Origin of the sequence: Streptomyces sp. Ru71 (assembly GCF_002920535.1) — a bacterium.
GTDB lineage: Bacteria > Actinomycetota > Actinomycetes > Streptomycetales > Streptomycetaceae > Streptomyces.
On sequence record NZ_PQSS01000003.1, the window covers coordinates 112,784 to 226,725 of the forward strand.

At 71.8% G+C, this 113,942-nt stretch carries 100 protein-coding genes, 3 tRNA genes and 1 pseudogene (2 of these 104 running past the window's edge); 47 read left to right on the plus strand and 57 right to left on the minus strand.

Going from position 1 to position 113,942, the window contains the following annotated elements:
- A protein-coding gene (locus C3489_RS03015; RefSeq protein WP_103779542.1) for a PP2C family protein-serine/threonine phosphatase crosses the window boundary here: on the minus strand, nt 1–901 show its 5' portion. The gene continues 203 nt to the left of window position 1, outside the view; 901 of the gene's 1,104 nt are visible here — the first part of the coding sequence; the start codon lies at nt 899–901; its stop codon lies beyond the left edge, outside the window.
- Between the two features lie 690 nt (nt 902–1,591).
- Here C3489_RS03015 and C3489_RS03020 point away from each other — a divergent pair.
- Both C3489_RS03020 and C3489_RS03025 read left to right on the plus strand, forming a co-directional pair.
- Nucleotides 1,592–2,080: a hypothetical protein gene (locus C3489_RS03020; RefSeq protein WP_258054539.1), complete on the plus strand. Its 489-nt coding sequence runs from the start codon at nt 1,592–1,594 to the stop codon at nt 2,078–2,080.
- Between the two features lie 289 nt (nt 2,081–2,369).
- Nucleotides 2,370–3,266 (plus strand): hypothetical protein, encoded by an 897-nt coding sequence (locus C3489_RS03025; protein WP_103779544.1) that lies wholly within the window; start codon nt 2,370–2,372, stop codon nt 3,264–3,266.
- 98 nt (nt 3,267–3,364) lie between these two features.
- On the opposite strand, the gene C3489_RS03030 is transcribed toward C3489_RS03025, so the two are convergent.
- Nucleotides 3,365–4,687, minus strand: a complete 1,323-nt coding sequence (locus tag C3489_RS03030; RefSeq protein WP_103779546.1) for a PLP-dependent aminotransferase family protein — start codon at nt 4,685–4,687, stop codon at nt 3,365–3,367.
- Between the two features lie 100 nt (nt 4,688–4,787).
- Here C3489_RS03030 and C3489_RS03035 point away from each other — a divergent pair, with 100 nt between their 5' ends.
- From C3489_RS03035 to C3489_RS03050, 4 genes are all read left to right on the plus strand, one after another.
- Nucleotides 4,788–5,579, plus strand: coding sequence for an alpha/beta fold hydrolase (locus tag C3489_RS03035; protein WP_103779548.1), 792 nt, complete (start codon nt 4,788–4,790; stop codon nt 5,577–5,579).
- A gap of 91 nt (nt 5,580–5,670) precedes the next feature.
- Complete coding sequence (locus C3489_RS03040; protein WP_103779550.1) at nt 5,671–6,030, plus strand: ADP-ribosylation/crystallin J1; 360 nt, start codon at nt 5,671–5,673, stop codon at nt 6,028–6,030.
- Complete coding sequence (locus C3489_RS03045) at nt 6,011–6,985, plus strand: endonuclease/exonuclease/phosphatase family protein (RefSeq protein WP_103779552.1); 975 nt, start codon at nt 6,011–6,013, stop codon at nt 6,983–6,985. Before C3489_RS03040 ends, C3489_RS03045 begins: the two co-directional genes overlap by 20 nt.
- A gap of 9 nt (nt 6,986–6,994) precedes the next feature.
- Nucleotides 6,995–8,920 carry an FUSC family protein gene (locus tag C3489_RS03050; RefSeq protein WP_103779554.1) on the plus strand — a complete coding sequence of 642 codons (1,926 nt, stop codon included), beginning with the start codon at nt 6,995–6,997 and terminating at the stop codon, nt 8,918–8,920.
- Nucleotides 8,921–9,024: 104 nt separating this feature from the next.
- Here the strand turns inward: C3489_RS03050 and snpA are convergent, their stop codons facing one another.
- Nucleotides 9,025–9,678: a snapalysin gene (gene snpA / locus C3489_RS03055; protein ID WP_103779556.1), complete on the minus strand. Its 654-nt coding sequence runs from the start codon at nt 9,676–9,678 to the stop codon at nt 9,025–9,027.
- Nucleotides 9,679–9,855: 177 nt separating this feature from the next.
- Between snpA and C3489_RS03060 the strand changes: the two genes are divergently transcribed.
- Nucleotides 9,856–10,794, plus strand: coding sequence for a LysR family transcriptional regulator (locus C3489_RS03060; RefSeq protein WP_103779558.1), 939 nt, complete (start codon nt 9,856–9,858; stop codon nt 10,792–10,794).
- Nucleotides 10,795–10,798: 4 nt separating this feature from the next.
- Here C3489_RS03060 and C3489_RS03065 read toward each other — a convergent pair whose 3' ends face one another.
- Nucleotides 10,799–12,859 (minus strand): PhoX family phosphatase, encoded by a 2,061-nt coding sequence (locus C3489_RS03065; protein WP_103779560.1) that lies wholly within the window; start codon nt 12,857–12,859, stop codon nt 10,799–10,801.
- A 232-nt stretch (nt 12,860–13,091) separates the two neighbouring features.
- Between C3489_RS03065 and C3489_RS03070 the strand changes: the two genes are divergently transcribed.
- The 4 genes from C3489_RS03070 to C3489_RS03085 all read left to right on the plus strand — a co-directional run bounded on the left by C3489_RS03070 (nt 13,092) and on the right by C3489_RS03085 (nt 17,751).
- Nucleotides 13,092–14,819 carry a VWA domain-containing protein gene (locus C3489_RS03070; RefSeq protein WP_103779562.1) on the plus strand — a complete coding sequence of 576 codons (1,728 nt, stop codon included), beginning with the start codon at nt 13,092–13,094 and terminating at the stop codon, nt 14,817–14,819.
- An 86-nt stretch (nt 14,820–14,905) separates the two neighbouring features.
- Nucleotides 14,906–16,522, plus strand: a complete 1,617-nt coding sequence (gene metG, locus C3489_RS03075; RefSeq protein WP_103779564.1) for a methionine--tRNA ligase — start codon at nt 14,906–14,908, stop codon at nt 16,520–16,522.
- A 133-nt stretch (nt 16,523–16,655) separates the two neighbouring features.
- On the plus strand, nt 16,656–17,345 hold the full coding sequence (locus C3489_RS03080; protein ID WP_103779566.1) for a hypothetical protein: 690 nt from the start codon (nt 16,656–16,658) through the stop codon (nt 17,343–17,345).
- Nucleotides 17,346–17,385: 40 nt separating this feature from the next.
- Entirely contained in the window at nt 17,386–17,751 is a 366-nt protein-coding gene (locus C3489_RS03085) for a PH domain-containing protein (protein ID WP_103779806.1), read from the plus strand.
- A gap of 70 nt (nt 17,752–17,821) precedes the next feature.
- On the opposite strand, the gene aspS is transcribed toward C3489_RS03085, so the two are convergent.
- Nucleotides 17,822–19,585, minus strand: coding sequence for an aspartate--tRNA ligase (gene aspS, locus C3489_RS03090; protein WP_103779568.1), 1,764 nt, complete (start codon nt 19,583–19,585; stop codon nt 17,822–17,824).
- A gap of 185 nt (nt 19,586–19,770) precedes the next feature.
- On the opposite strand from aspS, the gene C3489_RS03095 reads away from it, so the two are divergent.
- Nucleotides 19,771–21,957 (plus strand): SpoIIE family protein phosphatase, encoded by a 2,187-nt coding sequence (locus C3489_RS03095; RefSeq protein ID WP_103779570.1) that lies wholly within the window; start codon nt 19,771–19,773, stop codon nt 21,955–21,957.
- 143 nt (nt 21,958–22,100) lie between these two features.
- On the opposite strand, the gene C3489_RS03100 is transcribed toward C3489_RS03095, so the two are convergent.
- The 5 genes from C3489_RS03100 to C3489_RS03125 form a co-directional block, all read right to left on the minus strand.
- A complete protein-coding gene (locus C3489_RS03100; RefSeq protein WP_103779572.1) occupies nt 22,101–23,729 on the minus strand; it encodes an MFS transporter in 1,629 nt (542 codons plus the stop codon).
- A 24-nt stretch (nt 23,730–23,753) separates the two neighbouring features.
- Nucleotides 23,754–24,788 carry an AI-2E family transporter gene (locus tag C3489_RS03105; protein WP_103779575.1) on the minus strand — a complete coding sequence of 345 codons (1,035 nt, stop codon included), beginning with the start codon at nt 24,786–24,788 and terminating at the stop codon, nt 23,754–23,756.
- A gap of 82 nt (nt 24,789–24,870) precedes the next feature.
- On the minus strand, nt 24,871–25,848 hold the full coding sequence (locus C3489_RS03110; protein WP_103779577.1) for a pirin family protein: 978 nt from the start codon (nt 25,846–25,848) through the stop codon (nt 24,871–24,873).
- A gap of 91 nt (nt 25,849–25,939) precedes the next feature.
- Nucleotides 25,940–26,467, minus strand: coding sequence for a DUF3592 domain-containing protein (locus C3489_RS03115; RefSeq protein ID WP_146075267.1), 528 nt, complete (start codon nt 26,465–26,467; stop codon nt 25,940–25,942).
- A 1,065-nt stretch (nt 26,468–27,532) separates the two neighbouring features.
- Nucleotides 27,533–27,997: an SseB family protein gene (locus tag C3489_RS03125; protein ID WP_103779581.1), complete on the minus strand. Its 465-nt coding sequence runs from the start codon at nt 27,995–27,997 to the stop codon at nt 27,533–27,535.
- A gap of 161 nt (nt 27,998–28,158) precedes the next feature.
- Between C3489_RS03125 and C3489_RS03130 the strand changes: the two genes are divergently transcribed.
- The 3 genes from C3489_RS03130 (at nt 28,159) to C3489_RS03140 (ending at nt 31,723) form a co-directional block, all read left to right on the plus strand.
- On the plus strand, nt 28,159–29,985 hold the full coding sequence (locus tag C3489_RS03130) for an acyl-CoA dehydrogenase (protein ID WP_103779582.1): 1,827 nt from the start codon (nt 28,159–28,161) through the stop codon (nt 29,983–29,985).
- A 75-nt stretch (nt 29,986–30,060) separates the two neighbouring features.
- Nucleotides 30,061–31,380 carry a M18 family aminopeptidase gene (locus C3489_RS03135; protein ID WP_103779583.1) on the plus strand — a complete coding sequence of 440 codons (1,320 nt, stop codon included), beginning with the start codon at nt 30,061–30,063 and terminating at the stop codon, nt 31,378–31,380.
- Between the two features lie 88 nt (nt 31,381–31,468).
- Nucleotides 31,469–31,723 carry a DUF6458 family protein gene (locus tag C3489_RS03140; RefSeq protein ID WP_103779585.1) on the plus strand — a complete coding sequence of 85 codons (255 nt, stop codon included), beginning with the start codon at nt 31,469–31,471 and terminating at the stop codon, nt 31,721–31,723.
- 70 nt (nt 31,724–31,793) lie between these two features.
- On the opposite strand, the gene C3489_RS03145 is transcribed toward C3489_RS03140, so the two are convergent.
- Complete coding sequence (locus C3489_RS03145) at nt 31,794–32,186, minus strand: cupin domain-containing protein (RefSeq protein ID WP_103779587.1); 393 nt, start codon at nt 32,184–32,186, stop codon at nt 31,794–31,796.
- Between the two features lie 52 nt (nt 32,187–32,238).
- Here C3489_RS03145 and C3489_RS03150 point away from each other — a divergent pair, with 52 nt between their 5' ends.
- Nucleotides 32,239–33,222: a GlxA family transcriptional regulator gene (locus tag C3489_RS03150; protein WP_103779589.1), complete on the plus strand. Its 984-nt coding sequence runs from the start codon at nt 32,239–32,241 to the stop codon at nt 33,220–33,222.
- Nucleotides 33,219–33,713, plus strand: a complete 495-nt coding sequence (locus C3489_RS03155) for an LURP-one-related/scramblase family protein (RefSeq protein WP_103779591.1) — start codon at nt 33,219–33,221, stop codon at nt 33,711–33,713. Before C3489_RS03150 ends, C3489_RS03155 begins: the two co-directional genes overlap by 4 nt.
- Before the next feature lie 13 nt (nt 33,714–33,726).
- Here C3489_RS03155 and C3489_RS03160 read toward each other — a convergent pair whose 3' ends face one another.
- On the minus strand, nt 33,727–34,524 hold the full coding sequence (locus C3489_RS03160; protein WP_103779593.1) for a carbon-nitrogen family hydrolase: 798 nt from the start codon (nt 34,522–34,524) through the stop codon (nt 33,727–33,729).
- 194 nt (nt 34,525–34,718) lie between these two features.
- Here C3489_RS03160 and C3489_RS03165 point away from each other — a divergent pair, with 194 nt between their 5' ends.
- Nucleotides 34,719–35,543, plus strand: a complete 825-nt coding sequence (locus tag C3489_RS03165) for a maleylpyruvate isomerase family mycothiol-dependent enzyme (RefSeq protein WP_103779595.1) — start codon at nt 34,719–34,721, stop codon at nt 35,541–35,543.
- 78 nt (nt 35,544–35,621) lie between these two features.
- Here C3489_RS03165 and C3489_RS03170 read toward each other — a convergent pair whose 3' ends face one another.
- Both C3489_RS03170 and C3489_RS03175 read right to left on the minus strand, forming a co-directional pair.
- Nucleotides 35,622–36,971 (minus strand): nitrate/nitrite transporter, encoded by a 1,350-nt coding sequence (locus tag C3489_RS03170; protein WP_103779597.1) that lies wholly within the window; start codon nt 36,969–36,971, stop codon nt 35,622–35,624.
- Entirely contained in the window at nt 36,968–37,630 is a 663-nt protein-coding gene (locus C3489_RS03175) for a GntR family transcriptional regulator (protein WP_103779808.1), read from the minus strand. The genes C3489_RS03170 and C3489_RS03175 overlap by 4 nt, the downstream gene beginning before the upstream one ends.
- A 204-nt stretch (nt 37,631–37,834) precedes the next feature.
- Between C3489_RS03175 and C3489_RS03180 the strand changes: the two genes are divergently transcribed.
- Nucleotides 37,835–38,740 carry a D-alanyl-D-alanine carboxypeptidase family protein gene (locus C3489_RS03180; protein WP_374936715.1) on the plus strand — a complete coding sequence of 302 codons (906 nt, stop codon included), beginning with the start codon at nt 37,835–37,837 and terminating at the stop codon, nt 38,738–38,740.
- Nucleotides 38,741–38,900: 160 nt separating this feature from the next.
- Nucleotides 38,901–39,881, plus strand: a complete 981-nt coding sequence (locus C3489_RS03185; protein WP_103779601.1) for a Bro-N domain-containing protein — start codon at nt 38,901–38,903, stop codon at nt 39,879–39,881.
- 92 nt (nt 39,882–39,973) lie between these two features.
- Here C3489_RS03185 and C3489_RS03190 read toward each other — a convergent pair whose 3' ends face one another.
- The 3 genes from C3489_RS03190 to pdhA (C3489_RS03200) are packed head-to-tail and all read right to left on the minus strand — an operon-like array spanning nt 39,974 to nt 43,620.
- Entirely contained in the window at nt 39,974–41,389 is a 1,416-nt protein-coding gene (locus tag C3489_RS03190) for a dihydrolipoamide acetyltransferase family protein (protein ID WP_103779603.1), read from the minus strand.
- Between the two features lie 10 nt (nt 41,390–41,399).
- Nucleotides 41,400–42,380 carry an alpha-ketoacid dehydrogenase subunit beta gene (locus tag C3489_RS03195; RefSeq protein ID WP_103779605.1) on the minus strand — a complete coding sequence of 327 codons (981 nt, stop codon included), beginning with the start codon at nt 42,378–42,380 and terminating at the stop codon, nt 41,400–41,402.
- 1 nt (nt 42,381) lies between these two features.
- Nucleotides 42,382–43,620, minus strand: coding sequence for a pyruvate dehydrogenase (acetyl-transferring) E1 component subunit alpha (pdhA, locus tag C3489_RS03200; protein ID WP_103779607.1), 1,239 nt, complete (start codon nt 43,618–43,620; stop codon nt 42,382–42,384).
- A 606-nt stretch (nt 43,621–44,226) separates the two neighbouring features.
- Between pdhA (C3489_RS03200) and C3489_RS03205 the strand changes: the two genes are divergently transcribed.
- Nucleotides 44,227–45,270 carry a phosphotransferase gene (locus C3489_RS03205; protein ID WP_103779609.1) on the plus strand — a complete coding sequence of 348 codons (1,044 nt, stop codon included), beginning with the start codon at nt 44,227–44,229 and terminating at the stop codon, nt 45,268–45,270.
- 94 nt (nt 45,271–45,364) lie between these two features.
- Here the strand turns inward: C3489_RS03205 and C3489_RS03210 are convergent, their stop codons facing one another.
- Complete coding sequence (locus C3489_RS03210; RefSeq protein WP_103779611.1) at nt 45,365–47,035, minus strand: protein kinase; 1,671 nt, start codon at nt 47,033–47,035, stop codon at nt 45,365–45,367.
- A 339-nt stretch (nt 47,036–47,374) separates the two neighbouring features.
- On the opposite strand from C3489_RS03210, the gene C3489_RS03215 reads away from it, so the two are divergent.
- Nucleotides 47,375–49,030 (plus strand): protein kinase, encoded by a 1,656-nt coding sequence (locus C3489_RS03215; RefSeq protein WP_103779613.1) that lies wholly within the window; start codon nt 47,375–47,377, stop codon nt 49,028–49,030.
- A 105-nt stretch (nt 49,031–49,135) separates the two neighbouring features.
- Here the strand turns inward: C3489_RS03215 and C3489_RS03220 are convergent, their stop codons facing one another.
- On the minus strand, nt 49,136–49,681 hold the full coding sequence (locus C3489_RS03220) for a bacterial proteasome activator family protein (protein WP_103779615.1): 546 nt from the start codon (nt 49,679–49,681) through the stop codon (nt 49,136–49,138).
- A gap of 258 nt (nt 49,682–49,939) precedes the next feature.
- Here C3489_RS03220 and C3489_RS03225 point away from each other — a divergent pair, with 258 nt between their 5' ends.
- Together C3489_RS03225 and C3489_RS03230 are read left to right on the plus strand one after the other, a co-directional pair.
- Nucleotides 49,940–50,806, plus strand: a complete 867-nt coding sequence (locus C3489_RS03225) for a hypothetical protein (protein WP_103779617.1) — start codon at nt 49,940–49,942, stop codon at nt 50,804–50,806.
- Between the two features lie 53 nt (nt 50,807–50,859).
- Entirely contained in the window at nt 50,860–51,465 is a 606-nt protein-coding gene (locus tag C3489_RS03230) for a hypothetical protein (protein ID WP_103779619.1), read from the plus strand.
- 13 nt (nt 51,466–51,478) lie between these two features.
- Here C3489_RS03230 and C3489_RS03235 read toward each other — a convergent pair whose 3' ends face one another.
- Together C3489_RS03235 and C3489_RS03240 are read right to left on the minus strand one after the other, a co-directional pair.
- Nucleotides 51,479–52,459: an NAD(P)H-quinone oxidoreductase gene (locus C3489_RS03235; RefSeq protein WP_103779621.1), complete on the minus strand. Its 981-nt coding sequence runs from the start codon at nt 52,457–52,459 to the stop codon at nt 51,479–51,481.
- A gap of 46 nt (nt 52,460–52,505) precedes the next feature.
- Nucleotides 52,506–53,171 (minus strand): annotated as a pseudogene (locus tag C3489_RS03240) (potassium channel family protein); the annotation flags it as partial.
- A gap of 118 nt (nt 53,172–53,289) precedes the next feature.
- Here C3489_RS03240 and C3489_RS03245 point away from each other — a divergent pair.
- A complete protein-coding gene (locus C3489_RS03245) occupies nt 53,290–54,408 on the plus strand; it encodes a TrkA family potassium uptake protein (RefSeq protein ID WP_181139471.1) in 1,119 nt (372 codons plus the stop codon).
- A gap of 72 nt (nt 54,409–54,480) precedes the next feature.
- Here C3489_RS03245 and C3489_RS03250 read toward each other — a convergent pair whose 3' ends face one another.
- The 5 genes from C3489_RS03250 to pdhA (C3489_RS03270) all read right to left on the minus strand — a co-directional run bounded on the left by C3489_RS03250 (nt 54,481) and on the right by pdhA (C3489_RS03270) (nt 60,559).
- Nucleotides 54,481–55,881 (minus strand): molybdopterin molybdotransferase MoeA, encoded by a 1,401-nt coding sequence (locus C3489_RS03250; protein WP_103779625.1) that lies wholly within the window; start codon nt 55,879–55,881, stop codon nt 54,481–54,483.
- Entirely contained in the window at nt 55,878–56,795 is a 918-nt protein-coding gene (locus C3489_RS03255; RefSeq protein ID WP_103779627.1) for an NTP transferase domain-containing protein, read from the minus strand. Before C3489_RS03255 ends, C3489_RS03250 begins: the two co-directional genes overlap by 4 nt.
- Nucleotides 56,796–56,922: 127 nt before the next feature.
- Nucleotides 56,923–58,410, minus strand: coding sequence for a dihydrolipoamide acetyltransferase family protein (locus C3489_RS03260; RefSeq protein WP_103779629.1), 1,488 nt, complete (start codon nt 58,408–58,410; stop codon nt 56,923–56,925).
- A complete protein-coding gene (locus C3489_RS03265; protein ID WP_103779631.1) occupies nt 58,410–59,414 on the minus strand; it encodes an alpha-ketoacid dehydrogenase subunit beta in 1,005 nt (334 codons plus the stop codon). Before C3489_RS03265 ends, C3489_RS03260 begins: the two co-directional genes overlap by 1 nt.
- Nucleotides 59,414–60,559: a pyruvate dehydrogenase (acetyl-transferring) E1 component subunit alpha gene (gene pdhA, locus C3489_RS03270; protein WP_103779633.1), complete on the minus strand. Its 1,146-nt coding sequence runs from the start codon at nt 60,557–60,559 to the stop codon at nt 59,414–59,416. The genes C3489_RS03265 and pdhA (C3489_RS03270) overlap by 1 nt, the downstream gene beginning before the upstream one ends.
- Nucleotides 60,560–60,731: 172 nt before the next feature.
- Between pdhA (C3489_RS03270) and C3489_RS03275 the strand changes: the two genes are divergently transcribed.
- A complete protein-coding gene (locus C3489_RS03275) occupies nt 60,732–61,268 on the plus strand; it encodes an Lrp/AsnC family transcriptional regulator (protein ID WP_374936714.1) in 537 nt (178 codons plus the stop codon).
- A 169-nt stretch (nt 61,269–61,437) separates the two neighbouring features.
- Here the strand turns inward: C3489_RS03275 and C3489_RS03280 are convergent, their stop codons facing one another.
- On the minus strand, nt 61,438–62,028 hold the full coding sequence (locus C3489_RS03280) for a TetR/AcrR family transcriptional regulator (protein ID WP_103779637.1): 591 nt from the start codon (nt 62,026–62,028) through the stop codon (nt 61,438–61,440).
- Complete coding sequence (locus C3489_RS03285) at nt 62,025–63,539, minus strand: 3-hydroxyacyl-CoA dehydrogenase (protein WP_103779639.1); 1,515 nt, start codon at nt 63,537–63,539, stop codon at nt 62,025–62,027. The genes C3489_RS03280 and C3489_RS03285 overlap by 4 nt, the downstream gene beginning before the upstream one ends.
- 160 nt (nt 63,540–63,699) lie before the next feature.
- Here C3489_RS03285 and paaN point away from each other — a divergent pair, with 160 nt between their 5' ends.
- On the plus strand, nt 63,700–65,391 hold the full coding sequence (paaN, locus tag C3489_RS03290; protein WP_103779641.1) for a phenylacetic acid degradation protein PaaN: 1,692 nt from the start codon (nt 63,700–63,702) through the stop codon (nt 65,389–65,391).
- A 20-nt stretch (nt 65,392–65,411) separates the two neighbouring features.
- On the opposite strand, the gene C3489_RS03295 is transcribed toward paaN, so the two are convergent.
- Genes C3489_RS03295 through C3489_RS39935 form a run of 3 tightly spaced genes read right to left on the minus strand, consistent with a single transcriptional unit; the run spans nt 65,412 to nt 68,031 of the window.
- A complete protein-coding gene (locus C3489_RS03295; protein ID WP_103779643.1) occupies nt 65,412–66,167 on the minus strand; it encodes an RNA methyltransferase in 756 nt (251 codons plus the stop codon).
- Nucleotides 66,164–67,378: an HTTM domain-containing protein gene (locus C3489_RS03300; RefSeq protein WP_103779645.1), complete on the minus strand. Its 1,215-nt coding sequence runs from the start codon at nt 67,376–67,378 to the stop codon at nt 66,164–66,166. The genes C3489_RS03295 and C3489_RS03300 overlap by 4 nt, the downstream gene beginning before the upstream one ends.
- Nucleotides 67,375–68,031, minus strand: coding sequence for a DUF5819 family protein (locus tag C3489_RS39935; RefSeq protein ID WP_146075268.1), 657 nt, complete (start codon nt 68,029–68,031; stop codon nt 67,375–67,377). Before C3489_RS39935 ends, C3489_RS03300 begins: the two co-directional genes overlap by 4 nt.
- A gap of 740 nt (nt 68,032–68,771) precedes the next feature.
- Here C3489_RS39935 and paaA point away from each other — a divergent pair.
- The 6 genes from paaA to C3489_RS03335 all read left to right on the plus strand — a co-directional run bounded on the left by paaA (nt 68,772) and on the right by C3489_RS03335 (nt 73,628).
- Nucleotides 68,772–69,803 carry a 1,2-phenylacetyl-CoA epoxidase subunit PaaA gene (gene paaA, locus C3489_RS03310; protein ID WP_103779649.1) on the plus strand — a complete coding sequence of 344 codons (1,032 nt, stop codon included), beginning with the start codon at nt 68,772–68,774 and terminating at the stop codon, nt 69,801–69,803.
- On the plus strand, nt 69,800–70,087 hold the full coding sequence (paaB, locus tag C3489_RS03315) for a 1,2-phenylacetyl-CoA epoxidase subunit PaaB (protein ID WP_103779651.1): 288 nt from the start codon (nt 69,800–69,802) through the stop codon (nt 70,085–70,087). Before paaA ends, paaB begins: the two co-directional genes overlap by 4 nt.
- Entirely contained in the window at nt 70,084–70,806 is a 723-nt protein-coding gene (gene paaC, locus C3489_RS03320; protein ID WP_103779653.1) for a 1,2-phenylacetyl-CoA epoxidase subunit PaaC, read from the plus strand. Before paaB ends, paaC begins: the two co-directional genes overlap by 4 nt.
- Nucleotides 70,800–71,330 carry a 1,2-phenylacetyl-CoA epoxidase subunit PaaD gene (gene paaD, locus C3489_RS03325; protein WP_103779655.1) on the plus strand — a complete coding sequence of 177 codons (531 nt, stop codon included), beginning with the start codon at nt 70,800–70,802 and terminating at the stop codon, nt 71,328–71,330. Before paaC ends, paaD begins: the two co-directional genes overlap by 7 nt.
- Entirely contained in the window at nt 71,330–72,391 is a 1,062-nt protein-coding gene (locus C3489_RS03330; protein ID WP_103779657.1) for a 2Fe-2S iron-sulfur cluster-binding protein, read from the plus strand. Before paaD ends, C3489_RS03330 begins: the two co-directional genes overlap by 1 nt.
- Before the next feature lie 100 nt (nt 72,392–72,491).
- Complete coding sequence (locus tag C3489_RS03335; protein ID WP_103779659.1) at nt 72,492–73,628, plus strand: acyl-CoA dehydrogenase family protein; 1,137 nt, start codon at nt 72,492–72,494, stop codon at nt 73,626–73,628.
- A gap of 32 nt (nt 73,629–73,660) precedes the next feature.
- Here the strand turns inward: C3489_RS03335 and C3489_RS03340 are convergent, their stop codons facing one another.
- The 3 genes from C3489_RS03340 to C3489_RS03350 form a co-directional block, all read right to left on the minus strand.
- Entirely contained in the window at nt 73,661–73,990 is a 330-nt protein-coding gene (locus C3489_RS03340) for a rhodanese-like domain-containing protein (RefSeq protein ID WP_103779661.1), read from the minus strand.
- Between the two features lie 47 nt (nt 73,991–74,037).
- On the minus strand, nt 74,038–74,841 hold the full coding sequence (locus C3489_RS03345; protein WP_103779663.1) for a hypothetical protein: 804 nt from the start codon (nt 74,839–74,841) through the stop codon (nt 74,038–74,040).
- Nucleotides 74,842–75,021: 180 nt separating this feature from the next.
- Nucleotides 75,022–76,464 (minus strand): DUF2252 domain-containing protein, encoded by a 1,443-nt coding sequence (locus C3489_RS03350; RefSeq protein WP_374936716.1) that lies wholly within the window; start codon nt 76,462–76,464, stop codon nt 75,022–75,024.
- 195 nt (nt 76,465–76,659) lie between these two features.
- Between C3489_RS03350 and C3489_RS03355 the strand changes: the two genes are divergently transcribed.
- The gene (locus tag C3489_RS03355) at nt 76,660–77,148 is read left to right on the plus strand and encodes a YbaK/EbsC family protein (RefSeq protein ID WP_103779664.1); all 489 of its coding nucleotides are present in this window, start codon (nt 76,660–76,662) and stop codon (nt 77,146–77,148) included.
- A 76-nt stretch (nt 77,149–77,224) separates the two neighbouring features.
- On the opposite strand, the gene C3489_RS03360 is transcribed toward C3489_RS03355, so the two are convergent.
- Nucleotides 77,225–77,839 (minus strand): LysE family translocator, encoded by a 615-nt coding sequence (locus tag C3489_RS03360; protein WP_103779666.1) that lies wholly within the window; start codon nt 77,837–77,839, stop codon nt 77,225–77,227.
- An 84-nt stretch (nt 77,840–77,923) separates the two neighbouring features.
- The gene (locus tag C3489_RS03365) at nt 77,924–78,628 is read right to left on the minus strand and encodes a 2OG-Fe dioxygenase family protein (protein ID WP_258054540.1); all 705 of its coding nucleotides are present in this window, start codon (nt 78,626–78,628) and stop codon (nt 77,924–77,926) included.
- Nucleotides 78,629–78,895: 267 nt separating this feature from the next.
- Here C3489_RS03365 and C3489_RS03370 point away from each other — a divergent pair, with 267 nt between their 5' ends.
- The gene (locus C3489_RS03370) at nt 78,896–79,789 is read left to right on the plus strand and encodes an aminoglycoside phosphotransferase family protein (RefSeq protein WP_258054541.1); all 894 of its coding nucleotides are present in this window, start codon (nt 78,896–78,898) and stop codon (nt 79,787–79,789) included.
- A 76-nt stretch (nt 79,790–79,865) separates the two neighbouring features.
- On the opposite strand, the gene C3489_RS03375 is transcribed toward C3489_RS03370, so the two are convergent.
- Nucleotides 79,866–79,949 (minus strand) — tRNA-Leu (locus C3489_RS03375).
- Nucleotides 79,950–80,422: 473 nt separating this feature from the next.
- Here C3489_RS03375 and C3489_RS03380 point away from each other — a divergent pair.
- The 6 genes from C3489_RS03380 (at nt 80,423) to pknB (ending at nt 88,585) form a co-directional block, all read left to right on the plus strand.
- Entirely contained in the window at nt 80,423–81,286 is an 864-nt protein-coding gene (locus C3489_RS03380) for a DUF3662 and FHA domain-containing protein (RefSeq protein ID WP_103779670.1), read from the plus strand.
- Between the two features lie 10 nt (nt 81,287–81,296).
- Nucleotides 81,297–81,806: an FHA domain-containing protein gene (locus tag C3489_RS03385; protein ID WP_103779672.1), complete on the plus strand. Its 510-nt coding sequence runs from the start codon at nt 81,297–81,299 to the stop codon at nt 81,804–81,806.
- A gap of 132 nt (nt 81,807–81,938) precedes the next feature.
- Nucleotides 81,939–83,471, plus strand: coding sequence for a Stp1/IreP family PP2C-type Ser/Thr phosphatase (locus C3489_RS03390; RefSeq protein WP_103779816.1), 1,533 nt, complete (start codon nt 81,939–81,941; stop codon nt 83,469–83,471).
- A 27-nt stretch (nt 83,472–83,498) separates the two neighbouring features.
- Nucleotides 83,499–84,938, plus strand: coding sequence for an FtsW/RodA/SpoVE family cell cycle protein (locus C3489_RS03395; protein ID WP_103779673.1), 1,440 nt, complete (start codon nt 83,499–83,501; stop codon nt 84,936–84,938).
- Nucleotides 84,935–86,419 carry a penicillin-binding protein 2 gene (locus tag C3489_RS03400; RefSeq protein ID WP_103779675.1) on the plus strand — a complete coding sequence of 495 codons (1,485 nt, stop codon included), beginning with the start codon at nt 84,935–84,937 and terminating at the stop codon, nt 86,417–86,419. The genes C3489_RS03395 and C3489_RS03400 overlap by 4 nt, the downstream gene beginning before the upstream one ends.
- A 168-nt stretch (nt 86,420–86,587) precedes the next feature.
- Nucleotides 86,588–88,585: a Stk1 family PASTA domain-containing Ser/Thr kinase gene (gene pknB, locus C3489_RS03410; RefSeq protein WP_103779677.1), complete on the plus strand. Its 1,998-nt coding sequence runs from the start codon at nt 86,588–86,590 to the stop codon at nt 88,583–88,585.
- Nucleotides 88,586–88,693: 108 nt separating this feature from the next.
- On the opposite strand, the gene C3489_RS03415 is transcribed toward pknB, so the two are convergent.
- From C3489_RS03415 to C3489_RS03440, 6 genes are read right to left on the minus strand one after another with little or no spacing between them, the layout of a single operon-like run.
- On the minus strand, nt 88,694–89,434 hold the full coding sequence (locus tag C3489_RS03415) for a class E sortase (RefSeq protein ID WP_103779679.1): 741 nt from the start codon (nt 89,432–89,434) through the stop codon (nt 88,694–88,696).
- A gap of 11 nt (nt 89,435–89,445) precedes the next feature.
- Nucleotides 89,446–90,543: a class E sortase gene (locus C3489_RS03420; protein WP_103779681.1), complete on the minus strand. Its 1,098-nt coding sequence runs from the start codon at nt 90,541–90,543 to the stop codon at nt 89,446–89,448.
- Nucleotides 90,540–91,178 (minus strand): aminodeoxychorismate/anthranilate synthase component II, encoded by a 639-nt coding sequence (locus C3489_RS03425; protein WP_103779683.1) that lies wholly within the window; start codon nt 91,176–91,178, stop codon nt 90,540–90,542. The genes C3489_RS03420 and C3489_RS03425 overlap by 4 nt, the downstream gene beginning before the upstream one ends.
- A complete protein-coding gene (locus C3489_RS03430) occupies nt 91,175–91,336 on the minus strand; it encodes a hypothetical protein (RefSeq protein ID WP_103779685.1) in 162 nt (53 codons plus the stop codon). The genes C3489_RS03425 and C3489_RS03430 overlap by 4 nt, the downstream gene beginning before the upstream one ends.
- Nucleotides 91,337–91,389: 53 nt before the next feature.
- Nucleotides 91,390–92,073, minus strand: coding sequence for a class E sortase (locus C3489_RS03435; RefSeq protein WP_103779687.1), 684 nt, complete (start codon nt 92,071–92,073; stop codon nt 91,390–91,392).
- 21 nt (nt 92,074–92,094) lie between these two features.
- The gene (locus C3489_RS03440; RefSeq protein WP_103779689.1) at nt 92,095–92,874 is read right to left on the minus strand and encodes a DUF881 domain-containing protein; all 780 of its coding nucleotides are present in this window, start codon (nt 92,872–92,874) and stop codon (nt 92,095–92,097) included.
- A gap of 141 nt (nt 92,875–93,015) precedes the next feature.
- On the opposite strand from C3489_RS03440, the gene crgA reads away from it, so the two are divergent.
- Nucleotides 93,016–93,270 carry a cell division protein CrgA gene (gene crgA, locus C3489_RS03445; protein WP_103779691.1) on the plus strand — a complete coding sequence of 85 codons (255 nt, stop codon included), beginning with the start codon at nt 93,016–93,018 and terminating at the stop codon, nt 93,268–93,270.
- 269 nt (nt 93,271–93,539) lie between these two features.
- On the opposite strand, the gene C3489_RS03450 is transcribed toward crgA, so the two are convergent.
- Complete coding sequence (locus tag C3489_RS03450; protein WP_103779693.1) at nt 93,540–94,439, minus strand: rhomboid family intramembrane serine protease; 900 nt, start codon at nt 94,437–94,439, stop codon at nt 93,540–93,542.
- A gap of 217 nt (nt 94,440–94,656) precedes the next feature.
- Complete coding sequence (locus tag C3489_RS03455; RefSeq protein ID WP_103779695.1) at nt 94,657–95,190, minus strand: peptidylprolyl isomerase; 534 nt, start codon at nt 95,188–95,190, stop codon at nt 94,657–94,659.
- 325 nt (nt 95,191–95,515) lie between these two features.
- Between C3489_RS03455 and C3489_RS03460 the strand changes: the two genes are divergently transcribed.
- Nucleotides 95,516–96,229 (plus strand): DUF5324 family protein, encoded by a 714-nt coding sequence (locus C3489_RS03460; RefSeq protein ID WP_103779697.1) that lies wholly within the window; start codon nt 95,516–95,518, stop codon nt 96,227–96,229.
- 128 nt (nt 96,230–96,357) lie between these two features.
- Here C3489_RS03460 and C3489_RS03465 read toward each other — a convergent pair.
- Nucleotides 96,358–96,430, minus strand: a tRNA-Ala gene (locus C3489_RS03465).
- Nucleotides 96,431–96,611: 181 nt separating this feature from the next.
- Here C3489_RS03465 and C3489_RS03470 point away from each other — a divergent pair.
- Together C3489_RS03470 and C3489_RS03475 are read left to right on the plus strand one after the other, a co-directional pair.
- Nucleotides 96,612–97,160 carry a DNA-binding protein gene (locus C3489_RS03470; RefSeq protein ID WP_103779699.1) on the plus strand — a complete coding sequence of 183 codons (549 nt, stop codon included), beginning with the start codon at nt 96,612–96,614 and terminating at the stop codon, nt 97,158–97,160.
- A gap of 91 nt (nt 97,161–97,251) precedes the next feature.
- Nucleotides 97,252–98,652 carry a serine/threonine-protein kinase gene (locus C3489_RS03475; RefSeq protein WP_103779701.1) on the plus strand — a complete coding sequence of 467 codons (1,401 nt, stop codon included), beginning with the start codon at nt 97,252–97,254 and terminating at the stop codon, nt 98,650–98,652.
- On the opposite strand, the gene C3489_RS03480 is transcribed toward C3489_RS03475, so the two are convergent.
- Nucleotides 98,616–99,911: a hypothetical protein gene (locus C3489_RS03480; protein ID WP_103779703.1), complete on the minus strand. Its 1,296-nt coding sequence runs from the start codon at nt 99,909–99,911 to the stop codon at nt 98,616–98,618. The genes C3489_RS03475 and C3489_RS03480 overlap by 37 nt on opposite strands.
- 182 nt (nt 99,912–100,093) lie before the next feature.
- Nucleotides 100,094–100,222: a DLW-39 family protein gene (locus tag C3489_RS38985; RefSeq protein ID WP_003999697.1), complete on the minus strand. Its 129-nt coding sequence runs from the start codon at nt 100,220–100,222 to the stop codon at nt 100,094–100,096.
- Nucleotides 100,223–100,526: 304 nt separating this feature from the next.
- On the opposite strand from C3489_RS38985, the gene C3489_RS03490 reads away from it, so the two are divergent.
- Both C3489_RS03490 and C3489_RS03495 read left to right on the plus strand, forming a co-directional pair.
- Entirely contained in the window at nt 100,527–100,916 is a 390-nt protein-coding gene (locus C3489_RS03490) for a DUF6344 domain-containing protein (RefSeq protein ID WP_103779707.1), read from the plus strand.
- Nucleotides 100,917–101,171: 255 nt separating this feature from the next.
- The gene (locus C3489_RS03495; protein WP_103779709.1) at nt 101,172–101,468 is read left to right on the plus strand and encodes a hypothetical protein; all 297 of its coding nucleotides are present in this window, start codon (nt 101,172–101,174) and stop codon (nt 101,466–101,468) included.
- Between the two features lie 93 nt (nt 101,469–101,561).
- Here C3489_RS03495 and C3489_RS03500 read toward each other — a convergent pair.
- The 9 genes from C3489_RS03500 to dnaA all read right to left on the minus strand — a co-directional run.
- Nucleotides 101,562–101,635, minus strand: a tRNA-Ile gene (locus tag C3489_RS03500).
- Nucleotides 101,636–101,726: 91 nt separating this feature from the next.
- Nucleotides 101,727–102,419: a DUF3566 domain-containing protein gene (locus tag C3489_RS03505; RefSeq protein ID WP_103779711.1), complete on the minus strand. Its 693-nt coding sequence runs from the start codon at nt 102,417–102,419 to the stop codon at nt 101,727–101,729.
- An 18-nt stretch (nt 102,420–102,437) separates the two neighbouring features.
- Complete coding sequence (gene gyrA, locus C3489_RS03510; protein ID WP_103779713.1) at nt 102,438–105,029, minus strand: DNA gyrase subunit A; 2,592 nt, start codon at nt 105,027–105,029, stop codon at nt 102,438–102,440.
- A 42-nt stretch (nt 105,030–105,071) separates the two neighbouring features.
- Nucleotides 105,072–107,159 carry a DNA topoisomerase (ATP-hydrolyzing) subunit B gene (gene gyrB, locus C3489_RS03515; RefSeq protein WP_103779715.1) on the minus strand — a complete coding sequence of 696 codons (2,088 nt, stop codon included), beginning with the start codon at nt 107,157–107,159 and terminating at the stop codon, nt 105,072–105,074.
- Between the two features lie 532 nt (nt 107,160–107,691).
- The gene (locus tag C3489_RS03520) at nt 107,692–108,237 is read right to left on the minus strand and encodes a DUF721 domain-containing protein (RefSeq protein WP_103779717.1); all 546 of its coding nucleotides are present in this window, start codon (nt 108,235–108,237) and stop codon (nt 107,692–107,694) included.
- Complete coding sequence (recF, locus tag C3489_RS03525) at nt 108,234–109,355, minus strand: DNA replication/repair protein RecF (RefSeq protein ID WP_103779719.1); 1,122 nt, start codon at nt 109,353–109,355, stop codon at nt 108,234–108,236. The genes C3489_RS03520 and recF overlap by 4 nt, the downstream gene beginning before the upstream one ends.
- 61 nt (nt 109,356–109,416) lie before the next feature.
- Entirely contained in the window at nt 109,417–110,292 is an 876-nt protein-coding gene (gene gnd, locus C3489_RS03530; protein WP_103779721.1) for a phosphogluconate dehydrogenase (NAD(+)-dependent, decarboxylating), read from the minus strand.
- 143 nt (nt 110,293–110,435) lie between these two features.
- Nucleotides 110,436–111,566: a DNA polymerase III subunit beta gene (dnaN, locus tag C3489_RS03535; protein WP_103779723.1), complete on the minus strand. Its 1,131-nt coding sequence runs from the start codon at nt 111,564–111,566 to the stop codon at nt 110,436–110,438.
- 1,058 nt (nt 111,567–112,624) lie between these two features.
- Nucleotides 112,625–113,942: the 3' portion of a chromosomal replication initiator protein DnaA gene (gene dnaA, locus C3489_RS03545; protein WP_103779725.1), read on the minus strand. It continues 737 nt past the right edge of the window; 1,318 of the gene's 2,055 nt are visible here — the last part of the coding sequence; the start codon falls outside the window, past its right edge; its stop codon occupies nt 112,625–112,627.

Consider the following 113,942-nt stretch of genomic DNA (forward strand, 5'->3'; position numbering starts at 1 on the left):
CCAGCAGCAGCGTCTCGGCGGCGGCCAGCGGCACCCTGCGCACCCGCGGCGGGGTGGGGACCAGGTCGCCGAGGCCGAGGGGGAGCCCGTCGCCCGGCGGCAGCGGGCGCACGCCCGCCGGACTGACCGCGAGCGGCGGCTCGTGGCCGAAGAGGACCAGGTCGACCGCGTCGGGCACGTCGGGCGGGAAGTCCAGCAGGACGGCCGTCGCGAACCGGTCGCCCCCGGCCCGGCCGATGGCGTCGATGTGGCCGCGGTGGCGGACCATGCGGGTCTCCAGGCGCTCGGCGACCGTCGCGAGGTCCCGCTCGTGGTAGCCGGCCTCCCGGAACGTGCCCAGCAGCGCGGCCGCCGCCTCCACCGCGCCGAGCCCCTTGCCCTGTACGTCGCCGAGCAGCACCCGGGTGCCGTGGGGGCCGGGCTGGATGTCGTAGAAGTCGCCGCCGACCCGGGCCTCGGTGTCCGCGGCGAGGTAGACGGCGGCGTGGTCGAGGCCGCCCCACAGCGGCGGCAGCGGGCGCAGCACGGTGCGGCGGGTGGTCTCCGCGATGTGCGTCATGTGCAGCATCCGCCGCTCCCCGCGCACCCGGACCGCGCAGGCCAGCGTGGCCAGCACACCGCCGACGCCCACCAGGACGAAGTCCGACAGCCCGACCTGGAACTGGTTCGGCCACGCGGTGTCCACGCCGTAGTACGAGACGACCGCGAGCACCGCGTAGGCCGCCGTGCCCCGCACCCCGCAGATCGCCGCGGCGATGCCGGGCACCAGCACGATCCAGGTGACGATCCGGAACGTGCCGGGTGTGTTGACGTCGATGGCGATGATCGCGAGGAGCAGCAGCAACGGCGGCACCCAGGCCACGCTGTGGCCGCGCACCTGGAGCAGCTGATGCCGGTGCACGGCGTCCCGCCGGGCGACGGCCCGAAGATACGGACCGCGGGGCGACCGCCCGGGACGAACCCGGGCGGCGCCGCGGCCAGGGGCCTCACGGCCCGGGGTCCCGCGGCCGGGGGCGCCCCTCTCCGGGAGGCCCGGCACCCCGCCGCCCGGGACCCCGCCGCCCGGGGCGCCTCGGTCCGGCCCACCTCGGTCCGGGACCCCGCTGCCCGAGGCGCCTTGGTCCTGGTCTGCTCGGTCCGGGACCTCGCCGCCCGGGGCTGCTCGCTTTGGGACACCTGCGTCCGGGACTCCTCGGTCCGGGACCTCGCCGCCCGGGGCGCCTCCGTCCGAAATCCCTCCCTCCGGGCCCCCGCTACCCGGGGCACCTCCCTCCGGGACACCTCCGCCTGCGGCGCCTCCCTCCGGAACCCCGCCGCCCGCGGCGCCTCGGTCCGGGGCAGCTTCCTCCGGGACAGCGCCGTCCCGGGCAGCACCGTTCGGGGCGTCGCTGTTCATGCCGCCGCTGTCCGGGCCACCGCTCACGAGCCCCAGCGAAACACGGGCCCGCTTCGCTCGCATCAGCGTCGGGCGCCGGGCCGCATCGGCGCCCGCCCGCATCAGCGCCGGTTTCGGGGGCACACGTCGACTTGCCAGCGGCCTTCGCCAGGTGTGCTCTGGAAGGCGGGGGCGAGGAGAGGAAGGAGCTCTCTCATGGCTCATGCGGCACCCGCGCCCGGCAGCGGTCCCACGCGCCGCGCGCTCGGCACCCGTTGGCGCGAGCCCCGCGTAGGCCACGCGCCCAACGGCCTGCCCGACGTGTTCAGCCAGCGGACCCACGTCCTGGCGAGGTACGGCATCCCCGTCCTCCTCGGTCTCGTCTACGGCTACTGGGCCGCGGCCAACCGGCGCGACGGCGGGCCCATCACCGGCTGGAACGTGCTGTTCGGCTTCGTCACCGCCCTCGTGTTCATCGTGCTGTGCATCGCCGTGGCCGTCTTCGCTCCGCGGTTGCCGCGCGAACTGCACTCCGCCGTGAAGTCGGCGTTCGGCGGCATCGCGGTGGGCTTCCTGGTCAGCCAGAGCGGCGCGAGCGTGCTGTGGTCCTCGGCGATGGGTCTGGTGGCCGGGGCGGCCGTCTACGTCGTCTTCTTCTACCGCTACTACACACGCGAGGACGCGGAGGGCAACCGCATCCGCTGAACCCGCGGGCGCCGCAGACGCGCAGACGTGGGCCCCGGTGTTGTGCACCGGGGCCCACGTTTCCCTCATCCCTCCACTCACCGGGCGCCCGGGACACGGTCCCGTTCCGCCGGCGAGGTCTCACCCGCTCCTCCTCCCCAGCACCAGGAAACACCCGTTCGGGTGAACCCTCCACCGGAGAGGAGAACGCCCAGCTCGGCGCCGTCGCAAGCCGCTCGGCACCCGCCCGGCGCCACCCGTACGGCCCACACCGCTCGCGCCGCGCCCGCCGGGCCCGTTGCCTTGAGACGTGTCGTCCCGACGTCTCAGGACCGCCCTGTCGGCCGTCCTCATCGTCCTGTCCTGCCTGCTGGTTCCGCTCGGCGCACTGGCGGCCTGGGCGGCGTACGGCCTCACGGACACCGGACGCTACGTCACCACGATGGCGCCGCTGGCCGGTGACCCCGACGTGCAGGGCCAGATCGCCGACACCGTCGGCGCGGGCATCCTGCGCCAGGTGGACCCCGGCGCGGCGCCCGGCGCGATGGGTCCCTTCGTGCACGACGCCGTGCGCTCGTTCACCCAGACCGAGGCGTTCCGCACCGCCTGGGTCGCCGCGAACCGCTCCGCCCACGACGCGGTGCTGCGCGCCCTGCACGAGGACGGCGACCACCCGGTCACCGTCGACCTCGCGCCGGTGACCGCGCAGGTCAAGCGCCAACTCGCCGAGGACCACGTGCCGCTGGCCACCCGCATCCCGGTGCGGCACACCGAGGTCGCCCTGCTGCCCGCCGCGGAGCTGGCGCGCTTGAGGAAGGGATACGACGTGCTGGAAGTCGCCGGGTTCTGGCTGCCCGTGGCGTCCATCGCCCTCGCCGTCGCCGGGATCGCGCTGGCCGCCTGCCGCCGGCGCGCGCTGACCGCGACGGCCCTCGGCACGGCCCTCGGCGGCGCGCTGCTGGGCCTCGCCGTCGCGCTCGGCCGCCGGCTGACCCTGCGGGACCTGCCCGAGGAGGTCTCCACGAAGGCCGCGGCCGCGGTCTACGACGCCCTCACCGAGACCCTGCGCACGGCGTCCTGGCTCCTGCTCGCCCTGGGCCTCACGGTGGCGGTCCTGACCTGGCTCACCACCCGCCACCCGCACCGGCCACCCCCCGCCCCGGCCACCACGGACCCGACGCCGGAACCACCCCGCGTCCGAGCCTGACCGCCGCCGCGGACGGCCCTGCCCGCCGCCGCGGACGGCCCTGCCCGCCCCGGTGGCCGGCGGGCCTCACCGCCCCAACACTTCGCGAGGCCGCCCCTTCAGCCCCCGCCCCGGGCCAGCTCAGCCAGTACCCGGACCGCCCGGCTCAGTACCGGCTCCGGCACCGAGGCCAGGCCGAGGCGGACCGCCGACGGGGAGTGGCGGGGGTTGACGGCGAAGGCCGTTCCGGGGGTGAGGGCGATGCCGTGCGCGGCCGCCGCCGCTGTGAAGGTGTCCGCCCGCCACGGCGCGGGCAGCTCCCACCAGGCGTAACAGGCCCGCGGGTCGGCCCGTACCGCGAAACCGTCCAGTTCCCGGCGCACCAGCAGCTGCCGCCGTGCCGCGTCCGCCCGCTTGGCCGCCACCAGCCGGGTCACCGTGCCGTCCCCGGCCCACCGCACGGCCGCCTGCAGCGCGAACCGCCCCGCGTTCCAGCCGCCCGAGCGCACCGCGTCGGCCAGGGCGGCGACCCGGCCGGGCGGGACGACGAGGAATCCGGCGGTCAGGCCGGGGGCGACCCGCTTGGACAGCCCGTCGACGACGTACACCTGCTCGGGCGCGCGCGCGGCGAGCGGCAGCGCGGGCCGCAGGAAGGACCAGATCCGGTCCTCGATGACCGGCAGCCCCAGCTCCCTGACCACCTCGGCGATCCGCTCCCGCCGTTCGCCGCTCATGCTGACGGACGTCGGGTTGTGCAGCGTCGGCTGCAGGTAGAGCGCGGCGAGGGGCGCGGAGCGGTGCGCGGCGGCGATCGCGTCGGGGCGCAGCCCGAACGCGTCCATGGCGAGCGGGACGAGGGTCCGGCCGAGGCGCGCGGCGATGTCCCTGACCAGCGGGTACGTCAGCTCCTCGACGCCCGCCCGGCCGCCCGGCGGCACCAGGTGGACGAGCGCCGCGGCGACGGCCTGGCGGGCGTTGCCGGTGAACAGCACCTGCCCGGGGTCGGGGCGCCAGCCGGGCACGGCGAGCAGGTCGGCGGCGGCCGCGCGGGCCTCGGGGGTGCCGTCGGCGGCGGCCGGGCGCAGCGCCTCGGTGAGGGCGCCGGGCCGCAGCAGCGGCGCGAGGGCGGGGGCCAGCAGCTCCGCCTGGCCGTCCGCGACGGGGTAGTTGAGCTCCAGGTTCACCGGCGCCGCGCCGGCCGGCTCGGCGAGCGCGCGGCCGCCGGGCGGTGCGGGCGCGGCCCGCACGAACGTGCCCCGGCCGACCTCGCCCACCACCAGCCCGCGCCGCACGAGTTCGCCGTACACGCGCTCCGCGGTGGACGCGGAGATGCGGCGGCGGCGCGCGAACACCCGCTGCGGCGGCAGCTGCTGGCCGGGTCGCAGCCGTCCGGCGGCGATGTCCGCGGCGATGCGGTCGGCGATCCGCCGGAAGTCCTCCACGCGCCCCCCTGAACCCTCAGCCGGAGCACAGCCCCGAACATTGCACCGAGGGCAAAGATCTTATTGCCCCGAGGAGTTGGCCGCTCCTAGGGTCGCTGACATGCCTCCTTTCCTCGCCTACGAGGACCGGGGCGCGGACGCGGACTCCTCCCGGCCGCCCCTGGTCCTGATCCACGGCCACCCCTTCGACCGCACGATGTGGGAGCCCCAGCTCGCGGCCTTCTCACCGCACCGCCGGGTGATCGCCCCGGACCTGCGCGGCTACGGCGCCTCCCCGGTCGTGCCCGGCACGACACCGCTGGGCGTCTTCGCGCGGGACATCGAGGAGCTGCTGGACGAGCTGAAGGTGGACTCCTTCGTGCTCGCCGGGCTGTCCATGGGCGGCCAGATCGCGATGGCGTGCTACGACCGTTTCGGCGAGCGGGTGCGCGGCCTGGTCCTCGCGGACACCTTCCCCGCGGCCGAGACCGAGGAGGGCAAGGCGTGGCGCAACGCCCTGGCCGACCGTCTGCTGCGCGAGGGTCTGCGCGGATACGCCGACGAGGTGCTGGAGAAGATGGTCGCCCCGTACGCGCACGACGCCGTCAAGGCCCATGTGCACCGCATGATGACGTCCACGTCCCCCGAGGGCGCCGCGGCCGCCCTGCGCGGACGCGCCGAGCGCCCCGACTACCGCGCCCTGCTGACCCGGGTGACGGTCCCGGCGCTGGTGGTGGTCGGCGCCGACGACGAGTACACCCCGGTCTCCGACGCCGAGGCCATGCACGCGGCCCTGCCCCACTCCACCCTGACCGTCGTCGACGGCGCCGCCCATCTGCCCAACCTGGAGCGCCCGGAGGAGTTCAACGCGGCACTGGGCGCCTTCCTGGCCGGGCTCGACGACGCCCGCTGAGGACCGGCCCCGGCACCGCGCCGGCAGCGGCGGCAACGGCAGCCGCGCAAACCCCTGGCAGGCGGCCCGCCCGGGCCACTACCGTCGGCCCATGACCGGGACGACGACCCTCTACCGCCCCACCGGCCCCGAGGAGCTGGCCCTCGTCGAGGCGTCCGGGTGGACGGCGTGGCCGCCCCGCCTGCCGGAGCAGCCGATCTTCTATCCGGTGCTGAACGAGGACTACGCCGTCCGCATCGCACGGGACTGGAACGTGCCCGCCTCCGGGTCCGGGTTCGTCACCCGGTTCGAGGTGGACTCGGCGTTCCTGGAGCGCTACCCGGTGCGGCAGGCGGGCGGGGAGACGATCCTGGAGCTGTGGGTACCGGCTCAGGAGCTGGCGGAGTTCAACGCGCACATCGTGGGGCGCATCGAGGTCGTGCACGCCTTCCATGGCGACGACCGCCCCTGACGCCGGCGTTCCGGGCCGGCGTATGAGTGCCTGGACCGCGGGGCTGCTGCTGGCCGCGGTGAGCGTGCTGCTCGGCTGCCGGGCCGCCGACACCGACGCCGTCACCCCCGTGCCCCAGCTGCTGGCGTTCCTGCCCTGGCTGCTCGCGCCGGCCGGCGCCGGGCTGCTGCTGGCCCTGCTGGGGCGGTGGTGGACCGGTGCGGTGTGGGCCGTGGCCCTGCTGGGCCTGCTCGCCTGGTTCACCGGGCCGTACGGCAAGGACAGCGAGCCGGCCGGGGAGCCCGTGGCCTCCTTCCGTGTCCTGACCGCCAACGTGCAGTTGGGCTGGGCCACCGATGCCCTGGTGACCGCCGTGCGCCGGGAGAAGCCGGACGTGGTGTTCGTCCAGGAGTGCGACACCGTCCGCTGCGACACGGTCCTGCGGCGGGAATTCAGCGGCACCTTCCCCCACCGCCAGGCCGTGGACGGCGCCGGCTCCCAGGGCTCGGTCATCCTCAGCCGCTTCCCGCTCACCGCCACCCCCGGCGTCCCCGGCACCATGGGCATGCCCGGCGCGGTCGCCGACGTCCAGGGCCACGCCGTACGGCTGCAGCTCGCGCACCCCATGCCGCCGCTGCTGGGCCGGCTCGGCCCGTGGCGCCGCGAACTGGGGCGGCTGCGCGACCTGGCCGCCGCCGCCCGGGGCACCGCCACCGTCCTCGCCGGGGACTTCAACGCCTCCCAGGACCACGCCGCCTTCCGCCGCATCCTCGACACCGGCCTGTACGACGCCGCCCGGCTCGCCGGGCACGACCGCGCCCCGAGCTGGCCGTCCCGCACCACGCCCGGCTTCGGCACCCAGATCGACCATGTGCTGCTGTCCCCGGACTTCTCCGTCACCCGGGCCCGCTTCCTGCACCTGCCCGGCAGCGACCACCGCGCCCTCGTCACCGACGTCACCCTGCACCGCCGGTGATAATGAGCCATGTCCGTCAGCCTGTCCCCTCCCCCCTGGCTGGTGGAGACCCTGCGCCCGCAGCGGGCCCCGGTCAACCGGGCCGCCGTCGTCCGGGCCGCCGTCGCCATGGCGCTGCCCCTCGCGATCGGCCTCGCGGCCGGCCGTCCCGCCTACGGGGCGCTCGCGTCCATGGGCGCCCTGTCCGGGGTCATCGGCGACACCGCCGACGCCTACCGGATGCGCGTCCTCACCATCGCCGTCCCGCAGCTCTTCGGCGCCGTCGGCATCACCGTCGGTGCGGCGGTGTACGGGCACGGCTGGCTCGCCGTCGTCGCCGTCACCGGCGTCGCCCTGGCCTCCGGGATGATCTCGACGATCGGCGCCGTCGCCTCCGTGTCCGGGCTGCTGCTCCTGCTCAACGCCGTCGTCGGCGCCGGACTGCCCATGCCGGGCCCCTGGTGGCTGGCGCCGGTGCTGATGACCGGCGGCGGGCTGCTGGTGCTGCTGCTCGCCCTGCTCGGCTGGCCGCTGCGCTCCGGCGTGCCCGAGCGGACGGCGGTCGCCGCCGCCTACCGCGCGGTCGCCGACCTGCTCGCCGCGAGCGGCGACCACGACGCGTACGGACCGGCCCGGCAGGCCGTCACCCGGGCCCTCGACCACGCCTACGACCTCGTCCTGGCCCGCCGCACCCGCCACCACGGCCGCAGCCGCGACCTCACCCGGCTGATCGCCCAGCTCAACGCCGTCACCCCGGTCGTGGAGGCCGCGCCCGCCGCCCACCTCGCCGGCACCCCGCTGCCCGGCAGCGTGCCGCAGGCCGCCCGCCGGCTCGCCGACGCCGTCGCCGAGGGCCGCACCGATCCGCTGCCCCTGGACCTGCCCGAACCCGCCGACGAGACCGGACGCGCCGTCGACCACGCGCTGCGGCACGCAGCCGAGGTCGTCACCGCGCCCGACGTCGACCCGCGCGGCATCGACGACCGCCTCGGCCGGCCCGCCGCCCTCGGCATCCGCGCGGCCCGCGCCGCCCGCACCGTCATCCTGTCCGCCCACTCCTGGCGCTACGGCCTGCGGCTCGCGCTGTGCATCGGGCTCGCTCAGGTGCTGGTGTCGACCGTGGCCGTGCCCCGCTCCTACTGGGTCGCGCTGACCATCACCTTCGTGATGAAGCCCGACTTCGGCTCGGTCTTCTCCCGCGCCCTGCTGCGCGCCCTCGGTACCGTCGCCGGTCTGGTGATCGCCGCCGCCGTCCTCTCCGAGGTGCCCCGCGGCTGGTGGGACGTGGCCGTCATGGCGGTGCTCGCCCCGCTGATCCCTGCGCTCACCCCGCGCGGCTACGGCTACCAGACCGCCGCGATCACACCGGTGATCCTGCTGCTGTCCGACATCCTCAACCACCAGGGCACCGCCCTGCTGCTGCCCCGCCTCGTCGACTCCCTGATCGGCTGCGGCATCGCCCTCGTCGTCGGCTATCTGCTGTGGCCGGACAGCTGGCACACCCGGGTCGGCGACCGCCTCGCCGACGCCGTCGCCGACACGGCCCGCTATGTGGAGTGCGCGTTCGGCACCGACGGCGATCCGGCCGCCCGCGCCCGTATGCGCCGCCGCCTCTACCGCGACCTGTCCGTCATCCGTACGGACTTCCAGCGCGCCCTGACCGAACCCCCGCCCATCGGGCGCCGCGCGGCCGCCTGGTGGCCGCTGGTCGTGGCGGTGGAGCGGATCGTGGACGCGACGACCGCCGCCCGGGTCCGCGTCCGCCACGGCGCACCCGGACCCCACCCGGCCGAGATAGGCCAGGTCACCCTGCAACTGCGGGAGCTGTCCGAGGGACTGAGGGACACCGAGGTGCTCCACCCGGTCCGCACCGACCTCACCGGGCCGGCCGACAGCGTGCTGGAGCCGGTGCGCCAGGAGGTGGCGGCGGCCCGGGCCATCGCCGGCCCGCACTGAAGCCGTCCGTGCCCAGGGTGCGTCGATGTTTCACGTGAAACGGCGACGCGGGCCGCCCTGTGCAGGTGGGCGGCCCGCGTCCCGGTGGGGGGTGGGATCAAGCGTTACCGGGCGGTCTTGTGGAGCGCCTTGTCGAGGGCCGCGGCGAAGCCGTAGGCCCACAGCTGGTTCACACGCGAGCGCTCCGTCGCGTTCGGGTAGGGGTTCGTGCAGGACGGGCCGGGGCCACCGCCCGACATCAGCTCACTGCACGGACCCGAGTAGTGGTCCGGCAGACCGAGGACGTGCCCCGTCTCGTGCGCGGTCACGCGGGTGGAGTCGTACTGCTGGTTCTGCCGGTAGTCGAGGAAGATGTAGCCGCTGCCGTGGCCGTCCGTGGAGGCGTAGGACCCGCGCGAGTCGTTGCCCTCGTAGTAGGCGAAGTCGGCGTTCGAGCCGGCCGCGAGTCTGACGTTGGACACCGAGCTGTTCCATATCTGCGCGGCGCGGGATATCTGCGCGCTGAACGACGGCGCCCCGGAGGGGTCGTAGACGACGGTGACGGCGGCGGTGCTGCTCGGGTTCGCGGCGCGCTTGGCGGCGACGGACTTCACCACGGCCTCGAAGAAGGCCTGGTTGGCCTTCGCCTCGGCGGCCGAGCCGGTGTAGCCCTGGTACTGCTGCGGCGCCGGAGAGGCGGTGGCCAGACCCGGGGCAGCGAGGGAAAGGGCCACGGCGGTGGCCGCCGTGAGGGCGGACAGGGGCAGACGCAGACGCATCGATGACTCCTAGGGTGGGGGATGAGTCACTTGCCACCCGTGAGTGTCGATGCCGCTGCGGCGCCTGTGATGATGGCAACCGCGGATAGCCCCGCCCTATCACCGCCGAACCGGCCCTTTTGCGCCGGTAGTTGAACCCCTGGTGAAACCCTGGCTTCCGCTTTACTCTCCGGGAGCATGGAGCTCGATGTGAGGCACCTCCGCGCGGTGTGCGCCATCGCGGACACCGGCAGCCTGCACCGGGCAGCACGCCAACTCGGTGTGTCACAGCCCTCGTTGAGCGCCCAGCTGCGCCGCATCGAACAGGAGCTGGGCGGCTCCCTGTTCCTGCGGGAACGCACCGGCTGCCGCCCCACCCCGCTCGGCCGGCTCGTGCTCAGCCGGGCCCGCCCCCTCGTCGCCGACCTGCGCTCCCTGGTCGCCGAGGCCCGCGCCGCCGCCGTGGGCGGACCGCACCTGCGCCTCGGCTCCACCGCCAGCCGCGCCCTGCCCGGCTGGCTGCGCCGGCTGCGGCAGAGCCGGCAGGAACCCAGCCTGCACATGGACGTCTCGCCCAACGCCCTGCTGCGCATGGTCGCCGACGGCCAGCTCGACGTGGCGTTCGTGCACGAGGTCGAGGGCTGCCCGCTGCGCGTCCCCGAGGGGCTGCGCACCCGTGTCCTGGTCGAGCGCGAGCCGCAGTTCGTGTCCCTGCCGGCCGACCACCCGGCCGCCGCGAAACCCGTCGTCGACCTCGCCGACCTGGCCGGGGACCGCTGGATGGTCGACCCCACGGTCGACGGCGAGTCGGACGCCGTCCACCGTATGCTGCGGCTGGCCGGTCTGAGCCCGCGCATCCTGCACGGCGACTACCACACCGCCGCCTCCCTGGTGGCCACCGGCGAGGTCGTCACCGTCTGCCAGCCCACGTCCCTGTCCCGCCCCGAGTCCGCCGTACGCCGCCTGCGGGGCGACCCGCTGGGCGTACGGCTGCTGCTCGCGGCCCGTACGGAGACCGAACTGGACGGGGTGTGCCCGGCCCTTCAGGAGGCGTACTGGGAGGCGGCGCGTCAGTCCCCGGCGTACCGGGAGTGGCTGGAAGGCACCGCCTCCGCGCTCGCGCTGTCGGAGGCGTGAGCCGTCAGACGCCGATGTCCTGGCCGTCGGCCCGCCACACGGCCACGACCGCCGGGCGGACGATCTTCCCGGGGCCGTCGGGCCAGGTGCTGGCCGGCTTCTCCACGGACGCCCCGTCGATTTCGCCCGGGTGCTGCACGGCGACGAGCACCCGCCGGTCCTGCACCAGCGGCCCGCATGTCTCGGCGCCGGTCGGCACGGTCAGGAACTGCTTCAGCTCACCGCGCCGCTCACCCCGGGTGGCCACGCCGAACAGGCCGTCGTGCGAGCCGAGCTGGTTGCCGTCGGTGGAGATCCACAGGTTGCCGTGCGGGTCGAAGGCCACGTTGTCCGGGCAGGAGATCGGGCTGACCCGGTCCTTGGGGAACCCGGCGAAGTAGGTCGCGGGGTCGGCCGGGTCCCCGGCGACGAGGAACAGTGACCAGCCGAAGGACGTGGCGTCCGCCCGGTTGCGCCGCTCGGTGAGTTCGAGGATGTGCCCGTGCTTGTTGCTGTTGCGCGGGTTGGCCTCGTCGGCCGGCGCGTAACCGTTCTTGCCGCGGTTGGAGTTGTTGGTGAGGGCGACGTACACCTTGCCGGTGTGCGGGGAGGGCTGGATGTCCTCGGGCCGGTCCATCTTCGTCGCGCCCACCTTGTCGCCGGCGAGCCGGGTGAAGACGAACACCTCCTCGGCGGTCATCCCCTCCACGTGCGAGATCGCACCGTCGGCGGTGGCGGTGGCCAGCGGGATCCACTCCCCGCTCCCGTCGAACTCGCCATCGGCGGGGAGCTTGCCGCTGCCGTCGATGTCGGCGGCCGGCGAGTCACCGGTGAGCCTGGCGACGTAGAGGGTGCCCTCGTCGAGCAGCGAGAGATTGTGCTCCCGCGCGGCGCGCGAGCCGCCGTGCCGCATCCGCTTGCTGCCGACGAACTTGTAGAAGTAGTCGAACCGCTCGTCGTCACCGGTGTAGACGACGGGCCGCCCGTCCTCGGTGAGCCGCACGGTGGCGGCCTCGTGCTTGAAGCGCCCGAGCGCGGTGTGCTTGCGCGGCGTGGAGTCGGGGTCGTACGGGTCGAACTCCACCACGTACCCGAACCGGTGCACCTCGTTGGGCTCCTGCGCGAGGTCGAAGCGCTTGTCGAAGCGTTCCCACTTGCGCTCGGTGGCCCCGGTCCCGATGCCGTAGCGCTTGTCGGTGGCGCGGCTGCCGTTCGCGAAGTACTGGTTGAAGTTCTCCTCGCCGTGCAGGGTCGTCCCCCACGGCGTGGTCCCGCCGGAGCAGTTGTTGAGCGTGCCGAGAACGGTACGGCCGGCGGGGTCGGCGGAGGTCTTGAGCAGGTCGGACCCGGCGGCGGGCCCGGTCAGCCGGAACGGGGTGGTGGCGGTGACGCGCCGGTTGAGGTGATGCCGGGAAACGGCGGTCAGCCTCCCGGTGCCGCGGTCCTCCTCCACGACGACGGCGGACAGCCCGTGTGCCGCCCAGGCGACCTCGACCTGCTCCCGGGTCGGGTTCTCCGGGTCGTAACCACGGAACATGAGCACCTCGTCGGTGTACTCGTGGTTGGCGACGAGGAGCTGCCGGTGCCGCTCACCGGGGAGGGGCAGCAGGGCGAGAAAGTCGTTGTTGTACCCGAACTGCCCGGCCTGAGCCTGCGCGGTCTGCTTCTCCGGGTCGAAGGCGGGCGCCCCGCGCAGAATGGGCTCGCCCCAGCGGATGACGACGTTCTGCCGGTAGCCCTCGGGGACGGTGACCTGGTCGGCGGTGTTGGGCGCGACGGGGGAGAAGCGCAGCCCGCGAGCGGCGCGGCCGTGCTGCGCGGCGGCGGCCGGCTGGGCGGCGGCCGGCTGCGGGACCGCGAGCGCGGCACCGCCGGCCGCGGCGGCCACGGTGACGACGGCGGCGGCACGCAGGGCGCTGCGGCGGCTGAGGGCACCGGCGATGACATCACCGACGTACTCGTTGCCGCTGGTGTTGGGCACCTCGTGGAAACAGGCGTCGCCACACCGGAACCGGCACGTCAGGGCGGAACGCCCACCCGGGTGCGAAACGGACGGTGTCCCTATGAGCGGCAGCGGCTTGCGCACTTTACTCTCCCCTTGCGTTCCCTTGGCGTGAACGTGACGGTAGGGGTGTGCGTGTGCGGAAGCGCTGCGACCGGATGAACGAAGGGTGAACCCGCGTCGTCCGTCGGGGTGTTGACACGGGGATGTCCGCCCTGCTCACCCCTCCCCAAGATCACCCCTCGGGGCCGCTAACCTTACGTGTCCGTCCTGGCCAGGGATCGACGGGCACCAACTCACGCGAAGGGTTGCGCACATGGGCATTCTCACTCTCCTGCGGAACGCGTTCGGCCGATCACGCAAGGCACGCACGGCCGAGGCAGAGAGTGCGGAACCGACGGCGACGCGGGAGTCCACGGAGCCGACGAAGACCGCGCCGGAACCGGCCCGCCCGGAGCCGGCCACGCAGGAACCGACCACGCCCGAGCCCACGGAAGCGACGGATTCCGGCCACCCGGAACCGACCACCGCGACGGCAAGCGCGACGCAGGACCCCACCCCCCGCATCCCGGAGCCCCGCCCGGCGCTCCGCGACACCCACGAACTGGTGGTAGCGGCCTTCGACCACGTAACGGTCCCCAGGCCCACCCGCCCGACGGACCAGCCGGAGGAAGAGCCCCTCACCCAAGAAACGGCGCAGCCGGAGCCGACGCTCACCGAGGAGAAGTCCCCGGAGGAGCCGCCGGCCGCGGAGGCCGAGCCGGCGAAGGCCCAGGAACCGGCAGAGGAAGAGCCGGCGGCCGCCGAGGAGAAGCCGGCGGAAGAGCCGACGACCGCCGAAGAGGAGGCCGCGGAAGAGCCCGCGGTCGCCGAAGAGGAGACCGCGGAAGAGCCGACGGCCGCCGAGGCCGCGGAAGAGCCGACGATCGCCGAGGACAAGCCGACGGAGGCCCACGAACCGGCGGAGCCGGAACCGGCGGCCGCCGTGGAGGAGCCCGCGGAAGGGCCGACGGCCGCCGAGGAGAAGCCTGCGGAAGAGCCCGCGGTCGACGAAGACGAGACCGCGGAAGAACCCGCGGTCGCCGAAGAGGAGCCGGCGAAGGAAGAGCCGGTCGCGGAGGAGGAGCCGGCGCAGCCGGCTGACGCCCCCGAGCCCGCAGCCGCCGACGGCGAGGACACCCCACAGGGGCCACTCGCACCCGACAACGAATCCCGCACGGGTGGTGCGGGTGGGAACGAGACGGCCGAAGGCGAAGCCGAGGCCGAGCCCACAGCCCCCGAACCCGCGGCCGCCGACGGCGAGGACGCCCCGCAGGGGAACGACACGGCCGAAGGCGGAGCCGAGGCCGAAGCCCCCGAAAACGACGACCCCGCCCCCAAGCCCGCCGTCCCCCTCACCCGCGTCAAGGCCACCGCCCCCACCCTGACCACCGCCTACAAGGCCGCCACCGCCGCCCTCAAGAAGCACGACCTCACCGGCACCCGAGCCAAGGTCTACCTCGTCCTCGACCGCTCCGCGAGCATGCGCCCGTACTACAAGGACGGCTCCGCCCAGGCCCTCGCCGAGCAGACCCTCGCTCTCGCCGCCCACCTCGACCCCGAGGCCACGCTCCAGGTCGTCTTCTTCTCCACGGAGGTGGACGGCACCGGCGAGCTCACCCTCACCGACCACGAGAACAAGATCGACGAGCTGCACGCCGGCCTCGGCCGCATGGGCCGCACCAGCTACCACGCCGCGGTCCAGCAGGTGATCGACCTGCACGGCAAGACGCAGGACCCCACCGGCCCCGCCCTCGTCGTCTTCCAGACCGACGGCGCCCCGGACGCGAAGACCCCCGCCACCCAGTCCCTCACGGACGCGGCGAAGAACCACCCCGCCCTCTTCTTCTCCTTCGTCGCCTTCGGTGAGCACGACAACAAGGCCTTCGACTACCTCCGCAAGCTGAAGACCGAGAACACGTCCTTCTTCCATGCCGGCCCCACCCCCCGCGAGCTCACCGACAAGGAGCTCTACGAGGGCGTACTGGCCACCTGGCGCCCGTGACGCGACCGGGGGGTGGACGGAACCGCTCCGTCCACCCCCCGAAACGCGTGTGAGTCGATCTTCACCGGGCCAGTAGGATTTCGACCATGGCGGCCACTGGATCCGAGAAGCAGGCGGGGAAGGCGTACTACGTCTCCACGCCCATCTACTACGTCAACGACGCTCCTCACCTGGGCCACGCCTACACGACCGTTGCAGGGGACGTGCTCACGCGCTGGCACCGTCAGCGCGGCGAGAAGGTGTGGTACCTCACCGGCACGGACGAGCACGGTCAGAAGATCATGCGCACGGCCGAGGCGAACGGGGTGACGCCCCAGCAGTGGGCGGACAAGCTCGTCACCGAGGCCTGGAAGCCTCTCTGGGAGCACCTGGAGATCGCGAACGACGACTTCATCCGCACCACGCAGAAGCGGCACACCGACCGCGTCCAGGAGTTCGTGCAGGACCTGTACGACAAGGGCGAGATCTACAAGGGCGGCTACGAGGGCCCGTACTGCGTGGGCTGCGAGGAGTACAAGCTCCCTGGTGAGCTGCTCGACGGCGAGGGCGAGTACGCGGGTCAGAAGCTCTGCCCGATCCACAAGAAGCCGGTGGAGATCCTCAGCGAGGAGAACTACTTCTTCAAGCTGAGCGAGTACACCGACAAGCTCCTCGCCCACTACGAGGCGAACCCCGGCTTCATCCAGCCGGAGTCCGCGCGTAACGAGGTGCTGAACTTCGTCCGACAGGGCTTGCAGGACCTGTCGATCTCCCGCTCCACCTTCGACTGGGGCATCCCGATCCCGTGGGATGCCAAGCACGTGATCTACGTGTGGGTCGACGCGCTGCTGAACTACGCCACGGCCGTCGGCTACAACGAGAACCCGGAGAAGTTCGAGGCCACCTTCCCGGCCGACGTGCACCTCGTCGGAAAGGACATCCTCCGCTTCCACGCGGTGATCTGGCCGGCCATGCTGATGGCACAGGGTCTGCCGCTGCCGAAGAAGATCGCCGCGAACGGCTGGCTGATGGTCGGCGGCGAGAAGATGTCGAAGTCCAACCTGACCGGCATCAAGCCGCAGGACCTGACCTCGCACTTCGGCGTGGACGCCTACCGCTGGTACTTCCTGCGCGCGATCGCCTTCGGCCAGGACGGCTCGTTCTCCTGGGAGGACTTCTCCGCCCGGTACACCTCCGAGCTGGCCAACGACTACGGCAACCTCGCCTCCCGTGTGGCGGCCATGGTCGGCAAGTACTTCGGCGGCGAGCTGCCCGCGTCCACGGCCGACGGGGACGCCGAGAAGGCGATCCACGACGGCCTGGCCAAGGCGGTGGCCGAGGCCGACCGCAAGATCGGCGAGGAGCTGGACTTCCAGGGCGGCATCCTGGCGGTCTTCGACTTCGTCAAGCAGGTCAACGGCTACATCACCGAGCAGGAGCCCTGGAAGGTCGCCAAGGACGACTCCGAGGAGGGCAAGGCCCGCCTCGCGACGATCCTCTACACGGCCGCCGAGGCCCTGCGCGCCGTCGCCGTGCTGCTCAACCCGGTCATGCCGGAGACCTCGCAGAAGCTGTGGGACTCCCTCGGCGCCGAGGCGTCCCTGGGCGCCCTGGCCGAGCAGCGGGTGCAGGAGGCCGGCGAGTGGGGCCGCCTGCCCGCCGGCACCACGGTCACCAAGGGCGCGGTGCTCTTCCCCCGCCTGGAGGAGAAGCCCACCGCGTGACGCCGTAAGGCCGTGAGGCCCGCAGGACACGCAGGACCGCCCCCGAGGAGCCCCGCTCCCGGGGGCGGTCGGCTTTCCGCACCGGCGCGGCTGCCGGTCCCCCGCCCCCGGCGTCTGACAGCATGTGGCTCCCGTGAACCTCTCCGCACCCCACCAGCGCCTCCTCGGCGACACCGTCACCGCGGGCAGCCCGCACGGGCTGGTCCTGGCCGGCGGGTACGCCCTTGAGGCACACGGCCTGCTGACCCGGCCGCACGCGAACGTCGACGTCGCGACTCAGAGCGGTGAGCCCATGGAGCGCATCGCCGAGGACATCCGTACGGCTCTGGAGGCGCGCGGCCGGCAGGTGCGCACCGCGTCCGTGACCCCGCTGTCGGCGCAGCTGACCGTCACCGACCCGCCCACCGGCGAGGAGTGCGCCCTCGCCCTGCACAAAGAGGCGTTCTGGCATCCGCCGGTGCTCACCGAGGCCGGTCCCACGCTGTCCCTGGAGGACGCGGTCGGCACGAAGATCCGTGCCCTGTACGACCGGGGCGGTGCCGTCGACCTGATCGACGCGCGGGCCGCCGCCGCCCGCTTCGGTTTCCCCGATCTGGAGGAGCTGGGCCGCCGCCATGCCCACGACCCCTTCGACCTGCCCACCCTGCAGTCCCGCCTCACCGGCACCGACTGGTACCCGGACGGCGCCTTCACGGCGTACGGCCTGCCGGCGCAGGAGATCACCGCCCTGCGCGCCTGGGCGCAGCACTGGTCCGACGACATCGCCGAACGTCTTCTGGAGGACGGCGCCTCACCCGATGACGCCGGTGACGCGGACGGGTAGATTGCCCAAGATCGCTGTCACGTTCATCTGGGGGGACCACATGGCACTGTTCGGCAACGCGCACACCATCGACTCGGGCGAGGCCCAGCAGGAGTACGCCCGGCTGCTGGGCAACGGCGAGCAGGTGCACGCCGCCTACCTGCTGATCCGCGACACCATCCTGTTCACCGACCGGCGGCTGATCCTGGTCGACAAGCAGGGCATCACCGGCAAGAAGGTCGAGTACCACTCCATCCCGTACCGCAGCATCACGCACTTCGCGGTGGAGACCGCCGGCACGTTCGACCTGGACGCCGAGCTGAAGATCTGGGTGTCCGGCACGGCCGCCCCGATCGAGAAGACGTTCACCAAGGGCGTCGACATCTACGAGGTCCAGGCGATCCTCACGCAGTTCGTCGCCAAGTGACCTCTGCCCGGTGACACCGAAGGCGCCCGGGACCGACGCGGTCCCGGGCGCCTTCGCGTGGGCGTGCCGCTTACTTCGGCTGCGGCTTGTTCACCGTCAGGTGGAGCTCCTTCAGGCGGGCCGCGTCCAGCTCGGTCGGGGCGCCCATCATCAGGTCCTGGGCGTTGCCGTTGAGCGGGAAGGCGATGGTCTCGCGGATGTTCGGCTCGTCGGCGAGCAGCATGACGATGCGGTCGACGCCGGGGGCGATGCCGCCGTGCGGCGGGGCGCCGAAGCGGAACGCGCGCAGCATGCCGGCGAACTCGCGCTCGGTGACCTCACGGTCGTAGCCGGCGATCTCGAACGCCTTGAGCATGATGTCCGGCTCGTGGTTGCGGATCGCGCCGGAGGACAGCTCGACGCCGTTGCAGACGATGTCGTACTGCCAGGCCAGGATGTCCAGCGGGTCCTGGTTCTCCAAGGCGTCCATGCCGCCCTGCGGCATCGAGAACGGGTTGTGCGAGAAGTCGATCCGGCCGGTCTCCTCGTCCTTCTCGAACATCGGGAAGTCGACGATCCAGCAGAAGCGGAAGACGTTCTCCTCGAAGTGGCCGGCGCGCTTGGCGGCCTCGACGCGGACCGCTCCCATGATCTTGGAGACCTCGTCGAACTCGCCCGCGCCGAAGAACACGGCGTGGCCGGCCTCCAGGCCGAGGCGCTCGGTGAGGACCTTGACGTTCTCCTCGGTGAGGAACTTCGCGATCGGGCCGGACAGCTGGCCGTCCTCGCCGACGCGCACCCACGCCAGGCCCTTGGCGCCCTGCGAGACGGCGTAGTCGCCGAGCTGGTCGAAGAACTTGCGGGGCTGGTCCTGGACGGCCGGGACCGGCAGCGCGCGCACGTGCTTGCCGGCGAACGCCTTGAACTCGCTGCCCTCGAAGACGTCCGTGATGTCGACGAGCTCCAGCTGGGCGCGCAGGTCCGGCTTGTCGGAGCCGTACTTCAGCATCGCCTCGCGGAACGGGATGCGCGGGAAGGGGGACGTCACATGACGGCCGCCGCCGAACTCCTCGAACAGCTCGGTCATCAGCTTCTCGACCGGCTGGAAGACGTCCTCCTGCTCGACGAAGCTCATCTCGATGTCGAGCTGGTAGAACTCGCCCGGCGAGCGGTCGGCGCGGGCGTCCTCGTCGCGGAAGCACGGCGCGATCTGGAAGTAGCGGTCGAAGCCGGAGATCATCAGCAGCTGCTTGAACTGCTGCGGGGCCTGCGGCAGGGCGTAGAACTTGCCCGGGTGCAGGCGGGAGGGCACGACGAAGTCGCGGGCGCCCTCGGGGGAGGTGGCCGTCAGGATGGGGGTGGCCATCTCGTTGAAGCCGAGCGCCGTCATCTTGTGGCGGATGGCGCCGATGACAGCCGTACGCAGCATGATGTTGCGGTGCATGCGCTCGCGGCGCAGGTCCAGGAAGCGGTACTCCAGGCGCCGCTCCTCGTTGACCCCGTCCTCGGTGTTGATCGTGAAGGGCAGGGGCTGGGCCGCACCGAGCAGCTCGACCTCGCCGACCTCGACCTCGATCTCACCGGTCGGCAGGTCCGGGTTCACGTTCTCGGTTCCACGTGAAACAACGCGGCCGTCGACGCGGACCGTGGACTCCTTGGAGACCTTGTCCAGGGCCTCGTACGCCTCGGTGCCGGGGCGGGCCACCAGCTGCGTGATGCCGTAGTGGTCGCGCAGATCGATGAAGAGGATGCCGCCCAGGTCGCGCCGATTGTGCAGCCAGCCACTCAGCCGGACGTCGGTGCCGACGTCAGAGGCGCGGAGCTCGCCGCAGGTGTGGGACCTGTACCGATGCATCGTCGTTCATCCAGTCTTCGCGGATCGGGAATCTCCGGGGCCCGGTGCCCGGACTTTTCAAGGGTACCGGGCACCCCGGGATCGCCTCCCCACCATTACCGCGCGGGCGGTACCGGAGAGCCGCCGGCCGCTGCGCTCGCCTGCTTCGGTGGCATTATGCGAACAGATCTTCTTAAAGTGGGGCAATGCGTACTGGTGAGCCCCTGCCCGCCGTGGAGGAGGTCCTCGCCGCCCTCGCGACCGGCCTGTGGCACTGGGACACCGCAGCCGGGCAGGTCACCGTGGACGCGGAGGCGGCGCGGCTGCTCGGGCTGCCCGCCGAGCCGACCCGGCTGACCGAGGCCCAGGTGCGGGCCCGGCTGCATCCGGTGGACTGGAACGAGATCACCGGCGTGGTCCAGCTCGCGGTCGCCGAGGGCACCCTGGCCGAGGTGCGCATCCGGATCATGGACGAGACGGGCCGGGTGCTGCGCGTGGTGCGCTCCCGCTCCAAGCCGTCCTTCGACCGGGAGAAGAAGGCCTACGAGCTGATCGGCACCCTGCAGGAGGTCACCGAGCCCGCGCCGGGCACCCCGGCCGGCCGCAGCGCGGTCACCGGGGACTGGCGGCGCTCCCGGGAGGCGTTCCTGCTGGACGCGGGCCGCGCGCTGGCCGAGGCCCGCTCCACGGCCGAGGTGCTGCGGGTGGCGGCGGGACTGTCGATGCCCGGGTTCTCACCAGACGGCCTCGCGGTGTTCGGGATATCGGGCGACCGGCTGACCATCATCGGCCACCACGGGCAGCAGCCCGGCGACGAGGGACCGTTCGTCCACATGGCGCTGGAGACGGACTACCCGGCCGCCGAGGTGGTGCGCACCGGCCGCGCGGTGTACCTCTCCTCCCCGGAGGAGTACAAGGCGCGCTACCCGCTGACCTGGCCGCTCGCCCAGCGCTTCAACCGGCAGTCGTGGGCCTTCCTGCCGCTGACCGTCGCCGGACGCACCATGGGCGCCTGGATGGCCGCGTTCACCTATCCGGTCGCCTTCACCCCCGACGAGCGGTCCGTGCTGACCACGGTGGCGCGGATGCTCGCCCAGGCCCTGTCCCGGGCCGGCGCCGCCGAGACCGAGCGGGAACTGACCGACGGACTGCAGCGCTCGATGCTGCCGGTGATCGGCCCGAAGATCCCCGGCATGAGCATCGCCGCCCGCTATGTGCCGACCGGCGGTGGGCTCCAGGTCGGCGGCGACTGGTACGACATGATCCCGCTGCCCGGCGGCTCACCGGCCGGCTCGGACCGGTTCGCGCTGGTCATGGGCGATGTACAGGGCCACGACGTACGCGCCGCCGGGCTGATGGGCCAGCTGCGCACGGCGCTGCGCGCCTACGCCGCCGAGGGCCACCGGCCCGACGCGGTGCTCTCCCGCGCCTCCCGCTTCCTGCACGGCATCACACACACCGAGGACCCCGGTGAGCTGCGCTTCGCGACCTGTCTGTACGTCGAGGTCGACCCGGCGACCGGGACCGTGGAGGGCGCGCGGGCCGGGCACATGGACCCGGCGGTGCGCATGCCCGACGGCACGGTGCTGCACCGGCCCACGGCCGGGGGGCTCCCCCTCGGCATCGACCCCGACAGCGACTACCCGACGACCCGGTTCACCCTGCACCCCGGCGAGACGCTGCTGCTGTGCACCGACGGCCTGATCGAGACCGGCGGCCACGACCTGGACTCCGGCTGGAACCGGGTGCGGGAGATCATGGAGGCCCACGACGGCGACCTGGACGCCCTCGCCGACGCCCTGGTCCAGGCCGTGCACGGCCCCTCCTCGCACCACACCACCGGCCCGCTCACCGACCGCCGCGAGGACGACATCGCCCTGGTCCTGCTCGGCCGGCACCCGGCGGGCGCGGACGGCGCCGTCGCCGTACGGCCGCCGGTCAGGCGCTCGGTGCTCACCGTCGCGCAGGCCGAGCCGGAGCGGATCGCCACGGCCCGGCAGCAGCTGCGCGAGCTCCTGCACGACTGGCCCTCGCCGGACCAGGTCGACTCGGCGGTGCTGCTGGTCTCCGAGATGCTCACCAACGTCCTGGTGCACACCGACGCCGACGCCCTGCTGATCGCCGAGGTCGCCGGAGCGCCCGGCGAGCGCCGCATCCGGGTGGAGGTCGCCGACACCAGCGACGACCTGCCGCACAAGCGCCGCCCCGGCGAGCTGGCGTCCTCCGGGCGCGGCCTGGTGCTGATGGAGCTGCTCGCCGACACCTGGGGCGTGGCACCGCGCGGGGAGGGCAAGAGCATCTGGTTCGAGCTGGGCGAGAAGAGCGGCGGCGGGGAGGACACCGACACCGACGCGCTCCTGGACGCGCTGGCGGTGGACGAGGTGATCGACTGAGGTACGGCCGGGCCCGGCAACCTCGGCCGACATCGACTGAAGGCGCGGCCGGCCCCGGAAACCACACCCGGGAACCGCCCCGCGCGGCTCGCTCCTCAGCGCCCGGCACTCCCGATGGGTCAGCGCCCCGGCACCCCCGATGGTCAGCGCCCCGGCACATCCGATCGCTCCGCCTCGGACCGCTCGGGTCCGGACTCGGTCGCCGGTGCCCGTCCGCCCGGATGGCGCAGGGCGCAGAGCCAGCCGATGCCGAGGGCGACCGCCATGCCGTAGAACACCCACTGGTTGGCCTCGGCGAAGTCCCCGCGGATCGCGGACATCGCGGCGCGCATGGTCGTGGCGAGCGGCCCGCCGCCGGTCGGGGCGGAGGAGTCCGGGTTGCCGGTGACCGCCTCCGCCACGTCCCCGGCCGCCGAGCGTGCCGCGTCCGGCGGCATCCCGCGTCCGCGCAGGGTGTCGGTGACGTGGTCGGTCATGGCGTGGGTCAGCAGGGTGCCGTAGACCGCCAGTCCGATGCTCGCCGCGTAGTTGCGCACGGTCTGGGTGATGCCGGTGACCTCACCGTAGGACGCGCCGATCGCGCGGTTGACGGCGTCCGTCGAGGCCGGCGCCAGGATGAAGCCGATGCCGGCACCCGCGAGCGCGGCGTAGGGCCACTGGTCGTGCATGGACAGGTCGGTCAGCTTCCCCGCCCACAGCGCGAAGCCGACGGCGCCGACCACACACCCCGTCTTCATCGCCGGGCGCGCTCCCCGCCGGTCCAGGATGCGGCCGCCCCACTGGGAGGCGATGGCGAAGCCGGCGAAGAAGTACAGCAGGTACAGCGCGGCCTGCTGCGGGGAGGCGCTCAGCGAGACCTGGGCGTAGACGGAGGCGAAGAAGAACACCGGGACGAACGCCAGCATCGCGAAGAACAGCACCAGCGTGTCGACGGTGAAGGCACGGTCGCGGAAGACCGCGAGGTTGATCAGCGGGTGGCGGGTCCGCAGCTGGAGGCGGCAGAAGACCGCCAGCACCACCAGGCCGCCGACGATGCAGGCCCAGGTCGCCCCGGAGTCCCAGCCCCAGGTGGCGGCCTGCTGGAAGCCGAGCACGCTCAGTCCCATGCCGACGGCGATCAGCACCGCACCGGGCACGTCCAGCCGCTCGTCGCGGCGGTGCGCCGGGATGCGGGCGAGCGCGGTCAGGGCGAGCGCCACGACGGCGACGGGCACGTTGACCCAGAAGATGGCCCGCCAGGTCCAGGCGGTCAGCCAGCCGCCGAGCAGCGGCCCGAGCGCGGTCAGGGCGCCGGTGAGGCCGAAGAACAGGGCGAGGGCCCGCCCGCGCCGCTCGACGGGGAAGACGGCCACGACCACGGCGAGCGCCGCCGGGAACAGCAGTGCCGCCCCCAGCCCCTGGGTGGCCCGGAAGACGACGAGCCAGGCCAGCGGGGAGCCGCCGGAGGGCACACAGCCGCACAGCACCGAGGAGACGACGAAGACGAGCGTGCCCACGACCACGATCCGGCGCGGCCCGAACAGGTCGGCGAGGCGCCCGCCGAGGGCGAAGAAGGCCGCGAGGGCGAGCAGATAGGCGTTGACCACCCACTGCATTCCCGAGCTGGTCAGATGGAGTTCGGAGACGATGTTCGGGGCGGCGATCGACACGATCGTCTGGTCGATGAACGTCATCGCCACGGCACACATCATGGCCGCGAGCGCCAGCGGCTGGGAGGCCGCACGCCCGGCGCCGACCGCGCCCTGGTCCCGTCTCGTGCGCGTTCCGCTCATCCGATCAGTCTGCGCCGGGACCGATCATGTCGCATCCGCGGACCGTTCCCGCAGTTCCTGTACGACGCCGAAGACGGCGGCCGTGATCGGTACGGACAGCAGCATGCCGAGGATGCCGGCCACGGAGGCGCCCGCGGTGATCGCGAGCATCACCACCGCGGGATGCATCTGCACGGTCCTGCTCTGGATCGCCGGCTGGAGCACGTGCCCCTCCAGCACCTGCACGGCGAGCACCACGCCGAGCGCCCACAGCGCGATGACGAACCCCCGGTCGGCGAGCGCGACGAGCACGGCGACGGCACCGGAGATGAACGCGCCGAGATAGGGGATGTACGCCCCGACGAACACCAGCGCGCCGAGGCCGACGGCGCCGGGTACGCGCAGGATCAGCAGGCCGACGGTGATGCACAGGGCGTCGATGAGCGCGATGAACGTGGTGCCGCGCATGAACCCCTCGACGGCCCGGTAGGCCCGCCGGGACACCGCCTCGACGGTGTCGGCGGTGCCGCGCGGCGCGAGCGCCCGCAGACCGGCGGCGGCCCGGTCGGAGTCGCGCAGGAAGAAGAAGACGAGCAGCAGCGCGAGGACGGCCATGGCGATGGTCTCGCCGACCACGCTGACCCCGCTGATCACGTTGTGGGCCGCGGTCCCGCCGAACTTGCGCAGCAGCTCCCCGGAGTTGCGCGCGAGGTCGTCCAGCGAGGTCCCGGCCGCCCCGAAGTGGTCGGCGACGCCGCGCGCCGCGTCCTTGAGGGAGGCCGTGATCTGGTCGCCGGTGTCGATCAGCGCGGCCACCACGATGTACACCGCCCCGCCGACCACGGCGACGACGGCGACACAGGTCAGCCCGGCGGCCAGGGACGGGTTGACGCGTGCCTTGACCAGCCGCCGGTACAGCGGGCCGAGCAGCGCGGTCCCGAGCAGCGCCAGCAACACCGGCGTCACGGCGGTGCGCAGCTCGGCGAGGAGCCGGACGACCACCCAGCCGACCCCGGCGACGAGCAGGGCGAGCGCGCACCACGCGGCGAGACGGCGGGCGGACTCGGGAAGCAGCTGCACCCCTCAAGCGCAGCACGGGCCGGGCGGGCTGTCCCGTCGGGACGGCCCGCCCGGGTGACAGGGCGTCAGAGCTGTCGGCGCGTCAGGCCTGCGGGCCCGCCTCGGTCATGCCGTGCACGGCCGGGACCGTGCCCAGGCGGCCCTTCTGGAAGTCCTCGAAGGCCTGCATCAGCTCGTCCTTGGTGTTCATCACGAACGGGCCGTAGTGGGCCATGGGTTCGCGGATCGGCTGCCCGCCGAGCAGCACGACCTCCAGGTCCGGGGTGTGGGAGTCCTGCTTCTCGTCCGCGCGGACGGTCAGCGAGCCGCCCGTGCCGAAGACCGCGGTCTGGCCCATCCGGATCGGCCGGCGCTCGGCGCCGACGCTACCGCGGCCGGCGAGCACGTAGGCCAGGCCGTTGAACTCCTCCCGCCAGGGCAGGGTGATCTCGGCGCCCGGCGCGAGGGTGGCGTGGACCATCGTGATCGGCGTGTGCGTGATGCCCGGACCGGCGTGCCCGTCCAGCTCACCGGCGATGACGCGGAGCAGCGCGCCGCCGTCGGGGGAGGTGAGCAGCTGGACGGAGCCGGCGCGGATGTCCTGGTAGCGCGGCGCCATCATCTTGTCCTTGGCGGGGAGGTTCACCCACAGCTGCAGTCCGTGGAAGAGACCGCCGGACACGACCAGGTGCTCCGGCGGAGCCTCGATGTGCAGCAGGCCGGAACCCGCCGTCATCCACTGGGTGTCACCGTTGGTGATGGTGCCGCCACCGCCGTGGGAGTCCTGGTGGTCGAAGATCCCGTCGATGATGTAGGTGACGGTCTCGAAGCCGCGGTGGGGGTGCCAGGGGGTGCCCTTCGGCTCGCCCGGCGCGTACTCCACCTCGCCCATCTGGTCCATCATGATGAACGGGTCGAGGTAGCGGTAGTTGATCCCGGCGAACGCCCGGCGCACCGGGAAGCCCTCGCCCTCGAATCCGGTCGGCGCGGTGGTGACCGCGAGCACGGGCCGCGCCACGGCGTCGGCGGGGGCGGTCACGCGGGGGAGCATCAGCGGGTTCTCGACGGTCACTGCAGGCATGGTCGGTACCTCCTTGGTACGCCCACTTTAGTTGAGCGTTGAACTTTCTGCCACCCCCAACAGCAGAATCCGCAAACCCATTCCCCGGGCCTCACCCCCTCAGCGCCCGCACCACCGGTGCGAGGACCATCGCCGCGAGGAAGAGCAGCAGGCCGCCCACGCCCAGCGCGAGGGCGCCGGTGCCGGTCAGGCGGGCCGTCGTGGAGCGGCCAGGCCGGGCCACCTCGGGGTCTTCGGGGTCGTAGAGGATCTCCACCTGTTCGGCGGCGCCGGCGCGGCCCCGCCACTCGCGCGCGAGGCCGCGGTCGTCGACGTAGACGTAGACGCATCCCTCGCCGGTGTCCTCGCCGTGCAGCGCGTACGTGCGCACCAGCCGGGCGGGCGCCACCGCGCCACGCGCCCGCAGGGCCCAGCCCTGCCGCACCAGCTCCGCCCCGCCGAGGACGGCGACGGCGGCGGGGCCGAGCAACAGGGGACAGGCCAGCCAGCCGAGGACGGCCCCACCGCCCGCCCCGCCTGCACCCAGCCCGACGGCACCGCCCGCGGAGCAGACCAGCGGCACCCACCACCAGCGCGGCCACGGCCGCCGCCCCCGGCTCCCGCGCGGTTCCTCCCGCACGGGGCCCACGCGCCGGCACCGGCATCAGCCACGGCGCGGCCCAGCGCCTCCGCGAACGCCGCGGCCTCGGCGGCACCGCGCGCGGTGAGGGAGAGTGCCGGGGGTGGCGCCGGACCGTCCGGATGCAGGACGACGGTGAGCACCCGCCCGCCCGTCTGCACCCGGTCGATCGCGGCCAGGGGTATCCGGCGCCGCAGCCCGTCCCCGTCCAGCAGCAGCTCGTCGCCGGACAGCCGGGCGGCCCGGCGCCGCCGTCCGTACAGGACCGACGGCGCAGTGTCGTTCGAGGTCACGCCCGCACAGTAGGCACCCCCACGCCCGGAGGGAGCGATTCAGCCGACGCCGACCGCGAAGACGCCAGCCACGTGAAGCAATCAGGCCAACCGCCCGCGAGGCGATCGCGTCCGCCGACCGCGAGGCGATCCCGGTCAGCCGACCCCGAGACGAAGGCGCCAGCCCACCGCGAGACGATCACAGCAGCCGATCGCCAGGCGATCCGGTCAGCCGTCCGCGAGACGCGAAGGCTCCAACCAATCGGGAGACGATCACGGCAGCCGACCGCCAGGCGATCCAGTCAGCCGCCCCCGAGGCGAAGGCGCCAGCCGACAGCCGACAGCCGACAGCCGACAGCCGACAGCCGACAGCCGACAGCCGACAGCCAGACGATCGCCCCAGCCGCCCGCCGGTCCACCGCCAGGCGAAGGTGCCAGCCCGCCGCCAGACGCTCGCACCAACCGCCCGCGCGGCGAAGACGCCAACCGACCACCAGGCGATCACGGCAGCCGCCCGCGCGGCGAAGGCGCCAGCCCAACGCCAGACATCCCGGCAGCCGACCGCGAGACGCGAAGGCGCCAGCCGACCGCGAGGCGAGGCGTCAGCCGACGGCAAGGTGATCACCGCAGCCGACCGCCCGTCGATCGCGCCGGCCCACCGCCAGAGGATCACGGCAGCGCCCGCGCCGCGAAGGCGCCACCCGCCCGCGCCGCGAAGCCGTCAGCCCGCCGCCAGACGATCAGGCCAGCCGCCGGCCAGGCGATCGCGCCAACCACCCGCCGAACAACAGCCTCAGCCGTACATCCGGCGCATCGCGAAGTCGACCATCTGCTCCACCGCCTTCGCGTCGAACACCATCCGGTGCTCGCCCTCCATGTCCAGGACGAAGCCGTACCCGGTCGGCAGCAGGTCGATCACCTCCGCGCCGGTGATCACGAAGTACTTGGACTCCTTGCCGGCGTAGCGGCGCAGCTCCTTGAGCGAGGTGAACATCGGGATCACCGGCTGCTGGGTGTTGTGCAGCGCCAGGAACCCCGGGGTGTCGCCACGCGGGCAGTACACCTTCGACGTGGCGAAGATCTGCTGGAAGTCCTCGGCCGGCATCTGCCCCGTGGTGAAGGCGCGCACGGCGTCGGCGAGGGAGGGCGGGGACGGCTCGGGGTACAGCGGCGGCTGCTGCCCGTACCCGCCGGCCATCGGCTGCTGCGGCGGGGGGTACCCCTGCTGGCCGCCCACGTTCTGGTCGTAGCCGTACATGACCGTAAGCGTACTGACACCACCGGGAGGGGTGGGTCACAGATCCCCGGATCGGGGTTGCGAGATATTACCGACGGGTAGCATCATCGTAGCTACTTGCTGGTACGTGTATGAGTGTGCGAGGAGACAGTGCCTCGCCGTCCCTCTAGGGAGCCGTCGCCATGGGGCACTACAAGTCGAATCTCCGCGACATCGAGTTCAACCTCTTCGAAGTACTCGGGCGCGACAAGGTGTACGGCACCGGCCCGTTCGAGGAGATGGACGTCGAGACCGCCAAGAGCGTCCTGGAGGAGCTGACCCGCCTCTCCGAGAACGAGCTGGCCGAGTCCTTCGCGGACGCCGACCGCAACCCGCCGGTCTTCGACCCGGAGACCAACACCGCGCCCGTCCCCGCGTCCTTCAAGAAGAGCTACCAGGCCTTCATGGACTCCGAGTACTGGCGGCTCGGCCTGCCCGAGGAGATCGGCGGCACCACCTCGCCGCGCTCCCTGATCTGGGCGTACGCCGAGCTGATCCTGGGCGCCAACCCGGCCGTGTGGATGTACTCCTCGGGCCCGGCGTTCGCCGGCATCCTCTTCGAGGAGGGCAACGAGGTCCAGAAGCACATCGCCAAGATCGCCGTCGAGAAGCAGTGGGGCTCCACCATGGTCCTCACCGAGCCGGACGCCGGCTCGGACGTCGGCGCCGGCCGCACCAAGGCCGTGCAGCAGGAGGACGGCTCCTGGCACATCGAGGGCGTGAAGCGCTTCATCACCTCCGGTGAGCACGACATGTCGGAGAACATCCTCCACTACGTGCTCGCGCGCCCCGAGGGCGCCGGCCCCGGCACCAAGGGCCTGTCCCTCTTCCTCGTCCCGAAGTACCTCTTCGACTTCGAGACCGGCGAGCTGGGCGAGCGCAACGGCGTCTACGCCACCAACGTCGAGCACAAGATGGGCCTGAAGGCGTCCAACACGTGCGAGATGACCTTCGGCGACAAGCACCCCGCCAAGGGCTGGCTGATCGGCGACAAGCACGACGGCATCCGCCAGATGTTCCGCATCATCGAGTTCGCCCGCATGATGGTCGGCACGAAGGCGATCTCCACGCTCTCCACCGGCTACCTCAACGCGCTGGAGTACGCCAAGGAGCGCGTCCAGGGCCCCGACCTCGCGCAGTTCATGGACAAGACCGCGCCCAAGGTCACCATCACCCACCACCCCGACGTGCGCCGCTCGCTGATGACGCAGAAGGCGTACGCCGAGGGCATGCGCGCCCTGGTGATGTACACCGCCTCCGTGCAGGACGCCATCCAGCTCAAGGAGGCCGCCGGCGAGGACGCCTCCGCCGAGCACGCCCTGAACGACCTGCTCCTGCCCATCGTCAAGGGCTACGGCTCCGAGAAGGCCTACGAGCAGCTCGCCCAGTCGCTGCAGACCTTCGGCGGCTCCGGCTTCCTGCAGGAGTACCCGATCGAGCAGTACATCCGGGACTCCAAGATCGACACCCTGTACGAGGGCACCACCGCGATCCAGGGCCAGGACTACTTCTTCCGGAAGATCGTCCGCAACCAGGGCGCCGCGCTGAACTCCCTCGCCGAGGACATCAAGAAGTTCCTGGCGCTCGGCACCGGCGGCGAGGAGCTGGCCGGCGCCCGCGAGCACCTGGCCAAGGCGGCCGTCGAGCTGGAGGCCATCGTCGGCCTGATGCTGACCGACCTCGCCGCCACCGAGCAGGACACCCGCAACATCTACAAGGTGGGCCTGAACACCACCCGCCTGCTGCTCGCCTCCGGTGACGTCGTCGTCGGCTACCTGCTGCTCAAGGGCGCCGCCATCGCCGCCGAGAAGCTGGCCACGGCCACCGCCAAGGACAAGGCGTTCTACACCGGCAAGATCGCCGCCGCGAAGTTCTTCGCCGCCAACGTCCTGCCCGGCGTCACCTGCGCCCGCAAGGTCGCCGAGGGTGTCGACCTGGACCTGATGGACCTGGACGAGGCCGCGTTCTAGTACGGGACAGTCCTCACGAGGGCCCGCCCCCGCTTGACGGGGAGCGGGCCCTCGTCCGTCGTTAAGGTGAACCCCATGAGCGAACCCTCACGCCCTGCTGCCTCCGGCGCGACCGCGCCCTTCGACCGCGGCCACACCGACGACCTGATGACCTTCCTGACGGCCAGCCCGACGCCGTACCACGCCGTGGCGAGCGCCGCCGAGCGGCTGGAGAAGGCCGGCTTCCGCCAGGTCGCCGAGACGGACGCCTGGGACGGCACCAGCGGCGGCAAGTACGTACTGCGCGGCGGCGCCATCGTCGCCTGGTACGTCCCCGAGGGCGCCGCACCCCACACGCCGTTCCGCATCGTCGGCGCGCACACCGACTCCCCGAACCTGCGGGTCAAGCCGCTGCCCGACGCCGGCGCGCACGGCTGGCGGCAGGTCGCCGTGGAGATCTACGGCGGCCCCCTGCTGAACTCCTGGCTCGACCGCGACCTGGGCCTGGCCGGCCGGCTCACCCTGCGCGACGGCTCCAGCCACCTGGTGAACATCGACCGCCCCCTGCTGCGGGTCCCCCAACTCGCCATCCACCTGGACCGGTCGGTGACCGCCGAGGGCCTCAAGCTGGACAAGCAGCGGCACATGCAGCCGATCTGGGGCCTGGGCAACGATGTGCGCGAGGGCGACCTGATCGCCTTCCTGGAGGAGGAGGCCGACCTGCCGGCCGGCTCGGTCACCGGCTGGGACCTCATGGTCCACTCCGTCGAACGGCCCGCCTACCTGGGCCGCGACCGGGAACTGGTCGCCGGCCCCCGTATGGACAACCTGCTGTCCGTGCACTCCGGCGTGGCGGCGCTGACCGCGGCCGCCGGGCGCGACGTGTCGTCCATCCCGGTCCTGGCCGCCTTCGACCACGAGGAGAACGGCTCCCAGTCCGACACCGGCGCCGACGGACCGCTGCTCGGATCGGTGCTGGAGCGCTCGGTGTTCGCGCGCGGCGGGTCGTACGAGGACCGGGCGCGCGCCTTCGCCGGCACCGTCTGCCTCTCCTCCGACACCGGCCACGCCGTGCACCCCAACTACGCCGAACGCCACGACCCCACGCACCACCCGCGGGTCAACGGCGGCCCCATCCTCAAGGTCAACGTCAACAACCGGTACGCCACGGACGGTTCGGGCCGCGCGGTGTTCGCCGCCGCCTGCGAGCGGGCGGATGTGCCCTTCCAGTCGTTCGTCTCCAACAACTCCATGCCGTGCGGCACCACCATCGGCCCCATCACCGCCGCCCGGCACGGCATCCGCACCGTCGACATCGGCGTGGCGATCCTGTCCATGCACAGCGCACGGGAGCTGTGCGGTGCCGACGACCCGTATCTGCTGGCCAACGCGCTGGTGGCGTTTCTGGAGGGCTGACAACCGCCGGGCGCCGCATGGGGGTTGACAACGCGGGTACCCGTGTGTCCGGACCGGAGGTACCGGCCCGGACAGGGAGGCGACACTCATGGGCCTCGGCGGATGCATCATCCTCATCGCCGTGGGAGCCATCCTCACGTTCGCGACCGACTGGGACATGCAGGGGGTCAACCTCGACCTGGTCGGCATCATCCTGATGATCGTCGGCCTGATCGGCGTCTCGACCTTCAGCAGCATCGCCCGCCGCCGGCGTGTGATGGTGCCGCCGGCGACGACCACGGTCGTCGAGGAGGAACGGCACCACCACACGCGGGACGGCTACAGCGACGGGTACGGCGTCTGAGCGGCTCCTGCGGCTTCCGCGGCTTTCCGCTGGTGGACGCGGCGGGCGGGGTGCTCGCGCGCACCGTGGGTCAGGTAAGCGCGTGCCCCGTCGTCGCGTCCACGTGGGCCGGGACCTCGTCGTGGCGGTCGCCGACCGTGAGGGTGCCGGCGGGTTCGAGAAGCAGGATCTCCGTCGGCACGGGGGCGTACGGCTTGTGCTCCGTGCCGCGCGGGACCGTGAAGAGCGAGCCCCGCGGGAGGACCACCGTGCGTTCCCCGGCCGGCTCGCGCAGGGCGATGCGCAGTTCACCGGACAGGACCAGGAAGAACTCGTCGGTGTGGTCGTGGACGTGCCAGACGTGCTCCCCCTCCACCTTGGCGACGCGGACGTCGTAGTCGTTCACCGTGGTGACGATGCGCGGACTCCACTGCTCGGTGAACGAGGCGAGGGCGGTGGCCAGGGAGATCGGTTCGCTGCTCATGGCCTCATCCTGCGCCTGGCCCCACGCGGCCCGCGAGTGCTAGGAATCGCACATGCCGCAAGGATCCTCGCACCGCGTCGTCCTGATCGTCGACGAGAACTCCAACCCGTTCGAGATGAGCTGCGCCATCGAGGTCTTCGGCCTGCGCCGCCCCGAACTGGGCCGTGAGCTCTACGACTTCCGGCTGTGCGCCGCGGACCCGGCGACCCGGATGCGGGACGGGTTCTTCACGCTCACCGGGATCGCGGGGCTGGAGGCGGCGGACGAGGCGGACACGCTGATCGTGCCGAACCGGCCGGACACCGACACCCCGCGCGCCCCGCGTGTCCTGGACGCCGTGCGCCGGGCGCACGCGCGGGGCGCCCGGCTCATCGGCTTCTGCTCCGGCGCGTTCACGCTCGCGGAGGCCGGTCTGCTCGACGGGCGCCGCGCCGCCTGCCACTGGATGTGGGCGGACTCCTTCCGCGCCCGCTTCCCGCGGGTTCTGCTGGAGCCGGACGTGCTGTTCGTGGACGACGGCGACATCCTCACCGCGTCCGGCAGCGCCTCGGCGCTCGACCTCGGCCTGCACGTCGTCCGGCGCGACCACGGCGCCGAGATCGCCAACCATGTCTCCCGGCGCCTGGTGTTCGCCGCCCACCGCGACGGCGGTCAGCGCCAGTTCGTGGAGCGCCCGGTGCCGGCCGTCCGCGACGAGTCCCTCGCACCGCTGCTGGCCTGGGCGCAGGAACGGCTGGGAGAACCCCTGACGGTCGCCGACCTCGCGGCACAGGCGCGGGTCAGCCCCGCCACGCTGCACCGTCGCTTCCGCTCCCAGCTCGGCACGACACCGCTGGCGTGGCTGACAGCCGAGCGGGTGACGCTGGCCCGGCGGCTCATCGAACGTGGTGAGGAACGGCTCGACGTGGTCGCCGCCCGCAGCGGCCTGGGCACCGCCGCCAACCTGCGGGCACGGCTGCGGCGGGAGACCGGACTCAGCCCGTCGGCCTACCGCCGGCGTTTCGGACGGGCGCCCGGGGAAGCGCTCACAGCATGAGATTCCTCGTGTACGACCGGCTCCTCGGCATCGGCGACGACTACTGGATCGAGGACGACCGCGGCAACAAGGTCTACCTCGTCGACGGCAAGGCCATGCGCCTGCGGGACACCTGGGAACTGAAGGACACCCAGGGCCGCGTCCTGATCGACATCCACCAGAAGATGTTCGCGCTGCGCGACACCATGGTGATCGAACGGGCGGGCGAGCCCCTGGCGACGATCAAGCGCCGGCGGCTGTCCCTGCTGCGCAACCACTACCGGGTGTCCCTGGCCGACGGCACGGAACTGGACGTCAGCGGCAAGATCCTGGACCGGGAGTTCGCCGTCGAGTACGACGGGGAACTGCTCGCCGTGATCTCCCGCCGCTGGCTGACCGTCCGCGACACCTACGGCATCGACGTCGTCCGCGACGACGCCGACCCGGCGCTGCTCATCGCGGTGGCGGTGTGCGTGATCCACCTGGCCGAGAAGGAACGGGAGGACGACTGAGCCGGGGCGGTGGTCAGTGCCGGGGCGGTTCCAGGCCCAGTACCCGGTCCTTCAGCGCCGGGAACTGCTCGCGGGTCGCGGCGACCTTCGCCGGGTCGAAGTCCACGCTGAGCACCTCCTCCCCGGGGCCCGCCTCGGCGAGCACCTCGCCCCACGGATCGACCACGATCGAGTGACCGGCCTGCGGAACTCCCGCATGCGTCCCGGCCGTTCCACAGGCGAGCACGAACGCCTGGTTCTCGACCGCCCGCGCCTGAGCCAGCAGCGTCCAGTGCGCCCGGCGGCGCTCCGGCCAGCCCGCCGGGACCACCAGGGTCTCGGCGCCGGCGTCGACGAGACCGCGGAAGAGTTCGGGGAAACGGAGGTCGTAACAGGTGGCCACGCCCAGCGTGGTCCACGGCAGACGGGCCGTCACCAGCTCGCGCCCGGCGCCCATGAGCACCGCCTCGCCCTTGTCGAAGCCGAAGCGGTGGATCTTGCGGTAGGCGGCGGCCAGGTCGCCGGAAGGGGAGAAGAGGAGAGAGGTGTTGTACAGAGGGCCCTCGGGGTCGCGCTCGGGGATGGAGCCGGCGTGCAGCCACACGCCCGCGTCGCTCGCGGCCTTGGCCATCGCCTCGAAGGTCGGCCCGTCCAGCGGCTCGGCCTCGCCGGAGAACTGCTCGTAGGCGAAGGCGCCGCACGTCCACAGCTCGGGCAGGACGACGAGGTCCGCGGACCCGGCCTGCTCCCGCACCAGCGACGCGGCGCGAACTCGCCGGTCAGCCACCGATTCGCCCTCGTTCACGGCGATCTGGATCAATGAGGCGCGCACACTACCACCGTCCTGGCCATCGAGCCGTCCACACGGGCGCCCCCACGGGCCTACGATCGTCACACGAAAGCACTGCCGGGGTGCCTCGGAGCAGCGTAACTTAGCCATTCCAGACACCGCCGAGTGAAGCCGCCTCCCACTGGCACCGCCGCCACAACCTGCCCGTGTACCGACCGCCGAGGGGTCCCGTTTCCGTGAGTCTGCATCCCACTCTCCAGCCCTACGCCGATGCCTGGACCCACTCCATCGAGGCGATATCCGAGCTGGTGCAGCCGCTGGCGGACGCCGACTGGAACCGTCGTACCCCGTGCCCGGGCTGGTCGGTGCGCGACATCGTCTCGCACGTCATCGGCCTGGACTGCGAGATGCTCGGCGACCCGCGCCCCATCCACACGCTGCCGCGCGACCTGTTCCACGTCACCAACGACCACCAGCGGTACATGGAGATACAGGTCGACGTCCGCCGCCACCACACGGCGCCGGAGATGACGGCGGAGCTGGAGTACACCGTCATCCGCCGCAACCGCCAGCTGCGCAACGACTCCCGCGACCCCGGCGCCAAGGTGCGCGGCCCCCTCGGCGCCGAGCTCACCCTGGAGGAGTCGATGCGGCGCCACGCCTTCGACGTCTGGGTGCACGAACAGGACCTGCGCACGGCCCTGGGCCGCCCCGGCAACCTGGACTCCCCGGGCGCGCACATCGCCCGCGACGTCCTGCTGGACGCGCTGCCGCAGGTCGTCGCGGATCGCGCCGAGGCCCCGCGCAGCTCGGCGGTGGTCTTCGACGTGCACGGACCGGTCGAGTTCCTGCGCACGATCCGCGTGGACATCCAGGGCCGCGGCACCCTGGAGACGGCCCCCGCCCTGGGCCCCGCCGCCACCCTCACCCTCGACTGGGAGACCTACGTCCGACTGGCCTGCGGCCGGGTGACGCCGGAAGCGGCGGCGGACCGCGTCAAGACCGAGGGCGACCTGGACCTGGCGGCGGCCATCCTGCGCCACTTCCCGGTGACGCCGTAACCCGGCTGCCGCGCCCTGCGGCACCCCGCGAGCGCCGGGCGGCACGACCCGCCCCCGCCCGGCACCGGCGCTGTGCGCCTACGCGGGAACGTGCACCGTCTCCACCCTGCTCGCGACCAGCCGCTCCCGCTCTCTGCGCGCCGCCCGCCTGCGCAACCGCAGGATCTGCGAGACACCCAGCGCCTGGAGCACGAACACGGCCGAGAACGCCACGGTGTAGTCGTCCCCGGTCGCGTCCAGCAGCACGCCCACCGCGAACAGCGTCGTCATGGAGGCGACGAAACCCCCCATGTTCGTGATCCCCGACGCCGTCCCCTGGCGCTCGGGCGGGTTCGCGGGGCGCGCGAAGTCGAAGCCGATCATCGACGCGGGCCCGCACGCCCCCAGCACCGCGCACAGCACGATCAGCAGCCACATCGGAGCGTGCGCGCCAGGGTACGCCAGCGTCGCCGCCCACAGCAGCGCCGTCGCCCCGACCGTACCCAGCGCCAGCGGCAGCCGCGCCTCGTGGCGCCGGGCGACGATCTGCCCGTACACGAGCCCGATGACCATGTTGGACAGCACGACCAGGGTCAGCAGCTCCCCCGCCGTGGCCCGGCCGAGCCCCTGGTCCTCGACCAGGAACGGCAGCCCCCACAGCAGCAGGAACACCATCGCCGGGAACTGCGTCGTGAAGTGCACCCACAGCCCCAGCCGGGTCCCCGGCTCCCGCCAGGACGCGGCGATCTGCCGGCGCACATACGCCGCCCCCTGGTGCGGCACGGGCTCCGGCTCGTGCCCCTCGGGGTGGTCCTTCAGGAACAGCAGCAGCAGGACGAACACCACGGCACCGGCGACCGCGCTGCCGCCGAACGCCGCGGTCCAGCCGACCCCGTGCAGCAGCCGGGCCAGCACCAGGGTCGAGACGAGGTTGCCCGCCATGCCCACCAGACCGGCGAGCTGCGCGACGAGCGGCCCGCGCCGGGCCGGGAACCAGCGCCCGCCGAGCCGCAGCACGCTGATGAACGTCATGGCGTCCCCGCAGCCCAGCAGCGCGCGCGAGGCGAGGGCCATGCCGTACGACGGCGAGAAGGCGAAGCCGAGCTGTCCGATCGTGAACAGCACGACGCCCAGGCCCAGCACCTTCTTGGTGCCGAGCCGGTCGACCAGCAGGCCGACGGGTATCTGCATGCCCGCGTAGACCAGCAGCTGGAGGATGGAGAAGGTGGACAGCGCCGAGGCGTTCACATGGAAGCGGTCGACGGCGTCGAGACCGGCCACGCCCAGGGACGTACGGAAGATGACGGCGACGAAGTAGACGGCGACGCCGATGGACCACACGGCGACGGCCCGCCGCCCGCCCGGCGGGTCACCCGGCAGGGTGACCCGCGCGGAGGAGGAAGAGGAGGAAGACGAGGAGGAAGACGCGGAGGAGGACGAGGAGCTCATCGGACCTCACCCCGGGCCAGGTTCGAGAACCACCCGACGTGCCGGTGGACGATCCCGACGGCCCCCTCCGCGTCCCCCGCACGCAGCGCGGCGAGGATCTCCTCGTGCTCGGCGAGGGTCTTGGCGATCCGGTCGGGGTGGGAGTGCATGACCGCGACGCCCATCCGCAGCTGCCGGTCCCGGAGCTGGTCGTACAGCCGCGAAAGGATCTCGTTCCCGCCGCTGCGCACGATCTCGGCGTGGAAACAGCGGTCGGTGACGGCGGCCGCGGCCAGGTCGCCGGCGGCGGCCTGGGCCTTCTGCCTCTTGAGCAGTTCCTCCAGCCGCTCGATGAGTCCCGCCGGGGCGGGCACGGCCTTGCGGGCCGCGTGCTCCTCCACCAGCAGCCGGGTCTCGACGACGTCGGCGATCTCCTGGGCGGAGACCGGCAGGACCAGGGCTCCCTTCTTCGGGTAGAGCTTGATCAGCCCCTCCACCTCCAGCCGCAGCAGCGCCTCGCGCACCGGGGTGCGGGAGACCCCGACGGCCTCGGCGAGCTCGCCCTCGGTGAGGAGGGTGCCGCCTTCGTAGCGGCGGTCCAGAACGCCCTGCTTGACGTGGGTGTAGACGCGGTCGGCGGCGGGTGGTTGCTTCACGGGTGCGGACGGGGCGGTTGGCATGCCCACAGGATAGATACATCACGTACGCAATCGGGTGCCGTTTCAGCATCCGGACAGCGTCACCCCTCCCCGGCCAACTTCCCCCCAGTGGGCGCACAACCATCTGTGCTAGGTACGAGTCCACACACGTGCGGCCCCATCCCCTTTCCCCTCAACTCGGCCGCACCCTAGGGGCATTCACACATAATCGGGGTAACTCAGTTGATTACCGCCATCTCCGGCATCAAGGGCAGCCGACTGCGCCGTGCCGTCGTGGTCACCGCCACCACCGGCGCCGTACTGACCACCGGCGCCCTGACCGCGGTCCCGGCCCAGGCCGTCACGACGCCCTCCATCGTGGCCAAGGGCGGCTACGTGATGAACGACGCCAGCGGCAAGGACCTCTACAACAAGGCCGCCGACACCCGGCGTTCCACCGGCTCCACGACCAAGATCATGACCGCCAAGGTCGTGCTCTCGCAGCCGAACCTCAACCTGGACGCCAAGGTCACCATCCAGAAGGCCTACAGCGACTACGTCGTCTCCAAGGGCGCCTCGCAGGCCCACCTCATCGTGGGCGACAAGGTGACCGTGCGTCAGCTGCTCTACGGCCTGATGCTGCCGTCGGGTTGCGACGCCGCCTACGCGCTGGCCGACAAGTTCGGCACCGGCACCACCCGTGACGCGCGCGTGAAGTCCTTCATCGGCAAGATGAACGCCAGCGCCAAGAGCCTCGGACTGAAGAACACCCACTTCGATTCCTTCGACGGCATCGGCAACGGCGCCAACTACTCGACGCCGCGCGACCTGACCAAGCTCGCGAGCAGCGCGATGAAGAGCTCCACGTTCCGCACGATCGTGAAGACGAAGTCGTACACGGCGAAGACCATCACCAAGACGGGCAGCACCCGCACCATGGGCGCCTGGACCAACACCAACACGCTGCTGAGCAGCTACAGCGGCACCATCGGCGTCAAGACCGGCTCCGGCAAGGAGGCCGGCTACTGCCTGGTCTTCGCCGCGACCCGGGCCGGCAAGACGGTCATCGGCACGGTCCTGTCCTCCACGAACGCGTCCACCCGAGCATCGGACGCGACGAAGCTGCTGAACTACGGCTTCTCGAAGGCCTGACGCTCACCCCTCTCTGCCCACGGGCCCGCCGCTGCACAGCGACGGGCCCGTTGCCTGTCCAGCCGCTTTCCGTTGCGTTCACTCGCAATCGTGAACATCATCCTTTGGGCTGGCATATTCGATTTTCTCCGCCCTACGTTCCGCGGCGGAGGTGGTTCACATGAACGAACCCAGCAAGCGGCCCGACCGCACCGAGCGGCACGAGGCCATCGACATCAGCGACTTCGTCTACGCGGCGACCGGAGCCCGCGTACGACGGCTGACCATGCCGGACGGGAGTCACTGGTTCCCGGCGGTGGATGTGTGCAAGGAGCTTGGGCACAGCAACACCCAGAAGGCGCTCTCCGACCACGTGCCGGAGGCTCACCGAGAGATTCTTGAGACCCTAACTGGAGGTTACGGTCTCAGCGTTCCCGCAGGTAGGGAGTGGCGTCGAGACCTGAACGTCATCTCTCTGCAGGGTCTCATCCTCCTCGTCAACGCCTGCACCAAGCCCTCCTGCGCCCCCTTCAAACAGTGGGCCGCGGAAGTGATCGAGACAGTTCAGCGGGAGGGTTCCTACACCCTCGAAGAGGCCGAGGTGCAGCCCACCGAACCGGGCGCCCCCATCGCCTACGCCATGCCCGAACAGGTCGCCGAGGCCATCGTCCGGCTGGAGGCGCACAACCTTCAGGTGGACGAGGAGCTTGCGTCCGCACAGCGTGAATCGCTCGCCGTGCAGAAGGAGATCCTGGCCACCCAGCAGGCCACCCTCGCCATGGGACAGGCCGCCCTCGTCGCGCAGCAGGCCATGGCCCGCGCCATGGAACGCATCGCCGACCGGCTGGACCTCCTGGCCCTGGGCCGCCCCGCACCGCCGAGTGATGTGCCGGAGGCCCACGTCACCACGGCCTCCCTGCTGGCCGACTGGCGGCAGCGCCTGTCGGTCACGGAGGACGTCTGGGCCGTGGCCGTGGTCATCGCGCCCGTTCTCGTCGAGAAGGGCGAGCTGCGCGAGACCCTCGAATCCATCGCGGCCCGCACGGGACTGTCCGTGCGGCGGGTCAATGAATGTCTCCGTCTGCTGCGACAGCACGCCTGCATCCGTTCCCGGGGCGGCGCGGAGGACGGGGCACCGGTGTATGTGCTCAACCAGAACTGAGATCAACCGGCGCTGAGAGGAGGAAGGGCGGTCGCAAGACGAAGTTGCGACCGCCCCGCCTCGTTTCCGACGTTACCCGTCGGAGGCGGTTCTCATGCCCAGGTGATCAGCCGCTTCGGCTGTTCCAGGATCGCCGCCACGTCGGCCAGGACCTTGGAGCCCAGTTCGCCGTCGACCAGGCGGTGGTCGAAGCTGAGGGCCAGGGTGGTGACCTGGCGCGGCTTGACCTTGCCCTTGTGGACCCACGGCTGCAGCTTGATCGCGCCGACCGCGAGGATCGCCGACTCACCGGGGTTGAGGATCGGCGTGCCGGTGTCGACGCCGAAGACGCCGACATTGGTGATCGTCACCGTGCCGCCCTGCATGGCCGCCGGGGACGTCTTGCCCTCGCGGGCCGTCGAGACGAGGTCGGAGAGCGCGTCGGACAGCTCCGGCAGCGTCTTGGCGTGCGCGTCCTTGATGTTCGGGACGATCAGGCCACGCGGGGTGGCCGCCGCGATACCGAGGTTGACGTAGTGCTTGACCACGATCTCCTGGGCCGCCTCGTCCCAGGACGCGTTGATGTCCGGGTTGCGGCGGATGGCGATCAACAGGGCCTTGGCGATCAGCAGGAGGGGGTTCACGCGTCGGCCGGCGAACTCCTTGTCCTGCTTCAGCTCCTCGACCAGCTTCATCGTGCGGGTCACGTCGACCGTCACGAACTCCGTGACATGCGGCGCGGTGAACGCCGAGCCCACCATCGCCGCGGCCGTCGCCTTGCGGACGCCCTTGATCGGGATACGGGTCTCACGGACCGTGTCGTACGACACCGGCGCGGACGGGGCCGCCGACGGGGCCGGCGCGGCGGTCGGCGTCTCCACCACGGGCTCCGTCACCGGCTCGGTGACCTGCTGCGGGGCCGCCGCCGCGTGGACGTCCTCGCGGGTGATGATGCCGTCCGGGCCGGTCGGCACCACCGTGGCGAGGTCGACGCCCAGGTCCTTGGCCAGCTTGCGCACCGGCGGCTTGGCCAGCGGGCGGGGCCGGTCCACGACCTCGGCGTGGCCGTGGCCGTTCAGCTCCGCCTGCACCGCCGCCGCGGCGGGTTCGGGCGCGGCCGACGGCGCCTTGCGCGGGCGGCGCTTGGTGGAGGAGGTCGCCACGCCGTAGCCGACGAGGACGGGCTGGCGGCCCGAGCCGGCCGGTTCGGCCTCCTGCGGTTCCTCGGCCTTCACAGCTTCCTGCTGGGGCTCCGCCGCCGGGGCGCCGCCCGCCACGTCCACCGCGATGATGGCCGTGCCCACGTCGACCGTGGTGCCCTCGGGGAAGTGCAGCGCGCGCACCACACCGTCGTAGGGGATGGGCAGTTCGACGGCCGCCTTGGCGGTCTCGACCTCGCACACCACCTGGCCGTCGGTGACCGTGTCGCCCGGCTGGACGTACCACTTGAGGATCTCGGCCTCGGTGAGCCCCTCGCCCACGTCGGGCATCTTGAACTCGCGTACGGACCCTTCAGTCATCGTCGTCACGACCCTCTCCTCAGTACGCCAGGGCACGGTCGACGGCGTCGAGCACCCGGTCCAGGTCCGGCAGGTACTCCTCCTCCAGGCGGGCCGGCGGGTACGGGGCGTGATAACCGCCCACGCGCAGCACCGGCGCCTCCAGGTGGTAGAAGCAGCGCTCCGTGATCCGGGCGGCGATCTCCGCGCCCGAGCCGAAGAACACCGGCGCCTCGTGGACCACGATCAGGCGGCGGGTCTTCTCCACGGACGCCTGGATGGAGTCGAAGTCCAGCGGGGAGACCGAGCGCAGGTCCAGGACCTCCAGGTTGCGGCCCTCCTCGGCGGCCGCGTCGGCGACCTCCTGGCAGAGCTTCACCATCGGACCGTACGCGGCGAGGGTCAGGTCGGTGCCCGAACGGACCACCTGGGCCTTGTGCAGCGGGCCGGGGATGGCCTCGGTGTTGACCTCGCCCTTGTCCCAGTAACGGCGCTTGGGCTCGAAGAAGATCACCGGGTCGTCGCTCTGGATGGCCTGCTGCATCATCCAGTACGCGTCGGAGGCGTTCGACGGGGAGACGATCTTCAGGCCCGCCACGTGCGCGAAGAGCGCCTCGGGGGACTCGGAGTGGTGCTCGACGGCGCCGATGCCACCGCCGTAGGGGATGCGGACGACGACCGGGAGCTTGACCTTGCCCAGCGAGCGGGCGTGCATCTTGGCCAGCTGGGTGACGATCTGGTCGTAGGCCGGGAAGACGAAGCCGTCGAACTGGATCTCGACGACGGGGCGGTAGCCGCGCAGGGCGAGGCCGATCGCCGTGCCGACGATGCCCGACTCGGCGAGGGGGGTGTCGATGACGCGGCTCTCGCCGAAGTCCTTCTGCAGGCCGTCGGTGACACGGAAGACGCCGCCGAGCTTGCCGACGTCCTCGCCCATGATCAGGACCTTGGGGTCGGCCTCCAGGGCGCGGCGCAGCGACTCGTTGATCGCCTTGGCCAGGGCCATCTTCTCCGCTGCCATGTCAGACCCCCTCTGCGTCCGCGAACGACGCCTGGTAGGCGGCGAACTGGGCGCGCTCCTCGTCGACGAGCGCGTGCCCGTCCGCGTACACGTTCTCGAAGATGGCGAAGTGGTCCGGGTCCTGCATGGCACGGACCGCTTCGCGCACTCGTTTGCCCAACGCCTCGGACTCGGTGTCGAGTTCCGCGAAGAATCCCTCGTCCGCGTGGTTTGAGGCCTCCAGATAGCGGCGAAGGCGCAGGATCGGGTCCTTGGCCTCCCAGGCCAGGCGCTCCTCGTCGCCGCGGTAGCGGCTGGGGTCGTCGGAGGTGGTGTGGGCGCCCATGCGGTAGGTCCACGCCTCGATCAGCGCCGGGCCCTCACCGCGCCGGGCGCGCTCCAGCGCCCACCGGGTGACGGCGAGGGAGGCCAGCACATCGTTGCCGTCGACGCGGACGCCGGGGAAGCCGAAGCCCTGGGCGCGCTGGTAGAGCGGGACGCGGGTCTGCTTCTCGTTGGACTCGGAGATCGCCCACTGGTTGTTCTGGCAGAAGAACACGACCGGCGCGTTGTAGACCGCGGCGAAGTTGAACGCCTCGTTCACGTCGCCCTGGCTGGAGGCGCCGTCGCCGAAGTAGGCGATGACCGCGCTGTCGGCGCCGTCCTTGGCGATGCCCATGGCGTAGCCGGTGGCGTGCAGCGCCTGGGAGCCGATGACGATCGTGTAGAGGTGGAAGTTGTTGCTGTTGGGGTCCCAGCCGCCGTTGTTCACGCCGCGGAACATGCCGAGCAGGTTGGTCGGGTCGACGCCGCGGCACCAGGCGACGCCGTGCTCGCGGTAGGTCGGGAAGACGTAGTCGTCCTCCCGGGTGGCGCGGCCGGAGCCGATCTGGGCGGCCTCCTGGCCGAGCAGCGAGGCCCACAGGCCCAGCTCGCCCTGGCGCTGCAGGGAGGTGGCCTCGGCGTCGAAGCGGCGGGTGAGCACCATGTCGCGGTAGAGGCCGCGCAGCTCTTCCGGGGTGATGCCGGCGACGTAGGCGTCGTACTCGGCGTTCTTGACGCGCTTGCCCTCGGGCGTGAGCAGCTGTACGAGCTCGGGCTCGGTGCTCTTGGCAGCGCGGGTGCTACGGGTGGTGCGCTTGGTACCGGTGGTTCCGGCCGTCTTGCTGCCGGTGGTACCGGACGTGTTGCTGCCGTCGGTCCCGGCCTTGCTTGCGGCGCTGCGTCGCGGCTTGCGCGGGGCAGTGCTCTCCACGGTCACGTGTGCTCCTCCGTCGGTCCGGCCCCCGGGGTTGCCGGTAGGCCAGTGCGGCTCACCTGTATCCGACCACCGGGCACGGGGTGGGTGCCACTCGGCCGGGAACAGGCGTGACAGGTGCCCCGGCGAGCGCCCTGCAGCAATCACGTTACCCAGTGCTCCACATTTCTGTGAAACCCCTCCTGACCTGCGTTTTTACTCGGATTTCCAAGTAGTTTTGATCGGAAATCCGAGTACTTTCGCCGAGCATTCGGGGACGCCGCTGGTCACGGCCGTGCAGGGGGCCGGAACAGGGGGCACGTTATCCCGGCCACCCCGCACACGGGAAGAGCCCGCTGTGACACTGATCGCGTACCCGAAGACTGAAAAGTCACCGTATTCCCCCGCGACGACCACGAGCCGGTCCGGTGGCCGGCCGTGCGGTCGCGCACGCGGCGGGGAAGGCCGCCGGGAAGAAGTGAACGGAATTGCATTTCCCGGCGGCGGCGAGGCCGAACATTCCGGCGCTTTCGCACCGCCGTATCACTTCGGGTACGGGGTGTGATCGGAACCGACTGTCTGTGACAACGCCCAGCTCACCGCCCCGCTGGCTGCCCTAGCATCGGGCGCGTGCCGCGCCCGTGTGTACCACCCCCCGCGCCCCAGGCGCCCCCGTTACGCGCCCTGTTGAGCCGCTACGCGGCCGGTTCCGTGCTGGCCTGTGAACCCGTCGCACAGGGTCTGCTGAACCGCGGCTACCGCCTGTGCACCACCCGTGGGCACTACTTCCTCAAGCACCACTCGGACCCCGACACCGCCGACCCGGCCGCCATCGAGCGCCGGCACCGCGCCACCCAGCGCCTGGCCGACCTCGGCGTCCCCGTGGTCCCGCCGCTGACCGGCCGCGACGGCCGTACCGTCGCCGTGATCGGCGGCCACAGCTACGCCCTGCACCCTTGGATCGACGGCCGCCACCGCCACGGCGGCCAGCTCACCCGCGGCGAGTCCGCGCGCCTGGGCGCCCTCCTGGGCGCCGTGCACGCCTGCCTGGAGCGTGTGATGCCGCCCAAGGGCCGCACCCGCCCGTCCGCGAGCCCTCACCCCGTGGAGAGCGCCGACCCGGCGGCCACGTTCACGCTCATCGACGATCTCCTCGCGCGCGTGCGCCGCCACCGCCCCGCGGACTCCTTCGACGAGCTCGCCCGCCACCGTCTCCTGGAGCGCCGCGCCCTGCTGGAGCGGCACGCCGACCGCCGGCCGCCGCGCGGCGGGCCGGTGGGCTGGGTGCACGGCGACTTCCACCCGTTCAACCTGCTCTACCGGGACGAGGCGCCCGCCGCGATCGTCGACTGGGACCGCCTCGGTGTGCAGCCCCGCGCGGAGGAGGCCGTGCGCGCCGCCGTGATCTTCTTCGTGCAGCCCGCGGGCACGCTCGACCTGCCGAAGGTGCGGGCGTACGCGTGCGCGTACCGGCGTGCCGCCGGCGCCACGCCCGCGGAGCTGGCGGCGGCCGTGCACCGGGTGTGGTGGGAGCGGCTGAACGACTTCTGGATGCTGCGCTGGCACTACGAGCGCGACGACCGGCGGGCGGACCCGCAGTTCCCGGCCGCGTCGGCGCTGGTGGTGTGGTGGACGCGCCGGTACGAGGAGGTGTGCGACGCGTTCACGCGGTGAGGGAGGCCGGTGAGCGGGCCGGCGTGAAACAGCACGCGCGCGTGGCGCCCTGAGAGGGCGTCACGCGCGCGTGACGGGACGTCGGGGAGGTCCGTCAGGGGGTGGTGCCGCCGACGGTGACACCGGTGGTCGTGCCGCTGCCGGACGTCGTCCCACTGCCGGACGTGGTGCCGCTGCCGGACGTCGTGCCCCCGTCGGAGGTGGTCCCGTCGGTCGTGCCGCTGCCGGACGTCGTGCCCCCGTCGGAGGTGGTGCCGTCCGTGGTGCCGCCGTTGTCGGTGCCGCCGTCCGTCGGGTCGGACGTCTGCGTGTCGGTGTCCGTCGGCTCACCCGTCGGCTGACCGGTGTTCGGCTGCGACGGCGTGTACGACGGGGTGTACGAGGGCTGCTGCCACCCGCCGGACCCCGACCCGGTGTCGTCGTCCGTGCCCCCGCCCGAGCTGTCGTCGGTCGCCTCGTCGCTCGGCGACGGGCTGGGGGAGTCCTGCGACTCGGACTGCGACACGCTCGGCGTCGGGCTGGTGTCCGGCTTGCCGCCCGGGGCGTTGGTGCCCTTGACCGCCAGCGCCACGCCCGCCGCGATCGCGATCACCGCGAGCACGGCGAGGATCCACAGCTTGCCGCGGCCGCTGCCCTTGTTGCCGTGCCCCTCGAAGCCGCCGTCGTCCCCGCTGCCGTAGCCGGCGGGCAGGATCGGCTGCGGGATCTGCGCGGTGCCGGCGCCGTGGTCACCGGGGTGCGGCATGACCGTCGTGTGCGCGAAGCCGCCCGCGGGGGTGTGCCGGCCGTCGTGCATCTCCACCGGGCCGGTGTTCCAGGTGCCGGTGTGGCCACCCTGGTCGTACAGCATCTGCAGCGCGTACTGGACGAGCCCGCGCATCTCCTCGGCCGTCTGGAAGCGGTCGTCGGGGTCCTTGGCCAGCGACCGCATCACCAGGCCGTTCAGCTCCGGCGGGCAGCCGTCGGAGACGTCGGACGGCGGCGTGGGGATGTCCTGGACGTGCTGGTAGACCACGGACAGCGGGGTCTCACCGGTGAACGGGGGCCGCAGTGCGAGCAGTTCGTACAGCAGGCAGCCCGTCGCGTACAGGTCGGAGCGGTGGTCGACGGCCTTGCCGAGCGCCTGCTCCGGGGAGAGGTACTGCGGCGTGCCCATCACCATGCCGGTCTGCGTCATCGTCGTCGACGCGCCGTGCAGGGCGCGGGCGATGCCGAAGTCCATCACCTTGACCGCGCCGTTGTTGGTGATGATGACGTTGGCCGGCTTGATGTCGCGGTGCACGATGCCGTGCTGGTGCGAGTAGGCCAGCGCCTCCAGCACCCCGGAGACGATGATCAGGGCCTGCTCCGGCCCGGGCGCCTCGGCGTTGAGCAGCAGATCGCGGATCGTGCGGCCCTCGACCAGCTCCATGACGATGTACGGCACGCTCTGGCCGCCGACGACGTCCTCGCCGGAGTCGTACACGGCGACGATGGCGTGGTGGTTGAGGCCGGCCACCGACTGCGCCTCACGCGTGAAGCGGGCCTTGGACACCGGGTCCTCGGCCAGGTCGGCGCGCAGCAGCTTGACCGCGACGGTGCGCCCCAGCCGTACGTCCTCGGCCGCGAACACCTCGGCCATGCCGCCCCGGCCGAGCCGGTGGGTCAGCCGGTACCTGCCGTCGCCGACAAGCCCGCCGTTACCCCACATCTCCGGCGCATCTGACATACCGCCGCCAGTCGCCTCGGGGTCGGACGGGCCCTGAGCGCGCTGCTGCTGTGCCATCAGTCCTCGCCGTCGTTTCTGCCCGCGGTGCGCGCGGTGTTGTTACGGTCTCCGTCGGCCACGCTACAGCCTCGGCGCAAGCCGCCGGTCCGGGATGCGTGCCGTGGCCGGTACGAGACGGACCGGCCATCAAACCCCGCATCCGTCCGCTCGTGCAAATTCTGTGTACCGGCCGTACGACGCCTGTAACGCTTCCGCGACGCTTCTTTCGCGTACGGTCACGGAACGGGCACCGAACTTGACGTGTCAGTGCCCTGGGGCAGACTTGGCCCGGAATAGCACATTGGATCAACGAACTTCCATGATCGTCGGCGCTGGAAGGGCTGTGGGGGACGCGAGATGAGCCAGGACGGCGCACAGGGCCGCTACATGGGGCAAGCACTCGCGAACGGCCGCTACCAGCTGCGCGATCTGCTCGGCGAGGGCGGCATGGCCTCGGTGCACCTGGCGTACGACGCCGTGCTCGACCGCCAGGTCGCGATCAAGACGCTGCACACCGAACTCGGCCGCGAACAGGCCTTCCGGGAGCGGTTCCGCCGCGAGGCCCAGGCCGTGGCGAAGCTCACGCACACCAACATCGTCTCCGTCTTCGACACCGGCGAGGACGACCTGGACGGCGCGACCATGCCGTACATCGTCATGGAGTACGTCGAGGGCCGCCCGCTCGGCTCGGTGCTCTCCGACGACATCCGGCAGTACGGCGCGATGCCCGCCGACAAGGCGCTGAAGATCACCGCCGATGTGCTCGCCGCGCTGGAGATCAGCCACGAGATGGGGCTGGTCCACCGCGACATCAAGCCGGGCAACGTGATGATGACCAAGCGCGGCGTGGTCAAGGTGATGGACTTCGGCATCGCGCGTGCCATGCAGTCCGGTGTCACCTCGATGACGCAGACCGGCATGGTCGTCGGCACCCCGCAGTACCTGTCGCCCGAGCAGGCCCTGGGCCGCGGCGTGGACGCCCGCTCCGACCTGTACTCGGTCGGCATCATGCTGTTCCAGCTGGTCACCGGGCGGCTGCCGTTCGACGCCGACTCTCCGCTGGCGATCGCGTACGCACATGTGCAGGAGGAGCCGCCGCTCGCCTCCTCGATCAACCGTTCCCTGCCGCCGGCCGTGGACGCGCTGATCTCCCGCGCGCTGAAGAAGAACCCGAACGAGCGGTTCCCGACGGCCGAGTCGATGCGCGACGAGTGCCTGCGGGTGGCGGCGTCCTTCCAGCCGGCCGCGCCGAGCATCGTGCCGGGCACGCAGGCGCCGAGCGGCGCGGGCGTCGGCTCCGCGGTGTTCCCGCCGCTCGACCAGACCGGCCCGGGCCCGCAGGGCAGCGTCCAGACGCCGTACCAGCCGGCTCCGAGCCCGACCCCGGCCCCGAACCCGTACGGCACCCCGCCCCCGGCGACGCCCGCCCCGGCCTACGGCTACCCGCAGCAGAGCGGCTATCAGACGCCGTACGCCGGGCAGCCGCAGTCCGCGTCGACGCCGCCGCCGTACAACATCACGCCGCAGACCACGACCCCGTCGAGCGGGGGCGGCGGCAAGAGCAACAAGCCGGTGATCATCGGGTCGATCGTCGTCGCCGTGCTCGCCGTCGGCGGCCTCCTCGTCGCCCTGCTGGCCAACGGCGGCGGCGAGGGCAACGAGGGCCAGGGCGGCGAGACCACCACCCCCTCGGCATCGGCGTCGGCGTCCAAGGCGGCCGGCTACCGCGGCCCGGACCTCACGCGCACCGTCGAGAAGGACGAGTGCACGGAACCGCAGAAGTCCTGGAACGACGAGACCAAGATCCAGCTGCCGGACTTCCGCTACAAGAACATCGACTCGGTGAAGGCCTGCACCCAGGCCGCCGGCTGGAAGGTCGACATCAAGAAGGTCGACGAGAACACCTACGGCGACGGCTCGGTCCTGCTGCAGTTCCCCGCACCGGGCACGGACATCGACCCCAAGGACGTCGAGATCCAGCTGAACGTCTCCACGGGCAACCCGGCGTCCTGATCCGGCGGGCGCGGGAAGCCAGGCCGGCGCGCGCGGGAAGACAAGCAGGAACACAAAAAAGGGGCCGGGCGCGTGACGCCCGGCCTCTTTCCTTCCGCGGTGGCCCTACAGGTACGGCCCGCCCGAGCGGCCGCCCGCGCGCACGTCCTCCTGGCCGTCGTGCATCGCGCCCGGCGGGAGGGCGCGGCGCATCTGCTCCAACTGGGCCCGCGCGGCCATCTGCTGGGCGAACAGCGTCGTCTGGATCCCGTGGAAGAGACCCTCCAGCCAGCCGACCAACTGCGCCTGCGCGATGCGCAGTTCCGCGTCGGAGGGGGTCACGTCGTCCGTGAACGGCAGGGAGAGCCGCTCCAGTTCCTCGACGAGCTCCGGAGCCAGGCCGTCCTCCAGCTCCTTCACCGAGCTGTGGTGGATCTCCTTCAGCCGGACCCGGCTCGCCTCGTCCAGAGGAGCCGCGCGCACCTCCTCCAGCAGCTGCTTGATCATGCTGCCGATCCGCATGACCTTCGCCGGCTGCTCGACCTGCTCGGTCACCGGGATCTCGCGGGGCTCGTCGTCTGAGTCGACGCCGCCGAGCGCCATGCCGTCCTGACCCACGACCAGGATCTTCTGGGCGTTCTCCGGCGACCTATCGTTCCTCGGCATCTCCATACCGTCATTCTCTCGCACCCCTGTACCTCACCACGGTGGTGCCCCTCACACGCCTTGATCCACCGTTTCCGCCCGACGGGGCAATCCGGAATGCCGGGTTTGTTGGGCCGTGCCAGTCTTATTCCATCGATCTTGGCGGCCTCTCTCCGGGAGGGGGTCACCGACGTGACTCCGCACGCGGCTCCATATGTGACTCCATACCCGACTCGGCGCACGTCCGCGTGGCGCCGTACGGCGCACGCGGCGGGGGTGTGCGGGGTGCTCGCGGGGGTCGCGGCGGGCGCGCTGGCCGGCGGGGCGGCCGTGCCGGCCTCCGCGGCCCTGCTGTCCGCCGAGGCCAGGCCGTCCGCGGCGGCCCCGGCAGCGTCCCAAGGCTGGTCCGCGCCCGCGCCGTCCGGAGCCGCGGCGACGCCCGGCACCGCCGGCGACTCGAACGACTCAAGCGATTCGGACGGTTCCGGCGGTGCCGGGGGTTTCGGGGGTGCCGGTGACTCCGGGGGCCGGGACGACTCCGAGGGCCACGCAGACTCCGACGGCTCGGAAGACACGGGCGGCTCGGGCGGCTCGGACGGTGCCGGGGACTCGGACGGCGCCGGGGGCTCGGACAGTTCTGGAGGCTCCGTTGCCCGTCCCTCCCACCACGCGCACTCCCCCTCCCCGTCGCATGACGCGACCCGGGCGCCCACCAAGCGGCCCTCGCACTCCTCCCCCGCGCCCTTCTCCGCGCGGCCCGGCCCTTCCGCGTCCGCGGACCCGTCGCCCTCCGCCGAGGAATCGCGGCGGGCCGGCAGCCGGGCCGGTGAGGGCCGTCAGCGGCCGGGGCGCGCGGACGAGCCGCTGTGGGACGGCGACGAGGACGAGGGGACGGGAGAGGAAGAGGACGCCGAGCAGGGCCTGGACGACGGGGTCACCGCCGCACCGGAGACCGCGCAGGGGGCCCGGCTCGCTCCGTCGGCGTCCGCACGGCAGTCGGCTCTGCGGGAGCAGACGGCCGACCCGGTGCTGCGGATTCTGCCGCTGGGCAGCGGCCTGGTCCTCATCGGACTGGGGCTGGCGCTCGGTCTGCTCGCGCTGAAGCTCCGCCGTGATCCGAGGCTGTTCCGTCCCGGGGCCGGAGGCCGCTAGATCCTGCCGCTCAGCCCCTTGTGGTGACACCACGGGCGAGTAATGTGAATTACATGATTACAACGGATCAGCATGAGCGATTGCGCGGCTGGTTCGCCGGCCGGCTGCCGGACGGCCTCTTCGAGAGGCTGGTGGACGTGACGGTGGACCGTGAGGAGATCACCGTCATCGGTGAGATCGCGGAACCCCGGCTGCCCGAGGACGCCTCGGCCGTCGAGCGGGAGGCCGCGGTGCAGGGCCGGGTGCAGGAGTTCCGGGAGCGGACCCGTGAGGAGCGCATCGGCGTGGCCCGCGAGGCCGAGCACCGGTTCCGCAAGAAGGTGTCGTGGGGCGTCGAGTGCGGCGGCGAGCGGGTGTTGTTCACCCACATCGCGGCCCCGGTGATGACCCGGCTGCGGCAGCCCGAGCGGCAGGTGCTCGACACCCTGGTGGCGGGCGGCGTGGCCCGCAGCCGCAGCGACGCGCTCGCCTGGTGCGTACGGCTGGTACGGCGGCACGCCGACGACTGGCTGACCGAACTGCGCGACTCCCTGGAGCAGGTCCAGCGCGTCCGCGCCCAGGGCCCCGACGCGGAGCCCGCACAGGCTCCCGACGCCGAGCCCGCGCAAGGGCCCGACGCCGAGCCCGCGAAGGGGCCCGGCGACGGGAGCGATTCCTAGGCGGCCCTTCCGGTCACGGCGTGACCAGCAGCACCTTCCCGATGTGCCCGCTGTCCTCGACGACCCGGTGCGCGGCGGCCGCGTCGCTCATGGGCAGTTCGCGGTCGACGACGGGACGCACATGCCCGGCGTCCAGCAGCGGCCACACGTGCTCGCGTACGGCGGCGACGATGGCCGCCTTCTCGCCCAGCGGCCGCGCCCGCAGCGAGGTCGCGCTGATCGCACCGCGCTTGCCGAGCAGGGCGCCGATGTTCAGCTCGCCCTTGACGCCACCCTGCATGCCGATGATCGCCAGCCGGCCGTTGACGGCGAGCGCGCGGACATTGCGGTCGAGGTACTTGGCGCCCATGTTGTCGAGGATGACGTCCGCGCCGGCGCCGTCGGTGGCCCGCCGGATCTCCTCGACGAAGTCCTGCTCCCGGTAGTTGATCAGGATGTCCGCGCCCAGCTCGGCGCAGTACTCCAGCTTCTCCTTGGTGCCCGCGGTGACCGCGACCTTCGCGCCGACCGCCTTGGCCAGTTGGATCGCCATCGTGCCGATGCCGCTGGAGCCGCCGTGCACGAGCAGGGTCTCGCCGGGACGCAGGTGCGCCACCATGAAGACGTTGGACCACACCGTGCAGACGACCTCCGGCAGGGCGGCGGCCTGCTTCAGCTCCACGCCCTGCGGCAACGGCAGCAACTGCCCGGCCGGCACGGCGACCTTCTCCGCGTACCCGCCGCCCGACAGCAGCGCGCACACCTCGTCGCCGACGCTCCAGCCGGACACACCGGGGCCGAGCGCGGCGATCCGGCCGGCGCACTCCAGACCGGGGTACGGCGACGCGCCGGGCGGCGGGTCGTAGAAGCCCTGCCGCTGCAGGATGTCGGCGCGGTTGACGGCGCTGGCCGCCACCTCGACCAGGACCTCGCCCTCGCCCGGCACCGGGTCCGGGACCTCGTTCCACACCAGTGCCTCGGGACCACCAGGTTCGGGAATCGTGATCGCATGCATGAGGGCGACGCTACTCCTGCGTCCTGACGCACGCGGGAGACGCTCCTCACCGCGTGGGGTCGTCCTGCGGCTCCGGCACCCGCACGATCGTGATGACCCGGTCCGTCAACTGCAGCACGCCCACGGACGGATCGTCGTAGCCGAGCACCCGGTGCCCGCGTACGACGCTCACCACCAGGTCCTGCGTCTCGCGCGGGCTGCGGCCCGCCTCGGCCCTGGTGACCGGCCGCTCCACCAGGTCCAGCCCGCTGCCCTGCTGGATTAGGTCCTCCATGACCAGTCCCGCCGAGGGGCTGAGCACGGACAGCCCGAGCAGCCGGCCCGCCGCGCCCGCGCTGGTGATGACCTCGTCGGCGCCCGACTGCTTCAGCAGCGGCGCGTTCTCCTCCTCCCGCACCGCGGCCACGATCGTCGCCTCCGGGTTGAGCTGGCGGGCCGTCAGCGCCACCAGGACGGCCGTGTCGTCGCGCTGGGTGGCGATGATGATCCGCCCGGCCCGCTGCACTTCCGCCCGGCGCAGCACATCGCTACGGGTGCCGTCGCCGACCACGCCGGTGTAGCCCTCGGCGGTGGCGGCGTCGACCACCTTCGCCGACGGGTCGATCACGACGACCCGGTCCTTCTTCAGCCCTGTGGCGCACACGGTCCGGATGGCGGACCGCCCCTTGGTGCCGAAGCCGACGACAACGGTGTGGTCGCGCACGGTGGGCCTCCCGGCTCATGTCGGATCCCGGCGGATCCGGCTCGTGTCTCGTGTTGGGCCTGACGGGCGGGATCCCGTCCGCAACCATGGTGCCGTCCGAACGGATCACCGAGGCAGGGGGCACACGATGAAGGCCGAGCACCAGCAGAGGCGGGACACGGGCAAGCCGTCCCTGCTGCGGTCCGTCTGGTACCGCACGCGCACCGAGGCACGCGACGACGCCGAGGCCGGCCGGACCATCACCATGCCGACCCAGACCGCCCTGCCCCCGCTGCAGCAGGTGCTGCGCCGCCTCGCCATGGCCCTGCTGGTCCTGCTCGTCACCACCCTGATCGTCTACGCCGACCACGACGGCTACCGCGACGGCTCGGACAACTCCGTGAGCCTGCTGGACGCGGCCTACTACGCCACCGTCACCCTCTCCACCACCGGCTACGGCGACATCACCCCGGTCAGCGACACCGCCCGGTTGGTGAACATCCTGGTCATCACGCCCCTGCGCGTGCTGTTCCTGATCATCCTGGTCGGCACCACCCTGGAGGTCCTCACCGAGCGCACCCGCCAGCAGGTCCGCATCCACCGCTGGCGTGCCCGCACCCGCGACCACGTGGTGGTCATCGGATACGGCACGAAGGGCCGCCACGCCGTGCGGACACTCGTCGGGCAGGGCATCGCCAGGCACCGGATCGTCGTGGTGGACGCCCAGCGCAAGGCGGCGAACGCGGCCGCGGACGACGGGCTGGTCTCGGTCACCGGTGACGCCACCCGGTCCGAGACGCTGCTGAAGGCCGAGGTGCAGCGGGCCGGACGGATCATCGTCGCCCCGCAGCGCGACGACACCGCGACCCTCGTGACGCTCACCGCCCGCCAGCTCAACCGGCGCGCGACGATCGTCGCGGCGGTACGGGAGGACGAGAACGCGCCGCTGCTCAAGCAGTCCGGTGCCGACACGGTGATCACCACGTCCAGTTCCGCCGGGCGCCTGCTCGGGGTGTCCATGGTGAGTCCGTCCGTGGCCCGGACGCTGGAGGATCTGATGACCCTGGGCAGCGGCCTGGACCTCGTGGAGCGGCCGGTGACGGCGGAGGAGACCGGGAAGGCGACGAGGGCCTGCCCCGATGTCGTGGTGGCCGTCGTGCGCGGCAAGCAGCTGCTGGACTACACCGACCCCCGGCTGACCGAACTGCAGGCCGGGGACCGGGTGATCACAGTGACCCGAGCGGTGCCGGTCCCGGAGGAGGACTGAGACGGCTCGGGCCTTGGGCCATGTTTCACGTGAAACGGGCCAGTCTCCGAAACGGGCCGGATGGGCGATGTTTCACGTGAAACAGACACCGATCCCCGCCGTCGCCCACGGCAGGTCCAGCATCTCCGTCTCCTGCCCCTGATCGGCTCCGCCCGGCGGGACGACGGCGAGGGCATCGGCCGCCGCGATGCCGCGCAGCATCGCCGGGCCGTTGTAGTGCAGCGGCACGGCCTGATCGCCCCGCAGCACGACGGGCACGAGCCGTGTGTCGTTCGGATGTCCCTGCACCTGGTCCCGCAGCGGCAGCGTGTACCGCTCGGGGACCGGGTGGGCCGCGAGCGCCCGCAGCAGCGGCTCGGCGAGCGTGAGCAGGCCTGACACGGCGGCCAGCGGGTTGCCGGGCAGTCCGACGAGGTACCGCCCGTCCGTGAGTCGGGCGAGCAGCATCGGGTGCCCGGGGCGCACCCTGACACCGTCCACCAGCAGCTCGGCGTCGATCCGGCGCAGCGTGGGGTGGACATGGTCGACGGGTCCGGCGGCGGTTCCGCCGGTGGTGACGATCAGGTCGGCCTCGGACGTCGTGACGGCCGTGTACAGCGCCTCGGCGTCGTCGCCGAGCCGGCGCACCGAGGTGACCTCGGCGCCCAGTGCGCGCAGCCACGGCGGCAGCAGCGGGCCGAGGGCGTCCCGGATCAGACCGTCGTGCGGCAGCCCTTCGGTGAGCAGTTCGTCCCCGAGGACGAGGAGTTCGGCGCGCGGCCGGCGTACGGCGGTGAGGGCGTCGTATCCGGCGGCGGCGGCCAGGCCGAGCACCGCCGGAGTGACGAGGGCGCCGGCCGGGAGCAGCTGGTCCCCGCTGCGGCACTCCTGGCCCCGTGGGCGGATGTCCTGGCCGGGGATGATCTCCCGGGTGGCGTGCAGCCGGTCCTTGTCGTCGGTGCGGCCGTGTTCGCTGCGCAGCACGGCCGTGGTGTCCGCGGGCACACGGGCGCCGGTGGCGATGCGCACGGCCTCGCCGTCGGCGAGGGGTGCGGGTTCGGCGTGCCCGGCGAGCGCTCCGGTCGCGCGCACGTCCCACGGGCCCGGTCCGGCGACGGCCCAGCCGTCCATCGCGGAGGTGTCGAAGGAGGGCAGGTCGGTCAGGGCGGTGAGCGGGGCGGCCAGGGCCAGGCCGAGAGCGTCGGCCAGGGGGACGGAGACCGTGCGGTCACGCGTGTCACGTAGCCGTCCGGCACGGGCGGCGACGGCCCGGGCCTCGGGCCAGGGGGTGGCCCTGTGGCGGGCGTGCGGGTCGGGGCGGCCGTGCCGGCCGGGCGGCTCGGTCCGGGAGGCGGGAGCGGGCACCTGGTCGCCGCGCTCTCCCCGGCCGGTCCCGGGGGAGTCCGTACCGGCCGGTTCCTTCACCAGGGCGAGCGCCTCCTCGACGTCGAGGTCGTCGGCGTCCCGCTCGTTCCGGACACCACGGGCGGTCATCCGGCGTCCGGGCGGGTGTCGGGCGTGGCGTCGGGGGCCACGTCGGGCTTGTCGTCGCCTTCGCCGGCCCAGCGCTGGGCCAGGGCGGCGGCCTTGCGGGCGGCGTCGGCGACGGCCTCCGGGCCGCCTCCGGCACGGGCGGCGGCGTAGCCGACGAGGAAGGTGGTCAGCGGGGCGGCGGGCCGGGCGACGCCGTGCGCGGCGTCACGGGCGAGGTCGAGCAGGACGCCGGTGTCGACGTCGAGGTCGATGCCCAGCTCGTCCTTGACCGTGGAGATCCATTCATCCAACACGTGCCCATGCTCCCTGATGCGTGCTCTGGCGGTGGCGATGTCGTCCCAGGTGTCGCAGTCGAAGGACGCGACCGGGTCGGTGATGCGAGTGAGGTCGAGGCGGGCGGTGAGCCGCCGCAGGGGCAGGCCGGTGAGGGCGCCGTGCTCGGTGTGGAGGCGCGTGAGGGCGCCGCGCAGGCGGTCGGCGCGGTAGGCGGCGACGAGGGGCTGGTCACGGCCGTCGGGGTCGGTGAGCAGCACGCCGTCGGCCGGGGTGTCGCGCAGCGCGGCCAGCAGGCGGGTCACGGTGTGCCGGTCGAGGAAGGGCAGGTCGGCGGAGAGCAGCAGCACCCGGTCGGCGGCGGTGTGCCGCAGTCCGGCGCCGAGTGCGGCGAGCGGTCCGCCGCCGGGTGGTTCCTCCCGTGCCCAGGTGACGGGCCGGGAGGTGGGCCGGGGGTCGGCGACCACGACGGTGGTGCCTGCGCCGGCGCAGGCCGCCAGGACCCGGTCGAGGAGGGCGCGGGCGCCCACGCGTACCCCGGGTTTGTCCGCGCCGCCGAGCCGGCGGGCGGCACCCCCGGCCAGGACGACGGCGTCGTAGGCGCTGCCGTCGCCGGGGTCGGGGGACTCGTAGGCGGTCACCCCCCGAGTATGCGCGCCCCCGCGATCACAGGGAACGCGGGAGCGCCGCGGCGCTCACGGCGCGCGCCGGGTGCCACCCCTCGGCGGGGACGCCCGGCGCCCCCACCGGGAAGGCCGGCCCGCCGCCTCACAGGGTGCGCAGCAGTACCGCCGGCTGTTCCACGCAGTCGGCGACGTAGCGCAGGAAGCCGCCCGCCGTGCCGCCGTCGCACACCCGGTGGTCGAAGGTGAGCGAGAGCTGGACGACCTGGCGGACGGCCAGTTCGCCCTCGTGCACCCACGGCTTGGGCACGATGCGGCCGACGCCGAGCATGGCCGCCTCGGGGTGGTTGATGATCGGTGTGGAGCCGTCGACGCCGAACACCCCGTAGTTGTTCAACGTGAAGGTCCCGCCGGTCAGTTCGGCCGGTGTCAGCGTCCCGGTCCGGGCGGCGTCCGTCAGCCGGGCGAACTCCGCGGTCAGCGACTCGGCGTCGCGGGTGTGGGCGTCGCGGACGACGGGCACGACCAGTCCGCGCTCGGTCTGCGCGGCGAACCCGAGGTGCACCTGGTCGAGCTGGACGACCTCCCTGGCCTCCATGTCGACGGTGGAGTTCAGCTCGGGGAAACGGGCCAGGGCGGCCGTGCAGATGCGGGCCAGCAGGGCGATCAGGGAGATCTTCGGTCCGCCGGCGGCGTTCATGGCGGCGCGGGCGCGCATCAGCTCGGTCGCGTCGGCGTCCACCCAGCAGGTCGCGTCGGGGATCTCCCGGCGGCTGCGGGACAGCTTGTCGGCGACGGCCCCGCGCACGCCCTTGAGGGGGGTGCGGATGCCGCCGACGGGAGAGGAGGGGACGCGGGGCGCGGCGGACGTGGCAGGGGCCGTGGGGCGTGCGTGCGGCGCCGTGGCCGGCTGTGCGGTGCGGGTCTGTGCGGCGCGCAGTGCGCCTTCGACGTCGGCGCGCAGGATCAGCCCGTCGGGGCCGGAGCCGTGCAGCTCCCGCAGGTCCAGGCCGTTCTCCCGGGCGAGCCGGCGCACCAGCGGGGAGATGACCGGCACGGGGCCCTCGCCGGGGCCCGCCGCGCGCGAGGTGTCGGGCTGCACCACGCCGGGTTCCCGGAATCCGGCCATGCCCGGCTCGACCCGGGCCGCGCCGGACGCCCGGTCCGCGGCGCCCGGCGTCCCCCGGCCCGGCGCGGACGTGCCGCCCCGCCCGGTGAGCCCGCTCGGCCGGACCCGGCGGCGGCGTGCCGGAGGCGCTCCGGTGCCGTAGCCGACGAGGACGTTCCCCGACCCCTCCGCGGTGCCCGCGCCGGCCGGGGAGCCCTCGGCCGTGCCCTGCCCGGAGAATCCGGCGGCCGCGTGGCCGGGCCCGCCGCCGGAGGCCGGCGCACCGACCGCCACGGTCAGCAGCGGCGCCCCGACGGGCAGCTCCTGGCCCTCCTCGCCGAAGCGGGCGGTGACCACACCGCCGTAGGGGCAGGGCACCTCGACCATCGCCTTGGCCGTCTCGACCTCGACGACGGGCTGGTCGACGGCGACGACGTCGCCGACCTGGACCAGCCAGCGCACGATCTCCGCCTCGGTGAGCCCCTCCCCGAGGTCGGGAAGCTTGAACTCCAGCACCTGTGCCATCAGCCCTCGGCCTCCCACTGCAGACGCGCCACGGCGTCCAGGATCCGGTCGACGCCGGGAAGGTGGTGCCGCTCCAGCATGGGCGGCGGGTAGGGGATGTCGAAACCGGCCACGCGCAGCACCGGCGCCTCCAGGTGGTGGAAGCAGCGCTCGGTGATCCGGGCCGCGATCTCGCCGCCGGGGCCGCCGAACGAGCCGGACTCGTGCACCACGACCGCGCGCCCGGTGCGCCGCACCGACGCGCAGACCGTCTCGTCGTCGAACGGCACCAGCGAGCGCAGGTCGACCACCTCCAGGTCCCAGCCCTCGGCGCGGGCGGCCTCGGCGGCCTCCAGGCAGACGGGGACCGACGGGCCGTAGGTGATCAGCGTGGCGCTGCGGCCGGTGCGGCGCACCACCGCACGGCCGATCGGCTCCACGGGCGTCGGCTCCTCGGGGTTCCAGGAGTCCTTCGACCAGTACAGCCGCTTGGGTTCGAGGAAGACGACCGGGTCGTCGGAGGCGATGGCCGCGCGCAGCAGCCCGTAGGCGTCGGCGACGGTGGCGGGCGTGACGACATGGAGCCCCGGAGTCGCCATGTAGTACGCCTCGGAGGAGTCGCTGTGGTGCTCCACGCCGCCGATGCCGCCGCCGTAGGGCACGCGGATGGTGATCGGCAGGGGCATCCTGCCGCGGGTGCGGTTGCGCATGCGGGCGACATGGCTGATCAGCTGCTCGAACGCCGGGTAGGCGAAGGCGTCGAACTGCATCTCGACGACCGGGCGCAGGCCGTACATGGCCATGCCGACGGCGGTGCCGAGGATGCCGGCCTCGGCGAGCGGGGTGTCGGTGCAGCGGTCCTCGCCGAACTCCTTGGCCAGGCCGTCGGTGATGCGGAAGACTCCGCCGAGGGTGCCGACGTCCTCGCCCATGACGTGCACGTCGGGGTCGGCCGCCAGCGCGTCACGCAACGCGCGCGTGAGGGCCTGCGCCATGGTGGCGGGCTTGACGGCGACGGTCGTCATCAGTGCGTCCCTTCCTGGCCAAAGCCCTGCTCGGCGGCCAGCTCGGCTTCCAACAGCGCCTGCTGTTCGCGCAGTTGCGGCGTGGGCTCGGCGAAGACGTGGGCGAACAGGTCGGCCGGGTCGAGCCGCGGGTCGCGGTTCATGCGCTCGCGCAGGTCGGCGGCGAGTGCCTCGGCGTCCTGGCGGGCCGCCTCGATGCCGGCGTCGTCGATCAGGCCGCGCTCGGTCAGCTCGTGCTCCAGCAGCTGGATCGGGTCGTGCGCGCGCCAGGCCTCGACCTCGCCCTCGCCGCGGTAGCGGGTGGCGTCGTCGGCGTTGGTGTGGGCGTCGACGCGGTAGGTGATCGCCTCGACGAGGGTGGGGCCGCCGCCCGTGCGGGCACGCTGGACCGCCTCGCTGAGGACCTCGTGCACGGCGGCCGCGTCGTTGCCGTCGACGAGGCGGCCGGGCATGCCGTAGCCGACGGCCTTGTGTGCCAGGGAGGGCGCGGCGGTCTGCTTGGCGAGCGGGACGGAGATGGCGAAGCCGTTGTTCTGCACCAGGAAGACGACCGGGGCCTGCCAGACGGCGGCGAAGTTCAGCGCCTCGTGGAAGTCGCCCTCGCTGGTGCCGCCGTCGCCGACCAGGGCGAGGGCGACCACGTCGTCGCCCTTGAGGCGGGCGGCGTGCGCGAGGCCGACGGCGTGCGGGAGCTGGGTGGCCAGCGGGGTGCACAGGGGGGCGACGCGGTGCTCGTGGGGGTCGTAGCCGGTGTGCCAGTCGCCGCGCAGCAGGGTCAGCGCCTCGACCGGGTCGACGCCGCGGGCGACGGCGGCGAGGGTGTCGCGGTAGCTGGGGAAGAGCCAGTCCTGTTCCTGCAGCACGAGCGCGGCGGCGACCTCGCACGCCTCCTGCCCGGTGCTGGAGGGGTAGACGGCGAGCCGGCCCTGCTTGGTGAGGGCGGTGGCCTGGGCGTTGTAGCGGCGGCCGCGCACCAGGTGCGCGTACAGGCGGCGCAGCAGGTCGGGGTCGGCCTTGGCGGCGGCCTCGGTGCCGAGGACCCGGTAGGGCTCGGTGTCGGGCAGCAGCGGCGCGGGGTCCGTGCGGGGCTGCCAGGCGGGCGGCGGCGAGGGCTTGTACGCGCCTCGCTGCTCCATGACCGTCATGACGGCACCTCCTCGTGGGAGCGGCTGTAGGCGCAGCCTCAGTGATGCGCCTCACCTACCGATTGTTCGGTCGTCGGCACATTTTGGCTACGGGTGCCCTCAGGCTGTGGACAAACGGTTCTGCACAGCCTGAGATGAAGCCAGTACGTCCATGGTAGGAAGGTGGGGGGACATGGCATCTGAACAAATGGCCGATCCCGCGGACTCCGCGGCGACCCCGCCGCCCGTGGCGGGCCCGGCCGGCGGCGCCGCCCCGCCGCCCGCGCGGCCGCTGGACGCCATCGACCACGACATCCTCAAGATGCTCCAGGCCGACGGCCGCGCCTCGATACGGTCGGTCGCCGAGCGCGTCCATGTCTCGCGCGCCAACGCCTACGCCCGCATCAACCGCCTCGTCGAGGACGGCGTCATCCGCGGTTTCGGCGCCCGGGTCGACCACGAACGGGCCGGGCAGGGCACCTCGGCGTACATCACGCTGAAGATCGTGCAGAACTCCTGGCGGACGGTGCGCGAGCAGTTGCGCAGGCTGCCCGGCGCCTCCCACATCGCCCTGGTGGGCGGCGACTTCGACGTCCTGCTGCTCGTGCACACCCCCGACAACCGGGCGCTGCGGGAGCTGGTGCTCACCCGGCTGCAGGCGATCCCCGAGGTGCTCAGCACGCGCACGCTGCTGGTGTTCGAGGAGGAGGACCTGGAGCCGCAGGGCTGAGTGCGCCTGCCGGGCCGTCAGAACCCGGCCACAGGAGAGCAGAAGCGGGCCGGCCGACCACTGGAACACTCCCCCGAAGGCGCCGAGGGGGGCATGCACCACCGCCGGGGCGGGGGCGTGAGTTCGCCTGCTCACGCCCGCACGCGCGCGTACTCAGGGCCCTCGGCGGTCAGTCCGCCTTCCGCAGCCCCCCGAAGACCAGGAGCACCACCGCGTCGGCGACCTCCCGCTCGCCCATGCCGCGGCCGTCGGGCCGGTACCACTCCACGATGGAGTTGATCATCCCGAAGACCAGCCGGGTCGCGAGCCGCACCTCCACGTCGCCGCGCACGTCCCCGTCGGCGGCCGCCGCCTTGAGCAGCTCGGCCACCCGGTGGTCGAACTCCCGGCGCCGCTCCAGCGCCCACCGCTCGGTCCCGGTGTTCCCGCGCACCCGCAGCAGCAGCGTCACGTACGGCAGTTCGGCTATGAGCACCTCGACCATGCGCCGCACGACGTACTCCAGCCGGTCCGCGGAGCGCCCCACGCGCGCGTGCTCCTCGTCGAGGATCGCGAACAGCCCGTCCAGCGCCCGGCTCACCGCCCGCCGCAGCAGTTCCTCCTTGCCGGCGACGTGGTGGTAGATCGACGACTTGGAGATGCCGGCCGCTTTGGACAGGTGCTCCATGGAGGTGCCGTCGTAACCGCGCTCGTTGAAGACGCGCACGGCCACGGACAGCAGCGTCTGAGGGGTGTACGTGTCGCGCTTGGCGGTGGTCATGGCGTGCCCTCCCGCGAGTCGGCGGCGTGCGCGTGGCGGTACAGCGCGAGCGAGGGCGCGTGACGTCCCGACGGCTCGCGCAGGTTCAGCTCCTCCAGCAGGTCGTGCACCCAGGCGGGGCCCAGCAGGCGGCTCCACTCGAAGGGACCGAGGGGGTAGTTGACGCCCAGCCGCATGGCGGTGTCGATGTCCTCCTCGGTGGCCACGCCCTTGGCGACGGCGTCGTGCGCGAGGTCGACGATCCGGGCGACCGTACGGGCGACGATCATGCCGGGGACGTCGCCGATGACGCTGACCTTCTTGCCGAGCGCCTGGAAGAGGCCGATGGCCTCGCTCAGGGTCTGGGCGGGGGTGTCCTGGGAGGCGGACAGGGCGATGCGGCCGGCCCTGCGGTAGTCCAGGGCGAGGTCGAAGTAGACGACGTCGCTGAACTCCACGGAGGTCTGGCCGTCGGCCAGGACGAGCTGTCCGCCGCTGGGCAGCACCAGGCGGGTGCCGTTGTCCTCGTCCTCCTCGCGCACCGGGATGCCCGCCTCCCGGATCAGCGCGAGCAGCTCGCGTGCCGGGCCCAGGTCGCCCTCGGCGACGACGTGGGCGGGAGCCTTGTGCGGCTCGGCGGTGTGCGGTTCGGGCCGCTCGGCGCCCTCCCGGTAGTCGTACCAGCCCTGGCCGCTCTTGCGGCCCAGCCGGCCGGACTCGACCAGGCGCCGCTGGGCGAGGGACGGGGTGAAGCGCACGTCCTGGAAGAAGGACTGCCACACCGAGTGGGTGACCGACTCGTTGACGTCCTGCCCGATCAGGTCGGTCAGTTCGAAGGCGCCCATCTTGAAGCCGCCCGACTCGCGCAGCACGGCGTCGATGGTGGCCGGGTCCGCGCCCTGGGCCTCCAGGACGGCGAACGCCTCGGCGTAGAACGGCCGCGCGATGCGGTTGACGATGAAGCCGGGGGTGTCCGCGCAGGCCACCGGCGTCTTGCCCCAGGCGCGGGCGGTCTCGTACGCGCGCGTGGCCGAGGTGACGTCGGTGGCGTACCCGGAGACCACCTCGACCAGCGGCAGCAGCGGCGCCGGGTTGAAGAAGTGCAGGCCGACGAAGCGGCCGGGCCGGCGCAGGGCGCCGCCGATCGCGGTGACGGAGAGCGAGGAAGTGTTGGTGGCGAGCAGGCAGTCCTCGCCGACGATGTCCTCCAGCCGGCCGAACAGCTCCTGTTTGACGTCCAGCCGCTCCAGGACCGCCTCGACGACGAGCGCGCAGTCGGCGAGGTCGTCGAGGGTGTCGGCGGGCATGAGCCGGGCGCGGGCCGCGTCGCGGGCGGCGGCGGTGAGCCGGTCCTTCTCGACGAGCCGGTCGAGGCGGGCGCCGATCGCTTCGGCCGCTTCACGGGCGCGTCCGGGCGCGGCGTCGTACAGCCGCACCGGATGGCCGGCGACCAGCGCGACCTGGGCGATGCCCTGGCCCATGGTGCCGGTGCCGACGACGGCCACGGGGCTGCTGAGGTCGAGTGCTGTCATGTGCGCGATCCTCCCGCACGGGGTTTTCCACAGATGCGGCAGGCCCCCTTGTCCCGACCGATCGTTCGGTTACTCTAACTCTGTCCTGCTGTTCCCGCCCATGGTTTCGCCCAGGTCATGAACTCGACGAAGAGTTCTTGAGACGAGGAGTTGGTCCCGCATGGCCGCCGAACTGACCGCGCACGACCTGATCGCCAGGCACCGGCCCACTCTCGACCAGGCGCTTGAGGCGATCCGCACACGCGCGTACTGGTCTCCGCACCCCGAGCACCCCAAGGCCTACGGCGAGCACGGCAGCCTGGACATGGCGGCCGGCAAGGCCGCCTTCGACGCCCTGCTGGGCACCCGTCTCGACCTGGACCAGCCCGGCACCGACGACTGGGTCGGCGGCGAGGTCTCCCCGTACGGCATCGAGCTCGGCGTGACGTACCCGCACGCGGACGCGGACGTGCTGCTGCCCGCGATGAAGGCCGGACAGCGGGCGTGGCGGGACGCCGGCGCCGAGACGCGGGCCGTGGTCTGCCTGGAGATCCTCAAGCGGATCAGCGACCGCACGCACGAGTTCGCGCACGCGGTCATGCACACCTCCGGCCAGGCGTTCATGATGGCCTTCCAGGCGGGCGGCCCGCACGCGCAGGACCGCGGCCTGGAGGCGGTGGCGTACGCGTACGCGGAGCAGGTCCGCACGCCCGGCACGGCCGAGTGGAGCAAGCCGCAGGGCAAGCGCGACCCGCTGGAGCTCACCAAGCAGTTCACGCCGGTCCCGCGCGGCATCGCCCTGGTCATCGGCTGCAACACCTTCCCGACCTGGAACGGCTACCCGGGCCTGTTCGCCTCCCTGGCCACCGGCAACGCCGTGCTGGTCAAGCCGCACCCGCGCGCGGTGCTGCCGCTCGCGCTCACCGTGCAGGTCGCACGCCAGGTCCTCGCCGAGGCCGGCTTCGACGCGAACCTGGTGGCGCTGGCCGCCGAGCGGCCCGGCGAGGGCATCGCCAAGACCCTCGCCACCCGCCCGGAGATCCGGATCATCGACTACACCGGCTCGACGTCCTTCGGCGACTGGCTGGAGGCCAACGCCCGCCAGGCGCAGGTCTACACCGAGAAGGCCGGCGTCAACACGGTGATCGTGGAGTCGACCGACGACTACAAGGGAATGCTGTCCAACCTGGCGTTCTCGCTGTCGCTGTACAGCGGCCAGATGTGCACCACCCCGCAGAACCTGCTAATCCCGCGCGAGGGCATCCGCACCGACGCCGGCCCGAAGTCGTACGACGAGGTGGTCGCCGACCTGGCCCGCGCGGTCGACGGCCTGCTCGGCGACGACGCCCGCGCCAACGCCCTGCTCGGCGCGATCGTGAACCCGGACGTCAAGGCCCGACTGGAGGCCGCGGCCGGTCTCGGCGAGGTCGCGCTCGCCTCCCGCGAGGTCGCCAACCCCGAGTTCCCGGGCGCGGTCGTGCGCACCCCGGTGATCGTCAAGCTGGACGGCGCCAAGCCCGACGACGAGGCCGCCTACATGAGCGAGTGCTTCGGTCCGGTGGCCTTCGCCGTCGCCGTGGACTCCGCCGCGGACGCGGTCGAGCTGCTGCGGCGCACGGTCCGCGAGAAGGGCGCGATGACGGTCGGCGCGTACACCACCGACAGCGAGGTCGAGCAGCAGATCCAGGAGGTCTGCCTGGAGGAGGCCGCCCAGCTGTCGTTCAACCTCACCGGCGGGGTGTACGTGAACCAGACGGCCGCCTTCTCCGACTTCCACGGCTCGGGCGGCAACCCGGCGGCGAACGCCGCGCTGACCGACGGGGCGTTCGTGGCGAACCGCTTCCGGGTCGTCGAGGTGCGCCGGCAGGCGTAGCCCTGGCCGGGGGCGTGCCCCTAGCGGGGTGCGCCCCCGGTCCCGGTGGCGCTCCAGTGGTACAGCGTCATGGCCACGCTGGTGGCCAGGTTGTAGCTGGAGACCTGGGGGCGCATCGGCAGCGCCAGCAGCTGGTCGGCACGCGCGCGCAGGGCCGGGGACAGCCCACTGCGCTCGGAACCGAAGGCGAGGACGGCGTCGTCGGGCAGCTTCACGCCTCTGAGGTCCTCGCCCTCGGGGTCCAGCGCGAACACCGGGCCCGGCGGCAGCTCCGCCACGTCCAGCCGCTCCACGGCGGTCGCGAAGTGCAGCCCCGCTCCGCCGCGCACGACCGTGGGATGCCAGGGGTCGAGGGTGCCGGTGGTGACCACACCGGTCGCCCCGAACCCGGCGGCCAGCCGGATCACGGCGCCGGCGTTGCCCAGGTTGCGCGGGTTGTCGAGGACCACCACGGGCGCCGGGCGGGGCATGCGGGCCAGCGCGCTCAGCTGCGCCTCGCGGGAGGGCCGCACGGCGAGGGCGGCCACGGCGGTGGGGTGCGGGCGCGGCACCAGCGAGGCGTACGTCGCCTCGGGCACCTCGCTCAGCAGCTCCTCCAGCGCCGGCCGCACGTCCGGGGCCAGCTCGTCGGCGAGAGCGAGCGCGGCGCCCCGGTCAGCGGTGACCGCCACCGGGACCTCGGCGCCGAAACGCACGGCGTGCTTGAGGGCGTGGAAGCCGTCGAGCAGCACCGCGGAGCCGGCGAGGCGCCGCCAGGCGGCCAAGGGGTCGGTCATGCCGTAGAGCCTACGTGCGACCGCTCGGCGGTCTCCGGGACGCGCTGACCCGGCAGCTCGGCCCGCCCGCCGCCGGGAGACAGCCGTCCACGCGCGCGTGCGGCCGCGTCCCCGAGACGGCGCAGGAAGGACGTCGGCAGGAACACCGAGTCCGCGACGATCATCGCCAGCGAGAAGAACGGCAGCCCGAGCACGACGGCGATCACGGCGTGCTCGGTCATCATGGCGGCCAGCAGGACGTTCTTCACCCGCCGGTTGAACAGGGTGAACGGGAAGGCGACCTGCACGATCACGGTCCCGTAGGTCACGATCAGCATCATCGTGCCGCTGGAGGACATCAGGTCGGCGAGGCCCGGCCAGGGGGTGAAGTAGTCCAGGTGCAGCGGGTAGTAGACGGCGGTGCCGTCCTGCCAGCGCGAGCCCTGGATCTTGTACCAGCCGGCCGTGGCGTAGATCAGACACGCCTCGGCCATGATCACCAACAGGGCCCCGTTGTGCACCAGGTTGCCGATCACGTCGAGCAGGACGCGCGGGTCCGCGCCGTGTGCGCGCCGCCCCACGAGCCACCACAGGCCCTGCGACAGCCATACGGCCCACAGCAGGGCCGGTATCAGCCACTCCTGCGCGTCGAAGCGGCCGCCCGCACTCGCCGCGATCAGTACCAGACCGAGCACCGCCCACAGCGCGGGCCCCACCCGGTCCGGCACCCGCTCGCCACGCGCGTGTGCGCCCTCGGCCCGTCGCGCCCGCCGCGCGTCCAGCGACCACACCTGGCCGCAGCGCGTGAACACGAGGTAGATCGCCATCAGGTGCAGGACGTTGTCGCCGCCGTCGCCCATGAAGACACTGCGGTTCTGCAGCGACAGCACACCGACCATGAACAGGACGGACATGGTCCGGGTGCGCCAGCCCAGGGCCAGCAGCGCGGAGGCGACCACGGCGAGCGCGTAGACGATCTCGAACCACACCCGGCTGTCGGACCACATCAGCACCGAGAAGGCACCGTTGGCGCCGATCAGCTGCTGGGCCAGGTCCCAGCTCCACGGGCCGTCGGGCCCGTACAGCTCCGCGCGGTGCGGGAACTCCCGCAGCAGGAACAGCAGCCAGGTGGTGGCGAAGCCGATCCGGACGACGGCGGTCTGGTAGGGGCCGAGGGCGGCCTCGGTGACACGGGCGATCCCACGGGAGACCGTCAGGGCGAAGCGGTTCACCGGGTACCTCCGTGGTTGTCGTCCTGCTCCACGGTCCACCACGGCAGCACCCGGAACATCGGCTTCAGCGAGACCTGCTCCCTGCTCCAGCGCGGCGCGGGCACCGCGGTGGTGCGGGAGCGGAACTGGACGCGTTCGAGCGTGCCGCCGTCACCGATCACGCCGGCGCGGTCCAGCCGCAGCTCCCCGATGCGGCGCAGATACGTCTCGGCGAGCGTGCCGCGCAGACCCAGCGGGCGGTTGTCCGCGGTGTGGGACGCGGTGAAGAAGTCCCAGGCGCGGCGCAGCTCGTTCTGCTGGGTGTGGCTGGGCAGCGGGTTGCCCTCGATGTCCCGGCCGTCCTGCGCGGACAGCCCGTACCAGGCGGTGGTGCGCACCTCGCCGCCCGCGGTCCTGATCTCGGCGCGGGCCTCGACGGCGATGTTCTGCTGCAGCGGGTTCGGGGCGAACAGCTTCCAGTTCTGCTCGAACTCCGGGTAGACCCATTCGTCGACCGCTGTGCCGTGCTCGCGGCTGACCGTGTTGGCGGGCGCGACGTGCAGGAACACCATGCCCAGGTGCACGCACACCGCCACCGCGACGACCGCCAGCGCCAGCGCGGCACCGACCTGGTAGCGGGGGGAGAGCGCGGCGACACCGGTACGTGGGGGCACGGGCGGCACGGCGTCGGCGGGGGAGGCGGGCTCAGAAGACGCCGGGCCGGAAGACCCGGGGGCGATGGACGCGGGGCCGGAGGACCTGGGGGCGCCGGACGCGGGGCCGGAAGACCCGGGGGCGCCGGACGCGGGGCCGGAAGACGCGGAGGCGATGGACGCGGGGTCGGAAGACCCGGGGGCGGTGCCGGAGGCCGGCTCGGCGGGGACTGCCGGGGTGCCGGCGGACGCGGGCCCGCCGGGCGCGGCCACGGCCCCCGGTGCCACGCCCGCCTGCGGCTCTTCCGGCACGTGCGGCGTCGCCTCCCCGTCCGCCGGGCGGCCGTCCGATCCCGGCGGGGCGCTCGCGCCACCGCCGTACGCGTCGTTACCGCCGTACGTGTCCATTCCGCCCCGTCTCCGATGTCTGATGTCCGGCTCCACGGTCCCCGCGTCCACGGACCGCGCGGCGCCCGCACGGAACGGTACTCAGCCCCACCGGCCCGGCACAGCCCCACCCTGCACGGCGGTCCCAGGGGCCCGGTGCCTCACCGGCACGTCGCCCCGAAACGGCACCGTCGGCCCGAAACGGCGGGTCCCGCCGGGAACGGCGTGCACGTGCACGCGCTCATCCACAGGCCGGACCCCAGGTTGTCCACAGCAGTTGACACCTTACGACGCCGGTCCCACCATGGAATCGCACGGACCGAACGATCGGTCGGGAGCATGCCGGGCCAGAACCCAAGGTCGAGGGGGACCGCATGACGACAACAGCCGCGCACGAGGCGATGGGCACCGAGGCGTACGGCGCCCAGGACGACGCCGCCCAGGCCGCCTACGAGCGCGCCTTCGACGCCGCCGTGGCCGCCGACGAGCGCATCGAGCCGCGCGACTGGATGCCGGACGCCTACCGCGCCACGCTGGTCCGCCAGATCGCGCAGCACGCGCACTCCGAGATCATCGGCATGCAGCCGGAGGCGAACTGGATCACGCGCGCGCCCTCGCTGCGCCGCAAGGCCATCCTGATGGCGAAGGTCCAGGACGAGGCCGGCCACGGGCTGTATCTGTACAGCGCGGCCGAGACCCTCGGCGTCAGCCGCGACGAGCTGCTCGACAAGCTGCACACCGGCCGCCAGAAGTACTCCTCGATCTTCAACTACCCCACCCTCACCTGGGCCGACGTCGGCGCGATCGGCTGGCTGGTGGACGGCGCCGCGATCACCAACCAGGTGCCGCTGTGCCGCTGCTCCTACGGCCCCTACGCACGCGCGATGGTCCGCGTCTGCAAGGAGGAGTCCTTCCACCAGCGCCAGGGCTACGAGCTGCTGCTCACCCTCAGCAAGGGCACCCCGGAGCAGCACGCGATGGCACAGGACGCGGTGGACCGCTGGTGGTGGCCGTCGCTGATGATGTTCGGCCCGCCCGACGACGAGTCCGCGCACTCGGCGCAGTCGATGACCTGGAAGATCAAGCGGCACTCCAACGACGAGCTGCGCCAGCGCTTCGTCGACATCTGCGTCCCGCAGGCGGAGAGCCTCGGCCTGACGCTCCCCGACCCGGAGCTGAGGTGGAACGAGGAGCGGGGGCACTACGACTTCGGCCCGATCGACTGGGCGGAGTTCAAGAACGTCCTCAAGGGCAACGGCCCGTGCAACGAACAGCGGATCACCCAGCGCCGACGGGCCCACGAGGAGGGCGCCTGGGTGCGCGAGGCGGCCGCCGCCCACGCGGCCAAGCACACCGGGAAGAGCGCCGGGACACCCACCGGCAGCAGGGGAGTGGAGCAGGCATGACGAACACCGACTGGCCGCTGTGGGAGGTCTTCGTGCGCTCGCGCCGCGGCCTCGCCCACACCCACGCCGGCAGTCTGCACGCACCCGACGCGGAGCTGGCCCTGCGCAACGCCCGCGACCTGTACACGCGGCGCGGTGAGGGCGTGTCCATCTGGGTGGTGCCCTCCGCGGCGATCACCGCGTCCTCGCCCGACGAGAAGGACCCCTTCTTCGAACCGGCGGCTGACAAGCCGTACCGGCACCCGACGTTCTACGCGATCCCGGAGGGGGTGAAGCACCTGTGACGACGACGGTTCCCGCCACGGCCGCCCTCGCGCTGGGCGACGACGCGCTGGTGCTCTCCCACCGCCTCGGCGAGTGGATGGGTCACGCGCCCGTCCTGGAGGAGGAGGTCGCCCTCGCCAACATCGCCCTCGACCTGCTCGGCCAGGCCCGCGTGCTGCTCTCCATGGCCGGCGACGAGGACGAACTGGCCTATCTGCGCGAGGAGCGCGCCTTCACCAACCTGCAGCTGGTGGAGCAGCCGAACGGCGACTTCGCCCACACCATCGCCCGGCAGCTGTACTTCTCCACCTACCAGCACCTGCTGCACACCGAACTGGCCGGCGGCGACGGCCCCTTCGCCCCGCTCGCCGCGAAGGCGGTCAAGGAGACCGCCTACCACCGCGACCACGCCGAGCAGTGGACCCTGCGCCTCGGCGACGGCACCGAGGAGAGCCACACCCGCATGCAGCGCGCCTGCACGGCCCTGTGGCGGTTCACCGGCGAGATGTTCCAGCCGGTCGAGGGCCTGGACGGCGTGGACTGGGAGCGGCTGCGTGGAAGCTGGCAGACCTCGGTCGAGGAGGTACTGGACCGGGCGACGCTGAGCGTGCCCGAGGGTCCGCAGTCCGGGGCGTGGACGGCCGGCGCGGGCCGGCAGGGCCTGCACACCGAGTCGTTCGGGCGGATGCTCGCCGAGATGCAGCACCTGCACCGCAGCCACCCGGGGGCGTCATGGTGACGACCACCCCGCTGGAGGCGGAGCTGCTCAGGATCGCCGGTGCGGTGCCCGACCCCGAGCTGCCCGTGCTCACCCTTCAGGAACTGGGCGTGGTGCGCGCGGTGCGGGTGCGCGGCGCGGACGCGGTCGAGGTCGACCTGACCCCGACGTACACGGGCTGCCCGGCGCTGGAGACGATGAGCACCGACATACAGCGGGCGCTGCACGAGCACGGGGTGCGCGAGGTCACGGTCCGCACGGTGCTCGCGCCCGCCTGGTCCACGGACGACATCAGCGACGAAGGCCGGCGCAAGCTGCGGGAGTTCGGCATAGCGCCGCCCCGCGCACGGCGGGAGGCCGGACCGGTGCCGCTCGCCCTGGGCCCCACCCGCACCGCGGACGGCGAGGAGGCCGACCCCGTCCGCTGCCCGCACTGCGGCTCCCCCGACACCGAGCTGCTCAGCCGTTTCTCGTCCACGGCCTGCAAGGCGCTGCGCCGCTGCCTCGCCTGCCGGGAGCCCTTCGACCACTTCAAGGAGTTGTGATGGCCCGCTTCCACCGGCTCCCCGTGGCCGGGGTCGACCGGATCACCGACGACTCCGTCGCGCTCACCCTCGCCGTCCCCGAGGAGCTGCGCGAGGAGTACCGGCACGCGCCGGGGCAGCACCTCGCCCTGCGCCGGGTGGCCGACGGCACCGAGATACGGCGGACGTACTCCATCTGCTCCCCGGCGCCCGCGCCGGACGGGCCGGGACCGCGCACGCTGCGGGTGGGGGTGCGGCTGGTGGAGGGCGGGGCGTTCTCCACGTACGCGCTGAAGGAGATCAACGTCGGGGACGAGCTGGAGGTGATGACCCCGGCGGGACGGTTCACCCTCGACCCGGCGCCCAGCCTGTACGCGGCGGTCGTCGGCGGCAGCGGCATCACGCCGGTGCTGTCGATCGTGGCCACGCTGCTGGAGCGGGCGCCCGAGGCCCGGTTCTGCCTGATACGCAGCGACCGGACGTCCGCCTCGACGATGTTCCTGGAGGAGGTCGCCGACCTGAAGGACCGCTACCCCGAGCGGTTCCAGCTGGTGACCGTGCTCTCCCGGGAGGAGCAGCAGGCGGGGCTGCCGTCCGGGCGGCTCGACGAGGAGCGGCTGACCGGGCTGCTGCCGGCGCTGCTGCCGGTCGCCGAGGTGGCGGGGTGGTTCCTGTGCGGGCCGTTCGGGCTGGTGCAGGGGGCGGAGCGGGCGCTGCGCGGACTGGGTGTGGCCCGGTCCCGGATCCACGAGGAGATCTTCCACGTGGACGCGGTCTCCCCCGCCGCCTCCGCCCCGGCGCCGGCGCACAGCACGGTCACCGCCCGCCTCGACGGACGCGGCGGCTCCTGGCCGGTGCGGGACGGCGAGACGGTGCTGGAGACGGTGCTGCGCAACCGTCCCGACGCGCCCTACGCCTGCAAGGGCGGCGTGTGCGGCACCTGCCGGGCCTTCCTGGTCGAAGGTGAGGTGCGCATGGACCGCAACTTCGCGCTGGAGCCGGAGGAGACGGAGGCCGGCTATGTGCTGGCCTGCCAGTCGCATCCGCTGACGGAGCGGGTGGAGGTCGACTTCGACCGCTGACCCGGCGATCGACGTTCCCGCGACGGCCGTTCCCTTCTTCGGAAAGCTGCCCTATTTTGACGGACCGTCAGATAGGGCGAGCCGTCGGAGGGCAGCGACCGTGGACTTCACCTTCACCGAGGAGCAGCAGGCGGCGGCCGAGGCGGCGTGCGGGGTGTTCGCCGGTGTCGCACCGGACCAGGTCCCCTCGCCCGCCGTCACCCGGGGCGCCGTCGCCGAGGGCCTGGACCGGGCGCTGTGGGCGCGGCTGGCCGGCGCCGACCTGCTCGGCCTGCTGCTGGACACCGAGCACGGCGGGGCGGGCCTGGACGCGGTCGCGCTGTGCCTGGTGCTGCGCGAGGCGGCGAGGGTGCTGGCACGGGTACCGCTGCTGGAGCACAACGCGGCCACCTGGGCCGTACAGGCCCACGCCGCACCGGAGGTGAAGGCGGACCTGCTCGCCCGGGCGGGGCGGGGCGAGCTGGTGCTCACCGTCGCCGCGCACGGCCGCACCGGACACGACCCGGCCGAACTCGCCGTGACCGCGCGTCACGAGGACGGCGCCGACTGGGTGCTGGACGGGGTGCAGACGGCGGTGCCGTGGGCGTACGACGCCGAGGTGACCGTGGTGCCCGCGCACACGGACGCCGGGCGTGCCGTTCTCGCCCTGCTGCCCCGTGGACAGGCGGGCGCCGAGCTCGCCGAGCAGGTCTCCACGACCGGCGAGCGCCTCGCGGAGCTGCGGCTGCGCTCGGTACGGCTCCCGGCCCGGCACGTGATCGACGCCGACGGCGCGTGGGAGCGGCTGCGGCTGCTGCTGGCCACCGGCACCTGCGCGCTGGCGCTCGGTCTCGGTGAGCGCGTGCTGCGCATGACGGCCGACTACACCGGCAAGCGGGAGCAGTTCGGGCATCCGATCGCCACGTTCCAGGCCGTCGCCGTGCAGGCCGCCGACCGCTACATGGATCTGCGCGCGATGGAGGCCACGCTGTGGCAGGCCGCGTGGCGGTTCGACTCGGGCGTGCCGGGCGCGCTGCCGCTGTCCGGTGACGTGGCCGTCGCCAAGATCTGGGCGGCGGAGGGCGTACGCCGGGTGGTGCAGACGGCGCAGCATCTGCACGGCGGCTTCGGTGCCGACGTCGACTACCCGCTGCACCGCTACCACGCCTGGGCCAAGCACCTGGAGCTGTCCCTGGGCCCGGCCGCGGCCCACGAGGAGACGCTGGCCGAGATGCTGGCGACCCACCCGCTCGGCTGACGCGCGCCGCGCGGGCCCCCACGCGTCCAGGCCTACAGCACGTGTCCGGGCTTGCCCTCGTCCGTGATCACCGGGCGGCCGGCGGCAGCCCAGACCTGCATGCCGCCGTCGACGTTCACCGCGTCGATGCCCTGCTGGACCAGATACATCGTGACCTGCGCGGACCGGCCGCCCGAGCGGCAGATCACATGGACGCGGCCGTCCTGCGGCACGGCCTCGGTCAGCTCGCCGTAGCGGGCCACGAACTCGCTGATCGGGATGTGCAGGGCAGCCGCGGCATGGCCCGCCTGCCACTCGTCGTCCTCACGGACGTCCAGCAGGAAGTCGCCGTCCTTGACGTCCCCGACCTCGACCGTGGGCACTCCAGCTCCGAAACTCATGCCCCCGACGCTACCGGACGCGCCCGGCGCTACTCCGGTCCGACCAGCGTCGCCAGCTCCGCCTCGCGCACGGCGATGTCCTTCTCCAGCTGCCCGGCGATCTCCACCAGCAGGGCGTCGGGGTCGTCCGGCGCGAGCCGCAGCATGGACCCGATCGCGCCCTCCTCCAGCTCCCGCTGGAGCACGGTGAGCAGTTCCTTGCGCTGGGAGAGCCACTCCAGGCGGGCGTACAGCTCCTCGCTGCGGCTGGGCCGGCGCTCCGCGGGCACCGGGCCCGCGGCCCACTCGGCGGCCAGCTCCCGCAGCTCGGCCTCGTCGCCACGGGCGTAGGCGGCGTTGACGCGGGTGATGAAGTCCTCGCGCCGCACCCGCTCGTCCTCCTCCTGCGCCAGGTCCGGGTGGGCCTTGCGGGCGAGCTCCCGGTACAGCCGGCGGGCCTCCTCGCTGGGCCGCACCCGCTGCGGCGGCCGGACCGGCTGATCGGTGAGCATCGCCACCGCCTCCGGGAACAGCCCGGAGTCGTCCATCCAGCCGTGCATCAGCTCCTCGACGCCGGGGATCGGCTCCAGCCGGGCCCGCAGCTCCCGCGCCCGGCGCAGGTCCTCGGGGTCGCCGGTGCGGGCGGCCCGCGCCTCGGCGATCCGGGCGTCCAGTTCCTCGATGCGGGCGTACATCGGGCCGAGGCGCTGATGGTGCAGCCGGGAGAAGTTCTCGACCTCCACACGGAAGGTCTCCACGGCGATCTCGTACTCGATCAGCGCCTGCTCGGCGGCCCACACGGCCTGCTCCAGGCGCTCCTCGGGGCGGGACTGCTCGGCTTCCGGGGTCGTCACCCGTCCAGCCTAGGCGCTGCGGGCGCCCGGCACCGGGGCGGGTGCTGCGATGCCGCTCCCTCCCCCGCGCCGCGGGGTACGGCCGGCCCCACCCGGCCGGTCACGCCCCAGGCCGGTCACACTCCAGGCCGGTCACGCCCCAGGCCGGTCACGCCCGAGGCCGGTCACACTCCGGGCCGGTCACACCCCCAGCTCCGCCGCGACCCTCCCCGCCCGTACCGCCGCCACCAGATCCGCGTGGTCCGCCTCCGTGCGGTCGGCGTAGGCGACGGCGAAGGCCGCTATCGCCTCGTCCAGTTCCTCGTTCTTGCCGCAGTAGCCGGCGATCAGGCGCGGGTCGGCGCTGTGGGAGTGGGCGCGGGCCAGCAGCGCGCCGGTCATCCGGCCGTAGTCGTCGATCTGGTCGGCGGCGAGGGCGGCCGGGTCCACGCTGCCCTTGCGGTTGCGGAACTGCCGGACCTGGAAGGGGCGGCCCTCGACGGTCGTCCAGCCCAGCAAGATGTCGCTGACGACCTGCATCCGCTTCTGGCCGAGCACCACCCGGCGGCCCTCGTGGTCCACCTCCGGCACCTCGAAGCCGGCCGTGGCCAGATGCGGCACCAGCGCCGACGGCCGTGCCTCCTTCACCTGGAGCACGAGCGGCTCACCGCGGTGGTCCAGCAGCAGCACCACGTACGAGCGCGTTCCCACGCTGCCGGTGCCGACGACACGGAAGGCGACGTCGTGCACCGCGTGCCGGGCCAGCAGCGGCAGCCGGTCCTCGGACAGGGTGCCCAGATAGTCCTCCAGCGACGCGGCCACCGCAGCCGCCTCGGCGTCCGGTACCGGCCGCAGCACCGGCGGCGCCGGGACGAAGCGGCGCCCGCCGTCCCCGGTCGGCTCCGTCGACTTCGCCGCGAACCGGCCACTGGTGTTGGCCCGCGCCTTCTCCGAGACCCGCTCCAGCGTGCCGAGCAGATCGTGCGCGTCGGTGTGGGAGACCAGCTCCTCGTCGGCGATGGCGTTCCACGCGTCCAGCACCGGCAGCTTCGCCAGCAGCCGCATGGTGCGCCGATAGGCGCCCACCGCGTCGTACGCGGCCGCCCGGCAGGTGTCCTCGTCGGCGCCGGCCTCCCGGCCCGCGAGCACCAGCGAGGCGGCGAGCCGCTTGAGGTCCCACTCCCAGGGGCCGGGCACGGTCTCGTCGAAGTCGTTCAGGTCGATGACCAGTCCGCCGCGCGCGTCGCCGTACAGGCCGAAGTTCGCCGCGTGCGCGTCGCCGCAGATCTGGGCGGTGATCCGGGTCAGCGGGGTGCGGGCGAGGTCGTAGGCCATCAGCCCGGCCGAACCGCGCAGGAACGCGAACGGGGTGGCCGCCATCCGGCCCGCCCGGATCGGCGTGAGCTCGGGCAGCCGGCCCTGGTGGGACTCCTCCACCGCGCGCACCGCGTCCGGCCGGCCGGCATCGAGGTCGGGCGCGGCGTGCGCCCGGCGCGGCACCGCGCGGCGCAGCGCCTTGCCCTCCTCCTTCGCCGAGGCGGCCGCGGGCCACTCGGCGAAGCCCCGCACCCGGGGAAGCCGCCGGACCGCAGAGGGCACCTGCCCGGCCCCCTGGGCGCACGCACCCGACCCCTCGGACACCACCGCAACCGTCTCGGTCACCGCGACCGCCTCCCCCGCACACGAGCTGCACGAACATCAACGCGTGCCGACCGTACCGCCGGTGGCCGAATCCCGTCAGACCCTGTGGACGACTCGGCGGTTGTGGACAACCCGGGCACCCCTCGGACGTTATGGTCAACTCGCCCGACGCAGCCGCCGTTTGCCCGAGGGGAACCCATGGCCTCGCACGACACCTACGACAAGCTGATCGCCCTGCTCGACGAGCGCGGGGCCGACTACCGGGTGATCGAGCACGAGAGCGAGGGCGCCACCGAGGCGGTCAGCCGGCTGCGTGGCCACGACCTGGCCCAGGCCGCCAAGTGCATCATCGTCATGGTGAAGATCGGCAAGAAGGAGAAGCGCTTCGCGCTGGTCGTCGTACCCGGTGACAAGCGGGTCGACGTGGCGGCGGTGAAGGCCCTGTACGGCGGCACCTACGCGTCGTTCGCCACGCCGGAGATCGCCGAGGAGCTGGCTGGTTCCGCCAGCGGCACCATCCTGCCGTTCTCCTTCGACGAGCGGCTGGAGCTGATCGTCGACCCCGCCCTGCTGACCCACCCGGAGTTCTACTTCAACGCGGCCCGCCTCGACCGCTCCCTGGCCCTGTCGACCGAGTCCTACCGGGAGATCGCCGAGCCGCGCCTGGAGCCGGTCGCCCAGGACTGACCCGTCCCGGACCCGTGTTCCGGCCGACCCCCGTCCGGGGACCGGCCTACCCGGACGGCGTGAACGCGGGACCGGCCTACCCCGACGGCGTGAACGCGAGCACCATCCCCAGCCCCACCAGCACGCTCCCGATCACCTTGTTGAGCACGGCCTGCCGCCGCAGCAGCCGGGCGCGCAGGTGCTGCTGGGAGAAGAACAGCGCGACGAGGGCGAACCACACCAGGTGCGCCACCGACATGAACAAGCCGTATCCGATCTGCTGGACGACCGGGGTGTCGGCGCTGACGACCTGTGTATAGGTGCTGAGCACGAACAGCATCGTCTTCGGGTTGAGGGCGTTGGTGAAGAACCCGGTCCGCAGCGCCCCCGCCCCGGACAGCGTGGCGTCGGCGGACAGGTCGATGTGCAGCTGGGCTTTCGCGACGAACGTCTTGTATCCGATGTAGACGAGATAGGCGGCGCCGACGAGTTTCATCACCGTGAAAAGCAGCGGCGTCCGCGAGACGAGCAGCCCCACGCCGACCATCGTGTAGGTGACGTGGACCAGGACGCCGAGCGAAATTCCGACGGCCGCGAGGATTCCGGCACGCCGACCGTAGAGATAACTGTTGCGGACGGTCATCGCGAAGTCCGCTCCGGGGCTGATGACAGCCAGAACGGTGATGACCGCCACGGCGATGATCTGACCCATGTACCCGTGTTTCTGTCGCGACCGGCAGGACCAATACCGCAACGGGGCGCCCGCCGCCGGTCGGCGGGCGCTCCCGCAGGGACGTCAGGCGCCCTTGTGACGGTAGGTGATCACCAGGACGTCACGGGAGGCGGGCCGGTCCGCCTGCAGCTGCTGGATCGGCGAGACCCCGTGGTAGACGCGCTCGTCGTTGACCAGGGCCAGGTCGAGCGGGTCGGTGAGGGTGAACTTCTCCAGCGGCTCCTTGTCCAGGTTGAAGATGGTGCTCTCGCCGCCGCCCGCGTTGGACCGGCCGATCATCGCCATCAGCACGAAGGTGACCCCGTCCCGGTGCACCCCCTCCGGCGTCGGCTTGCCGACCTCCTCGCCGTTCACCTCGATGCGGAACTGGTGGGCCTCGATGTGCCAGGCCGAGTAGGGCGCGAGCCTGCCGAAGAGGTCGCAGCCCAGCGTGACCAGGCTGTCCATGGTCGAGCCGCGCAGCACGGTGTCCTCGAACGGCTCGTAGTGCCGGGCGATGCCGCCGTTGAGGTTGTTGTAGTCCAGCGTCTGGTAGTGCGGCTGGTGCGCCTCGACACGGTACGCGCCGCCGCCCCTCGGCGCGCTCAGCGTGGCGTGCCGGCGGCGCCGGTAACGCCCGCCGTCGGCCATGTAGCCGTCGAGCGGCATCCGGTTCCAGCTCTCGCGGAAGTCCTCCAGATCGTCCAGCGCCTTTTCGGAACGCGAGCGGAGAAGGTCGGCGACGTGCTCCCCGGAAACAAGGCCGTAGCTTTTGTCGGAAAGCGACACGGCGAGTTCTTCGATTCGGTCGTGGTACTGCGAAGACATTTGTTTCCCCCTGGCCATCGTGGTCGATACCGCCGTAGATCATGAACGGCGACTCGTGAGCATGTCAACGAAAACAGGGAACTGTTTACGCTCCCTTCGTGTGCACGGCCCTTTTCGGCCACTGGCCGAATTCCGGGGATTGACGAATTACCGCGAGCGCTTTTCGGCCCACCGGCGGACCGGAAAATCCGGGTGACCCCACCGGCCCCCGCGGTGTACACACACCCCATGACCGCACCCCGGAAGATGCACGAAGGAGAAGCGCACACCGACCCGGACCTCGTCCGCCGCCTGGTGCGGGGCCAGTTCCCCCAGTGGGCACACCTGACCGTCACCCGCCTCGCCTCCGGCGGCACGGTGAACGCGATCTACCGTCTGGGCCCCGGCCTGACCGTCCGGCTGCCGCTCCTGCCGGGCGGCGCCGAGTCCCTGGACGACGAGGCCCGCCGGCTGTCCCGGCTCGCCCCGCTGCTGCCCGTGCCGATCCCCGAGGCCGTCGCCCTGGGCGAGCCCGCCGAGGGCTACCCGTACCGGTGGGCCGTCCACCGCTGGCTGGACGGCGAGGTCCTCACCGAAGGCACCGGGAGCAAGGAACTGGCCCGCGACCTGGCGTCCTTCGTCACCGCCCTGCGCGAGGTCCCCGTCCCCGGCGGCCCCCCGGCCTACCGGGGCGCCCCCCTGCGCACCGCCGACGCCGAGACCCGCTCCTGGCTGGAGAAACTGCGCGCCACCGGCGAACCCTTCGACACCGACGCGCTCCTGACCGCCTGGGAGACCGCGCTGCAGACCCCGGAGTGGACGGGTCGGCCCCGCTGGACCCACTCCGACCTCATGCCGAGCAACCTGCTGGGCGCGGACGGCCGGCTCACCGCCGTACTCGACTTCGAAACGGCCGGCGTGGGCGACCCGGCCGTCGACCTCATCCCGGCGTGGAACCTGCTGACCCCCGCCGCCCGCCAGGTCTTCCGGGACGCCGTCGACGTGGACGACGCCACCTGGGCCCGCGGCCGCGGCTGGGCGCTGTCCATGGCGGTGACACAACTGCCGTACTACCGGCACACCAACCCGGTGATCTCCGCCAACGCCCGCTATGTGCTGCGCCAGATACTGGACAGCCGCTGAGAGCTTCCTCACATGAGCGGCAACACCGTACATACGACGAGAGGCCGGTCGTTTCCGACCGGCCTCTCGCCTTCTGTGCGCGAGGGGGGAGTTGAACCCCCACGCCCTTGCGGGCACTGGAACCTGAATCCAGCGCGTCTGCCTATTCCGCCACCCGCGCATTGGGTGTGTCCTCCGGCTCCGTTCCTTTCGGCCCGGCGCCTTCCGACACCCAGAACATTAGCACGTCGTCCGGGGTGGATTCACATCCCTTCCGCCAGGCCCCACCTCACGCCCCGTCCGCCCCGCCGCGCACCCCTGAGCAGCGCCGCCCGCCACGCCCTCACGTCTTGGCCCCGCCCCCGGCACGTATCAACCCTGTACCGGTCACGGCCGTCCCCCCTGAAGGGGACCGGGACGCGCAGCCGGGTGCGGGACACTGGTTTGCGGCCGCCTCTACGATCCTGGGCAGAAGTACCCCGCGCGGGGTACGAGGCAACAGATGGGAAGGGCAGCGTCGACACCCGTCGACCGGGCCGACAGGGGGAACCAGCCGATCGACCGGCGCGTGGATACGATCAGTAAGCAGTACCAGGCAAGGCAGTGCCCGCACCGCGGGAAGCAGGACGGCAGGAACGACGGAGGAGGTGCCCCATGGGAGTCCTGAAGAAGTTCGAGCAGCGTCTCGAAGGTCTGGTCAACGGCACCTTCGCCAAGGTCTTCAAGTCCGAGGTCCAGCCCGTGGAGATCGCCGGAGCGCTCCAGCGCGAGTGCGACAACAACGCGACGATCTGGAACCGCGACCGCACCGTCGTACCCAATGACTTCATCGTGGAGCTGAGCGCGCCGGACTACGAGCGCCTGAGCCCCTACTCCGGGCAGCTCGGCGACGAGCTGGCCGGCATGGTGCGCGACTACGCCAAGCAGCAGCGCTACACCTTCATGGGCCCGATCAAGGTCCATCTGGAGAAGGCCGACGATCTCGACACCGGCCTGTACCGGGTGCGCAGCCGCACGCTCGCCTCGTCCGCCAGCCAGCAGGCGCCCGGCGCCCCCGCGGCAGGCCAGCAGGCCGGCGGATACGGCTACCCGCAGCCCGGCCGGCCCGCCGCGCCCGCCGGAGCTCCCCCCATGCCGTCCGCCCCGCCGCCCGGCGCCCGCCCCGGCGGTTACGGCTACCCGCAGCCGTCGAGCCCCCAGCGGCCGACGGCCGCCGCGGCACCGATGCCCGGCGGACGCACCCGCTACTGGATCGAGATCAACGGCACCCGCCATCAGATCTCCCGCCCGACGCTGGTGCTGGGCCGCAGCACCGACGCCGACGTGCGGATCGACGACCCCGGCGTGAGCCGCCGGCACTGCGAGATCCGGACCGGAACGCCCTCGACGATCCAGGATCTCGGATCCACCAACGGCATCGTGGTGGACGGGCAGCACACCACCCGCGCTACGCTCCGCGACGGCTCGCGGATCGTCGTGGGCAGCACCACCGTTATCTATAGGCAAGCCGAAGGGTGAAGCGGGGGCAATGTCAGAGCTGACCCTCACGGTCATGCGGCTGGGTTTCCTGGCCGTCCTGTGGCTGTTCGTGATCGTGGCCGTGCAGGTCATCCGCAGCGACCTGTTCGGAACGCGCGTCACCCAGCGCGGCGCCCGACGGGAGGCCGCGCGGCCCCAGCAGGCCCAGCGGCAGGCGCCGCCGCCCCAGCGCCAGCAGGCGAGCGGCGGGCGCCAGCGCCGTAACGCCCCCACCAAGCTCGTGGTGACCGAGGGCACCCTCACCGGCACCACCGTCGCGCTGCAGGGCCAGACCATCACTCTGGGCCGGGCGCACGACTCGACGATCGTGCTGGACGACGACTACGCCTCCAGCCGCCATGCCAGGATCTACCCGGACCAGGGCGGCCAGTGGATCGTCGAGGACCTGGGCTCCACCAACGGCACGTATCTCGACCGGACGCGGCTGACGACCCCCACGCCGATCCCGCTGGGTGCGCCGATCCGCATCGGCAAGACCGTCATCGAGCTGCGGAAGTAGTACGACAATGAGCGAGCGGAGCGAGCACGCAGCGGCGGTTCACACCCCGGACCCCGGCGCGCTCCCGACCGGAGGGTGGGCAGTGTGGCTCGACACGACCGGCTGCATGCGGAGCCGACGGGCGAGGTGGGCATGAGTCTGTCACTGCGCTTCGCCGCCGGATCGCACAAAGGAATGATCCGCGAGGGCAACGAGGACTCCGGGTACGCGGGTCCGCGGCTGCTCGCGATCGCCGACGGCATGGGCGGCCAGGCCGCCGGTGAGGTCGCCTCCTCCGAGGTCATCTCCACCATCGTCGCCCTCGACGACGACATCCCCGGCTCCGACATCCTCACCGCGCTCGGCGCCGCCGTGCAGCGCGCCAACGACCAGCTGCGGCAGATGGTCGAGGAGGACCCGTCCCTGGAGGGCATGGGCACCACGCTCACCGCCCTGCTGTGGACCGGGCAGCGCCTCGGCCTCGTCCACGTCGGCGACTCCCGCGCCTACCTGCTGCGCGACGGCGTGCTCACGCAGATCACGCAGGACCACACCTGGGTGCAGCGCCTGGTCGACGAGGGCCGCATCACCGAGGAAGAGGCCACCACCCACCCGCAGCGCTCCCTGCTGATGCGCGCCCTCGGCAGCGGCGACCACGTCGAGCCGGACCTGTCGATCCGCGAGGTGCGGGCCGGCGACCGCTATCTGATCTGCTCCGACGGGCTGTCCGGAGTCGTCTCCCACCAGACGATGGAGGACACCCTCGCCAGCTACCAGGGCCCGCAGGAGACCGTGCAGCAGCTCATCGAGCTGGCGCTGCGCGGCGGCGGCCCCGACAACATCACCGTGATCGTCGCCGACGTGCTGGACCTGGACACCGGTGACACGCTCGCCGGGCAGCTGTCCGACACCCCGGTCGTGGTCGGCGCCGTCGCCGAGAACCAGCACCACCAGGGCGACAGCAACGGCATCATGCAGACCCCGGCCGGCCGCGCCTCGGGACTCGGCCGGCACGGCGGCGGGGGCGGCGAGTTCGGCCCGCCCGGCTCCGGCGACACCACCGGCTTCATCCCGGCCGGGAGCTTCGGCGACTGGGACGAGGGCGACTTCGCCAAGCCGCGCAAGAGCCGCAAGTGGCTCAAGAGATCGCTGTACTCGGCGCTGGCGCTGGCCGTCATCGGCGGCGGCCTGTACGGCGGCTGGCGCTGGACCCAGACCCAGTACTACGTCGGCACCAAGGACGAGCACGTCGCCCTGTACCGCGGCATCAACCAGGACCTGGCCTGGGTGTCGCTGTCCGAGGTGGAGAAGGACCACCCCGAGATCGAACTCAAGTACCTGCCGCCCTACCAGCAGAAGCAGGTCAAGAAGACGATCGTCGAGGGCGACCTGGCGAACGCCCAGAAGAAGATCGACGAGCTCGCCGTGCAGGCCTCCGCCTGCAAGAAGCAGGCCGAGCGCAACGCCGCCGAGAGCGAGCACAACGCGCGGACGGGCGAGGGCGAGGCCGGAGGCACCACGGGAACCACTCCCGCCTCCTTCACGTCCAAGGTCACACCGACCCCATCGGCCACGGGAACCCCCAAGGCCCCGTCCACCTCACCGACCCCCACCGCCACTCCCAGCCCCGGCCCCAGCCTCTCGGAGGAAGAGCAGAAGGTCGTCTCGCTGTGCGGTAAGCAGTAGGCAAGCCGTGAGAGGCCCTGTCACACGATGAGCAGTACTACCAACACGTCGACGCACCACACGTCCACGATCGGCTCCATCGGCACGCCGAGCCGACGCAACACCGAGCTCGCGCTGCTGGTGTTCGCCGTCGCCATCCCGGTGTTCGCCTACGCCAACGTCGGACTCGCGATCAACGACGAGGTGCCCGCCGGGCTGCTGAGCTACGGCCTCGGCCTCGGTCTGCTGGCCGGCGTCGCCCACCTCGTCGTCCGCAAGTTCGCGCCGTACGCGGACCCGCTGCTGCTGCCGCTGGCCACGCTGCTCAACGGGCTCGGCCTGGTCGTCATCTGGCGCCTGGACCAGTCGAAACTGCTGCAGTCCATCAAGCAGGCCGGCACCGCCGCGCCGCGCCAGCTGATGTACACCGCGATGGGCATCGCCCTGTTCATCGTCGTGCTGATCTTCCTCAAGGACCACCGCGTCCTGCAGCGCTACACCTACATCTCCATGGTCGGCGCGCTGTTCCTGCTGCTGCTGCCGCTGGTGCCGGGCCTCGGCCAGAACATCTACGGCGCCAAGATCTGGATCTCCGTCGCCGGCTTCTCCATCCAGCCCGGTGAGTTCGCCAAGATCGTGCTCGCGGTGTTCTTCGCCGGCTATCTGATGGTGAAGCGGGACGCGCTCGCGCTCGCCAGCCGCCGCTTCATGGGCCTGTACCTGCCGCGCGGCCGTGACCTCGGCCCGATCCTGGTGGTCTGGTTCATCTCGATCCTCATCCTGGTCTTCGAGACCGACCTCGGCACCTCCCTGCTGTTCTTCGGCATGTTCGTGATCATGCTGTACGTCGCCACCGAGCGGACCAGCTGGATCGTCTTCGGTCTGCTGATGTCCGGCGCCGGCGCGGTGGGCGTGGCGAGCTTCGAGCCGCACGTCCAGCAGCGTGTGCAGGCCTGGCTCGACCCGATGAAGGAGTACACGCTCTCCCGGCAGGGCGTCGCCGGCCACTCCGAGCAGGCGATGCAGGCGCTGTGGGCGTTCGGCTCCGGCGGCACCCTCGGCTCCGGCCTCGGCCAGGGCCACAGCGACCTGATCCGGTTCGCCGCCAACTCCGACTTCATCCTGGCCACCTTCGGCGAGGAGCTGGGCCTGGCCGGCATCATGGCGCTGCTGCTGATCTACGGCCTGATCGTCGAGCGCGGCGTGCGCACCGCCCTCGCCGCCCGCGACCCCTTCGGCAAGCTGCTCGCCATCGGCCTGTCCGGCGCGTTCGCGCTGCAGGTGTTCGTCGTGGCCGGCGGTGTGATGGGCCTCATCCCGCTCACCGGTATGACGATGCCCTTCCTGGCGTACGGCGGTTCCTCCGTCATCGCCAACTGGGCGCTGATCGGCATCCTGATCCGGATCAGCGACACCGCGCGCCGCCCGGCACCCGCACCCGCCAGCAACCCCGACGCCGAGATGACCCAGGTGGTCCGTCCGTCATGAACAAGCCCCTGCGACGCATCGCGATCTTCTGCGGCCTGCTCGTCCTCACCCTGCTCATCCGCGACAACTGGCTGCAGTACGTCAAGGCCGACTCGCTGGCCGGCGACAAGGACAACCGCCGCGTCACCATCGCCCGCTACTCCACCCCGCGCGGCGACATCATCGTCGACGGCGCCCCGATCACCGGGTCGGCGAAGACGAGCACGACCGGGCTGAACGACCTGGAGTTCAAGCGCACCTACAAGAACGGCCCCATGTGGGCGCCGGTCACCGGGTACGCCTCGCAGGCCTTCGGGGCCAACCAGCTGGAGTCCATCGAGGACGAGATCCTCAGCGGCACCGACGACCGCCTGTTCTTCCGCAACACCCTCGACATGGTCACCGGCAAGGAGAAGCAGGGCGGCAACGTCGTCACCACGCTCAACGGGGCCGCGCAGAAGGCCGCCTACAACGGCCTGAAGAAGCAGGGCGGCAAGGGCGCCGTGGTCGCGCTGGACCCGGCCACCGGCAAGATCCTCGCGCTCGCCTCCTACCCGTCGTACGACCCGTCGGCCTTCGCCGGGAACACCGACGACGACGCCAAGGCCTGGCAGAAGCTGCAGAAGAAGGACAACCCCAGCGACCCGATGCTGAACCGGGCGCTGCGCGAGACCTACCCGCCGGGCTCCACCTTCAAGGTCGTCACCGCCGCGGCCGCGCTGGAGAACGGCCTGTACCCGGACGCCGACACCAACACGCGCTCGCCGCTTCCGTGGGTGATGCCGGGCACCACGACCGAGCTGAAGAACGAGGGCAACATCCCCTGCGAGAACGCCACCATGCGTGAGGCGCTGCGGGTGTCCTGCAACACCGTCTTCGGCAAGATCGGTGCCGACCTCGGCAACGACAAGATGCTCGCGGAGGCCAAGAAGTTCGGCTTCGACGCCGAGCAGTTCACGCCGGTGCGCTCCAGCGCCTCCGTCTTCTCCGACGACATGAACAAGTCGCAGACCGCGCTGTCCTCCATCGGCCAGTTCAACACCGCCGCGACGCCGCTGCAGATGGCCATGGTCGCCTCCGCGGTCGCCAACGACGGCAAGCTGATGAAGCCGTACATGGTCGACAAGCTCCAGACGTCGGGCGTCGACACCCTGGAGCAGACCGACCCGCAGGAGCTGAGCCGGCCGCTGTCGTCGAAGAACGCGCAGATCCTGCAGTCGATGATGGAGACCGTGGTCAAGGACGGCACCGGCAAGAACGCGCAGATCGACGGCGTCACCGTCGGCGGCAAGACCGGTACCGCCCAGCACGGTGTGGAGAACAGCGCGAACCCCTACGCCTGGTTCATCTCCTACGCCAAGCTCGCCGACGGCAGCTCGCCGGTCGCGGTCGCCGTCGTCGTCGAGGACGAGAACGCCAACCGTGACGACATCTCCGGCGGCGGTCTCGCCGCCCCCATCGCCAGGAGCGTGATGGAGGCGGTCATCAACAGCAAGAAGTGACGTCGTTCACGTCGTCCGCACAAGGCCGCACGATGCGATACCGGTCCTGTATCGGGTGACGGGCTCGGCCGGGTCACACCAACCGATCCGGGTACGGTAGGCCGGACGACAGCCTCCGGCCGCACGGGCGTGCCGGTCGGGACCGATGGAGAGGGCTGGTAGGTAGCTATGGAAGAGCCGCGTCGCCTCGGCGGCCGGTACGAGCTGGGCCAGGTGCTCGGCCGTGGTGGCATGGCGGAGGTCTACCTCGCGCAGGACACCCGCCTCGGCCGCACGGTGGCGGTGAAGACGCTGCGCGCGGACCTCGCGCGCGACCCGTCCTTCCAGGCCCGCTTCCGCCGGGAGGCCCAGTCGGCCGCCTCGCTCAACCATCCCGCGATCGTCGCGGTCTACGACACGGGCGAGGACTACATCGACGGGGTCTCGATCCCGTACATCGTCATGGAGTACGTCGACGGCTCCACCCTGCGTGAGCTTCTTCACTCCGGCCGCAAGCTGCTGCCGGAGCGCGCGATGGAGATGACCGTCGGCATCCTCCAGGGCCTGGAGTACGCCCACCGCAGTGGCATCGTCCACCGCGACATCAAACCGGCCAACGTCATGCTGACCCGCACCGGCCAGGTGAAGGTCATGGACTTCGGCATCGCCCGCGCCATGGGCGACTCCGGCATGACGATGACGCAGACCGCGGCGGTGATCGGCACCGCGCAGTACCTGTCGCCGGAGCAGGCCAAGGGCGAGCAGGTCGACGCGCGCTCCGACCTGTACTCGACGGGCTGTCTGCTCTACGAACTCCTCACGGTGCGCCCGCCGTTCGTCGGCGACTCCCCCGTGGCCGTGGCCTACCAGCACGTACGGGAAGAACCGCAGGCCCCTTCGGTCTTCGACCCCGAGATCACGCCCGAGATGGACGCGATCGTGCTGAAGGCACTGGTCAAGGACCCGAACTACCGCTACCAGTCGGCCGACGAGATGCGCGCCGACATCGAGGCCTGCCTCGACGGCCAGCCCGTCGCCGCCACCGCGGCCATGGGCTCGGTGGCCTACGGCGGCTACCCCGACGACCAGCCGACGACCGCGCTGCGCTCGGACGGCGGTCCCGCCGGGGCGACGACGATGCTGCCGCCGATGAACCCGGACGACGGGGGCTACGGCTACGACGACCGTCCGGACCGGCGCCGCCAGAAGAAGTCCAACACGTCCACGATCCTGCTGGTCGTCGCGGCGATCCTGGTCCTGGTGGGCGCGATCCTGATCGGCAAGTACATCTTCTCGGGCAGCGGCGTCGGCAACGACAAGGTGCCGGTGCCGCAGTTCATCGGCCTGTCGCAGGCGCAGGCACAGAAGATCGCCGAGAACTCGGACCTGAAGCTGTCGGCCACCGAGAAGCCCTGCGAGGACCAGGCCAAGGGCAACATCTGCTCGCAGGATCCGGTGGCGAAGACCGAGGTCGACAAGAACAGCACGGTCAACATCGTGGTGTCCACGGGCGCCCCGAAGGTGGCCGTGCCCAGCGTGCTCGGCAAGAGCTTCGACGACGCCAAGGCGCTGCTGGAGGGCGACCAGTACCAGTTCAAGGTCGAGAAGAAGACCGAGGTCTCCTCCGAGGCCGAGGGCACGGTTCTCGACCAGAACCCCAAGCTCGGTGAAGAGGTCGAGAAGGGCTCCACGGTCACCCTCACCGTCGCCAAGGCGGAGGAGAAGGCGACCGTCCCGGACGTCGTCGGCCAGTCCTGTGACGCCGCCAAGGCCCAGATGCAGGCCAACGACCTGACCGGCAACTGCACCGAGCAGGAGACCCAGGACCAGAACCAGGTCGGCAAGGTCATCTCGACCACGCCGCAGGCCGGCTCCCAGGTCGACAAGGGCTCCTCGGTCCAGATCGTCGTCGGCAAGGCCCCGCAGAACCAGCAGGTCCAGGTCCCGCCGGTGCAGAGCCAGAAGCTGAAGGACGCCAGGAAGGCGCTGGAGGCCGCCGGCCTCACCGTCGGCCAGATCTCCGGCTCCGACGACGACAACGCGATCGTCATCGGCTCCAACCCGCCGCAGGGCTCCACGGTCAACAGGGGCCAGACGGTCGACCTGTTCACCATGGGCGGCGGGGGCAACAACGGCGGCAACAACGGCGGCGGTACGCAGTTCTTCGGCGGCGCCACCGGCGGATAGCCCCGCACGCGGCACCGACCCCGCTGACACGGCGAGAGCCCCGGCCCCCTTTCGGGGGGGCCGGGGCTCTCGCCGTCCGGAGAGGCTGCCGGGCTCCTTGCCCTGGCGTCAGCCGGCCAGTTCCTTCGGCGGGGTGCGTGCGCTGTCGACCCTGTCCACCCGGACCAGCTCGCCCCACACCACGTAGCGGTAGCGGGAGGTGTAGACGGGGGTGCAGGTCGTCAGCGTGATGTAGTGGCCCGGCTTGGTCCTGCCGGACTCCTTCGGGACCGGGGTCAGGACGTCCACGTTGTACTTCGACGTCTCGGGCAGGACGGCGTACACCTTGTAGACGTACCACTTGTCCTTCGTCTCGAAGACGATCGGGTCGCCCTGCTTCAGCTTGTCGATGTTGTGGAACTTCGCGCCGTGGCCGTCGCGGTGCGCGGCGAGGGTGAAGTTGCCCTCCTTGCCGGTCATGGGCAGCGTCGCCTTGACCGGGTCGGTGTAGTAGCCGGCGACGCCGTCGTTGAGGACCTTGGTGCTGGTGCCCTTCTCGACCAGCACCTCGCCGTTCTTCATCGCCGGCACGTGCAGGAAGCCGATGCCCTCACCGGTGTCGAGCGCGCCGGGCCCGGTGTCCTGCTCGGCCCAGTGCTCGCGCACCTTGTCGGCCTGCCGGCCCGCCGCCCGGTCGGCGACGACGTTCGTCCACCACAGCGAGTAGACGACGAACAGGCCGAGTACCAGGCCGGCCGTGATGAGAAGCTCACCGAAGACGCTGACCGCCATGGCGATCCGGCCGGTGCCCCGGCGACGCCCCGCCGGTCGAGGGGACGACGTCCCGGTGTCCTCTGCGGTCGCTGCCACTGTCCCTAGCCCTAACTGACGAGCGCATCCGGCTTGCCCTTGCTGCGCGGCCGTTCCTCGACCATCTTGCCCCAGACGATCAGCCGGTACTTGCTCGTGAACTCCGGCGTGCATGTCGTGAGGGTGATGTACCGGCCCGGTGCGGTGAAACCGGAGCCCGGCGGGACGGGGTCGAGCACGCTGGTGTTGCTGGGCGAGGTCACCGGCAGCGTCGACGTCATCTTGTACACGTAGTAGGTGTCCTGCGTCTCGACGACGACCTCGTCGCCCGGCTGGAGCCGGTTGATGTAGCGGAACGGCTCGCCGTGGGTGTTGCGGTGGCCGGCCAGTCCGAAGTTGCCGGTCTTGTCGCCCGGCATCGCCGTCTTCAGCGGAGCCTGCCCGTAGTGGCCGACCATGCCCTTGTCGAGCACCCGCTTGTTGCTGACGCCCTCGGCGATCGGCACGACCACGTCCAGCTTGGGGATGTGCAGGAGGGCGAAGCCCTGGCCCGGTTCGAAGACGCCCGGGCTGCGTTTGCCGTCCGCCCAGTCCTGCTGGAGGCTGTTCGCCTCCCGGCCGGCCTGCGCGTGGGCGCGCACGTTCGTCCACCACAGCTGGTAGGTGACGAACAGCAGCATCAGCACGCCGGTCGTGATGAACAGCTCGCCGATCACCCGGCTCGCGATGACGCCGGGACCGGGCTTGCGCGCCTTGGCGAGCCGGCGGGCCTCGACGCGGGAGCGGGGGGCGGGGGGCTGCTCGTCCTGCGCGGCCTCCCGTCGGCCGGCGGCGGGGCCGTGCCGGCCGCCGCGACGGCGCTTGGCGGCCTTTCTGCGGGCCGCTCGGCCGCCGGGTGTGACTTGGGTGGCACGCGAGGCTGAAGGGGCCTCAGAGGCCGGTATGGCGGCGGAGGCGCCACCCCGGTCGGGCCCGGGCGGCGGGTCCACGCGCAGCGCCACTGTCTCGTCGGACAGCGGCGCATAGGGTCCGTAGGTCTGGGGGGCGGCCTGGGGGGCGACCCCTTCCTCCCGGTACGCCCCGTCCTGCGCCCCGTACGGCGACGTGCCGTGGGACCCGTACGGCTCCGCGCCGTACGAGTCCTCGCGCTCGGGGCGCAGCGCGGTCACGCCGTGGCCCTGCCCACCACCGGGGCGAGCCCCGTCGACCTCGCCACCGCTCCCTTGTCGCCGCACTCGACCAGCCAGTTGGCCAGCATCCGGTGCCCGTGCTCGGTCAGCACCGACTCCGGGTGGAACTGCACACCCTCGACGGGCAGTTCACGGTGGCGCAGGCCCATGACGATGCCGTCCTGGGTGCGGGCCGTGACCTCCAGCTCGGCGGGCACCGTCTGCGGCTCGGCCGCCAGCGAGTGGTAGCGGGTCGCGGTGAACGGGGAAGGCAGTCCGGCGAAGACACCCCGGCCCTCGTGCTCGACCAGCGAGGTCTTGCCGTGCAGCAGCTCGGGCGCCCGGTCCACGACACCGCCGTACGCCACCTGCATCGACTGCATGCCCAGGCACACGCCGAAGACCGGGACGCCGGTCGCGGCGCAGTGCCGGACCATCTCGATGCAGACGCCGGCCTCCTCGGGCTTGCCCGGGCCGGGCGACAGCAGCACGCCGTCGAAGCCGTCCTGGGCGTGCGAGGTCGCCACCTCGTCGTTGCGCAGCACCTCGCACTCGGCGCCCAGCTGGTAGAGGTACTGCACCAGGTTGAAGACGAAGCTGTCGTAGTTGTCGACGACGAGAATGCGCGCGCTCACTGGTTGTCCACCGTCACATCGTTGAAGGGAAGCAGCGGTTCGGCCCACGGGAAGACGTACTGGAACAGGATGTAGACCACGGCCAGGACGAGCACGATCGAGATCAGCGCCCTCACCCACGCGTTGCCCGGCAGATGCCGCCAGATCCAGCCGTACATGCCGTCCCTTCCGTCTCACACGGCACCGTCACTCACGCCGTACCGGCACCAGACTAGCGGCGCAGCGCCTCCGGCCGCCCTGCCTCCACGGGCCGGGTCGAGTCCAGGTGCGCCCAGACGATCAGCCGGTGGCTGTGACCCCACTCGGGATCGCAGGTGGTCAGCGTCAGATACCGGCCCGGACCGGTGTACCCCGACTTGGCAGGCACAGGGTCGATCACCTCGACGTCCGTCGGCACGGTTTTGTACGGCCCTTTGTCGATCCGATACGTGAACCACGTGGTGCCGTCCGTCAGCACCACGGCGTCCCCGCGCCGCAGCCGGGGGAAGTCCTTGAACGGGTCGCCGTAGGTCCGGCGGTGCCCGGCGACAGCGAAGTTCCCCGTCTGCCCCAGGCGTGCGCTGCCGGCGTAGTGGCCGAGCCCCTTCTTCAGGGTGCCGGTGGCCGTGCCCTGCAGCACCGGCTTGTTCCACGTGAAACCGAGGCGCGGGATGTACATCACGGCGAACGGTTCGCCGTCTTGGTACGGCTCTGCCGTGGGCGCCTGCGGTGCCTGCCCCCGGGCCGGCCGCCCGGCCTCCTGCCGCGCCCACCGCTGGTGGAGGGCGTCGACCTGCTGGCCCATGGCGTGGTCGGCCCGCACGCCCGTCCAGAACAGCAGATGGACCACGAACAGGACGATCACCGTGCCGACGGTGATGCAGAGCTCGCTGGCGGTTCTGACGATCACGCGCACCGGCAGCTCCCCGGAGGTCGCCTACTCCACAGGCTTCGCGTAGTGCAGATCCACTGTGCCCGAGTAGCCGGGAAGAGTCACCGTCCCGTCCTCGGTGACTTTCCAGCCGAGCCCGTAGACGTTCACGTACACCATGTAGTTCTGGATCGCCGGCGACTCGGCGAGCGCCTTCTGCAGCTTCTCCGGGTCCCCGACCGCGGTGATCTTGTACGGCGGTGAGTAGACGCGGCCCTGGAGGATCAGCGTGTTGCCCACGCAGCGCACGGCGCTGGTGGAGATCAGCCGCTGGTCCATCACCTTGATGCCCTTGGCGCCGCCCTGCCACAGGGCGTTCACCACCGCCTGCAGGTCCTGCTGGTGGATCACCAGGTAGTCCGGCTGGGGCTCGGGGTAGCCGGGCAGCTTCGCCGTGGCGTTGGGCGGGGCGTCGTTCAGCGTGACCGTGACCGCCTCGCCGGTGACCTTCTGGGTGCCGGCGCTCTTCTCCAGCCCGGCGAGCTTGTCGTCCTGCGCCTTGGTGCTGCCGTCGTCCCGCTCGGCCAGCGCCTCCACGTCACCGCGCAGCGCCGCGTTGGAGTCGTCCAGCTCCTTGTTCTTGTGGCTGCGCTCCTGGATCAGGTCCGACAGCTTCAGCAAGGAGGTGTCCGTACGGATATTGGTGCCCTTGGCCGTATTGAAACTGGTGAAGAAAATCAGGCCGGCGAGGGCGAAGACGGCGATCGTGAGCACCCGCACGGGCCGGAAGCGGGGCCCGCGCGCAGGGCTGGATTCCGTCCCGGGGGAGTCGGCAGAATTGCTCAACGTACCCTTATCTCCTTCGGCGCCGCGGAAGCACTACGCTAACGGACGCCCGGGGGAGCACTCAGTGTCCCCAGTTACGCTGCCCCGAGCCCGACCCCGTTACCTGCGCGGCCACGCAGCGCATCGACAGGAGAGACCCTCGTGCCGAAGTCACGTATCCGCAAGAAGGCCGACTTCACGCCGCCTCCGGCGAAGCAGGCAGCGACCATCAAGCTGGGCAACCGGGGCTGGGTCGCGCCGGTCATGCTGGCGATGTTCCTGATCGGCCTGGCCTGGATCGTCGTCTTCTACGTGACCGACGGTTCGCTGCCGATCGACAGCCTGGACAACTGGAACATCGTGGTCGGCTTCGGATTCATCGCCGCCGGATTCGGCGTCTCCACGCAGTGGAAGTAGCGGCCCCGGGCCGGTGAACCCAGCTCTGCCCAGGGGTATCCGCTGAGTTATCCACAGGCCGTGCATTTATCCACACCCTGCCTGGGGAAAAGAAACGACGATCTGTGGATAACCCCTCGCGGCTTGACACCGGTACGACTGACACACCACCGGCCGCACACCTGTTCGCCCCCTGCCTGACCTGCACAAACACGGGTCGGTGACAGGGGGCACAGCTGTTCTGGCACGCTGTGCACAAGATCGGGCACCCGCTGTGGACAACCGTGTGCTCAGGTGAGCTGCGAGGTTCTCAACAGGGTCATCACGACGATGGCGGCGAGCACCAGCGCACAGGTGCCGTACTGCACCAGCGCCCTGCGCTCCCGCGGGGCGTGCAGCATGGCGTACCCGACGACGACCCCGGCGACGAGGCCGCCGATGTGGGCCTGCCAGGCGATGTGGAAACCCGAGTAGAAGGTGATCACCAGGTTGATCGCCAGCAGGGCGAGCACCGGCCGCATGTCGTAGTTGAGGCGGCGCAGCAGCACGGCCGTGGCGCCGAACAGGCCGAAGATCGCTCCGGAGGCACCGAGGGAGGGCTGGCGGGGGTCGGCGAGCAGATAGGTGAGCGCGCTGCCGGCCAGTCCGGAGACGAAGTAGAGCGTGAGGTAGCGGGCCCGGCCGAGGGCGGCTTCCAGGGGGCCGCCGATCCACCACAGGCTGAGCATGTTGAACAGGATGTGGACATAGCTGCCGTGCAGGAACATCGCCGTCAGCATCCGGTACCACTGCCCCTCGGCGACGCCCTCCAGGGAGCCGAGGGAGGGGACGTAGGCGCGGCCGAGCAGGAAGAAGCGGTCCTCGAAGGCGTCGCCCACGGAGATCTGCACCAGGAAGACGGCGAGGCAGAGGCCGATCAGGATCTTGGTGACCAGGCGGGGGTCCGCGCTGACCGTGCCGCCGGCCAGGGTGCGCGGACGGGCCGACACGGCCGTCGCACGGCCGGCCCCCGGGGACGTACCGCGGACGCAGTCGGGGCACTGGAAGCCGACCGAGGCGTTGACCATGCACTCCGGGCAGATCGGCCGGTCGCAGCGGACGCAGCGGATGCCCGTCTCCCGGTCGGGATGGCGGTAGCAGCCGGGCAGGCTGCCGTGGGCGTCCTGCGGGCTGCTCGGCGCCTGGTCCATGAGATCCCCTCGGTCGTCGCGTACACGTCCGTACCACCCGGGTACGAAAGGAACCGCCCTGCTCATCCTTACGGACGGGCAGGGCGATTGGTTCCCTTCGGGAGCACTCGGACGTTCGGCGCGTCCTCCGGTCCGGTTCCGGACGTTTCGGCGCGTCCTTCGGTCCGGTCCCGGACGTTCGGCGCGTCCTCGGTCCGGTCCCTGCGGGCCCTCGGGCTCAGGCCTGACGGGTCTCGACCACGACCGACTCGATGACCACGTCGTTCAGCGGACGGTCGGTGCGCGGGTTGGTCTGGGTGCCGGCGATCGCGTCGACCACCTTCTGGCTGGCCTGGTCCACGACCTCGCCGAAGATGGTGTGCTTGCGGGTCAGCCAGGCCGTCGGGGCGACCGTGATGAAGAACTGCGAACCGTTGGTGCCCGGGCCGGCGTTGGCCATGGCCAGCAGGTAGGGCTTGTCGAAGCGCAGGTCGGGGTGGAACTCGTCCTTGAACTGGTAGCCGGGGCCGCCGGTGCCGTTGCCCAGCGGGTCACCGCCCTGGATCATGAAGCCGCTGATCACCCGGTGGAAGATCGTGCCGTCGTAGAGCTTGGCCGTGGTCTTCTGGCCGGTCTCCGGGTCGATCCACTCACGCTGGCCCTGGGCGAGCTCGACGAAGTTCTTGACCGTGGCGGGCGCCTGGTCCGGGAAGAGCCGGACCTCGATGTCGCCCTGGTTCGTCTTGAGGGTGGCGTAGAGCTGCTCAGCCACGATGTGCCTTCCGTTGTCTTCCTGTGACTCCCCGATCCTCGCACGGTCCAGGTCCGGCGTCGCCCAGCGCTCGGCGGTGAACCGGACGGAAGGCCTCCGCCTGCCCGAACGCCCCCGAGTTGTCCGGGACGGGAGCGCGTCGGGCCGATCCGTGGCATTGTCGACGACAAGCTCCATTTGACCCCTGTTCGTCCGCTATCGGCCCGCGATCGAGTTCTCCGGCACCCGGATGCGCGTCCCCGCATGCCGGGGCGCCCGCGGGCAGGCATGATCCGCAAAAGGGTGGAAAGTCGAAATACCGTACGCCACCGAGGAGGAGGAACCCGTGACCCGCATCGACAGCGTGCGCGCCGCGACCGGTTCGGCGAAGGACAGCGTGCTGCACGCCGCGGAAGTGGTGGCGCCCTACGCCGACACGGCCAAGGAGAGGGCCGCGCACTACGCGCACGAGGCACGCGTACGGCTCGCGCCCAGGGTGACGCTGGCCGCAGAGCAGGCCCGCGCCCAGTACGGCGTCCATGTGGCGCCCCGTATCGAGCAGGCCCGTGTGCAGGCCATGGCGCATGTGCCGCCCAGGATGGACCAGGCGGCCCACGAAGCCGCCATGCGCACCCGCAAGGCCGCCCGGCAGGCCGCCGACTACTCCCGGCCCATGATCGAACAGGCGGTGGCCGCGGCCGGGCCCGTCCGCGACGAGGCCGCGGCCCGCAGCGCCGCCGCGCTGGCCGCACTGCGCGGCCAGGTCTCGCCCAGGGACATCCAGAAGCTGGTGCGCAGGCAGCAGCGGCGGGCGACGGCCGGCCGGATCGCCAAGGTGCTGGCCGTGGTCGGCGCCGTGGCCGGCGGGGCGTTCGCGGCGTGGAAGTGGTGGGACAAGCAGGCCAACCCGGACTGGCTGGTCGAGCCGCCCGCCGCCACCGAGGTGCCCGAGTCGGGCCGGCTGACCTCGGTCGACGGCAGCGGTGAGGCCGCGCTCGACCCGGAGGTCCGGGCCAAGGAGGCCGAGGAGGAGGCTGCCCGCCGCGACGAGGAGGGCTGAGGCCCGGCCCAGCCCGGCGTTCCGCGGGGTGGACGACATCGCGTCGTCCGCCCCGCAGCGCTGCCGCCGCCACTTATGCGAAAAACCCCTCCCGCCCGCGTTCATGCAGGTGGGAGGGGTTTTGAGCGTGGAGCCTAGGGGAGTCGAACCCCTGACATCCGCCATGCAAAGACGGCGCTCTACCAACTGAGCTAAGGCCCCGTGCGGGAAGCGTCCGGCCGGAACATCCACGTTCCGGTGGGCGCCGCAGACCAGAGTACCGGGTCTCCCCGGGGATCTCGCAAAAAGATTGGGGGTCCCCGTAGTCGACCACGCTCCGTAAGATGCTCGGCGTGGTTCGCGGCAGCGAACCGCCGTTTTGGGGAAGCGATGGGGAGACGCAATGGACGCCGCACAGCAGGAAGCCACCGCAAGAGCGCGGGAACTGCAGCGGAACTGGTACGGGGAGCCGTTGGGGGCGCTCTTCCGTAGGCTCATAGACGACCTGGGTCTGAACCAGGCCCGGCTCGCGGGGGTGCTGGGACTGTCCGCGCCGATGCTGTCCCAGCTGATGAGCGGCCAGCGGGCGAAGATCGGCAACCCGGCGGTCGTCCAGCGGGTGCAGCTGCTGCAGGAGCTGGCGGCGCAGGCGGCGGACGGCAGCGTCAGCGCCGCCGAGGCCACCGAGCGCATGGAGGAGATCAAGAAGTCGCAGGGGGGCTCGGTGCTCAACAACACCACACAGACGACGAGCACTTCGGGTGCGCCGACGGTCAAGCGGGTGGTCCGCGAGATCCAGTCGCTGCTGCGCTCCGTGGCCGCCGCCGGGGACATCATCGAGGCCGCGGACAGCCTGTCTCCCACCCACCCGGAACTCGCCGAGTTCCTGCGGGTCTACGGCGCCGGCCGCACCTCCGACGCGGTCGCGCACTACCAGTCCCACCAGAACTGACCTCCACGGCCCGCTCGCCGAAGGGGGGTTCGGCGGACGGCCGCGGGGGATGCAAGGGGGATGACCCGAGGGGGAGGAGCGGCGCGCAGCGATGGGTGAGGTCTTCGCCGGACGGTACGAACTGGTCGATCCGATCGGACGCGGCGGCGTCGGCGCCGTCTGGCGGGTGTGGGACCACCGCCGCCGCCGGTACGCGGCCGCCAAGGTCCTCCAGCAGCGCGACGCGCACGCGTTGCTGAGGTTCGTCCGGGAGCAGGCGCTGCGGATCGACCATCCGCATGTCCTCGCGCCGACCAGCTGGGCCGCCGACGACGACCAGGTCCTGTTCACGATGGACCTGGTCACCGGCGGCTCGCTGGTCCACCTCGTCGGCGACTACGGTCCGCTGCCCCCGGCGTTCGTGTGCACGCTGCTCGACCAGTTGCTGTCCGGCCTGGCCGCGGTGCACGCCGAGGGCGTCGTCCACCGTGACATCAAGCCCGCCAACATCCTGCTGGAGGCCACCGGCACGGGCCGGCCCCGGCTGCGGCTGTCGGACTTCGGCATCGCGATGCGGCTGGGCGAGCCGCGTCTGACGGAGACCAACCTGGTGGTGGGGACGCCGGGTTACCTCGCGCCCGAACAGCTGCTGGGCGCCGAGCCGGACTTCCCGGCCGACCTGTTCGCCGTCGGCCTGGTCGCGCTGTACCTGCTGGAGGGTGCCAAGCCGGACGCCAAGGCGCTCGTCCAGTACTTCGCCGACCACGGCACCCCGGGTGCGCCCAAAGGGGTGCCGGAGCCGCTGTGGCAGGTCGTGGCCGCGCTGCTGCAGCCCGACCCGCAGGCCCGTTTCCGTACGGCGACGGGGGCGCGCAAGGCGCTGGCGGCGGCCCGTGAGCTCCTGCCGGAGCCGGGTCCCGACGACGAGCTGATCGAGATCTTCGACCAAGTCGGGCCGCTGCCGCCGGGGTTCGGCCCGCGGGGGCCGCTCGCGGTCACCGGGCACGGCGAAGCGACGCCGGTGACGCCGGTGACGCCGCCTCAGCCCTGGCAGCCGGAGCAGGCGTTACCCCGGAAACCGACCGCTGCCCCGCTGCCCGCTGACCGGTCCGGCTCCTGGCAGCCGACCTCCATCCCCCCACACGCAGACCAGTCCGGCTCCTGGCAACCGACCGCCGTCCCCCCACACGCAGACCAGTCCGGCTCTCGGCAGCCGGCCGCCGTCCCCCCACCCCCGGACCCATCCGGCTCCTGGCGGCCGACCGCCGTACCGCTGACGCCGGCCGGGGCCATGGCGCAGGAGCCGACCGTCGACACCCCCACCCACGTCCTGCCCGCGTATCGAGCCGACGCCGTCACCGCGTCGTACACCACGCATGTGCCGCAGGCTCCGCCTCCGCCGGGGACCGCTGCGCGCCGCCGCCCCGGACCGCCCGCCCGGGTCGCCGTGTCGTTGCTGCTGCTCGCCCTGGTCTGTTACGCCGTCGGGTTCTGGGCGCTGGTCCGCATCTGAGCGGCCCGGCGCCGTGCCAGTGCCGTCCAGCCGCCGAGGACCGCCAGCAGCACGGTCCCGGTGCCGATGCCGCCCACGGCGAGAGCCTTCAGCAGGGTGTCGCCGGACGCGCCGGCGCCCCCGGCCCCGCCTGCCGCGCCGAAGACGTCCCGGGGTGAGGGCCGTCCGGCATAACCCGGCCCGGCCTGCGGCTCGCCGTCCACCCGTACCCGCAGCGTCAGCGGCAGCGCTCCCGGGCCGAGCCGGTCGGCCACGCGCGCGGCCAGGTGCACCACCAGGTAGTACGACCCGGCGAACCGCATCCCGGAGACCGCGTCCCGCGCGGCGTACCGGTTGCGGTAGGCGACCGGCGGCACGGGCGGCAGGGCCGCCGACTTCTGCGTGCCGTCGTAGCCGACGCCGACGTCGGTGACGTGTGCGCGCACCGGGTTGAACAGGGCCAGCTCCAGCGCGCCGGCGGTGTAGCCGCCACGCTCGGCGGTGCCGCCCAGCTCCACGGTGGCGGCCGGCCGCTGCCCCCAGTCCACGGGCACCTTGTAGTAGAGGGTCTGCCCGGGCCGTACGGCGGTCTGCCAGGCGCCCTCGCCGACGAGCGGCGCGGTGGCGAAACCGGCGCCGGCCGGGCGGCTCGCGGGGGTGCCCGGCGGCGGTGTGGCGGACGCGGAGTCCCAGGCTTCGGGGGCGCGGGTGGGACCGGGCCGCGCGAGCGGCGGCTCCGTGGCCGCGGTCAGTTCCAGCTGCCACGGCTGCGGCGAGGACTCCGTGCCGGCGGCCCGTCCGGCGCGCTCCACCACGACGTAGTACGACCCGGCGCTGCGGCACGCCGTCCGGCCGGACGCGGCGATCTCCCGCGCGCCCCAGGCCGTCACGGGATGCGGGCTGCGGGACGCGCCGAACAGTTCGGTGTCGTAGGAGCAGGAGTGCCCGTCGGCGTCCTGGACGGCCACTTTCAGGCCGTCGGCGGCGGAGACCTCGGCGTCCGCCGGCGGGACGGCGGTGGCGGAGACGTACGCGTTCGACGTGCCGTCCAGATCGAGCCGGTAGTAGACCGGTCCCTTCCCCGTCAGCGTGGAGCGGTAGCTGTGCCCGGCCGCGAGTCCCGCGGCGCCGCCGGTGCCCGGTGCGGCGGCGACGGTCCGGGCGCCGGGGTCGAAGGCGTAGGAGCCGGATTCCGGGGTGCCGGTCGACGCCCGAGCGGGTGAGGCCGCCGCCAGCACCGTGCCCAGGATCAGCAGCGCAGCCCCCGTACGTCCTCCCATACGCGCCCCCTCGCCGCTCCGCAACCGGACGGTGCCCATCCTGCCCCGGCACTCCCTTCGGCACCCCTGGTACCGATCAATTCCCGCCCGGCCCGCCCCCGACCCGCTCCCGAACAGCACAAAACCCCGACCGCTCGGGCGGCCGGGGTCTGCTGGAATTCCGGAACTCGGTGTTCTGGCACTCAGGAGCCGGTGGGCACGGAGTCGGTCGCCTCCGTCCACAGGTCCTGCTCAGCGCGATCCGCCTGGATCTGGCGGTACACGAGGAGCCCGCCGATGGCGGCCAGTGCGACCAGGAGCAGCTTCTTCACCGCGCGACCTCGTCTTTCGTTGACGTAAGGGACCTCTGGCGCCCGACTATACACACCGGCCGATACCGATCGGTGACCTGCGTCGGGGCTCCAACTGGCCATGCGAAGCGGCGCGATGGAAGCGGCTCTGACCCCTGCGAGCGGGCCGGCCGAGGCCCTGACCGAGCCTCCTGGGCTGGTACGCCCATCCGAGTGGTGTTCATCGGAACATCGACGCGCCACGGGCGTCGGTCCACCACTTCGCGGTCCCCATACACATCATGAGGAAAGTACGCAAATCGCCCAACCCGAAAGTGAGGGGATCATGGCTACGAACCAGGTCAAGCAGCTGTGGACGGTCATCGTGACCGCCTTCCTCGCGCTGTTCACGGCGCTCGGACTCGTCACCACGACCGCCGCCGCGGCGGTACCGCAGAGCGACGCGGCACGCAACAGCAGCAGCGACGACGCGACCACCGCCCCCGAGGCGGCGGCACCGCCACTGTCGCCCTGGTCCTGGCTCCACGCCCGGTCCCTTCCGCCCACGATGAAGCAGCGCATCCGCGCCGAGGCCCACGGCAAGTCCCCCAGCTGCCGCCACCGCCCGATCGACGACGAAGCGGCGGCCGAACAGTCCTCCTGCGACAGCGCCGCCGCCCCCGAACGGGCCGCGATCCCCGCCCAGCAGCGCCCCATGATCCCCCTGCAGCGCTGACAGCGCCCGCACGGCGCCCCCGCCGTGCCCCACCAGCACCTTTGACGTGACGGCGATTCGCGTACAACCGCACGCGCAACAACGGCCCGGCCGCTCGCAAGAGCCGCCGGGCCTCGCCGTGTGCACACCCCGGCCGAAGACGTCAGTGTTCGGCGCCTGCCTTGGGCATGCCTGGGTTTCTTTGCCCGGAATGTAAGTCCTTGTCCACAATGGATTTGATGAATACGCGCGCGACCACCGAACCAGGAGGGCCCCATGTACGTCGTGGCCCAGCACAAGATCTTGGACCAGGAGACCGCGTTTCCCCGCGGCCAGGCCCTTATCGAGGGCATCGGAGCGCCTGATGGCACCCGCGTGCTGCAGTTCTACCCGCACGTGGACGGATCCGCCGTGACGTGCCTCTGGGAGACGAAGTCCGTCGAAGATGTTCAGCGCTTCGTCGACGAAACTCTCGGGGACTCAAGCATCAACGTCTGCTACGAGGTCGACTCGGAGAAGGCATTCGCCGATCGTCCACTCGGGATGAGGCCGTCGTCGACTCCTGTCACCTGAGACGAACGATACGAGGAGTCATCAGGCGTAGGCGCTCAGCGAACACATGACCAAAAGACCCCCGGCCCTGCGGGCCGGGGGTCTTCGTGTCTGTGGGGCTAACAGGATTTGAACCTGTGGCCTCATCCTTATCAGGGATGCGCTCTAACCAACTGAGCTATAGCCCCGCCGCGCTTTTGCGGTGTGTGTCCCGCGCGCTGACTCCTGAAGATTAGCGCACGAGGGGCGCAGTCCCAAAATCGGTGCTCGTGGAGGGGCTCACTCGTCCTCGGCGAGCGTCAGCTCGATGCCGCCGACGAAGCCCGCGGAGAGGTTGTAGATGAACGCGCCGAGGGTCGCCAGCGCCGTCGCCAGGACGACGTCGATGACCGCGATGATCGTCGCGAACATCAGCACATGGGGGAGCGACAGGAAGGCCTGCAGGTCGAAGCCGTTGGACTCGTTGGAGCCGGTCGCCTCCGAGATCGTGCCGCCGACCGTGGAGAAGACGCCCATCGCGTCCATCACCATCCACAGCACCGCGGCCGCCACGATCGTGCAGATGCCCAGCGCGATGGAGAGCAGGAAGCTGACCTTCATCACCGACCACGGGTCGGCCTTGGCCACCCGCAGCCGCGCCTTGCGCACCCGGGGCGTCGTACGGACCCCCGTGCGCGGCCGGCGCACGGCGCCCGTGTCGTAGGCCTGCGGCGGGTGGTAGGGCCCGCCGGGCTGCTGTGCCTGCCGCTCGTCGGGCAGCGGCGATCCCTGCTGGCCTCGGACGTCCGTCACGGTTCCCCCCTGGGATCCCTGGGTGTCGGAAGAGGGTGTGCCCTTGCCGGGCGTCCTGATCGCCTGCAGGTTGGTGGTCTGCGGGTCGTTCGCAGGTGAGGCATGCGCGGCGGAGCCACGGCCGCCGCCGTCCGTTCCCGTACTGGTACCGGTCGGTCCGGCGCCCGTGGCTCCGCTCACGCTGACTCACTCCTCGTGCTACTCGGCCGAGGGCGCCTCGCCCTCGTCCGTACCGGTGGTCACGGCGTCCTCGGCGGTCTCGTCCACGGCCACGTCGCCGTCGACTTCCTCCGCCTCGCGCCCCGCCTCGGCGTTACGGGCGATGCCGACCACGGCATCGCGCTTGCCCAGGTTGATCAGTTGGACGCCCATGGTGTCACGGCCCGTCTCCCTGACCTCGTTGACTCGCGTACGAATCACACCGCCCGAGAGTGTGATGGCGAGGATCTCGTCGGTGTCCTCGACCACCAGCGCGCCGACCAGCGAACCACGGTCCTCCACGATCTTGGCGGCCTTGATGCCGAGGCCGCCGCGGCCCTGGACGCGGTACTCGTCGACGCGGGTCCGCTTCGCGTACCCACCGTCAGTGGCAGTGAACACGAACGTACCGGGTCGCACCACATTCATCGAGAGCAGTTCGTCGCCCTCGCGGAAACTCATGCCCTTGACGCCCGAGGTCGCACGGCCCATCGGACGCAGGGTGTCGTCCGAGGCGGTGAACCTGATCGACTGTGCCTTCTTGCTGATCAGCAGCAGGTCGTCGTCGGCCGAGACCAGCTCCGCGCCGATCAGCTCGTCGTCGCCGCCCTCCTCGCGCTCCCGCAGGTTGATGGCGATGACACCGCCCGAGCGCGGGGAGTCGTAGTCCTTCAGCGGCGTCTTCTTCACCAGGCCGGACTTGGTGGCCAGCACCAGGTACGGGGCCGCCTCGTAGTCGCGGATGGCGAGGATCTCGGCGATCGCCTCGTCCGGCTGGAAGGCCAGCAGGTTCGCCACGTGCTGGCCGCGCGCGTCCCGGCCGGCCTCGGGCAGCTCGTAGGCCTTGATGCGGTAGACGCGGCCCTTGTTGGTGAAGAACAGCAGCCAGTGGTGCGTGGTGGAGACGAAGAAGTGGTCGACGATGTCGTCTTCCTTCAGCTTCGTGCCGCGCACGCCCTTGCCGCCGCGCTTCTGCGCCCGGTAGTCGTCGGTCTTGGTCCGCTTGATGTAGCCGCCGCGGGTGACCGTGACGACGATGTCCTCCTCGGCGATCAGGTCCTCGATGGACATGTCGCCCTCGTAGGGGATCAGCTTCGTCTTGCGGTCGTCGCCGTACTTCTCGACGATCGCGGCCAGCTCCTCGCTGACGATGCCGCGCTGACGGACCGGCGAGGCGAGGATCTCGTTGTACTCGGTGATCTTCGCCTGGAGCTCGTCGTGCTCCTGGACGATCTTCTGCCGCTCCAGGGCCGCCAGGCGCCGCAGCTGCATCTCCAGGATGGCGTTGGCCTGGATCTCGTCGATCTCCAGCAGGTCCATCAGGCCGTGGCGGGCGACGTCGACGGTCTCACTGCGCCGGATCAGCGCGATGACCTCGTCGATCGCGTCCAGGGCCTTCAGCAGACCGCGCAGGATGTGCGCGCGCTCCTCCGCCTTGCGCAGCCGGAAGCGCGTACGGCGGACGATGACCTCGATCTGGTGCGTCACCCAGTGGCGGATGAACGCGTCCAGGGAGAGGGTGCGCGGGACGCCGTCGACCAGCGCCAGCATGTTGGCGCCGAAGTTGGTCTGCAGGTCGGTGTGCTTGTACAGGTTGTTCAGCACGACCTTGGCGACCGCGTCCCGCTTGAGCACGATGACCAGGCGCTGGCCGGTGCGCGACGAGGTCTCGTCGCGGACGTCCGCGATGCCGCCGATCTTGCCGTCCTTCACCAGGTCGGCGATCTTCTGCGCGAGGTTGTCCGGGTTGACCTGGTAGGGCAGCTCGGTGACCACCAGGCACTGGCGGTTCTGGATTTCCTCGACCTCGACCACCGCGCGCATGGTGATCGAGCCGCGGCCGGTGCGGTAGGCCTCCTCGATGCCCTTGCGGCCCACGACGAGCGCGCCGGTCGGGAAGTCGGGGCCCTTGATGCGCTCGATGAGCGCGTCCAGCAGCTCCTCGTGCGAGGCCTCGGGGTTCTCCAGGTACCACTGGGCGCCGGCCGCGACCTCGCGCAGGTTGTGCGGCGGGATGTTGGTCGCCATGCCGACCGCGATGCCGGCCGAGCCGTTGATCAGCAGGTTCGGGAAGCGGGAGGGCAGGACGGTCGGCTCCTGGGAGCGGCCGTCGTAGTTGTCCGTGAAGTCGACGGTCTCCTCGTCGATGTCGCGGACCATCTCCATCGACAGCGGCGCCATCTTGCACTCGGTGTAGCGCATCGCCGCCGCCGGGTCGTTGCCCGGGGAGCCGAAGTTGCCGTTGGAGTCGACCAGCGGCATCCGCATCGACCACGGCTGGGCCAGGCGGACCAGGGCGTCGTAGATCGAGGAGTCGCCGTGCGGGTGGTAGTTGCCCATGACGTCGCCGACGACGCGGGCGCACTTGTAGAAGCCGCGCTCGGGGCGGTAGCCGCCGTCGTACATCGCGTACAGCACCCGGCGGTGGACGGGCTTGAGGCCGTCCCGGACGTCGGGCAGCGCACGCGAGACGATGACGGACATCGCGTAGTCGAGGTAGGAGCGCTGCATCTCCGTTTCGAGCCCGACCGGCTCGACGCGCAGCGCCAGGCCGTCACCCTCGGGCGTCACGGGAGTGTTCTCGTCGGTCATTGCTGGTGAAGATCCTTCCCTGTGCGGTCAGCTGAGACCGACTCAGATGTCGAGGAAGCGGACGTCCTTGGCGTTGCGCTGGATGAACTGCCTGCGCGCCTCGACGTCCTCGCCCATCAGGACCGAGAACAGCTCGTCGGCCTGGGCGGCGTCGTCCAGGGTGACCTGGCCGAGGACCCGGTGCTCCTGGTCCATCGTGGTCACCCGCAGCTCCTCGGCGTTCATCTCGCCGAGGCCCTTGAAGCGCTGGATGGAGTCCTCGCGCACCCGCTTGCCGCGCTGGCGGCCCATCTCCAGCAGCGCGTCGCGCTCGCGGTCGGAGTAGGCGTACTCGACGTCGTCCTTGCCCCACTTGATCTTGTACAGCGGGGGACGGGACAGGAACACGTGCCCGGCCTCGACCAGCGGCCGCATGAAGCGGAACAGGAAGGTCAGCAGCAGGGTGTTGATGTGCTGGCCGTCGACGTCGGCGTCCGCCATCAGGATGATCTTGTGGTAGCGGAGCTTGTCGATGTCGAAGTCCTCGTGCACGCCGGTGCCGAAGGCGGAGATCAGCGCCTGGATCTCCTGGTTCTGCAGGATCTTGTCGATCCGTGCCTTCTCGACGTTGAGGATCTTGCCGCGGATCGGGAGGATCGCCTGGTACTCCGGGTTGCGGCCGGACTTGGCCGAGCCGCCGGCGGAGTCACCCTCGACGATGAAGATCTCGCACTTGGTGGGGTCGTTCGACTGGCAGTCGGAGAGCTTGCCCGGCAGGGACGCCGTCTCCAGCAGGCCCTTACGGCGCGTCAGGTCGCGCGCCTTGCGGGCCGCCACGCGCGCGGTGGCCGCCTGGATGCCCTTGCGGACGATGTCCGCGGCCTCGTTCGGGTTGCGGTCCAGCCAGTCGGTGAGGTGCTCGTAGACCGCCTTCTGCACGAAGGTCTTGGCCTCCGTGTTGCCCAGCTTGGTCTTGGTCTGGCCCTCGAACTGCGGCTCGCTCAGCTTGACCGAGATGATCGCGGTCAGACCCTCGCGGATGTCGTCACCGGTGAGGTTGTCGTCCTTCTCCCGGAGCAGCTTCTTGTCGCGCGCGTACTTGTTGATCAGGGACGTCAGCGCGGCGCGGAAGCCCTCTTCGTGGGTGCCGCCCTCGTGGGTGTGGATGATGTTGGCGAAGGAGTACACGCCCTCGCTGTAGCCGCTGTTCCACTGCATCGCGACCTCAAGGGACAGGCTCTTGTCCTTGTCCTCGGCCTCAAGGTCGATGACCGTGGGGTGGATCACCTCGCCCTTGCGGGAGTTGAGGTACTTCACGAAGTCGACGATGCCGCCCTCGTAGTGGTACGTGACGGTCTTCGCCTCGTCCTTCTCGTCGGCGCCCGCCTCGTCCGCCCCGGCGGTGGCCTTCGCCGACTCGCGCTCGTCCGTGAGCCGGATGGTCAGGCCCTTGTTGAGGAACGCCATCTCCTGGAAACGCCGCGACAGCGTCTCGAAGGAGTACTCCGTGGTCTCGAAGATGTCCGGGTCGGCCCAGAAGGTGACCGAGGTGCCGGTCTCCTGCGTCGCCTCGTGCTGGGCCAGCGGCGCCGTCGGAACACCCATCTTGTAGTCCTGCGTCCAGCGGTGACCGTCGGTCTTGACCTCGACGGACACCTTGCTGGACAGGGCGTTCACCACGGACACGCCCACGCCGTGCAGACCACCGGAGACCGCGTAGCCGCCGCCGCCGAACTTGCCGCCCGCGTGCAGGACCGTCAGCACGACCTCGACGGCCGGCTTGCCCTCGGAGGGCACGATGCCGACGGGGATGCCGCGGCCGTTGTCGACGACGCGCACCCCGCCGTCGGCGAGGATCGTGACGTCGATCGTGTCCGCGTGGCCGGCCAGCGCCTCGTCCACGGAGTTGTCGACCACCTCGTAGACGAGGTGGTGCAGTCCGCGCTCGCCGGTGGAGCCGATGTACATGCCGGGTCGCTTGCGGACCGCGTCCAGACCTTCGAGGACGGTGATGGCGCTGGCGTCGTACGAGGCCGTGACCTCACCGCTCGACGAGGTGCTCGCCGCGATGTCCGCGCCGGCGTCGGTGGACGGGATGTTCTCGTTGGGGTTGCCGGAATCGGCCACGAAGCGCCCTTTCTGGCACAGCACAAGCCAGGCTCCTGGGAGTGCCCCCGGTGGGGGACGGTTGCCGGAGCGGCTGCGGCATGGTGCGTTGGTAAGCCTTGATCAGCGTTGCTCAGCGTTTCCCGGACGGTCCCCACGTTTGGGGCGGGATTGTCTTCCAGTCTACCGGTAGCACTGACATCGATGGGGGTTTGCCGGTACCTGAGTCCCGATGTGGCGCCCTGAACCGACCTCTACCGACTCCCGATATGCGGATGGGGGCTCCGAGAGGCTCACAGCGGCACTCAGCGCCTCGGGCTGTCAACCCTTTGCTACTCGGGAGTCAGGTGGCATTTCGCACCCTTATGGGGTGATTTTGTGTGTCTTGCCGTGCACGCGCGCGTGCGTTCCGTACGCGGGGGCGGGCGGCGCCCCTCCGGTGCGGCACGCACGCGCGTAGAGATGGGCACACCAGTGTGACGTCCCTCACTCGGGACGCCCCGCGGGGTCCACGGCGCCGCTCGGCCGTAGGTGGCGCCCTCGGACGTGGGTGTCCGCCCTCAGCGGTGTGTCGCCCTCAGCCGTAGGTGTCGCCCGGCCCCGCGCTGCCCGGGGCGCGCAGCGGGCCGTAGCGGCGCACCGGGCCGCCCGGGCCCAGCACCTTGATCATGCGGACCGAGCCATGGCCCAGGTCCTCGTTGAGCCGCGCGACCAGCGTCGGCGCCAGCAGCCGCAGGTTCGTCGCCCAGGCCGTGGAGTCGCAGCGCACCACCAGCACCCGCTCGTCCTCGTCGTACCTCTCCGGCACACAGTGCTTGGCCACGTCCTCGCCGACGATCTCCGGCCAGCGGCCCATCACGCCGCCCACCGCGGCCGGCGTCTCCCAGCCCCGCTCGGTGATCAGCCGGTTGATCGCGGCGCCCAGCGCCATCGGATCGCGTCCGTCGGCGCGCGCGCCGGAGCGCAGACCGCCGCCCCGGCGTGCCTGCTTCTTCTGCTGCGCCGCGTCGCCACGCGCGCGTGCGGCCTCCTTCGCCGCCCGCAGCGCCACGCGCGCGAGATCGACACCGGACGGCTCGGGGGCCCGCTCGGGTCCCTCGTTCTCCGGCTGCTGTCCGGTCATACGCGCCTCACCTCCCCGTCCGCCACCGCGTACCGCGCCCCGCTGAGCACATGCGGTACGTCATCGTCGACGGCGGCCGTCACCAGCACCTGCTCACCGGGCGCTACCAGCTCGGCGAGGCGCTCACGGCGGCGGGCGTCCAGCTCGGCGAAGACGTCGTCGAGGATCAGCACCGGCTCGTTGCCCTCGGCGCGCAGCAGGTCGTAGGAGGCCAGGCGCAGGGCGAGGGCGTAGGACCAGGACTCGCCGTGCGAGGCGTAGCCCTTGGCGGGCAGCTGGCCGAGCTTCAGCAGCAGGTCGTCGCGGTGCGGTCCGACGAGGGTGACGCCCCGCTCGATCTCCTGCTTGCGGGTGTCCGCGAGCGCCGCCATCAGCTGTGCGTACAGATCCTCACGGGTGTGCGCCTCGCCGGGCGCGGACGGCTTGTACTCCAGCCCGATCGGCCCGCCGCCCGGGGCCAGCTGCTCGTACGCCTTGTCCGCCAGCGGCCGCAGCGCGCCGATCAGGTCGAGGCGCTGGGCGAGCAGCTCGGCGCCCGCCCGCGCCAGGTGCTGGTCCCACACGTCGAGCGTGGACAGGTCCATGGAGCGCCCGCCGTGCCGCCTGGCCAGCGCCGCCGTCTTCAGCAGGGTGTTGCGCTGCTTGAGCACGCGCTCGTAGTCGGAGCGCACGCCCGCCATGCGCGGGGAGCGCGCGGTGATCAGCTCGTCCAGGAACCGCCGCCGCTCCCCGGGATCGCCCTTGACCAGCGCGAGGTCCTCCGGCGCGAACAGCACGGTCCGTACGATCCCCAGCACGTCCCTGGGCCTGACCTGCGAGGACCGGTTGATACGGGCCCGGTTGGCCTTGCCGGGGTTCAGCTCCAGCTCGACCAGCTGCTGCCGCTCGCCCTGGCGGACCTGGGCCCGGATCACCGCCCGCTCGGCGCCCATGCGCACCAGCGGGGCGTCGGAGGAGACGCGGTGGCTGCCGAGGGTGGCGAGATAGCCGACCGCCTCCACCAGGTTGGTCTTGCCCTGCCCGTTGGGTCCGACGAACGCGGTGACGCCGGCCTCCAGCGGGACCTCGGCCCGGGGGTAGGAGCGGAAGTCGGCCAGCGACAGATGCGTGACGTGCATGGTCGTTCGCCGACCTCCCCAACCTTCGGGTAGTGCGTGGTGCGCTTGCTCGTGCTGCGCGTTACTTCTTCTCGACCGCGTGGCCGCCGAACTGGTTCCGCAGCGCCGCGATCATCTTCATCTGCGGCGAGTCCTCCTGACGGGAGGCGAACCGCGCGAACAGCGACGCGGTGATCGCCGGCAGCGGCACCGCGTTGTCGATCGCGGCCTCCACAGTCCAGCGTCCCTCACCGGAGTCCTGTGCATAACCCCGCAGGCCGTCCAGGTGCTCGTCCTCGTCGAGGGCGTTGACCGCGAGGTCGAGCAGCCAGGAGCGGATGACCGTGCCCTCCTGCCAGGAGCGGAAGACCTCGCGGACGTTGTCCACGGAGTCGACCTTCTCCAGCAGCTCCCAGCCCTCGGCGTACGCCTGCATCATCGCGTACTCGATGCCGTTGTGGACCATCTTCGCGAAGTGCCCGGCGCCGACCTTGCCCGCGTGCACCGAGCCGAAGTCTCCCTCCGGCTTGAGCGCGTCGAAGACCGGCTGCACCTTGGCGACGTTCTCGGCGTCACCGCCGTACATCAGGGCGTAGCCGTTCTCCAGGCCCCACACACCGCCGGAGACACCGCAGTCGACGAAGCCTATGCCCTTGGCGGCCAGCTCCCGGGCGTGCCTCTCGTCGTCGGTCCAGCGGGAGTTGCCGCCGTCCACGACCACGTCACCGGGCTCCAGCAGCTCGGCGAGCCGGTCGATGGTCGACTGGGTGGCCTCGCCGGCCGGCACCATCACCCAGACCACGCGCGGGCCGGAGAGCTTGCCCACAAGCTCTTCCAGGCTGTGGACATCCGCGACGTCCGGGTTGCGGTCGTATCCGACGACGGTGTGGCCCGCGCGGCGGATCCGCTCGCGCATGTTGCCGCCCATCTTGCCGAGGCCGACGAGACCGAGCTCCATCAGTTGTGTTCCTTAAGGTCGCTGTGACGGACGAGCACGCACGTGCTCGCGCCCGAGCCTAAACCCGGACGCTCGTGCACAGCTGTGGGCATACGCGCTCAAACGTATGCCCTCACCTGGGGCTTTCACCTGGGGCTCTGCCGTCAGCCGCTGAGGCGCACCGGCATGATCAGGTACTTGTAGGCGTCGTCCGCCTCGGCGTCCAGGGCCGGCTTGCCGCTCAGCAGCGCGGGCTTGGTGGACGTCGTGAACGACAGCTGCGCCACCGGGGAGTCGATCGCGCTCAGGCCGTCCAGCAGGAAGGTCGGGTTGAAGGCGATGGAGATGTCGTCGCCCTCCAGCTGGGCGTCGACCCTTTCCACAGCCTGTGCGTCGTCGCTGGAGCCGGCCTCCAGGATCAGCACACCCTGCTCGAAGCTGAGGCGCACGGGGGTGTTGCGCTCGGCGACCAGGGCCACACGCTTGACGGCCTCGACGAACGGGGCGGTCTCGATCACGGCGACGGAGTTGAACTCGGTCGGGAACAGCGTGCGGTACTTCGGCAGGTCGCCTTCGAGCAGACGGGTCGTGGTCCGGCGGCCGGCGCCCTCGAAACCGATCAGGCCCTCACCGGCGCCCGAGCCGGACAGCGCCAGCGTGACGCTGTCGCCCGCGCCGAGCGACTTGGCGGTGTCCAGGAGCGTCTTGGCGGGCACCAGGGCGACCGCGGAGGCGTCCGGGTTCTCCGGCTTCCACAGGAACTCGCGGACCGCGAAGCGGTAGCGGTCGGTGGAGGCCAGGGTGACCGTGTCGCCCTCGATCTCGATGCGCACACCGGTGAGGACGGGCAGCGTGTCGTCACGGCCGGCGGCGATGGCCACCTGCGAGACGGCGGCGGCGAAGACCTCGCCGGGCACGGTGCCGGTCGCGTTCGGCATCTGCGGCAGCGCCGGGTACTCCTCCACCGGCAGCGTGTGCAGGGTGAACCGGGACGATCCACAGACCACGGTCGCCCGTACACCGTCTGTGGAAATCTCCACCGGCCGGTTGGGCAGCGCACGCGAGATGTCGGCGAGCAGGCGGCCGGAGACCAGGACCGTGCCCTCCTCCTCGACCTCGGCCTCGACGCTGACGCGCGCGGAGACCTCGTAGTCGAAGCTCGACAGGCTCAGCTGGCCGTCCTCGGCCTTCAGCAGCAGGCCGGCGAGGACCGGCGCCGGCGGACGGGCCGGGAGGCTGCGTGCCGCCCAGGCCACTGCCTCCGCGAGTACGTCGCGTTCCACCCGGATCTTCACCGTAAGCCGCCTCCTGCTGTTGCCGGCGCTTGTCGCCCTGCTTCGCTTCGTCGTCCGTCTCGGTGTCATCGGCCCCGGGGAGGGGAAGGACACCGGAGACCAGTCTGACGCACCGCACTGACAGTAGGTGCCTGTCGGGGTCAAGTCGTGACGAGGGGCGGTCGGTCAACCGACAGCGAGTTGTGCACAGGGCCCGCTTCGAAACGAATTCCGCGCTCTCTATCGTCGTTGGTAGTAGTAGGGCCTGTGGATACCGTGGATAACTTCGTTTTCCCAGCTCAGAGCGGGAATTTTGTCCACGGGGCCTGTGGGTGGAGGCGGTGGACAACCGGGGCCCTCTGTGGAGAACGGAAAGTTCTGCACACACCGTGCACAGGCTGAGGCGAGTTCTCCCCAGCGGCGTCCCCAGTTTTACCCGGGTTTCCCACAGCCCAACCCGGCAGCTTCGTGTGACGGCTTTCACTCGACGCGGTGAGAAGGCGCGTCGCCTTGCCGAACAGTGGACAGACTTGTGGAGAAGCGGGCGATCGCTGGGGACAACCGGGCTCAGCCTGTGGGTTGCCCGTGGACAACTTCGTGCACAGGGTGTGGACCGCCGAGTTGTCCACACCCTGTGGATCTTCTTCGTCCACGGATCCACAGGCACCTGAGCTGCGCCGATGCCGTTCCCCCAGCCTTCCCTGTGGACACGATCTGGACAACTCGGCAGTCCCCAGGATGTGGACGCGAAAAAGTCGCCGAATCTGTGGAGAGAGGCCGTAACCCGGCATCTAATCGAACAAGAGATGACAGATGTACGACGGCGGGTGGGGGGCGTTGTCCGGCCGGTACGGGTCTTCGTATGGGTAGCGGAGGCCGGCTGGGGCCTGGGGACGGGGTGATGGCGGGTCCGGGAGGCGCCGTTCCGCGGGCTGGAGGGCTTGCCGGGGCGCCGTTCCGACGGCCCGGGGTGCCCTTCGCGGGGGCCGGGGCGGCTGTGAGGTCCGTAAACGCCGGAGGGCGTCCCCGGAGAACCCGGAGACGCCCTCGGACGCGCTCTGAACGGCCGGCTCGGTGCCTCAGCCGGCCTTGATGCGGTTGGTCAGCTCGGTGACCTGGTTGTAGATCGAGCGGCGCTCGGCCATCAGATTGCGGATCTTGCGGTCCGCGTGCATCACCGTCGTGTGGTCCCGGCCGCCGAACAGCGCACCGATCTTCGGCAGCGACAGGTCCGTCAGCTCACGGCACAGGTACATGGCGATCTGGCGGGCCGTGACCAGCGCGCGGCCGCGCGAGGTGCCGCACAGGTCCTCGACCGTGAGGCCGAAGTAGTCGGCGGTCGCGCTCATGATCGCCGTCGACGTGATCTCGGGCGCCGAGTCCTCGCCGCCGGGGATCAGGTCCTTCAGCACGATCTCCGTCAGACCCAGGTCCACCGGCTGCCGGTTGAGCGAGGCGAACGCCGTCACCCGGATCAGCGCGCCCTCCAGCTCACGGATGTTCCGCGAGATCCGCGAGGCGATGAACTCCAGCACCTCCGGCGGGGCGTTCAGCTGCTCCTGCACCGCCTTCTTGCGCAGGATCGCGATACGCGTCTCCAGCTCGGGCGGCTGCACGTCGGTGGTCAGGCCCCACTCGAAACGGTTCCTCAGCCGGTCCTCCAGCGTCACCAGCTGCCGGGGCGGCCGGTCACTGGAGAGCACGATCTGCTTGTTGGCGTTGTGGAGCGTGTTGAAGGTGTGGAAGAACTCCTCCTGCGTCGACTCCTTGTCCGCCAGGAACTGGATGTCGTCGACCAGCAGGATGTCCATCTCGCGGTACCGCTTGCGGAAGCTGTCGCCCTTGCCGTCGCGGATGGAGTTGATGAACTCGTTGGTGAACTCCTCCGAGCTCACGTACCGCACCCGCGTGCCCGGGTAGAGGCTGCGCGCGTAGTGCCCGATCGCGTGCAGCAGATGCGTCTTGCCGAGCCCGGACTCGCCGTAGATGAACAGCGGGTTGTACGCCTTCGCGGGTGCCTCGGCCACGGCCACCGCGGCGGCGTGCGCGAAGCGGTTGGAGGCGCCGATGACGAACGTGTCGAAGAGGTACTTCGGGTTCAGCCGCGCGGTCGGCTCGCCGGGCCCGGAGGCCGGCGCGGGCTGCGCGGCCAGCGGGCCCGGCGCCCCGGTGGTGGGCAGGTTCGGGCCGACGGGTCCGCCGCGGTGCACATGCCCGGAGCCGGCCGGCGGCTCGGGCAGCTCACGGCGGCCGCCGTCGCGCTGGTCGTAGTCGCGGTGGTCGCGAGGATCCCGGTGCTCGCGCGGATCACGGGGATCGCGCGGATCACGAGGGTCGCGGGGGTCGTACTCGCCGCGTGACGGTTCGTAGTCACCGCGTGCCTGGTCGTAGGACGGA

What these genes read in the sequence shown, in the direction of transcription:
- C3489_RS03020 (WP_258054539.1), top strand. Translation starts at nt 1,592, where the DNA reads ATGGCTCATGCGGCACCCGCGCCCGGCAGCGGTCCCACGCGCCGCGCG.
- C3489_RS03035 (WP_103779548.1), top strand. Translation starts at nt 4,788, where the DNA reads ATGCCTCCTTTCCTCGCCTACGAGGACCGGGGCGCGGACGCGGACTCC.
- C3489_RS03040 (WP_103779550.1), top strand. Translation starts at nt 5,671, where the DNA reads ATGACCGGGACGACGACCCTCTACCGCCCCACCGGCCCCGAGGAGCTG.
- C3489_RS03045 (WP_103779552.1), top strand. Translation starts at nt 6,011, where the DNA reads ATGGCGACGACCGCCCCTGACGCCGGCGTTCCGGGCCGGCGTATGAGT.
- C3489_RS03050 (WP_103779554.1), top strand. Translation starts at nt 6,995, where the DNA reads ATGTCCGTCAGCCTGTCCCCTCCCCCCTGGCTGGTGGAGACCCTGCGC.
- snpA (WP_103779556.1), bottom strand. Translation starts at nt 9,678, where the DNA reads ATGCGTCTGCGTCTGCCCCTGTCCGCCCTCACGGCGGCCACCGCCGTG.
- C3489_RS03060 (WP_103779558.1), top strand. Translation starts at nt 9,856, where the DNA reads ATGGAGCTCGATGTGAGGCACCTCCGCGCGGTGTGCGCCATCGCGGAC.
- C3489_RS03070 (WP_103779562.1), top strand. Translation starts at nt 13,092, where the DNA reads ATGGGCATTCTCACTCTCCTGCGGAACGCGTTCGGCCGATCACGCAAG.
- metG (WP_103779564.1), top strand. Translation starts at nt 14,906, where the DNA reads ATGGCGGCCACTGGATCCGAGAAGCAGGCGGGGAAGGCGTACTACGTC.
- C3489_RS03085 (WP_103779806.1), top strand. Translation starts at nt 17,386, where the DNA reads ATGGCACTGTTCGGCAACGCGCACACCATCGACTCGGGCGAGGCCCAG.
- aspS (WP_103779568.1), bottom strand. Translation starts at nt 19,585, where the DNA reads ATGCATCGGTACAGGTCCCACACCTGCGGCGAGCTCCGCGCCTCTGAC.
- C3489_RS03095 (WP_103779570.1), top strand. Translation starts at nt 19,771, where the DNA reads ATGCGTACTGGTGAGCCCCTGCCCGCCGTGGAGGAGGTCCTCGCCGCC.
- C3489_RS03100 (WP_103779572.1), bottom strand. Translation starts at nt 23,729, where the DNA reads ATGAGCGGAACGCGCACGAGACGGGACCAGGGCGCGGTCGGCGCCGGG.
- C3489_RS03110 (WP_103779577.1), bottom strand. Translation starts at nt 25,848, where the DNA reads ATGCCTGCAGTGACCGTCGAGAACCCGCTGATGCTCCCCCGCGTGACC.
- C3489_RS03125 (WP_103779581.1), bottom strand. Translation starts at nt 27,997, where the DNA reads ATGTACGGCTACGACCAGAACGTGGGCGGCCAGCAGGGGTACCCCCCG.
- C3489_RS03130 (WP_103779582.1), top strand. Translation starts at nt 28,159, where the DNA reads ATGGGGCACTACAAGTCGAATCTCCGCGACATCGAGTTCAACCTCTTC.
- C3489_RS03135 (WP_103779583.1), top strand. Translation starts at nt 30,061, where the DNA reads ATGAGCGAACCCTCACGCCCTGCTGCCTCCGGCGCGACCGCGCCCTTC.
- C3489_RS03140 (WP_103779585.1), top strand. Translation starts at nt 31,469, where the DNA reads ATGGGCCTCGGCGGATGCATCATCCTCATCGCCGTGGGAGCCATCCTC.
- C3489_RS03145 (WP_103779587.1), bottom strand. Translation starts at nt 32,186, where the DNA reads ATGAGCAGCGAACCGATCTCCCTGGCCACCGCCCTCGCCTCGTTCACC.
- C3489_RS03150 (WP_103779589.1), top strand. Translation starts at nt 32,239, where the DNA reads ATGCCGCAAGGATCCTCGCACCGCGTCGTCCTGATCGTCGACGAGAAC.
- C3489_RS03155 (WP_103779591.1), top strand. Translation starts at nt 33,219, where the DNA reads ATGAGATTCCTCGTGTACGACCGGCTCCTCGGCATCGGCGACGACTAC.
- C3489_RS03170 (WP_103779597.1), bottom strand. Translation starts at nt 36,971, where the DNA reads ATGAGCTCCTCGTCCTCCTCCGCGTCTTCCTCCTCGTCTTCCTCCTCT.
- C3489_RS03175 (WP_103779808.1), bottom strand. Translation starts at nt 37,630, where the DNA reads ATGCCAACCGCCCCGTCCGCACCCGTGAAGCAACCACCCGCCGCCGAC.
- C3489_RS03185 (WP_103779601.1), top strand. Translation starts at nt 38,901, where the DNA reads ATGAACGAACCCAGCAAGCGGCCCGACCGCACCGAGCGGCACGAGGCC.
- C3489_RS03195 (WP_103779605.1), bottom strand. Translation starts at nt 42,380, where the DNA reads ATGGCAGCGGAGAAGATGGCCCTGGCCAAGGCGATCAACGAGTCGCTG.
- C3489_RS03210 (WP_103779611.1), bottom strand. Translation starts at nt 47,035, where the DNA reads ATGGCACAGCAGCAGCGCGCTCAGGGCCCGTCCGACCCCGAGGCGACT.
- C3489_RS03215 (WP_103779613.1), top strand. Translation starts at nt 47,375, where the DNA reads ATGAGCCAGGACGGCGCACAGGGCCGCTACATGGGGCAAGCACTCGCG.
- C3489_RS03220 (WP_103779615.1), bottom strand. Translation starts at nt 49,681, where the DNA reads ATGGAGATGCCGAGGAACGATAGGTCGCCGGAGAACGCCCAGAAGATC.
- C3489_RS03230 (WP_103779619.1), top strand. Translation starts at nt 50,860, where the DNA reads ATGATTACAACGGATCAGCATGAGCGATTGCGCGGCTGGTTCGCCGGC.
- C3489_RS03235 (WP_103779621.1), bottom strand. Translation starts at nt 52,459, where the DNA reads ATGCATGCGATCACGATTCCCGAACCTGGTGGTCCCGAGGCACTGGTG.
- C3489_RS03245 (WP_181139471.1), top strand. Translation starts at nt 53,290, where the DNA reads ATGAAGGCCGAGCACCAGCAGAGGCGGGACACGGGCAAGCCGTCCCTG.
- C3489_RS03250 (WP_103779625.1), bottom strand. Translation starts at nt 55,881, where the DNA reads ATGACCGCCCGTGGTGTCCGGAACGAGCGGGACGCCGACGACCTCGAC.
- C3489_RS03260 (WP_103779629.1), bottom strand. Translation starts at nt 58,410, where the DNA reads ATGGCACAGGTGCTGGAGTTCAAGCTTCCCGACCTCGGGGAGGGGCTC.
- C3489_RS03265 (WP_103779631.1), bottom strand. Translation starts at nt 59,414, where the DNA reads ATGACGACCGTCGCCGTCAAGCCCGCCACCATGGCGCAGGCCCTCACG.
- pdhA (WP_103779633.1), bottom strand. Translation starts at nt 60,559, where the DNA reads ATGACGGTCATGGAGCAGCGAGGCGCGTACAAGCCCTCGCCGCCGCCC.
- C3489_RS03275 (WP_374936714.1), top strand. Translation starts at nt 60,732, where the DNA reads ATGGCATCTGAACAAATGGCCGATCCCGCGGACTCCGCGGCGACCCCG.
- C3489_RS03280 (WP_103779637.1), bottom strand. Translation starts at nt 62,028, where the DNA reads ATGACCACCGCCAAGCGCGACACGTACACCCCTCAGACGCTGCTGTCC.
- C3489_RS03285 (WP_103779639.1), bottom strand. Translation starts at nt 63,539, where the DNA reads ATGACAGCACTCGACCTCAGCAGCCCCGTGGCCGTCGTCGGCACCGGC.
- paaN (WP_103779641.1), top strand. Translation starts at nt 63,700, where the DNA reads ATGGCCGCCGAACTGACCGCGCACGACCTGATCGCCAGGCACCGGCCC.
- C3489_RS03295 (WP_103779643.1), bottom strand. Translation starts at nt 66,167, where the DNA reads ATGACCGACCCCTTGGCCGCCTGGCGGCGCCTCGCCGGCTCCGCGGTG.
- paaA (WP_103779649.1), top strand. Translation starts at nt 68,772, where the DNA reads ATGACGACAACAGCCGCGCACGAGGCGATGGGCACCGAGGCGTACGGC.
- paaB (WP_103779651.1), top strand. Translation starts at nt 69,800, where the DNA reads ATGACGAACACCGACTGGCCGCTGTGGGAGGTCTTCGTGCGCTCGCGC.
- paaD (WP_103779655.1), top strand. Translation starts at nt 70,800, where the DNA reads ATGGTGACGACCACCCCGCTGGAGGCGGAGCTGCTCAGGATCGCCGGT.
- C3489_RS03330 (WP_103779657.1), top strand. Translation starts at nt 71,330, where the DNA reads ATGGCCCGCTTCCACCGGCTCCCCGTGGCCGGGGTCGACCGGATCACC.
- C3489_RS03355 (WP_103779664.1), top strand. Translation starts at nt 76,660, where the DNA reads ATGGCCTCGCACGACACCTACGACAAGCTGATCGCCCTGCTCGACGAG.
- C3489_RS03360 (WP_103779666.1), bottom strand. Translation starts at nt 77,839, where the DNA reads ATGGGTCAGATCATCGCCGTGGCGGTCATCACCGTTCTGGCTGTCATC.
- C3489_RS03370 (WP_258054541.1), top strand. Translation starts at nt 78,896, where the DNA reads ATGACCGCACCCCGGAAGATGCACGAAGGAGAAGCGCACACCGACCCG.
- C3489_RS03380 (WP_103779670.1), top strand. Translation starts at nt 80,423, where the DNA reads ATGGGAGTCCTGAAGAAGTTCGAGCAGCGTCTCGAAGGTCTGGTCAAC.
- C3489_RS03385 (WP_103779672.1), top strand. Translation starts at nt 81,297, where the DNA reads ATGTCAGAGCTGACCCTCACGGTCATGCGGCTGGGTTTCCTGGCCGTC.
- C3489_RS03390 (WP_103779816.1), top strand. Translation starts at nt 81,939, where the DNA reads ATGAGTCTGTCACTGCGCTTCGCCGCCGGATCGCACAAAGGAATGATC.
- C3489_RS03395 (WP_103779673.1), top strand. Translation starts at nt 83,499, where the DNA reads ATGAGCAGTACTACCAACACGTCGACGCACCACACGTCCACGATCGGC.
- C3489_RS03400 (WP_103779675.1), top strand. Translation starts at nt 84,935, where the DNA reads ATGAACAAGCCCCTGCGACGCATCGCGATCTTCTGCGGCCTGCTCGTC.
- pknB (WP_103779677.1), top strand. Translation starts at nt 86,588, where the DNA reads ATGGAAGAGCCGCGTCGCCTCGGCGGCCGGTACGAGCTGGGCCAGGTG.
- C3489_RS03430 (WP_103779685.1), bottom strand. Translation starts at nt 91,336, where the DNA reads ATGTACGGCTGGATCTGGCGGCATCTGCCGGGCAACGCGTGGGTGAGG.
- C3489_RS03450 (WP_103779693.1), bottom strand. Translation starts at nt 94,439, where the DNA reads ATGGACCAGGCGCCGAGCAGCCCGCAGGACGCCCACGGCAGCCTGCCC.
- C3489_RS03470 (WP_103779699.1), top strand. Translation starts at nt 96,612, where the DNA reads ATGGACGCCGCACAGCAGGAAGCCACCGCAAGAGCGCGGGAACTGCAG.
- C3489_RS03475 (WP_103779701.1), top strand. Translation starts at nt 97,252, where the DNA reads ATGGGTGAGGTCTTCGCCGGACGGTACGAACTGGTCGATCCGATCGGA.
- C3489_RS03480 (WP_103779703.1), bottom strand. Translation starts at nt 99,911, where the DNA reads ATGGGAGGACGTACGGGGGCTGCGCTGCTGATCCTGGGCACGGTGCTG.
- C3489_RS03490 (WP_103779707.1), top strand. Translation starts at nt 100,527, where the DNA reads ATGGCTACGAACCAGGTCAAGCAGCTGTGGACGGTCATCGTGACCGCC.
- C3489_RS03495 (WP_103779709.1), top strand. Translation starts at nt 101,172, where the DNA reads ATGTACGTCGTGGCCCAGCACAAGATCTTGGACCAGGAGACCGCGTTT.
- gyrA (WP_103779713.1), bottom strand. Translation starts at nt 105,029, where the DNA reads ATGACCGACGAGAACACTCCCGTGACGCCCGAGGGTGACGGCCTGGCG.
- C3489_RS03520 (WP_103779717.1), bottom strand. Translation starts at nt 108,237, where the DNA reads ATGACCGGACAGCAGCCGGAGAACGAGGGACCCGAGCGGGCCCCCGAG.
- recF (WP_103779719.1), bottom strand. Translation starts at nt 109,355, where the DNA reads ATGCACGTCACGCATCTGTCGCTGGCCGACTTCCGCTCCTACCCCCGG.
- gnd (WP_103779721.1), bottom strand. Translation starts at nt 110,292, where the DNA reads ATGGAGCTCGGTCTCGTCGGCCTCGGCAAGATGGGCGGCAACATGCGC.